The organism is Oceanicola sp. 502str15 (assembly GCF_024105635.1).
GTDB lineage: Bacteria > Pseudomonadota > Alphaproteobacteria > Rhodobacterales > Rhodobacteraceae > Vannielia.
The window spans coordinates 2907973-3015400 of the sequence record NZ_WYDQ01000001.1 but is presented as its reverse complement, the minus strand read 5'-3'; the positions used below and the strand labels follow the sequence as shown (position 1 = coordinate 3015400).

The window sequence follows — 107428 nt, the reverse complement described above, 5'->3', positions numbered from 1 at the left end:
GGCCCGGGAAGTGCGCGCGAGGCGCTCGGATTGCCAAATTGATGCCCGAATTTGCGGGAATCCTCCCGATGTCGCTTGGGGGCCGATCTGCAAGGTAGCAAGCGTGGAGACGAGAGGATGGAATACGACCGCAGAGAGCCGATCCGGGGCAAGCCCAGCTTGCGGCCGACGGCCGTGACCAACAAGACCATTGCCGAGCTGCTGGCCGAGGACATGAAGGCCAAGTCGCCGGGGATGACGACGGCGGTGGTGAACAAGACCATCGAGGAGCTGCTCGAGGACGAACGGCGCGAGAAGGCGGATGCCGAGCGCGCTGCCAGGCTGGAGGCCGAGCGGGCCGAGGCCGAGGAGATCGCGCGGATCCGGGCCGAGCGGGAGGTCGCGGCAGCGCGTGCCGCAGCACAGGCGCTGGAGGCCGAGGCCGCCGTTCAGGGCAAACCCTCGTTGCTCAAGCGCCTTTTCGGCGGCTGATGGCCGTAAAACCCGACGCGGGTGCTTGACCTGAAGCCCTGCCTCTCATAACAGAGCACATCCGCAAGAGCCCCGGATTCGTCCGGGGCTTTGGTTTTGGTCGTCTCTACGCCTCAGGTGGTGGGTTTCACCCACCCTACAGCAGGATCGGACGGGCGGAACGGCGGGTCGGGTGGGTGCAAACCCACCACCCCAAGCGGGCACCTACGGGGGCCTAGAACATCAGGGCAGCGCCAGCGCCGCCCGCACAGAAAACGGAAGACAGTTAACATGGCACTCAAGTCGTATAAGCCGACGACGCCGGGCCAGCGTGGGCTGGTTCTGATCGACCGTTCGGAGCTGTGGAAAGGACGTCCTGTCAAATCTCTCACCGAGGGTTTGACCAAGAAGGGCGGCCGGAACAACACCGGACGGATTACCGCGCGTCGTCGTGGTGGTGGCGCAAAGCGTCTCTACCGCATCGTCGATTTCAAACGCACCAAGATGGACGTGACCGCGACCGTCGAGCGGATTGAATACGATCCCAACCGCACCGCTTTCATCGCCCTCATCAAGTATGAAGATGGCGAGCAGGCCTACATCCTTGCCCCTCAGCGTCTCGCCGTTGGCGACTCCGTGGTTTCGGCCGCGAAGGCCGACGTGAAGCCGGGCAACGCGATGCAGTTCATCGGCATGCCGATCGGTACGATCATTCACAACATCGAGCTGAAGCCCGGCAAGGGTGGCCAGATCGCACGCGCCGCGGGCACCTACGCCCAGTTCGTCGGCCGTGACGGTGGCTACGCCCAGATCCGTCTCAGCTCGGGCGAGCTTCGTCTCGTGCGTCAGGAATGCATGGCCACCGTCGGTGCCGTCAGCAACCCCGACAACTCCAACCAGAACCTCGGCAAGGCCGGCCGCGTGCGCCACATGGGCAAGCGTCCGTCTGTTCGCGGTGTTGCGATGAACCCGATCGACCACCCCCATGGTGGTGGTGAAGGCCGCACCTCCGGTGGCCGGACCCCGGTTACCCCGTGGGGCAAGGACACCAAGGGTCGCCGCACCCGTGACAAGAACAAGGCGTCGCAGAAGCTGATCATCCGCTCGCGTCACGCCAGGAAGAAGGGTCGCTAAGACATGTCTCGTTCTGTATGGAAGGGCCCCTTTGTTGACAGCTATGTCCTCAAGAAGGCCGAAAAATCCCGCGAGTCGGGTCGCAACGAGGTCATCAAGATCTGGTCGCGTCGCTCCACCATCCTGCCCCAGTTCGTGGGGCTCACCTTCGGCGTCTACAACGGCAAGAAGCATATCCCGGTGAACGTTTCCGAGGACATGATTGGCCAGAAGTTCGGTGAATATTCTCCGACTCGCACCTACTACGGCCACGCCGCCGACAAGAAAGCGAAGAGGAAGTAACCATGGGTAAGGATAAGAATCCCCGCCGCGTGGAAGACAACGAGGCGCTCGCCAAGTCGCGCATGCTTCGTACCTCGCCGCAGAAGCTGAACCTCGTCGCTGCGATGATCCGTGGCAAGAAGGTCGAGAAGGCCCTGGCCGATCTCACCTTCTCCAAGAAGCGGATCGCTGCGGATGTGAAGAAGTGCCTTCAGTCCGCCATCGCCAACGCCGAGAACAACCACAACCTGGACGTCGACGAGCTGATCGTCGCTGAGGCCTGGGTCGGCAAGAACATGACGATGAAACGCGGTCGCCCCCGGGCCCGTGGCCGTTTCGGCAAGATCGTCAAACCGTTCGCCGAGCTGACCATCAAGGTCCGCCAGATCGAGGAGCAAGCCTGATGGGTAACAAGGTCAATCCGATCGGTATGCGTCTGCAGGTGAACCGCACCTGGGACAGCCGCTGGTATGCCGATACCAAGGACTACGGCAACCTTCTGCTCGAAGACATCGCGATCCGCGAGTTCATCGAGGAAGAGTGCAAGCAGGCCGGCGTCAGCCGTGTGATCATCGAGCGCCCGCACCGCAAGTGCCGGGTGACCGTTCACACCGCGCGCCCCGGCGTGATCATCGGCAAGAAAGGCGCTGACATCGAAGGTCTGCGCAAGAAGCTGGCGAACATGACCGACAGCGAGCTGCACCTGAACATCGTCGAGGTGCGCAAGCCCGAGCTGGACGCCGCCCTGGTGGCCGAAAGCATCGCGCAGCAGCTCGAGCGCCGGGTGTCGTTCCGCCGTGCCATGAAGCGCTCGGTCCAGAACGCCATGCGCATGGGTGCCCTCGGCATCCGGGTCAACGTCGCGGGCCGCCTCGGCGGCGCCGAGATCGCCCGGACCGAGTGGTATCGTGAGGGCCGCGTGCCGCTTCACACCCTGCGTGCCGACATCGACTATGCCCACGCCGAAGGCTCCACCGCCTACGGCATCATCGGCATCAAGGTCTGGATCTTCAAAGGCGAGATCATGGAGCACGACCCTGCTGCCCGTGATCGCAAGGCCCAGGAACTCCAGGAAGGCGGCGGCCCGCGCCCCCGCCGCGACCGGTAAGGAGACGGAAGAATGCTGCAACCAAAACGCACGAAATTCCGCAAGATGCACAAGGGCCGCATCCGCGGCCAGGCGAAGGGCGGGTCTGACCTGAACTTCGGCACCTTCGGCCTGAAGGCAGTGGAGCCCGAGCGCATCACCGCCCGCCAGATCGAGGCTGCCCGCCGTGCCATGACGCGCCACATGAAGCGTCAGGGCCGCGTCTGGATCCGGATCTTCCCCGATTTGCCCGTCACCTCCAAGCCGGTCGAAGTCCGGATGGGTAAAGGTAAGGGCTCGGTGGACTTCTGGGCCGCCAAGGTGAAGCCCGGCCGCGTGATGTTCGAGATCGACGGCGTGTCCGAGGACGTCGCCCGCGAGGCCCTGCGCCTGGCCGCGATGAAGCTGCCGATCAAGACCCGGACGATCGTTCGCGAAGATTGGTAAGGTCGCGCTTGCCGCGACCAGTGCGGTGTAGCGATTGGCAAAGCCAATTGCGGGCCGCACACCGGTGAAGAAAAGAGAACCCCCGCTGGAGTGATCCGGCGGGGGTTTTTCCGTGTTGGCGGGGAGCGGTGTGGGCGATCACCCCAGAGTCCGCATCCCCCGCTCCATCAGCTCGCGCATGAAGCGCTGGTATTTTACACCGCGCTTCTCCGCCTCGGCGCGGATCGCGGCGAGTTGGCTTTCCGGCAGGCGCATGGTGACGCGGGCGGATTTGTCCTCATACTCGTAGCGGGCAGGCTCGGCGGCGCTCCAGTCGAACTCCGACAGGTCGGCCTCCTCCACGAAGGTCTCCGCCGCCGCGTCACTCGGGAGGCTTGGCCATGGCTTCTCTTGCGTCTTCATAGCGTTCAATCTCCTTGGCGTGCATGTAGCGCGCGCTGATCGGGCGGAGCCAAAGAGCGCCGTCCTTCTCCCGGTGCATGTAGACCAGGAACACATGCCGGCCGTCTGACGTGGCCCCGGCGGTGCGAAAACGTGGTTCACCGGGGAAAGGGTCTGGGATGCGGAGGGTAATGGTGCGGAGCACATGCTCGATCTCGGCTTGAGACACGCCATGTTTGCCGCACTTCGGCCAGTTCCCGGCATCCCAGTCGATCCCGATGATCTTCATTGATCATATGTGCACGGTTGTGCGTACAAAATCAAGCAGGGTCACTCCCACCGATAGTTGAAACTCACCGACACCCGCTCCTCCTCGGCCATGTTCATCGGCACCTCGTGGCGGAGCCAGCTTTCCCAAAGCAGCACGTCTCCCACCGCGGGGGCGACCGAGACGAAGCGTTTCAGCTCTTCGCGGCAGCCCTTCCGGCGCATCGGGGCGGCCATCATGCGGGCGGAGCGCGGGTCTTCCAGTTTCAGGGCCGAGGTGCCTTCGGGCATCGACACGTAGGTGGTGCCGGAGATCACCGCGTGGGGGTGGATGTGGGAGCCGTGGGTGCCGCCCTCGGGGAGGATGTTGATCCAGAGGTCTTCGAGCACCAGGGCGCGACCGTCGAGGTCGAACTGGAGGTCTTCGGTGAAGGCGGCGACGTGGGCGTCGAGCGATTTGGCCAGCGCCTTGAAGATCGGGAAACGCCAGGGGAGGTCGGAGAGCGAAGCGTAGGAGGTGTAGCCCGGATAGCCGTTTTCCTCGCACCATTCCTGCCCGGCCTCGTCGTCTTCGGCGATGGTGAAGCAGGAGGTTTCCAGCTCGTCCGGGTCCACGGCGGGGCCATGCTCGGAGAGGGCGGCGCGGTAGAGGCGGGTGACGAAGAGGGAGGAGATATCGGGCATGGGGGCCTCCGGTGGTTGGGGTGATGCCGGGGTAGCACCCGCTCCACGTCGGGGGAAGGCTGTAGGGTGGGTGGCAACCCACCAATCGAACGCCATTTAGAGTTGATATCAACTGACCACAGTGCTACCGATTCTCCCGAAATCGGAGGCCCTGACATGAAACTCGCCGGCTGGATCATTCTCGCGCTTTTCGCCCTCTTCATGCTGGGGGCCTCCGTGGCACCCAAGCTGCTGAAGCTCGATGTGGCCCGCGCGCCTCTGGAGCAGATCGCCTATCCGGTGAAATACCTCGTGCTGATTGGCCTGATGGAGCTGTTCTTCACCCTGCTGGTGCTCTACCCGCGCACCAGTCTGCTGGGCGGCATCCTGATGACCGGCCTGCTCGGCGGGGCCATCGCCAGCCAGCTCCGGGCCGAGATGCCGCTTGCCTCGCACACCCTTTTCGGGGTCTATCTCGGCCTCTTCATGTGGCTGGGCATTGCCCTGCGCGCGCCCGCGGTGCTGGCGCTGCTGACCGGGCGGGGGCAATAGCGGCCAAAAGCCCTTGCCACGCCGCTGATTCCCCCCTATAGGGCGGGCCTTCACCATGTGAACTCCACCGGAACTGGGGTCACCCAAAAGGGGCCCGCCGGTGATTGTTGAAAAAGGAAATAGGCGATGAACGCCCAGGAACTGCGTGACAAGACGCCGGATCAACTCCGCGACGCGCTTGTCGACCTCAAGAAAGAAGCCTTCAACCTGCGTTTCCAGCAGGCCGGCGGCCAGATCGAAAACACCGCCCGCATGCGCATCGTGCGCCGTGACGTGGCCCGTGTGAAGACGATCCTCAACGAAAAAGCGGCCGCAGCCGCAAATGCGGAGGCGTAAGAATATGCCCAAACGTATCCTTACCGGTGTCGTCACCAGCGACCAGAACGAGCAGACCGTTACCGTTCAGGTCGAGCGCCGCTTCAAGCACCCGCTTCTGCACAAGACCGTGCGGAAGTCGAAAAAGTATCGCGCCCACGATGAGGCCAACACCTTCAAGGTGGGCGATCAGGTTCGCATTCAGGAATGCGCGCCGAAATCGAAGACGAAACGCTGGGAGGTTCTGACGGCCTGAGGCCAACAGACCTTTCCGGTTTGATCGAAACCCTGGGGGAGCTAACGAGAACAGCCCCCATAGGTCGGGAGAAACCTAAATGATCCAGATGCAGACCAATCTGGATGTAGCTGACAACTCCGGCGCTCGCCGGGTTCAGTGCATCAAGGTCCTGGGTGGTTCCAAGCGTAAGTACGCTTCGGTCGGCGACATCATTGTCGTCTCCGTCAAGGAAGCCATCCCGCGCGGCCGCGTGAAGAAAGGGGACGTCCGCAAGGCCGTCGTCGTTCGCACCGCCAAGGAAGTTCGCCGCGAAGACGGCACCGCGATCCGCTTCGATCGCAACGCCGCCGTCATTCTCAACAACAACAACGAGCCTGTCGGGACCCGTATCTTCGGCCCAGTCGTTCGCGAGCTTCGCTCGAAGAACTTCATGAAGATCATCTCGCTCGCCCCGGAGGTGCTGTAAGATGGCCGCGAAACTGAAGAAGGGTGACACGGTTGTCGTGCTCACCGGCAAGGACAAGGGCAAGACCGGCGATATCGTCTCGGTCGACCCGAAGGCCGGCAAGGCCGTGGTGGAAGGGCTGAACATGGCCATCCGTCACCAGCGCCAGAGCCAGAACAGCCAGGGCGGCCGCGTGCCGACCTCGATGCCGATCGACCTCTCGAACCTCGCCTATGTGGATGCCAACGGCAAAGCCACCCGCGTCGGGTTCAAGGATCAGGACGGCAAGAAGGTGCGCTTCGCCAAGACCACGGGAGACGTGATCGATGCTTGATGCAGCCAGCTACACCCCCCGTCTCCGGACGCACTACAACGAGACCGTTCGCCCCGCTCTGAAAGAAGAGTTCGGCTACAAGAACGACATGCAGATCCCGCGTCTGGACAAGATCGTGCTCAACATCGGCTGTGGTGCCGAAGCCGTGCGCGACAGCAAGAAGGCCAAGTCGGCCCAGGAAGACCTGACCAAGATCGCAGGCCAGCAGGCCATGGTGACCAAGGCCAAGAAATCCATCGCCGGCTTCCGGGTGCGTGAAGAGATGCCGCTGGGCGCGAAAGTGACCCTGCGCGGCGAGCGGATGTATGAATTCCTCGATCGTCTCGTCACCGTCGCCATGCCCCGCGTCCGCGACTTCCGCGGCATCTCGGGCAAGAGCTTCGACGGCCGCGGCAACTATGCCCTCGGCCTGAAAGAGCACATCGTCTTCCCCGAGATCGAGTTCGACAAGGTCGACGAAGTCTGGGGCATGGACATCATCATTTGCACCACCGCGGCGACCGACGCGGAAGCCAAGGCACTGTTGACCCAGTTCAACATGCCCTTCACCAGCTGAGGAAACCGACCATGGCAAAGAAAGCAATGATCGAACGCGAGAAGAAGCGTCAGAAGCTGGTGGATCAGTATGCCGCCAAGCGGGCAGCGCTGAAAGAGATCGCGAATGACGAGAGCAAACCGATGGAAGAGCGGTTCAAGGCCCGGCTGAAGCTGGCCAAACTGCCCCGCAACTCTTCGGCCACGCGCCTTCACAACCGCTGCCAGCTCACTGGCCGCCCGAAGGCGTATTACCGCAAACTCAAGATGTCTCGTATCATGCTGCGCGAGCTGGCCTCCAACGGTCAGATCCCCGGCATGGTCAAGTCGTCCTGGTAAGGAGGGTATGAGATGAACGATCCTCTCGGAGATATGCTGACCCGCATCCGCAATGCGCAGATGCGTGGCAAGTCCACCGTCCGGACGCCGGCTTCCAAGCTGCGTGCCTGGGTTCTCGATGTGCTGGCCGACGAAGGCTACATCCGCGGCTATGAGCCCGTGGAAGGCACTGCCCACCCGGAAATCGAGATCAGCCTGAAGTACTACGAAGGCACCCCGGTTATCCGCGACCTCAAGCGCGTGTCCAAACCCGGCCGTCGGGTTTACATGGGCGTTGGCGACATCCCCTCGGTCCGTCAGGGCCTTGGCGTTTCCATCGTCTCGACCTCGCGCGGCGTCATGTCCGATGCAAATGCCCGCTCTGCCAATGTTGGCGGAGAGGTGCTTTGCACCGTGTTCTAAGGAGGCCATGCAATGTCTCGTATTGGTAAAAAGCCGGTCGATCTGCCCAGCGGAGTTTCTGCTGCGGTCTCCGGCCAGACCATCGAAGTGAAGGGCCCCAAGGGGTCGCGCAGCTTCACCGCCACTGACGACGTGACCCTTGCGGTCGAGGACAATGCCGTTTCGGTCAAGCCGCGCGGTTCCTCGAAGCGGGCCAAGCAACAGTGGGGCATGAGCCGCACCATGGTTGCCAACCTCGTGCAGGGCGTGTCCGACGGGTTCAAGAAAGAACTCGAGATCAACGGCGTGGGCTACCGCGCGCAGATCCAGGGCAACACCCTGAAGCTGTCGCTGGGCTACTCGCACGAAGTCAACTTCGACGTGCCCCAGGGTGTGACCGTAACCTGCCCCAAGCAGACCGAGATCATCGTTGAAGGCGCAGACCAGCAGCTCGTCGGCCAGGTCGCGGCAAACATCCGCGAATGGCGCAAGCCGGAGCCCTACAAGGGCAAGGGCATCAAATACAAAGACGAGTATATCTTCCGCAAGGAAGGCAAGAGGTAAGGAACGGACACATGGCAAACACCAAACGCCAACTGTTCCTCAAGCGCCGCATGCGCGTGAGGAGCAAGCTTCGCAAGGTGAACGCGGGCCGCGTGCGGCTCTCCGTCCACCGCAGCAACAAGAACATCAGCGTGCAGCTGATCGACGACGTGCAGGGCATCACCCTCGCCTCCGCCTCCACCCTGGAGAAGGATCTGGGCGTGGTCGGCAAGAACAACGTGGAGGCCGCCGTGAAGGTGGGCGCCGCGATTGCCGAGCGGGCCAAGAAGGCCGGCGTGGAAGAGGCCTACTTCGACCGTGGCGGCTTCCTGTTCCACGGCAAGGTGAAGGCACTCGCCGATGCTGCCCGTGAGGGTGGTCTGAAGATCTAAGCGGTGGGTTTCACCCACCCTGAAGAACCTGCGAGGGGCAGCGCGTTTGCCCCTCCGATGATCCGGGGCCGCAAGAGTGGCCACCTGGGTTGGAAACAACCGGCCCTCGCGCCGACCATGAAAAGGACGCCATGAATGGCTGAACGTGACAACAACCGCCGTGGCCAGCGCCGCGACCGTGACGAAACTCCGGAGTTTGCCGATCGCCTCGTGGCGATCAACCGGGTGTCGAAAACCACCAAGGGCGGCAAGAACTTCGGCTTCGCCGCGCTCGTCGTCGTCGGCGACCAGAAGGGCCGCGTGGGCTTCGGCAAGGGCAAGGCCAAGGAGGTCCCCGAGGCCATCCGCAAGGCCACCGAGCAGGCCAAGCGCCAGATGATCCGCGTGCCGCTCCGTGAGGGCCGCACCCTGCACCACGACATCGAAGGCCGCCACGGTGCTGGCCGCGTCGTGATGCGCACCGCCCCGCACGGTACTGGTATCATCGCCGGTGGTCCGATGCGTGCCGTCTTCGAAATGCTCGGCGTCCATGACGTTGTTGCCAAGTCGATCGGTTCGCAGAACCCCTACAACATGATCCGCGCCACGCTCGACGGCCTGACCAAGGAAGCCAGCCCCCGCATGGTCGCGCAGCGTCGCGGCAAGAAGGTGGCCGACATCCTCAAGAAGCCGGAAGATGCGCCGGCCGAAGAAACCGCTGAAGCGTAAGGAAACCGATCCATGGCCAAGACAATCGTCGTCAAGCAGATCGGCTCCCCGATCCGCCGCCCCGAGATCCAGCGCAAGACGCTGATCGGCCTCGGGCTGAACAAGATGCACAAGACCCGCGAACTCGAGGATTCCCCGAGCATCCGCGGCATGGTCGCCAAGATCCCGCACCTCGTCGAGATCATCGAAGAGCGCGGCTAAGGCGAACGGCGGGATTTCCGCCGAAGAGTTTGGAGCACCCCGGTTCGAAAGAGCCGGGGTGTTTTCGTTTGGGGGAGATCAGTGGCAATGCAGGGGCTGAGACCCGGCATGGCAACATTGTCCGGCAGGAGAGCTCTTTCGGCAGCCTCCCCCATGGGAGACCTCGCCGTTCTGGCTGAGCCCGCCAAGAACGATGGGCGCCCCGATAGCCGGGAATGTGAGGAGCGAAATCGAGAGTGCGGTCGCAAGAAGTTTCAACGTATGACCCTTTCCTATTAACGAAATCTTAAGATCTATGTGATCCGGATCATCAGCAGACTCTATGCGTGCGTCAAGCATCTGGTTTCGATGGGGCATTTGTGTGGTCGCCCGGGGCGTGTAGGGTGGGTGAAAACCCACCAATAAAAACGAGCAGCCCTATGACCCGCCTTCTCCTGATTCTGCCCCTCGCCCTCGCCGCCTGTTCCAAGGATCGCGGCCCCGATGCGGTGGCGGCCTATCCCGACCTCTATCTCTGCCAGCTCGAAGGCGGGCAGGAGAAGATCGAGAACGACTATGAGCGCCGCGCCGTGGAGGGCGAGATCGCGCGGCGGGGGCTGGAGTGTTACCGCGGCACGATCAAGACCGACTCGCCGCTGTTCCGGTGAACCCGGGCCGGGGAGGCTTGCGGTTTCTGCATTGCGGCAATGCGATAACAGATGTGGTCACTCGATAGGCAAAGCGCGTATTGGAGCGTCTGAAATCTAGCCACATTGGAAAGTTGCATGACCCGCCTGTTCGCCCTCGTCGCCCTGATGACCCGCAAGACCGCCGCCACCCCGTGCCCGCACTGGTCCGACTACCTGCGCCAGACTCGCGGCTGAAACCTGCCGGTGCGCACAGAAGCGGCCTGACGCCTACGAAAATGTCATTTGCCGCAGGGTCATCTGCACTATCTTCCTTTCCATCAACAGGAGAGGACAGCCATGACCCAGACCAGACGCACCTTCCTGGCCACCGCCGCTGCCAGCGCCGGGGCCATCACCATCCTGCCCTATGCCGCAACTGCCGCAGCGCACGGGGCCGATAGCTTCGCCACAGAGAACGGCGAGATCACCATTCACCCCGTCGACCACGCCAGCTTCGTGATGGAGACCCCGGCGGGCACGATCTACGTCGACCCGGTGGGGGACGCGGCCGCCTATGCCGACTTCCCCGCCGCCGATCTCATCCTCATCACCCACGAGCACGGCGACCACTTCAACGCCGAGACCCTCGCGGCGCTGCGCGGCGAGGCCCACCTCATCACCAACCCTGCGGTGGCCGAGAAGCTGGGCGATGCCGCGCCCGACGAGGTGCTGGCCAATGGCGAGAGCACCGAGTGGAACGGCGTCGCGATTGATGCGATCCCGGCCTACAACACCACCGAGGACCGGCTGAACTTTCACCCGCAGGGCCGTGACAACGGCTATGTGCTCACCCTCGACGGCTTCCGCACCTATGTTTCGGGCGACACCGAGGACATCCCCGAGATGCGCGCGCTCGAAAACATCGACCTCGCCTTCGTCTGCATGAACCTGCCCTTCACCATGACCGCCGAGCAGGCGGCTTCGGCGGTGAAGGAGTTCGCGCCGAGCTACGTGTATCCCTACCACTATCGGGGCCGCGACGACGGCACCCAGGACCCCGAGGCCTTTGCCGCGCTGGTGGCCGACACCTCCGAGGTCAAGTTCGGTGGCTGGTACAAGGAAATGGAAACCTGAGCCGCAGGACGGCCTGAAAATCAGAAGGCCCCGGAGTTCGCTCCGGGGCCTTCGTGTTTTCAGGATGCGGCGCGGTTGCCGCCGCCCTTGGAGCGGCGCGGCCTGCGGCGCTTCTGGCCGCCGGGCTTGGGCGCTGCGGCGCGTGCGGGCTTCTGGCCTTCGCCACCCCCGCCCCCGCGACGCCGGCCACCGCCGCCGCCACCGGGCTTGCCACGGCCACCGCCGCCACCACGGGCAGGGCGCTTCATCGGCTCCCAGGCCTCGCCGGAGGCAACCGGAATGCTCTTGCCCATGACCTTCTGCACGTCCTTCAGCTCGCCCATCTCCTCGGCGGAGACATAGGCGATGGCGGTGCCGTCCCGGCCCGCCCGCGCGGTGCGGCCAATCCGGTGCACGTAGTTGTCGGGCACGTTGGGCATGTCGTAGTTGTAGACGTAGCGCACCTCGGGAATGTCGATGCCCCGCGCCGCCACGTCGGTGGCCACCAGCACCATCAGCTCGCCTTCACGGAAGCCCGAAAGCGCCCGGTCGCGCTGACCCTGGCTCTTGTTGCCGTGGATCGACCCGGCGGCAAAGCCGGCCTTCTCTAGGTGCTTCTTGATCCGCTCCGCACCGTGCTTGGTGCGCGAAAACACCAGCGCCGCCTCGTTGGGGTGCTTGCCGAGGTGCTTGATGAGCATCGACTGCTTGTCGCCCTGGTCGACGAAGTGCAGGCACTGGTCGATCTTGTCGGCGGGTTTGCCGGCGGGGGCGGTTTCGATCTTCACCGGGTCGTTGAGGTAGGCGGTCGAGAGCTCTTCCATCAGCTTGGGCATGGTGGCCGAGAACAGCATGGTCTGCCGGTCCTTGGGCAGCAGCGGGGCGATCTGGCGCAGCGCGTGGATAAAGCCCATGTCGAGCATCTGGTCGGCCTCGTCGAGCACCAGGAAGCGGGCGGCGTCGAGCCGCACGGCCTTGCGCTCCAGCAGGTCGATCAGGCGGCCCGGCGTGGCAACGAGCAGGTCGGTGCCGCGGCCCAGCTTCTGGATCTGCGGGTTGATCGAAACGCCGCCGACCACGAGGTTGGTGCGCAGTTGGGTGCCCTTGGCGTAGCCTTGCAGGTTCTCGACGATCTGCTTGGCGAGTTCGCGGGTGGGGGCGAGGATGAGGCCGCGCACCGATTTCGGATCGGGCTTGCCCTCGATCCGCAGCAGGGCGGACACGATGGGCAGGCCGAAGGCGGCGGTCTTGCCGGTGCCGGTCTGGGCAAGGCCCATCACGTCACGCCCGTTCATGGCGTGGGGGATGGCCTTGGTCTGGATCGGGGTCGGCTTGGTGATGTTCATTTCGGCCAGGTTGGCCAGGAGTTTGGGCGGAAGGCCCAGCATGTCGAAATCCAAAGGATTGTCCTTTTCAGGCGGGCGGCATCGGCCACCCGCAAATGGCGGGCGCGGCCCATCGCGGGCAGCACGTCACAGTTGGGTTGCGCGCAACGCACCACACGTGGGCCGGATTGCCCCTGTGCTTGCCTTGGCGTCTGACCCCCCGCGTGATCTGGGAACCATATGTGGTGAAAGAATGCCGTGCGGGCCGTTCAGTAACTGGTATCGCCACGCTGCCCCGCTCACGCGGCGGGTGCGGCATGAGGGGCATATGAGGGGTAATGTGTTGAAAGTCAATGAATGGCGTCGGCCCCGACGCGCAAACGTCGGGGCGTTGCCATTCTGCCCGCCTTACGAGTTGTGGTCGTAGGCGCTTTCGCCATGCAGGGCGAGATCGAGCCCGGTGTGCTCGATCTCCTCGTCCACCCGCAGCGGGGCGACGAGTCGGCAGAGATAGATCAGCGCGAAGGTGACGACGGTGGTGAAGACCCCGACGATGGCGAGGGAGCCAAGCTGCGCCGCCCAGCTGCCCGCGCCGAAGGCCGCGATCATGATCGTGCCGAAGATGCCGCCCACGCCATGCACCGCCATCACGTCGAGCGTGTCGTCGATGCGCACCTTGTTGCGGATCAGCCCCACGGCCTCCTGGCAGAGGATGCCCGCCACCGCGCCGATCACCAGCGCCTCGATCGGCCCGACGAACCCCGAGGCCGGGGTGATCGAGGCGAGGCCCGCGATGGTGCCGGTCACAGCGCCGACAACCGAGGCCTTGCCGTATTTGATCTTTTCCCAGAGTGCCCATGTGAGCGTGGCCGTTGCGGCGGAAATATGGGTGACGGTCAGCGCCATGGCCGCGCCCCCATCGGCCGCAAGCTGCGAGCCGCCGTTGAAGCCGAACCAGCCGACCCAGAGCAGCGAGGCCCCGATCACCACGTAGCCGGGGTTGTGCGGCGGCTTGTTGTCATCCTTCCGACGGCCCAGAACGGCGGCAAGGATCAGCGCGGCGATGCCCGCCGTCTCGTGCACCACGATGCCGCCGGCAAAGTCCTTCACGCCCGTTTCGCCGAAGATCCCGCCATCGGCCAAAAAGCCGCCGCCCCAGATCCAGTGCACCACCGGCGCGTAGCAGAGCAGCATCCAGAGGCCGGAAAAGAGCAGCACGAAGCCGAAGCCGATCCGCTCGACATAGGCGCCGACGATGAGGGCAGGGGTGATGATGGCGAAGGTCATCTGGAAGGCGAAGAACAGGATCTCGGGCAGGGTGCCCGTGAGGCTGTCGGTGGTGACGCCATTCAGGAACATCTTGCCAAGCCCGCCCCACCAGCTTGCGGCGTCGCCGAAGGCGATGGAGTAGCCCGCCACCAGCCAGAGCACGCTCATCAGGCAGGCGATGGCGTAGCATTGCATGAAGACGCTGAGCACGTTGCGGGCGCGCACGAGGCCGCCGTAAAACAGGGCAAGCCCCGGCAATGTCATCATCAGCACCAGGGCCGTGGCCACGATGATCCAGGCGGTATCTGCGCCGTTCATGTTGTCCCCTCCTCGTTTGGTCGCGGCTGAAAGACGGTCTGGCGGGCGCAAAGAAAAGCAGCGATTGCCTGTGAAGCCGATGAAAATGGGGGCAGATTGAGAAATGACTGCCATATGCGCAGTTTCCTGCAAGAGCGCCCAATAAATAGACGGAAAGAAAATTCGCGCGCCCCGCGAATAATCCGACGGGGCCGGGCGTATCCCTCCTGTCTGCACGATGCAGGCCAGACATGGAGACAGATTGAAATGACCAGAACCTTCCTCATCGCCGCGCTTTTCGCATCCACCGCCACCTTCGCCATGGCCGACGCCCACGGCGGCGCACCCGTGCAGGAGGCCACCCTCGACGGCGCGGCCTACCTGACCGACGCCAACGGCATGACCCTCTACACCTTCGACAAGGACGCCTCCGGCCCCTCCGTCTGCTACGACGCCTGCGCCGACAGCTGGCCGCCGCTGGTGGTCGATGCCGGCATGGCGCTGCCCGAGGGCTATGCCCTGTCCGAGCGCAAGGACGGCGCGGTGCAGGTCACGTGGAACGGCGAGCCGCTCTACTTCTGGGCCGGCGACAGCGAGCCCGGCGACATGACCGGCGATGGCGTGGGCGGCGTGTGGCACGTGGCCCGTCCCTGAGCCGCACCCTCGGGGCGCACCGGGCAGGCAAAAGCGGGCCTTGATCGGTGCGCCCCAAGGCACTATACGCCCCCGGTGGCCCATGAGGGCCCGATTCACAAACCAAGAAAAGCCGCGTCCGCCCATCTCGCTTCGGGGGTGTGTCCGGCAAGGAGAAGCGACATGAAACTCAATGAACTCCGTCCCGCCGACGGCTCCACCCATTCCAAAAAGCGCGTGGGCCGTGGCCCCGGTTCCGGCAAGGGTAAAACCGCCGGCCGTGGTATCAAGGGCCAGAAGTCTCGCTCGGGTGTGGCCATCAATGGCTACGAGGGCGGCCAGATGCCGATCTACCAGCGTCTTCCCAAGCGCGGCTTCAACAAGCCGAACCGCAAGAAGTTCGCCGTGGTCAACCTCGGCCTGATCCAGAAATTCGTGGACGAAGGCAAGCTCGACGCCAAGGGCACCATCGACGAGGATGCGCTGATCGCGTCCGGTCTGGTGCGCCGCAAGCTCGATGGCGTGCGCGTTCTGGCCAAGGGTGATGTGACCGCCAAGCTGTCGCTCACCGTGACCGGCGCCTCCAAGTCGGCCATCGAGGCCGTCGAAAAAGCAGGCGGCTCGCTTTCGGTCACTTCCGCACAGGCTGCCGAGTAAACGGTTGCCCCGGGCGGTATGGCCTCCTACATGGCTAAATGACATACATGCGCCGCCGGTCCTGACAGGGCCCGGCGGCGCATCGGCATAACGAGAAGAGCACAACCCAATGGCATCAGCAGCAGAGCAAATGGCCGCCAACATGAGCTGGGGGGCCATCGGCAAGGCCCCGGAGCTGCGTGCGCGGATCTTCTTCACCATCGGTCTGCTGATCGTGTACAGGCTCGGCACCTACATCCCGGTGCCCGGCATCGACGGCAACGCGCTGCGGGCCTTCATGGAAAGCGCCAACGCCGGCCTCGGCGGTGTGCTCAACATGTTCACCGGCGGCGCCATCAGCCGGATGGGCATCTTTGCCCTCGGCATCATGCCCTACATCTCCGCCTCGATCATCGTGCAGCTCATGACGGCCATGGTGCCGGCGCTTGAACAGCTCAAGAAAGAGGGCGAGCAGGGCCGCAAGAAGATCAACCAGTACACCCGCTACGGCACCGTGCTTCTGGCGACCTTCCAGGCCTATGGCCTCGCCGTGTCGCTGCAGAACGGGTCGGCCGACGGGGTGCCCTTCGTCAACGATCCGGGCCTGTTCTTCATCGCCTCCTGCGTCATCACGCTGGTCGGCGGCACCATGTTCCTGATGTGGCTCGGCGAGCAGATCACCGCGCGTGGCATCGGCAACGGCATCTCGCTCATCATCTTCGTCGGCATCGTCGCCGAAATGCCCGCCGCGCTGGCGCAGTTCTTCGTGCAGGGCCAGACCGGGGCGATCTCGGGCGGGGTGGTGATTGGTGTGATCGTCATGATCGTCGCCGTGCTGACCTTCGTGGTCTTCATGGAGCGCAGCCTGCGCAAGATCCACATCCAGTACCCGCGCCGCCAGGTCGGCATGAAGGTCTATGACGGCGGTTCCAGCCACCTGCCGATCAAGGTGAACCCGGCCGGCGTGATCCCGGCGATCTTCGCCAGCTCGCTGCTGCTGCTGCCCACCACGATCAGCACCTTCTCCGGCTCCCAGACCGGCCCGGTGATGAGCACCATCCTCGCCTACTTCGGCCCCGGCCAGCCGCTCTACCTGCTGTTCTTCACCGCGATGATCGTGTTCTTCACCTACTTCTACACCCACAACGTGTCGTTCAAGACCGACGATGTGGCCGACAACCTGAAGAACCAGAACGGCTTCGTGCCCGGCATCCGCCCGGGCAAGCGGACGGCGGAATACTTCGACTACGTGGTCAACCGCATCCTGGTGCTCGGCTCGGCCTACCTTGCGCTGGTCTGCCTGCTGCCCGAAATCGTGCGCGGCGGCCTCGGCATCACCGCCTATTTCGGCGGCACCTCGATCCTGATCATCGTGTCGGTCGGAATGGACACCATCCAGCAGGTCCAGTCGCACCTTCTGGCACACCAGTACGAAAATCTCATTGAGCGTTCGCAGCTACGCGGTAAAAAGCGTGGAAATCGAAGCCGGAGGGGGGCAGCTCGCAAATGAACATCATACTTCTCGGACCGCCAGGCGCGGGTAAGGGCACACAGGCCAAGATTCTCGTCGAGAGCGAGGGCATGGTGCAGCTTTCCACGGGCGACATGCTCCGTGCTGCCCGGACATCGGGCACCGAAATGGGCAAGCGCGTGGCCGAGGTGATGGACCGCGGTGACCTCGTCACCGATGAGATCGTGATCGGCCTGATCCGCGAGCAACTCGAAGCAGACCCGACCCGCGGCTATATCTTCGACGGTTTCCCGCGCACCCTGAAGCAGGCCGACGCGCTGGGCGAACTGCTCGCCGAGATGGGCCAGAAGCTCGACATGGCGCTCGAGCTGCGGGTGAACGACGAGGCGCTCGTCGAGCGCATCCTCAACCGCGCCAGGGAAGCGGTCGCCGCCGGCGGCGAAGCCCGCGCCGACGACAACGAGGAAAGCCTGAAGACCCGCCTGCTCGCCTACTACAAGATGACCTCGCCGCTGGTGGGCTACTACTACGCCAAGGAACTCTACGCCCGCACCGACGGCCTCGCGCCGATCGAAGAGGTGTCGAAGGGCGTGCGCGAGAAGCTCGGGCTGGCGTGACCGACTGGGGCGATTTGGCCGAACGCGCCGCCGAGGAGGCGGGCTGTTTCGGCCGGTGCCCCGATCACCCCGACCAGCGGCTTACGCTCTGGGTGCCCGACGAGGTGGCAGCGGAGCGGGAGCAAAGAGCCTGGGTTGCATTTGCCTCTGCGGTGCAAGCCTCCGGCTTCGACGGCAACCCGGACTCCTTGCAGGGCGATCTCATTTTCGTGCTGCAATCCGTGGATGAGGCCTGCCCGATCTGCGGCGCTGCGGCCCAGCCTTCCTGTGCCTGAAGCGCGTTCTGAGCAGGCGGCACGAAGAAGCCGAAACAACAGGCTTCCAGCCGCGCCGGATTTGCGGCATCCTGCCATGCAAACGGCCCTGAGACACGTCGGGATTGACAAATCCTGAACGTGCCCTTGACGCGCCGCTCAATTCCCCTTACTTGGGCGCTTCTCATCCGGGAATCGCCTTTTGCGACTCGGGCTGAGAATGCATCGGCCCGGGGGCAAAACCCTTCGGGCCTCTGTTGTGAAAAAAGGTTCTGGCAGCACGGAACCGCAACCGAAGGAAGACCATTTTGGCCCGTATCGCTGGGGTGAACATCCCGACCGCAAAGCGCGTTCCGATCGCGCTCACCTATATCCACGGCATCGGCGACGACAGCGCCCGCAAGATCTGCGAAGCCGTCGGCATCGACCTGACCCGCCGCGTCAACGAACTCTCCGACGCCGAAGTGCTCGCCGTCCGTGAGCACATCGACGCCAACTACACCGTCGAGGGCGACCTGCGCCGCGACGTGCAGATGAACATCAAGCGCCTGATGGACCTGGGCTGCTACCGTGGCCTGCGCCACCGTCGCAACCTGCCGGTTCGCGGCCAGCGCACCCACACCAACGCTCGCACCCGCAAAGGCCCCGCAAAGGCCATTGCCGGCAAGAAGAAATAAGGGAGGGCTGACAACATGGCACGCGACACCAAGCGCACCAAGAAGAAGGTCTCCAAGAACATCGCCGCCGGCGTTGCTCACGTGAACTCTTCGTTCAACAACACCAAGATCCTGATCTCCGACGTGCAGGGCAATGCGATCGCATGGTCGTCCGCCGGCACGATGGGCTTCAAGGGCTCCCGGAAGTCCACACCCTACGCCGCCCAGATGGCTGCAGAGGATGCGGGCAAGAAAGCACAGGACCACGGCGTGAAAACGCTCGAAGTCGAAGTGCAGGGCCCTGGCTCGGGCCGCGAGTCGGCGCTGCGTGCGCTGGCCGCCGTGGGTTTCAACATCACCTCGATCCGTGATGTGACCCCGATCGCCCACAACGGCTGCCGCCCTCCGAAGCGTCGCCGGGTCTGATCTGCAATTATTGTCCGGAGGGCCGCCCAGCCCTCCGGTCCGTCATTTTATCCTCGGGCGTTTGCAGGCATGGACATGGGCTGCGAACAGGTATGGAGGCGACATACACATGATCCACAAAAACTGGCAGGAACTGATCAAACCGACGCAGCTTGACGTGAAGCCGGGCAATGACCCGGCGCGTCAGGCGACCGTTGTTGCGGAGCCGCTGGAGCGGGGCTTTGGCCTCACCCTCGGCAACGCGCTGCGCCGGGTGCTTCTCAGCTCTCTGCAGGGCGCGGCCATCACCAGCGTCCAGATTGACAACGTGCTGCACGAGTTCTCCTCGATCGCAGGCGTCCGCGAAGACGTGACCGACGTGGTGCTCAACCTCAAGGGCGTGGCCATCCGCATGGATGTCGACGGTCCCAAGCGCGTTTCGATCTCGGCCAAGGGCCCGGGCGTCGTCACCGCGGGTGACATCTCGGAAAGCGCCGGCATCGAGGTGCTGAACAAGGATCACGTGATCTGCCACCTCGACGAGGGCGCCGATCTCTACGTCGAGCTGACGGTCAACACCGGCAAGGGCTACGTGGCGGCCGACAAGAACCGCCCCGAAGATGCCCCCATCGGCCTGATCCCGATCGACGCGATCTACTCGCCGGTCAAGAAGGTCTCCTACGACGTGCAGCCGACCCGCGAGGGCCAGGTGCTCGACTACGACAAGCTGACCCTCAAGCTCGAAACCGACGGTTCGGTCACGCCGGATGATGCCGTGGCCTATGCCGCCCGCATCCTGCAGGACCAGCTCTCGATCTTCGTGAACTTCGACGAGCCGGAGTCGGCCACCCGTCAGGACGAGGACGACGGCCTCGAGTTCAACCCGCTTCTGCTGAAGAAGGTGGACGAGCTGGAACTGTCGGTGCGTTCGGCCAACTGCCTGAAGAACGACAACATCGTCTACATCGGCGACCTGATCCAGAAGACCGAAGCCGAGATGCTCCGCACCCCGAACTTCGGCCGCAAGTCGCTGAACGAGATCAAGGAAGTGCTTTCGGGCATGGGCCTGCACCTCGGCATGGATGTCGAAGAGTGGCCGCCGGAGAACATCGAAGACCTGGCCAAGAAGTTCGAGGATCAATTCTAGGATTGATCCTCGATCCCGGACCTGATCCGGGATCTCTTCGATCCGGGCGCAACCTCGGGCCGAAGACCAAGACCCGGGAGGTCCCTGCTTTCGCGGGGATTACCCTCCCCAAGGAGAGCCGTCGCTACGCACGCCGGCCAGACAAAGCAAAACCGCCCGTAGAGGGCACCTTTTAGGAGAAGAAACATGCGTCACGCCCGCGGATACCGCCGCCTGAATCGCACCCATGAGCACCGCAAGGCGCTCTTTGCCAACATGGCCGGCTCGCTGATCGAGCATGAGCAGATCAAGACGACCCTGCCCAAGGCCAAGGAACTCAAGCGCATCATGGAGAAGCTCATCACCCTCGGCAAACGCCAGGGCGATCTGCATGCCCGCCGTCAGGCCGCTTCGCGCCTGAAGCAGGATGCCTACGTCGCCAAGCTGTTCGAAGTGCTCGGCCCGCGCTACGCCGAGCGCAACGGTGGCTACACCCGCGTGCTGAAAGCCGGCTTCCGCTACGGTGACATGGCCCCCATGGCCATCATCGAGCTGGTCGACCGCGACCCCGCCGCCAAGGGTGCCGCCGACAAGGCCCGCCTCGAGGCCGAGGAAGCCGCTGCCGAGTAAGGCGCTCGCCGCTTGGCACGCCACCGGAAACAGAAAAGGCCCGCATGGATGTCATGCGGGCCTTTTTCTTTGTGTCGCGCCGTTACGGGCGCGGTAGAGCCGGATTCTCCGAGCCCCGGCTTCGCCTCAGGCGGCGCGGCCCAATCCGGGTGTTTCCCCTCCAGCCAGTCTCTGGATGAGGGAGAGAATCTCCCCGTCTGCCACCGGGGTGGACCCGACGAATTCCAGCAGATCGGCCCGAAGCGTTACCGGCAGCCGCATCAGCTGCGCAAAGGTTTCCGGCTTCATTTGTTGCACGAATATACACTCCAGTCGGTGTGTTTGGTGGCGCTCAATTTAAGGTTGACTGGGTTTCTGGCAACTTGTCTAAAAAGACATGTCTGAAAAACAAAGGATAGACAGGGAGCTCGCGGCCCTCGGCAAGCTGGCCCCGGCGGGATTTCACGCCGGGTTGCACATCCGTTTTGCCTCACCGCTGGTGACCTTTCAAACCTACAATCAGGCATGGACGGATCATTACACAGCGCAGGCCTATGCCATGCGCGACCCGATGATCGCCTGGGGGTTTTCCACAGAAGGGGAAACGCGGTGGAGCGAATTGGAACTGCCGGACCCGTTCGGCATTCTCGATGAAGCCGCGGAGTTTGGCCTGAAGTATGGGGTGCAGGTGTCTTGTGGTCCCATCTCTTCACGCACGATTGCAGGGGCAGCGCGAGCAGACCGCGAATTTGAAGCAGATGAGATCGCCGCGATTGGCGATATCATCCGCAGGCTGCACGACCTGACAGAGCCTCCGGAGAGTCTGACCCAGGCACAGATAGATGCTCTGCGCCTGATTGCAGCAGGGGATCGTCACACTGCTGCAGCTGCCAAACTCAAGATTTCCGAAAGCGCACTCAAGGCGCGCCTCACCGCCGCACGGGAAAGGCTCCGAGCCCGAACCACGGCCGAGGCGCTCCAGCGGGCCAAGGAATACAGACTGCTCTAGCGTGCCGATCTCTCCTGCTTGGCGCAGGGCTTGCTTTACCAACCACCCAAGCAAGCAGGAGAAATGCGATGCAAACCACCACCCTCTCTTTCGCCAACCTTCACAACCACGGCGAGCTTTTTGCCAACCTCTTTCGCGCCCGGCGACAGAGCTTCATCGTCCAGAACAACTGGGATCTGCCCGAGGCCATGGGCATGGAGTACGACCAGTACGACACCCCGGCCTCGCGCTGGGTTGCGGTGCATGATGGCGACGAGATCCTCGCCGGTATCCGACTCACCCCCACCACGGCACGCTGCGGCATCTACAGCTACATGATCCGCGATGCGCAAAGGCATCTGCTCGATACCATCCCGGCCGATCTGCTCGATTACGAGGCGCCGATTGCCGACAACATCTGGGAATCGAGCCGCGTCTTCGTGAGCCACACCACCCCGATGAACGTGCGTCGCCGGGTCCATGCCTACCTGATCATGGAAATGACCCGCGCCGCGCGCGAACTTGGGGCCGCCGAGGTGCTTGGCCTGATTCCCGCCAACTGGCCCCGCTGGGCCGGGCGCTGCGGGCTCAAGGCCAAGGCCGCCGGGCGCGTGATGGACTTTGACGGGCATCTCAACCAGGTCGTCTCGATCGACCTGCGCGACAACATGCACTGATGTGCCCGGCCCGGGGCGGCGCAGCGCCATGCTGCCCCGGGCGAAACGCTTCCCCTTGGCCCGCCGAGGCCCTACATCTGCCCCATGGCCGATCTCTTCGATACCTCAGCCGAAACCTCCGCCGCCGCCGCCGCGAGCGCCCCGCGCCCGCTGGCCGACCGCCTGCGCCCGGCGCGGCTCGACGAGGTGATCGGGCAGGAGCACCTGCTCGCGCCTGACGCGCCGCTCGGCGCCATGCTCGCCTCCGGCAGCCTGTCGTCGCTCATTCTCTGGGGCCCGCCCGGCGTGGGCAAAACCACCATCGCCCGCCTGCTGGCCCATGAGACCGATCTCGCCTTCGTCCAGATCTCCGCCATCTTCACCGGCGTCCCCGAGCTGCGAAGGGTCTTCGAGGCCGCCAAGCATCGGCGCTCCAACGGGCAGGGCACGCTGCTCTTCGTCGACGAGATCCACCGCTTCAACAAGGCCCAGCAGGACGGCTTCCTGCCCCACATGGAAGACGGCACCATCGTGCTGGTCGGCGCCACCACCGAAAACCCCAGCTTCGAGCTGAACGCCGCTATCCTCTCCCGCGCGCAGGTGCTGGTGCTGAAGCGGCTCGACGGCAAGGCGCTCGAAAAGCTCCTGCTGCGCGCCGAAAAGGAGGTGGGCCACGCCCTGCCGCTGACCGGCGAGGCGCGCGAGAGCCTGCTCGGCATGGCCGATGGCGACGGGCGGGCGCTGCTCAACCTCGTGGAGCAGGTGGCAGGCTGGAAGGCCGACACCAAGCTCGACCCCAAGGCGCTCGCCGCCCGCCTGCAGCGCCGCGCCGCGCAATACGACAAGTCGGGCGACGGCCATTACAACCTCATCTCCGCCCTCCACAAATCGGTGCGCGGCTCCGACCCCGACGCCGCGCTCTACTGGTTCGCCCGAATGCTGGAAGGCGGCGAAGACCCGCGCTTTCTGGCCCGCCGCATCACCCGCATGGCGGTGGAAGACATCGGCCTTGCCGACCCCTCGGCGCAGACCCACTGCCTTCACGCCTGGGAAGTTTACGAGCGCCTCGGCTCGCCGGAGGGCGAGCTGGCGCTGGCCCAGGCGCTCACCTACATCGCGCTCGCGCCCAAATCCAACGCGGTCTACGTCGCCTACAAGGCCGCCCGCGCGTCAGCCAAGCAGACCGGCTCCGAGCCCCCGCCCAAGCACATCCTCAACGCGCCCACCAAGCTGATGAGCGAGCAGGGCTATGGCGACGGCTACCAGTATGACCATGACGCCGAAGACGGCTTTTCGGGGCAGAACTACTTCCCCGACACCATGAAACGCCCGGTCTGGTATCAGCCGGTCGAGCGCGGCTTCGAGCGTGAGCTGAAGAAACGGGTCGACTGGTTCGCCTCGCTCCGGGCAAAGCGGAACAAGGGGTAGCGGGTGTCACCCTCGGGCCTGACCCGAGGGTCTCTCGCCCCCCGAGATCCTCGGGTCAGGCCCGAGGATGACACCCCGTCCCGCTTGACTCTCCCCCGCCCCCGGCGCAACACGCCGCCCATGATTTCAACACTTGCACAGGTCGCCCTCGGCGGCGCGCTCGGCGCTTCGGCCCGCTACCTCACCGGGGTTGCGGCCATCCGACTGATGGGCCCCGGCTTTCCCTGGGGCACGCTCACGGTCAATGTGGTCGGCTCGCTCCTCATGGGGCTTTTCGCCGCCCTCGTCGGGCTCCGGGGCGGCCATGCCTTCTCGCCGCTGGTGATGACCGGGCTGCTCGGCGGCTTCACCACCTTCTCGGCCTTCTCGCTCGATGCGGTCACGCTGTTCGAGCGCGGACAGGTCGGCACGGCGGCGCTTTACGTGGTGGTCTCCGTCACCTTCTCGATCCTCGCCCTCTTCGTCGGGCTGGCCCTTGGCCGGGGAGTGTTCGCATGAGCCGGGTGCAGAGCCTTCCCGTGGGCCCCGATGACGCCGGCCAGCGGCTCGACCGCTGGTTCCGCCGGATCTTTCCGCACGTGCCGCAGGGCCGCATCGAGAAGATGTGCCGCAAGGGCGAGATCCGGGTGGACGGGGGGCGGGTGAAGGCCTCGACCCGTCTGGAGGAAGGGCAGGAGGTGCGCATTCCGCCGCTGCCCGAGGGCGCCGCGCCGACGCCCGCCAAGGTCACGCGCATCGTCGATGCCGACGCGCAGATGATCCGCGACGCGGTGATCTGGAAGGACGATCACATCATCGCCCTCAACAAGCCTCCCGGACTGCCCACACAGGGCGGCTCCGGGCAGACCAAGCATGTCGACGGGCTGGCCGAGGCGCTGCAATTCGATGCCGAGGACAAGCCCCGCCTCGTCCACCGGCTCGACAAGGACACCTCCGGCGTTCTGCTGCTGGCCCGCTCCCGCCGCATCGCCGCCGACCTCACCGCCGCGATCCGCCACAAGGAAACCCGCAAGATCTACTGGGCCGTCGTCGCCGGGGTGCCCCACCCCTACAACGGCGAAATCAAATACGGTCTGGTGAAGGCCCCGGGCGGCCGTGGCGCGGGCGAAAAGATGCTCTGCGTGCATCCCCGCGAGGTGGAGGCCACCGAGGGTGCCAAGCGCGCTCACACGCTCTATTCCGCACTCTACCGCGTGGCGGGGCGCGCCACCTGGGTCGCGCTGGAGCCGATCACGGGGCGCACCCACCAGCTGCGCGCCCATATGGCCGAGATCGGTCATCCGGTTGCGGGCGACGGCAAATATGGCGGCTCCGCGCAGGAGAACATGGGCGATGGCTGGGGTGCCAAACTGGGCGGCATCATCTCGGGCAAGCTGCACCTGCACGCCCGCTCGATGACCTTCCTGCACCCGGTCACCCGCAAGCCGGTCACCGTGACCGCGCCCCTGCCGGAGCACATGAAAGACACCTTCAACACCTTCGGTTGGACGGAAGACCTCGCCGAAGATGACCCCTTCGAGGACTATCATTGACCGACCTGCGCTGCATCATCTTCGATGTCGACGGCACGCTGATCGACAGCCAGAATGATATCGCCGCCGCCATGACCGCAGGCTTCGCCGCCGTGGGCCGCGCCGCGCCGGCGCGCGCCGAGGTGCTCTCGATCGTCGGCCTCTCGCTCGACATCGGCATCGCCCGCCTGTGCCCCGATGCGGCCGGGTCCGAGCTTGACCAGATGGTGGCCGCCTACAAGGACAGCTTCGTCGAGATCCGCAAGACCTCCGACGGCGCCACCTTCTACCCCGGCATGCGCGAGCTGCTCGACACCCTGTCGCAAACGCCCGAGAACCTGCTCTGCGTGGCCACCGGCAAGTCGCGGCGCGGGCTCGATGCGCTGTTCAAGTCCGCCGGGCTCGCGGGGCTCTTCACCTCCGAGCAGGTCTCCGACCACCACCCCTCCAAGCCGCACCCGGCGATGCTGGAGGCGGTGCTGCGCGACACCGGCTGCGAGGCCGGGCAGGCGGTGATGATCGGCGACACCAGCTTTGACATCGAAATGGCCTGCAACGCCGGCCTCACCGGCATCGGCGTGAGTTGGGGCTATCACCCGGTGGAGGCACTGCACGCGGCAGGGGCGGCCGAGGTGGTGACCTCGGCAGCCGCGCTGCCCGATGCGATCTTCCGGGCAACAGGAGGCTGACGCATGGCCGAATGGGCAGCAAAGCGATTCTGGAAGGCGGCAGAGGCCGTGCCCGAGGGCGAGGGTTTTGCCGTGCATCTCGACGGCCGCCCGGTGAAGACCCCGGCCAAGGCGGCGCTCACCCTGCCCAGCGAGGCGCTGGCCCGGGCGGTGGCCGATGAATGGGCCGCGCAGGGCGAAAAGATCGACCCCTCGACCATGCCCTTCACCCGCTCGGCCAATTCCGCGCTCGACCGGGTTGCCCCGCAGCATGCCGAGGTCGCCGAGATCGTGGCCGCCTATGGCGAGAGTGACCTGATCTGCTACCGCGCCGACAGCCCCCGCGCCCTCTCCCGGCTTCAGGCCGAGGCCTGGGACCCGCTGATCGACTGGGCCCGCGACGTGCTCGAGGCGCCGCTCATCGTGACCACCGGGGTCATGCACGTGCCCCAGCCCGCCACCACGGTCGAGTCGCTGCGGGCGCTGGTGCACCGGCTGGACCCCTTTGCCCTGACCGCGCTGCACGACCTCACCTCCCTCTCCGGCTCGCTCGTCATGGGGCTGGCCGCGCTCGACGGCCACGCATCGCCCGAAACGCTCTGGACCCTGAGCCGGGTGGACGAGGACTGGCAGATCTCGCAGTGGGGCGAAGACGAAGAGGCCAGCGAACTGGCCGCCCGCAAACGCGCCGACTTCCTCCATGCGGCGGCGCTTTATCGGCTCTCCCGGGCGACTCGCTGATTCTTTCCACACGCTTCGAGCGGTGCCTCATCGTGAGCCTTTGCCCAAAATCCGGGCAAAAATCTCCCTAACGCCAAGGAACCGCGCTACCCTGCCCTTGACGTCCCGTGGCGAATTCGGCCAACTTGACCCACTTCTGCGGCGCTCCGAGGCTTCGGGCATCGCACTAACGCAATCGGCACACCCTGCCGGTATCCATTCCGGAAAGCCGTATCAAAACGGCACCGGACGATCAGGAAGAGGTAAACATGAAAACATCCCTATTTCTCGGCGCACTGACCGTCGCTGGCCTTGCCGCCACCGCCGGTGCTGCGGCGACGCTTGACGACGTGAAAGCGCGCGGCAAGCTGAACTGCGGCGTCGCAACCGGCGTGCCCGGCTTTGCTGCGCCCAACGCTTCGGGCGAGTGGGAAGGTTTCGACGTGGCCGTGTGCCGTGCCGTTGCTGCTGCCGTTCTCGGTGACGCAACTGCCGTCGAATTCGTCCCCACCACCGGCAAGACCCGCTTCACCGCTCTCGCCTCCGGCGAGATCGACATGCTGGCCCGGAACACCACCTGGACCTTCTCGCGCGACGTGGACCTCAAGTTCACCTTCGTCGGCGTGAACTACTACGACGGCCAAGGCTTCATGGTGCCCAAGGCGCTGGGCGTGAGCTCGGCCAAGGAGCTTGATGGCGCCACCGTCTGCATCCAGACCGGCACCACCACCGAGCTGAACCTCGCGGACTTCTTCCGCGTGAACAACATCAGCTACGAGCCGGTGCCGATCGAAACCAACGCCGAAGCCCAGCAGCAGTACCTCGCTGGCGCCTGCGACGTGTACACCACCGACGCCTCCGGCCTCGCCGCCACGCGCTCCACCTTCGAGAACGCCGCAGATCACGTGATCCTGCCGGAAATCATCTCGAAAGAGCCGCTCGGCCCGCTGGTGCGCCACGGTGACGACGAGTGGGGCGATATCGTCCGCTGGTCGCTCAACGCGATGGTTGCCGCCGAAGAGTACGGCGTGACCTCGGCCAACGTCGGCGAGATGTCGATGGAAGCCGGTGACAACCCCGAAGTGAACCGTCTGCTCGGCACCGAGGGCAACCTCGGCGAGATGCTCGGCCTCGAGGCCGGCTGGGCCAAAGCGATCATCGAAAGCGTCGGCAACTACGGCGAAGTCTTCGAAAGCAACATCGGCGCAGCCACGCCGATCGGCCTGAGCCGCGGGCTCAACGCCCAGTGGACCGACGGCGGCCTGCTCTACTCGCCGCCCTTCCGCTAAGACATTTGCAAGGGGCGCGACCGCAAGGCCGCGCCCCTTCGCATCGGGGACAATGAAAACTCATAAAAGCTATACCCAAAGGCTCGCGGGCATCTGCCTGCAGACGGAGAAGGTGTAGCTGCACATAGCTCGGGGGAGCGCCACAATGGCAACTGTCACGGAGCCGCCGAAGGCCGACTTCAGGCTTTCCATGCTCATATACGACACCCGCTACCGGTCGATGACGATTCAGGTGGTGGCTCTGATCGGATTTCTTCTTCTCATCGGGTTCCTTGTCAGCAACACGGCGCAGAACCTTGCGACCAGCGGCAAGACGGTGAGCTTCGGCTTTCTTGGCGAGCCCGCGGGCTACGACATCAACCAGACACTGCTGGAGTACTCCAACCAGGATTCGCACCTGCGCGCCGCCTTCATCGGCCTGCTGAACACCCTGCTTGTCGCAGTGCTCGGCTGTATCACCGCCACGGTGATCGGGGTGATCGTCGGTGTGCTGCGGCTTTCGCCCAACTGGCTCATCGGCCGCCTGATGACGATCTACGTCGAGATGTTCCGCAACGTGCCGGTGCTGCTCTGGATCGTCTTCGCCATGGCAATCCTGATCGAGACCCTCCCCGCGCCAAGCGCCTTCCGGGGCGATGACCCGGAAGCGACGATGAAGGTCTTCGACACCGTCGCCATCACCAACCGGGGCGTCTACCTGCCCGAGCCGCTGTTTTCGCGCACGCTGGGCGACATCCACTTCTTCGGCACCAGCTCGATGAACTTCTCGGTGAGCATCGACCTGCTCCTGATCGTCGCGGTGCTGATCGCGGGCATCGTCGGGGCGGGCATCATCAAGCGCCGCGCCGATGTGACCCAGGAGGCAACCGGGGTCCGGCCGACCACGTGGTATCTGCGGATCGGCGTTATCGTGGTGCCGCTGATCGTGGTGCTCGTGGCGCTGGGCTTCCACCTTGGCTACCCCGAGCTGAAGGGCTTCAACTTCCAGGGCGGCACCTACCTGCGGAACTCGCTCATCGCCCTCTGGCTGGCGCTTTCGCTCTACACGGCGGCCTTCATCGCCGAGAACGTGCGCGCAGGCATCCTCGCCATCTCCTCCGGCCAGACCGAGGCCGCCGGGGCGCTCGGGCTGCGGCCCAAGCGGATCATGAGCCTCGTGGTCCTGCCCCAGGCGCTGCGGGTCATCATCCCGCCGCTGATCTCGCAGTACCTCAACCTGACCAAGAACAGCTCTCTGGCCATCGCCGTGGGCTACATGGACCTGACCGGCACGTTGATGGGCATCACCCTCAACCAGACCGGCAAGGAGCTGGAAACGCTCCTGCTGGGCATGCTGATCTACCTAATCATCTCGCTTGCGATTTCCAGCCTGATGAACTGGTACAACAACCGCGTCAAACTGGTGGAGAGGTAAGATGAGCAATCTGCACGCCGATACCGTCGCCTTCGTCCGCGAAACGATGCTCCCCCAGAAGGAGCCGCCGCTTTCGACCGTGGGCATCATGGGCTGGGGCAAGAAAAACCTCTTCACCGGTCCGTTCAACACCATCGTCACCATCGTCTGTTCGCTCTTCGTGGCCTACGTGTTGTGGATGCTGATCCCGTGGTTCTTTTCGCCCACGTGGTCGGCCACCTCACTCAGCGAATGCCGCGAGATTCTCCTTGCCGCCGGCAAGGTGGGCGAGCACGGCACCTCCGGCGCCTGCTGGGGCGTGATCCGCGAACGCTGGGTGCAACTGCTGTTCGGGTTCTATCCCGCAGAGCTCTACTGGCGCCCGATCCTGGCCTTCCTGCTGCTCTTCGTGGCGCTTGCCCCGGTGCTGTTCGCCGACAAGGTGCCCACCAAGCTGCTCTGGTTCTCCGCGGTCTACCCCTTCCTCTTCCCCTGGCTTCTCTGGGGCGGAACGATCTGGGCTCCGATCTGCGCGGCGCTGGGCTTCGTAGTGCTCTGGGCGGTGGTCAAATTCGCCGCCCCGGTCATCGGCCAGCTCGCTGCGCTGATCGCCGCTGTGGTCGCTGCGGCGCTCTGGTGGCTGGTGATCTCCGGCTACGTGCAGGATGCGCTGGCCTCGATCATGCCGCTGGCACTCGAGAGCGTCGCCTCGCGGGACTTCGGCGGTATGCTGCTGTCGATCACCATCGGCGTCGTCGCCATCGCCTGTTCGCTGCCGCTGGGCATCATCCTGGCGCTGGGCCGGCAGTCCGACCTGCTGATCGTCAAATCGCTCTGCGTGGGCTTCATCGAGTTCATCCGCGGCGTGCCGCTGATCACGCTGCTCTTCGTGGCCTCGACCCTGCTGAACATCTTCCTGCCGCCGGGCACCAACTTCGACATCATCCTGCGGGTCATCATCATGGCCACGCTGTTCTCGGCCGCCTACATGGCCGAGGTGATCCGGGGTGGCCTCGCGGCGCTGCCGAAGGGCCAGTACGAGGGGGCCGACTCGCTGGGCCTCGACTACTGGCAGGCGCAACGCCTCATCATCATGCCCCAGGCACTGAAGATCTCGATCCCGGGCATCGTGTCCACCTTCATCGGGCTGTTCAAGGACACCACGCTGGTCTCGGTCATCGGCCTTCTCGACCCGCTCGGCCTGTCCAACTCGATCCGCGCCGACCAGGCCTGGAACGGCATCGTGTGGGAACTCTACATGTTCATCGCCGCGCTGTTCTTCCTCTTCTGCTTCGGCATGTCCCGCTATTCCATGTATCTGGAGCGCAAGCTTCAGACTGGCCACCGCTAAGGAGACCGCACAATGTCTGACCTTGCTACAAACCGCACGATCGACCGATCCAAGATGGAGGTGAGCGACGAGGTCGCCATTGAAATCAACAACATGAACAAGTGGTACGGCACCTTCCACGTGCTGCGCGACATCGACCTGACGGTCTATCGCGGAGAGCGGATCGTGATCGCCGGGCCTTCGGGCTCGGGCAAATCCACCCTCATCCGCTGCATCAACCGGCTGGAGGAGCATCAGGAAGGGCAGATCATCGTCGACGGGACCGAGTTGACCTCGGACCTCAAGAACATCGACAAGATCCGCTCCGAGGTCGGCATGTGCTTCCAGCACTTCAACCTCTTCCCGCACCTGACCATCCTCGAAAACTGCACGCTGGCCCCCATCTGGGTCCGCAAGGTGCCGAAGAAGGAAGCCGAAGCCACGGCGATGCACTTCCTCGAAAAGGTGAAGATCCCCGAGCAGGCCGACAAGTATCCCGGCCAGCTTTCGGGCGGCCAGCAGCAGCGCGTGGCCATCGCCCGCTCGCTCTGCATGAAGCCCCGGATCATGCTGTTTGATGAACCCACCTCCGCACTCGACCCCGAGATGATCAAGGAGGTGCTCGACACCATGATCGAGCTGGCCGAAGAGGGCATGACCATGCTCTGCGTGACCCACGAAATGGGCTTCGCCCGCCAGGTCGCCAACCGCGTCATCTTCATGGACGCCGGCCAGATCGTGGAGCAGAACGAGCCCGAAGAGTTCTTCAACAATCCCAAGAGCGAGCGCACCAAGCTGTTCCTCAGCCAGATCCTCGGACACTGAGGGCGATGCAGGATTGGAAGGAGGGGCAGAAGTGCCCCTCCTTTGTCATTTCACGAAACGCTCAGACCACGCGTTTCCGCCACATGGCCTCGAGCCTCGCAGCGCTCGGGCGCGAGGCCCGCTTGGTTCCGGCCTTCTACCTGTCCCCCGAAGAAGCCGACCAAGCGCACCTCGGAATCAGTTTCTCTGGCAGCCCTCTGCCCATCGGCGCCCGCGGTTGCTTTCTGGCCCATGCCCGGGCCTGGACAATGCTCGTCGAGAGCGGCGCACCGCGCGGTTTCATCTACGAGGACGATGCGATCTTTGCCGCCGATGCCGCCACGCCGCTGGAGGCGATGGAGTCGGCGCAGGGCTTCGACATCATCCGCTTCGAAGCGACCCGCCTGCGGTCGATCCAGTCCCGGCGCGGCCGGCCCCTCGCTTCCGGATACGACCTGCACCGCTACCATGATGCCTCGATCGGAGCGGCTGCCTATCTCCTGACCCGCAGTGCCGCCGAGCGGCTCATTGCCCTCGCCCGACAGGCCGAGACGCTGGAGGCGCTCGATCTCTGGCTCTTCTACCGCTGCCACATGCCAGACCCGACCCTGCGCATCGCCACGCTCAATCCCTGCCCGGTGATCCAGTACGACCAGCTCCGCCAACGCCGCAAGGTGCCACCAGCATGGCAGAACCACATGGCCTTCTCGTTCCTCGGGTCCACAATGCCCCCTTGTTCCGAGGTCAAAACGCCCGCGAACGCGCTGGACAACCTGCGCCGGGAGGTCGCCAACCTCCTCACCGGGCGCTGCTGGCAGCATCTGGATCTGCCTGACTGCGGGCCCCTGTCTCCCTCAGCCGATATTTAGGCGCATATCAACTTAACTTGGCGAAATGGCCGCCCGGTGTTACGCTTCTCCCGAACAGGGGAGGGCGATTCCATGGTCAAGATTCTGCTGGGCACCACCAAGGGGGCCTTCATCCTCGACGGCGGCGCAGGCCGCTCGGGCTGGGCCGTCAGCGGGCCGCATTGCGACGGCTGGTGCATCAACCACGCGATCGGTGATCCCGAGACGGGCACCATCTGGGCCGGGGGTGGGGGTGCCTTCACCGGTGCGGGCGTCTGGCGCTCGCAGGATGGCGGCGCGAGCTGGACCCTCTCCCGCCTGACCCGCGGCGACATGGACGACTGGGCCGAGAACGACCCCGACACCGCCGCCTTCTTCGGCATCACCGGCGCGCCGCTGCCTTTCGACAAGGACTTCCAGCAGATCTGGAGCCTCAACCACGCCCACGGCACGCTTCATGCCGGCACCAAACCGGCGCAGCTTTTGGCCAGCACCGATGGCGGCGCGACCTTTAACAAGGTCGAGGGGCTTACCGACCATCCCTCCGCCGAAAGCTGGCAGGGCGGTGCCGCGGGGCTGGTGCTGCACACCATCGTCACCCATCCGGGCGATCCACAGAAGGCCTGGGTCGGCATCTCCGCCGCCGGGGTCTTCGCCACCGAGGACGGCGGCGCCTCTTGGGAGCGTCGCAACCGCCTCTCCAACGTCGAGGCCTGCGAGGGCCACAGCCACCCGGCCGCCCCGGCCAATGGCGAAACCGGCCATTGCGTCCACAACATGATGCGCGCCCCGGGCGGCGGCGACCTGCTCTACCAGCAGAACCACCACGGCGTCTGGCGCTCCCCCGACGGCGGGCGCTCGTGGGAAGACATCACCCCGGGCCTCCCCTCCACCTTCGGCTTCCCGATCCGTGTGCATCCGCGCGACCCGCATACCCTCTGGACCCTGCCGCTCAACGGCGACAGCCAGGGCCGCTTTCCGCCCGATGCCGCCTGCGCCGTCTGGCGCTCGCGCGATGGCGGCGAGAGCTGGCAGGCGATGCGCGAGGGGCTGCCGCAGCAGAACGTGTTCTTCACCGTGCTCCGGCAGGCCATGGCGGGCGATGCGCAAGATCCGGCCGGCGTCTACTTCGGCACCAACTCCGGCTCGGTCTTCGCCAGTACCGACGAGGGCAACACATGGGCCGAGATCGCCCGCCACCTGCCCACGATCCTTTCGGTCGAGACGCTGGAGGCCTGAGCCGAGACGGCCCCGGCGCAGCACCGCGCCTCAGGCGTGCGGGCTGGCGTTCTCGATGTCATGGGGGGTGAGAAAATGCAGCACCCGGCCCCTGCGCGGGGCAAGGTCGGCCCAATCGTCGATGTCGAACTCGGCCACGGTGAGGGCGCAGGTGGGGTAGTCGCCAAAGCGGCTGTGCACCGGCGCATTGCGCACCATCATCGCCGCCAGCGCGCCCATGCCGGGGTTGTGGCCCACCATCATCACCCGTTCGCCCTGCGCCTTCTGCAGCGCCGTCAGCATCCTGTCGGGTCCGGCGTGGTAGAGCCCGGGAGAAAACTTCACCTCCGCCTCCAGCGTCAGCCGCTCCCATGTCTCCACGGTGCGGGCGGCGGCAGAACAGAGCACGAGGTCGGGCGCCAGATCCTTGCTGCGGATCCAGTCGCCCATGGATGTCGCGCCGCGCTGGCCGCGCTCGTTCAGGGGGCGGTCGAAATCATCGGCCAGGGGGTCGTCCCAGCTGGATTTGGCGTGGCGGAGAAGCATGAGCTGACGCATCAATTCGTCCCGGGTTTGTGAAAATGTGCCATGTGAAATGCCGATTGCGCCTCTACCCTAGGAAAGCTGGCGGAGACAGGGCAAGCCCTTCTGACCTTGCAGCCCCGGCTCAGGCAATCGGCCCCGGCGGGGGTATCGAGATAGGCGTGGCAGGCACCGGTGTCGTAGCCCTCGGGGCCGAGCGCCCCCACCGGGCAGGCCCCGAGGCAGGGCGCGGCGCAGGCCTCGCAGGGGCGCGGGGCCTCGGCTGCGGGCAGGTCGAGCCGCGCCTCGAAGGCAAGCGCGCCGCGAAAGCTGGCCCAGAGCCCGGCCCGGTCATGGACCAGCAGCCGCACCGGGCTTTCCCAGCAGCGCCCCGTCGCCTGCGCCCAGCTCTGAAACGGATGCCACGGCGGCCCGTCGAAGGGAAACACCGCCTCCGCCCCAAGCGTCTCGGCCATGGCGCCGATCACCCGGCGCGACCAACGGTCCAGCGGGTCGTCTCCATGGCCGAACTCCGGCGCGGCGCTCACGTGCTCCCAGACCCCGGCCCCGGGGCCGAGCATCAGCAGCGTGCCGCCCGCCTCGGGGTGGAAGCCGCCGTAGATGTCCAGGTGGTGCTCCGCCGCCAGCCGCGCCGTGTCTTGATAGCTCACTTCACCTCGCTGCGGATCAGCGAACCGGCGCCATGGTCGGTGAACAGCTCCAGCAGCGCGGCATTGGGGGCACGGCCATCGAGGATTACCACGGCCCGAACCCCGCCCTTGATCGCGTCCAGCGCGGTCTGGGTCTTGGGGATCATGCCACCGGCAATCACGCCCTCTTCGGTCAGTGTCTTCACGTTCTCCGGGGTGAGCTGGGTCATCACCTCGCCCTCGGCGTTCTTCACCCCGCTCACATCGGTGAGCAGCAGCAGCCGGTCAGCCTTGAGCGCCCCGGCAATGGCCCCGGCGGCGGTGTCGCCGTTGATGTTGAAGGTCTCGCCATCGCGGCCTGCGCCAAGCGGGGCGACTACGGGAATGTAGCCATCCTCGTGCAACTGACGGATCACATCGGGCACCACCTCAACCGGCGTGCCGACCAGCCCGAGCGCCGGGTCTGTCGGATCGCAAACCATCATGTTCGCATCCTTGCCCGAAAGCCCCACGGCCCGGCCGCCCTGCGCGTTGATCGCCTGCACGATCCGCTTGTTGACCGTACCCGAGAGCACCATTTCCACCACTTCCATCGTGGCCTCGTCGGTCACGCGCTTGCCCTTGATGAACTGGCTCTCCACGCCAAGGCGCTTGAGCATGTCGTTGATCATCGGCCCGCCGCCATGGACGATCACCGGGTGCACGCCGACGAGGTTCATCAGCACCACGTCGCGGGCAAAGCTGGCCATGCCCTCGTCGGAGCCCATGGCGTGGCCGCCGAGCTTGATGACCACCGTCGCGCCGACATAGCGCTTGAGGTAGGGCAGGGCTTCGGAAAGGGTGCGGGCGGTGGCGATCCAGTCGCGGTTCATGGCGTTCTGCTTCTTCATCTCTGGCGGCCTCGAAGGGTTTCCCCTTCCTATTCCGCCCCGACGGGCGTGCCAAGCCTCGGAGTCGGAGTGGGGGCGCTGCCCCCACACCCCCGGAGATATTTGCAGCAAGAAAATGAACAGGCGCGGCGCCTAACCTTCCAGCGTGATCCGGCGGACGATGGCGCGTAGGGTCGCGATGCCATCGCCCTTTTCGGAGCTGGTCAGCACGATCTCGGGAAAGGCGGCGGGGTGCTTTTGCAGCGCCGCGCGGGTCTGGGACAGCACCTTCTCGCGGTCCTTCTCCTTCACCTTGTCGGATTTGGTCATGACGACCTGAAAGGTGACGGCGGCGCTGTCGAGCAGGCTCATGATCTCGTCATCCACCGCCTTCACGCCATGGCGGCAGTCGATGAGCACGAAGGCGCGGCGCAGGGTCACGCGGCCCTGAAGGTAGCTCTTGAGCAGGCGCTGCCATTTTTCGACCACCGGGATGGGGGCCTTGGCAAAGCCGTAGCCGGGCAGGTCGACAAGAAAGGCCTGCTCTGCGAGGTCGAAGTAGTTGATCTCCTGCGTCCGGCCCGGTGTGTTGGAGGCGCGGGCGAGGGCGCGGCGGCCGGTGAGGGCGTTGATGAGGCTGGATTTGCCCACGTTGGAGCGCCCGGCAAAGCACACCTCGGGGCGGTCTGCGGGGGGCAGGCCGTCCATCGCGACCACGCCTTTGACAAAGGTGATCTCGCCGGCAAACAGCTTGCGCGCCGCCTCTTCGGTGGGGGCATCCGGCATTTCGGCCAGCGGGAAGGGCAGGGGCGCGCTCATGGCCGCACCTCCGCGCCCTCGGCGATACGTCCGCCCTTCACCACCTCGCAGCGGATCGAAAAATCCTTGTGCCCGAAGTGGCTTGCCAGCGTTTTCACCGTCGGCACATCGCGCGCGCCGGTCTCGGGGTTGGTCATGGTCATCGGGCAGCGTTGGGTGCGCTCGACGCCGCGCAGCACCGCGTCGCCGACGCTGAATTCGCGCCCGACCCAGTCGAACTCTTCCCAGGCCTCCAGCCCCTCGACCCAGAGGTTGCCGCGCCAGCGCAGCGGGGTGATCTCTTGGCCCAGCGCCTCTTCCACCGCGCGGTGGCTGGCCATGGAAAACAGGGTGACGGAGGCGAAGTCGCTGTCGGTAAAGCCGCGCCCCGGGAGCGACACCAGCCGCGCCGGCCGGGGCAGGCCCTCGGGGGCAAGCGGCTGGGTCCATTCCACGAAGCGGGCCGCATCGGCCGCGTCATCGGGATTGAAGCGCAGCTCGCCCAGCTCGGGGTGGGTGGCTGCAATCTCTGGCCCCGCCTCGTCAAGCTCCACGTTAAAGGGGCAGAGCCGGGGGCGGTGGGTGGTGATGGCAAAGTTGCTGCACCGCTCCCAGTCGCCCTCGAAGGCGCTGTCTTCATGCGCCACCGCCCAGCGGCGGTCGAAGGGCATCGACTCGCCCGACGTCAGCGTCACCTCGTCCACGCGCTCGCGCCCGTGGCTCTTGATCGGGTGTCGCCAAATCTGGGCGAGCGTTGCGCTCACTTCTTGCCGCCCGGCTTGCTGCCCGAGTTCGCCGCCTCGGGCTTGGCCTTCTTCTTGAAGCTCTTCTTGATGTTGCCGAACACGTCGGGCTTGTGCCCGTGGGTCCGCATGATCGTGTACTGCTGGATGAAGGTGATCGTGTTGTTCGCGATCCAGTAGACCACGAGGCCGGAGGCGAAGCCGCCGAGCATGAACATGAACACCCAGGGCATCCAGGCAAAGATCATTTGCTGGGTCGGGTCGGTGGGGGCCGGGTTCAGCTTTTGCTGCAGCCACATCGAGATGCCGAGGAGCAGCGGCAGGATGCCGATGAAGACCAGCGCCAGGATCGAGCCGGGCTCGGGGTTGGCCCAGGGCAGCAGGCCGTAGAGGTTGTAGAGCGAGGTCGGATCAGGCTGCGAGAGGTCGCGGAACGGGCCGAAGAACGACGCCTGCCGCAATTCGAGCGTGACGAAGATCACCTTGTAGAGGCTGAAGAAGATCGGGATCTGAAGCAGGATCGGCAGGCAGCCCGAAGCCGGGTTCACCTTTTCCTTCTTGTAGAGCTGCATCATCTCCTTCTGCAGCTTCTGGCGGTCGTCGCCGGCCTTTTCCTTGAGCTTCTCCATCTCGGGCTGAAGCTCCTTCATCTTGGCCATCGAGACGTAGCTCTTGTAGGCCAGCGGGAAGAGGATCGCCTTGATCAGGAAGGTCAGCGCGATGATCGCGATGCCCATGTTGCCGATCAGCCCGTAGAGCCAGTGCAGCGCGCGGAAGATCGGCTTGGTCAGCATCCAGAACCAGCCCCAATCGACCGTGTTGACGAAATCGACGAAGCCGAGATCGTCCTGGTAGTGCTTGATGACTTCCCATTCCTTCGCGCCGGCAAAGAGATGCGAGCGGGCGGTGACGGTGGCGCCGGGGGCGATGTCCTGGGTCGGCTGCTTGGTCAGCGTCTGGTAGATGTCGCCGCGCGGCATGTAGTTGACCGAAAGCGTGGCCGGCTGGCCCGGTTCGGGGATCAGGTTGGTCATCCAGTAGTGGTCGGTAAAGCCGATCCAGCCATCGGTGATGTCGGCGAAGGTTTCGCCCTGGGCTGTGAAGTCGGTGACGTTGTCGTAATCCTCGATCACCAGCTCGCCGTCGTGCTGGCCGATCACGCCTTCATGGATGACGAAGAAGTTGGTCAGCTCGGGCAGGCCGTGGCGGTTGATGAGGGCATAGGGCTGGGCGCGCATCGCCTGCTCTGTCGGGTTCTCGACCGATTGCTCGACGCTGACCAGAAACTCCTCGTCCACGTTCATCACCCGGCGGAAGATCAGGCCCGAGGGGCTGTCCCAGCGCAGGGTCACGGGGGTGGTAGGCGTCAGGGTTTCGCCCTCTTCCACGGTCCATTCGGTGTTGTCGCCGGGCACGTCGGTGGCGGTGAGGCCCGCGCCGGGGGCCCAGCCGTAGAGCGCGTAGTAGGGGTTGGTCTCGCCCACCGGGGAGAGCAGGCGCACGATCTCCTCGCTGTCGACATCCACCGTGTAGCGCTTGAGGCTCAGGTCATCGACGCGGCCGCCGATCAGGTTGATCGAGCCGGCGAGGTTGGGGGTGTCGATGGTCAGGCGCGGGGCGTCGGCCACGGCCTCGGGCGCATCGCTGTTGGTGCTCGCCGCGGGGGCAGAGCCATCGGCGGCGCCGGGGGCGGTGCTTCCGTCCGCGGTGGCCGGGGTGCCGTCGGCGGTCTGCTCGGCGGCGGGGGCGTCGGGCGTAACCTGCTCTTCGGGCGGGAAGATGATGAACCACGCAAGGATCACAAGGAAGCTCAGCGCCGTGGCGAGAATGAGGTTCTTGTTCTGGTCGTCCATGCAGGGGCACCGCTCGCTGTTTTAAGGTTGCGAGGGTTCAATCGCTCAAGGGCCGAAAGGTCAAGACGAAAGGGTGTAATTGTTACTGCAACGGGCCTGCGTCACTCCCGCGCAATGCCCTTGGGAATGGGGGTTTCGACGATCCGGGCATTGTGCTTCTCGATCCAGGCGATGGTATCCTCGAAGGCCATGGGGCGGGCCAGCCCGAAGCCCTGGATGTGGCCGCAGCCGAGTTGCGCCAGCATTGCATGTTCGCCAATGCTCTCAACGCCTTCGGCCAGGGTGTCGAGGTCGAGCTGCTCGGCCATGAGCAGGATTGCCGAGACCATCTTTTGCTGCTCGCGGTCCTCATGCACCCGCATAACGAAGCTGCGGTCGATCTTCAGCCGGTTCACCGCAAACCGGCGGATCGAGCTGATCGAGGCATGGCCGGTGCCGAAATCGTCAAGGTCCACAGGGCAGCCCATGGTGGCGAGGGCGGCAATGTTGCGGGTGATCGTGTCGTCGTCGGTGGTGGCGACCACCGTTTCGAGCACCTCTATCGTGAGCCGCTCGGGGGCAAGGTCAAAGCGGTCCAGCTCCCATTTCACGCGGTCCACCAGCTTGGGATTGCGCAGCTCGGCGGCGGCAAAGTTTACCCCGACCGTGGGCACGCTCACCCCGGCGCGGTCCCATGCCCGCAGGGCGGAGCAGGCGTGATGCAGCATCACCTCGCCCAGCCGCTCCATCAGCCCGGCCTGCTCGATGGCGGGCAGAAAATCTCCGGGCGCGATCATGCCGCGCTCGGGGTGGAGCCAGCGGGCGAGCGCCTCCATGCCGGTGATCTTGCCGGTGTCGGTCGAGACCTGCGGCTGGAACCAAGGCCTGATCTGCCCCTCGGAAAAGGCCGAGAGCAGGTCGTCCATCAGCGCGTTGCGCGACGAGATCTGCGCCCGCATCTCGCGCGAATAGGCTCGCGTGCCGCCCGGCCCGTTGGTGCGGGCCTCCTCGGCGGCAATCTCGGCGGCGCCAAGCAGCGCCTCGCCGGTGCGCCGGGGCGCGCGGGTGTTGAGACAGAAGCCGATCGACACGCTCACCCGCACCGAGGTTGCATCTATGCTCACGGGCTGGCCCGCGGTGCCCTGCAGCCGCTCGGCGATGTTGAGCGCCGCATCGAGGTCGACCCGGCGCACCGGATCGAGCGCCACGGCAAAGCGCGGGCCTTCGAGCCGGGCGGCAAAATCGGCCCCGCGCATCGCGCTCTCGATCCGCTCGCTGGTGCGGCGCAGCACGGTTTCGGCCCCGCTCTTGCCGATCCGCTCCACGATGGTTGTCCAGTCGTCGATCTCCAGCACGAAGCAGGCGGTGTTCCAGTTCTGCGCCTCCACCCGGGGGATCGCCTCGCTCAGCAGGTCGAGAAAATCCTCGCGCAGCAGCAGGTCGGTCGCCCCGTCGCGCCGGGTGGCGCCATGGCCGCTGTCGAACAGCCCGCCCATGACGGCCAGCACCGGAAACAGCAGCGCGGCGATCAGAATCACCCCCTCGCCGCCAAACCAGTAGCCGGCCAGCAGGAGCGCCGGCAGGAATGTGATGATCTGCGGTCGGAAAAACCCCTGCCGCAGCGCCCGCCGGAGTCTGAAATAGCTGGCCTTCAGCCCTTGCATCGCCATGCCCTTCTGCCCTTGCGGCCCGGTCGGAGCCGCTACAGGGGGCAAGCTAGGCAATCGGCGTAATCAGTTCCTTAAGTCGGGTGGGGCGATTTCGTTCAAGTTTTCACTATCTTCTTGAATCCGCCGTTCCAGCCCGACGAAATCGAAGATCGCCGGGTCGAGAAGGTGCGAGGGCCGTGTGTTCATCAGGGCCCGGAACATCTTCTGCCGCCGCCCCGGATGGTTCGCCTCCCACTGGTCGAGCAGGGCCTTCACCTGCTGGCGTTGCAGCCCGTCCTGGCTGCCGCAGAGGTCGCAGGGGATGATCGGATAGTTCATCGCGGCGGCAAATTTCTCGCAATCCGCCTCGGCCACATGGGCGAGCGGACGATACACAAACAGGTCGCCCTCCTCGTTCACCAGCTTGGGCGGCATGGTGGCCAGCCGCGAGCCGTGGAACAGGTTCATGAAGAAGGTTTCCAGAATGTCGTCGCGGTGATGGCCCAGCACCACCGCCGAGCAGCCCTCCTCCCGCGCGATCCGGTAGAGGTTGCCGCGCCGCAGCCGCGAGCAGAGCGCGCACATGGTGCGCCCGGCGGGCACCTTGTCCATCACGATGGAATAGGTGTCCTGATACTCCACCCGGTGCGGCACCCCCATCTTTTCCAGAAAGGCGGGCAGAACCGTCGAGGGAAACCCCGGCTGCCCCTGATCGAGGTTGCAGGCCAGCAGCTCCACCGGCAGCAGGCCGCGCCACTGGAGTTCGTGCAGCACCGCAAGCAGGGTGTAGCTGTCCTTGCCGCCGCTCAGGCAGACTAGCCACTTCGGCTTCTCCGCCCCACCGGGCCGCACGCCCCGTTCCACCATCCCGTATTGCTCGATCGCCTCGCGGGTATCGCGCACGATCCGCTTGCGGAGCTTCTTGAACTCCGTGGTCGAGGGGGCGCCGTGAAACAGCGGGTGGATATCGTCGGATTCGTCCAGCATGGGCAGGCTATGCCAGAAACCGGGGCGTTGGGGAAGCGGCGCCACACGTTCAACCCAAGCCTCCGTGAACCCGCAAAAACCTGCGGAGCCCGAACCGCGATTTGGGCAATTTCCCGCGAATTTCCGCCGCCGCGCCGCAGGCCGGAACAGGCAGGCCGCCCCGCCGTTGTGGCCCCACATCAGCGGCACAGACTTCGCCGCGGAAACCTAAGGAGGATACAATGACCAATCTTGCCAAAAGCACCATCGCCGCCGTTCTGGCCGGTTCGCTCGGCACCGCCGCCTTTGCAGGCTCTGTCGGTGTAGACGCCGAAGCCGGCGTCTCGGGCGCCGTCTCCGGCGCAACCGAAACCGCCCAGAGCACCGCGAACCAGGTCGAGAACGCCGTGACCAGCACCGCACAGGAGGTGCAGGACGGGGCCACCGACATGGCCGAAAACGGCGCGAGCGCCAAGGCGAAGGTCAACTTCGGCTCGGTCATCTCGGGCCTGAACAACGGCACCACCGCCCAGGCTGCCGCCGATATCGAGGCGCTGGGGGCTGACGTCTCCGTCGATACCGTTCTTCTGAGCGAGATCGAAGGCGCCGGCAATTCCAACGCCCTCGACAAGGCGCTGAGCACCCAGGCCGACGCGATGGTGAGCCTGCATGAGGCCATCGAGGCCAACAGCGAGCTGACCGCCGCACTCGAGGCCGAAGGTTTCGAAGCCGACGACGTGGTGGGCTTTGAAAGCGAAGGCGAGGGTGAAGTGACCCTCGTGATCGACGACCGCGCCTGAACCTCGCGGCGTCAGACCTTGATTTCCCTCAAAGGTCGAAAGGCCCTCGCCCCAGCGGCGGGGGCCTTTTCCGTTTGGGGTCAGGCGCGCGCGCCCGCCTTCAACCGCCGGGCATAGGCCTCGGCCTCCGGCAACCCGGCCTCCAGCGCAAAGACCCAGGCCTGCGTAAGGTAAAACCCCGCCCCCGGCCCGCCTGCCTCTGCCGCCTCGGCATAGAGCCGGGCCAGAGCGGCGCCGTCGCGGGCGGCATGGGCCGCCAGCAGCCTGGCGTCGAGGCTCACGCGCCGAGCCGGGCCGCGACCCATTGATGAAACCGATGCGTCGGCCCGTCCATCACGGGCGAAAACCGCCCGCCGTCAAACCCCGGGCCAACCCGCCCACGCTGCATCCCCTCCACCACGAACACGTCTTCCTCGAAGACCTCGCGCCACTGTGCGGTGTTCTTCGCCCGCAGCGCCGCATCGGTGTCGCCCGAGGCGTAATAGAGATGCACATGCTCCCGCGTCGTCGCCAGCCCTGTCGGCTCCAGCACGATCACGAAGGCATGGTCGCGCTGGGCCCCCATCAGCACGTTCGGAAACACCGAAACATACTCGGCCCCTTCCTCCCAGCTCTCCGGCCAGCCCGCAAAATCCGGAAACACCTCGCCCGCCTCGCCCCGGATCTGCCGGTAGAGCGTGCTGCCCTGCCCGGAAAACCCCTCGCCCTCGATGTTGTAATGGTCTTCCAGCCGCGAATAGCTGTTCAGCCCGGGATGGACCCAGGGCAGGTGATAACTCTCCGAGTAGTTCTCCACCGCGAGCTTCCAGTTGCAGGCCACCTCCAGCACAAAACGGCTGTCTGGCCCGCCATGGTGCACCGGCGCATCCACCTCGGCCCAGCGGGCAAGCAGCGCGGCGTGGGCCTGCTCGAACGGGCCCGCCTTGCCGCTGACATCCACAAACACCACGTCGCGCCAAATATGGCTGGCCACCTCAACCAGCCCCAGCTCGTCGTTGTTCACCCCCTCCGCCCGGTTCATCCCCGGCCCGCCCACATGGGGCGTGGCCACGAGGCGGCCATCATGGGCATAGCACCACGAGTGATAGGGGCAGCGGATCGCCCCCTCGATCCGGCGCGGCGCATCGACAAGGATCATCCCCCGGTGGCGGCAGGTGTTGCGAAACACCCGCAGCACCCCATCGCGCCCGCGCAGCATGAGGAGCGGAAGACCAAGGAACTCCAGCGGCTTCGCATCGCCCGGTTCGGGCACATCGGCACCCACCCCGATCCCGGCCCAGCCGCCCCAGAGCAGCGCATCGCGCTCGGCCTCATGGGTGGCGGGGTCGGTGTAATGGGCGTTGGGCAGGCCTCTCGCGGCCCCGATCGGGCGCATCACGGCAGACAGATCATCGGGCATGGCGCGGCCTCCCTCCACAGCTCGGTTTCTTCTAGCCTAGGCGCAGGTTTCCCGCGCGGGCTGGCCAACCTGCGACATTTCCGGGCACCACCGCGCCGCATTGCGAGGCGCGGGGCGCATCTACCGCCGTCACGGCTGCGGTTCGCGCCCGCCCGCACGGGGCGGGAGGCAAAGCCGGGAGTGTTGGAGAAAGCGGCGGCGCGCCGGGCGCTGCGCCCTCAGTTCACCGCCGTCAGATAGGTCATGCTGGCCCAGCCCACGGTGCCATCGGGCAGGCGCAGTTGCACCCACGAGCCCTCGCGCCCGTCGTCCCAATGCAGCATCTGCCCGGCATAGAGGCGGCGGATCACATCGAACCTCACCCCGGGGCCGCGGCGCAGGTTCAGAAATCCGTCATCCGTGGGAAGCACGGCAAAGGAATAAGGCTGCGTGGCAATGTATTGCGGCGCCATGTAGCGCCGGTGCGCCCAGCCCCGGGTGCCATCGGGCAGGATCACCTGCCGCCAATTGCCCCTGCTGTCGGTCACCTCCACCGCCGTGCCCGAGGTCAGTCGCATCAGGATCTCGTGGCGGGTGCCGGGGCCGTTGCGCAGGTTCAGGTAGCCGTCGTCGCTTTCCTGCACGTAGAGCGTCTGCGCGGCGGCGGGCAGGGCGAGCGCAAGCAGCGTGGCAAGGGCAAGAAACAATCGGCGGGTCATCAAGATCTCCGGTCTGGCAGGTCTGGCACTGGTGTCAGCATCGCCGCTGGGGGCGCGTCGGGTCAATCCGGCACATTGTCGATGCCCGACCCGCCCCAGGGGTTGCACCGCGCGATGCGCCGCAAGGTCAGCCAACCGCCCTTCAGCCCGCCATGCCGCTCCAGCGCCTCGAGCGCATAGGCCGAGCAGGTGGGATGAAAGCGGCAACTGTGCCCGACCCAGGGCGAAAAGATCAGCCGGTAGCCGCGGACGGGCAGGGCAAAGAGACGGGCAAGCAGGGTCATGGCCCGCTCCGTCGCAGGCGCATCGGGGCAGGGAGCGGCCCGGCGCTACCCATGCAGGGTCTCCAGAGCCTCCCGCAGCTCGTCCTGCATGGTGGCAAGGTCGCGCGCCGCCGTTGCTTCGGCCCGCCCGATCAGCACGTAATCCCAGCCGGGCCGTCCGGCCTCGGGCAGCACCGCCCGCGCCACCTCGCGCAGCCGCCGCTTGGCCCGGTTCCGCGCCACCGCGTTGCCCACCTTCTTGGAGCAGGTGAAACCCACGCGCACAGCGTCGGTGCCCTCGGCCCCGTCGCCCTCGCCGCGCTTCCGCCCCTGCACCACGAACCCCGGGCAATGCGCCCGCCGCCCCCTGGCGCAGGCCAGAAAGTCGGCCCGCTTCTTCATGATCTCGAGACAAGCGAAAACCGCCGCAGGGCTCTCGCCCCCGGCGGTCTTGTCAACCTCAGCCATTACGCCGGGCATCTCTGCCCCGCTGCGCCTCAGGCGCTCAGGCTCTTCCGGCCGCGGGCGCGGCGGGCGTTGAGAATCTTGCGGCCGGCCTTGGTGGCCATCCGTGCGCGAAACCCGTGACGCCGCTTGCGGACGAGGTTGGAAGGCTGGAAAGTGCGTTTCATGGCGCTTGCTCCGGTTCGGATCGGTTCAGGCCGCCGCGATCGGATTCGGGCTGCCGGTTGTGTTAGAAGCCGCTCAATAGGGTCCACATGGGGGCCTGTCAATTGATCCGCACCGGAATCTTGCAACATTTCCGGGAGTCCGCCCCTCCCCCTGTAACAAAACCCCGCCTCCCGGGGCCGATCCGCCGCCATGTGCTCACCCCGCATCAACCGGGCGTGATCTGCCCGGTGCGCGATGGGGCGGGGCCGTATCTTCTGTCATGACTCGACGAGGGGAAACCGGACAGATGACACAGATGACAGAGACACAAGCCAAGAACCCATGGCTCAAACGCCTGCCGCTGATGGCGATCCTCGCCGTTGCGCTGGGCGGGGCGTTCTACCTGCGCGACTACCTCTCCTTCGAAACCCTGGCCGAGAACCGCGAAGCGCTGATCGCCTTCCGCGATGCCAACTACCTCGCCACCGTCGCCGGGTTCATCGCCATCTATGTCGTCATCGTCGCCTTCTCGCTGCCCGGCGCCACCGTGGCCACGCTCACCGGCGGCTTCCTCTTCGCCACCTTCCCCGGCGCGCTCTTCAACGTCACCGCCGCCACCATCGGCGCCTGCCTGATCTTCCAGGCCGCCCGCCTCGGGCTGGGCGACAAGCTCTCCGAAAAGCTCGAAGGCTCGGGCGGGGTCGTCGCCAAAATCAAGGCAGGCATCGACGCCAACCAGTGGGAAATGCTCTTTCTCATCCGGCTCGTGCCGGCCGTGCCCTTCTTCGTCGCCAACCTCGTGCCCGCCTTCGTCGGCGTGCCGCTGTCGCGCTTCGCCATCACCACCTTCCTCGGCATCATCCCCGGAGCGGTGGTCTACACCTCGGTCGGCGCCGGGCTTGGCGAGGTCTTCGCCCGCGGCGAAACCCCCAACCTCGGCATCATCTTCGAGCCGCACATCCTGCTGCCGATCCTCGGCCTCTGCGCCCTTGCCGCCCTCCCCATCGTCCTCAAGGCCGTGCGCGGCAAGAAAGGCCTCTGAATGTCCACGATCAAGGCAGATATCTGCATCATCGGCGCAGGCTCCGGCGGCCTCTCCGTGGCTTCCGGCGCAGCCCAGATGGGCGCGAAAACGGTGCTCGTCGAAGGCCACAAGATGGGCGGCGACTGCCTGAACTACGGCTGCGTGCCCTCCAAGGCGCTGCTCTCCGCGGCCCACCACGCCCACGCCATGACCACGGGCGCCCCCTTCGGCATCGCCCCGGCAGAGCCGCAAATCGACTACGCCCGCGCCAAGGATCACGTGGCCGAGGTCATCGCCGGAATCGAGCCGCACGACAGCCAGGAGCGCTTCGAGGGGCTCGGCGTGCAGGTCATCCGCGACTGGGGCAGCTTCATCTCCCCCACCGAACTCCGCGCCGGTGCGCACACCATCACCGCCCGCCGCTTCGTCATCGCCACCGGCTCCCGCCCCTTCGTGCCGCCGATCGAAGGGCTGGACGGGGTGCCCTATCACACCAACGAAACCATCTTCGAGCTGCGCGAACGCCCTGAGCACCTCATCATCATCGGCGGCGGCCCCATCGGGCTGGAAATGGCCCAGGCCCACGCCCGCCTCGGATGCAAGGTCACCGTGATCGAGGCCCAGAAGGCGCTGGGCAAGGACGACCCCGAAATGGCCGCCTTCGTGCTCGGCAAGCTGCGCGCCGAGGGCATCGAGATCATGGAAGAAACCGCCGCCGAGAAGGTCACGGCAGAAGGCGGCATCACCGTCGAAACCCCGCAAGGCCCCGTCACCGGCTCGCACCTTCTGGTCGCCGTCGGGCGGCAGGTGAACATCGACAGGCTCAACCTCAACGTCGCCAACGTCGACCACGACCGCGCCGTAAAGGTCGATGCGCGCCTCCGCTCCACCTCCAACAAGCGCGTCTATGCCATCGGCGATGCGGCGGGCGGCCTGCAATTCACCCATGTCGCGGGCTACCACGCGGGAGTGGTCATCCGCTCCGCCATGTTCGGCCTGCCCGCCAAGGCAAAAACCAACCATATCCCATGGGTCACCTACACCGACCCCGAGCTGGCCCAGGTCGGCCTCACCGAAGCGCAGGCCCGCGAGAAATTCGGCGGCAACCTCGACGTGATCACCCTCACCTACAACGACAGCGATCGTGCCCGCGCCATGCGGCTCGACGGGCGGCTGAAGGTGATGGTCTCCGGCGGCAAGCCGGTGGGCGCCACCATCGCCGGGCCGCAGGCGGGCGAACTCATCGCCGCATGGGCCACCGCCATCGCCAACGGTCACAAGCTGACAACGCTCGCCAACACCGTTTTGCCCTATCCCACGCTGCAAGAGCTTAACAAACGCGCCGCCGGTGCCTATTTCTCCCCCAAGCTGTTCGAAAGCCCAATGGTCAAGCGGGTCGTCGGGCTGGTGCAACGCTTTCTGCCCTAGCCTTGGCGCGCCAGCCCTAGCGGCGCCCCGCGCGGAAATGGTATAACGCGCTAGAAATGTTTCTGAATACGCTCTCCGGCCGCTTCCTGATGCTGACGATTGCCTTCGTCATGCTGGCCGAAGTGCTGATCTTCGTGCCCTCCATCGCGCGCTATCGCGAGGATTTCCTGCTCTCCCGCCTCGAACGGGCCCAGATCGCCTCGCTGGCGTTGCTGGCCACCGACGAGGTGATCGACGCCAACCTCGAGGCCGAGCTGCTCCAGAACGCGGGCGTCAAGAACGTGGTTCTGCGACGCAACGAGATGCGCGAGCTGATCCTGTCCTCGCCGATCATCCAGCCGGTGACGCAAACCTACGACCTGCGCGACCCCGGCGCCTCGGTTCTGATGATGGACGCGATCCGGCGGCTCTGGGTGGCCGAGCCCGAGCTGATCCGGGTGATCGGCGATCCGGTCGAGCAGGCCGGGCTGCTGATCGAGGTGACAATGGACACCGCCGAACTGCGCATGGCGATGATCGACTATGGCCTGCGCATCCTCTGGCTCTCGGCGGCCATCTCCGCGCTCACCGCGCTGCTGCTCTTCGTTGCCGTGCGAATCTTCATCGTCGGCCCGATCCACCGGGTGGTGGACGCCATGGCGAGCTATGCCAAGGCCCCCGAAGATGCCCGCCGCATCATCGAGCCCTCCGCCGGGGCGGTCGAGCTGCGCGAGGCCGAGGAGGGGCTGGCCGAGATGCAGACCCAGCTCACCACCGCGCTGAAGCAGAAAGAGCGGCTCGCCCAGCTCGGCGGCGCCGTGGCGCGCATCAGCCACGACCTGCGCAACATCCTCACCACCGCCCAGCTCTTCGCCGACCGGATGGAAAGCTCCAAGGATCCCGCCGTCGCCCGCGCCGCGCCCAAGCTGGTCAACTCCATCTCCCGCGCCGTGAACCTCTGCGAAAGCACCCTTGCCTTCGGCCGCGCCGAAGAGCCGCCGCCCAAGCTCTCCCGCTTCGCCCTCGCCCCCGTGGTGGGCGACGTGATCGACAGCGAGCGGCTGGCGGCGGGCGAGCACGACATCTCCTATGCCGAAGATATTCCCGCCGGCCTGACCATGCGCGCCGACGCCGAGCAGCTCTTCCGCGTGCTCACCAATCTCGTGCGCAACGCCCGCCAGGCCATCGTGGCCACCGGCAAACCCGGCGAAATCTGCCTGTCCTCCCACGAGGATGACGAGGGCTGGACCATAACCGTCACCGACACCGGCCCCGGCCTGCCCCCCAAGGCGCAGGAACACCTGTTCCAGCCGTTTCAGGGCGGTTTCCGCAAGGGCGGCAGCGGCCTCGGGCTGGCGATCTCGGCAGAGCTGATCCGCGGCCACGGCGGGCGGCTCGACCTGCTGAAAACCGGCCCCGAGGGCACCAAGTTCGCCATCGTCCTGCCGCGCGAGTTCGCAGAGGCCCCCGAGCCCATGCCCCGAAAGGCCGCAGAGTAGGGGCAAGGCGATGCGCAGATCGGTGTCGGCGCGTTAACCTCTCGTCAGTTGATTTTTGGGCATGGAACGCGTATATAAGGGCCATGACACGCGAAACCGTCGGCATCATATAAGCCCCTAAGTTCGGGAAAACGCCAGAATGCCCCCATTCAGGCGCTATTGGCTTGTCTATTTTCTGATAATCGCGCTGGCCTTGGGCATGGCCCTGATTGGAGCATGGCTGGCCAGTCAACCTGATGTGCTGCCCAACGCTTGGGTTCTGCTTGGCGGTGTGGCGGTTGCTGCAATGGCGATTTTTGCCAATGCCTGGATCGGTTGGCGCAGCGCCGCCGTCGCCCACGCGCTCGACACGCTCCAGACCCTCCGCACTGACCGCGAATACCTCATCAACGCCTATGTGGTCCGAAATCGGGCCATGCCACTCGGCAGGGCCCTCTCAAGCGACCAGTTGGCAGCCTTCTGGGACGATTCCGGAAAGTCCTCCATCGACGATCCGAGCTTCTTTGATGCGTCCCGCTTCCTGCTCAACCAATACGAATTTCTCGCCGCCGGGGTCCGCTCCGGCGCGATAGATTACCTGATTGTCCGGCAAACCCTGCGCGGCACGATCATCGCAATCGTCAATACCTACGCCGCGCCGATCCGAAAGATGCGCAATGACAACCCACGCGTCTTCGAGCATCTGCTCTGGCTCTACCGTCGGATGCGCGACATGCCACCTTATGATCGGGGGCCGTTCGGCTGAGTCGGCATCAGGCCGGCATCACCCGCCGGCCACCTCCAGAACAATCTTGCCGATATGCTCCGAGCTTTCCATCCGGGCGTGGGCCTTGGCGGCCTCGGCCAGCGCAAAGGTCGAATCCATCACCGGCGCCACACGGCCCGAGGCGAGCAGCGGCCAGACCTTCTCCTTCAGCTCGGCCGCGATCTCCGCCTTGGCGGCCACCGACTGGGGCCTGAGCGTGGAGCCGGTGATGGTGAGCCGCCGCGCCATGACCTGCGCAAAGTTCAGCTCCGCCTTCGGCCCGCCGAGGAAGGCGATATGCACCATCCGCCCTTCCATTGCCAGCGCCTGCACGTTGCGCGGAATGTACTTACCGCCCACCATGTCGAGGATCAGGTTCGCCCCGCCCTCACCCTTCATCACCTCCACGAAATCCTCTTCGCGGTAGTTGATCGCCCGCTCCGCGCCCAGTTCGAGGCAGGCGTCGCACTTCTCCTTCGACCCGGCGGTCGCAAAGACCCGCGCGCCAAAGGCCGTGGCGAGCTGAATCGCCGTGGTGCCAATCCCCGACGAGCCGCCGTGGATCAGAAACACCTCGCCCGCCTTCAGCCCGCCGCGCATGAAGACGTTGGAATAAACGGTATAGAAGGTTTCCGGCAGGCAGGCCGCCTCCTTCATCCCCATGCCCTCGGGCACCGGCAGGGCGTGGGGGGCGGGGCATTTCACGTATTCGGCGTAGCCTCCGCCCGGCAGCAGGGCGCAAACCTTGTCGCCCACCGCCCAGCCCGCGCCCTCGCCCACGGCCACCACCTCGCCCGAGCACTCGAGGCCGGGCAGGGGAGAGGCATCGGGCGGCGGGTCATAGGCCCCGGCACGTTGCAGCGCATCGGGGCGGTTCACCCCGGCGAAGGCCACCTTGATCACGATCTCCCCCGCGCCGGGCTGCGGCACCGGCACTTCGGTCAGTTGCAGCACATCCGGTGCGCCGGGTTTGCTGATTTCCACGGCCTTCATCGTCTCGGGCAGGGTCATTGGTGGTCCTTCTGGTGGTCCTTCGGGAAGGCGGGACAAGTCCCGCCCTACGGTTTGCTCACATGTCCGGGCATATCGGCGGGCGGGGTGCTTCGCGGCGCGCGCACCCGGGCGGCCAGCCACTCCGGCCCGGCCATCAGCCCCTTGGTCAGCGGGTTCTTCCGCAGCCCGGCCTTCAGCTTCTCGATCTGCATCACATCGGCAATCCGCCGCTCCAGAAACGCCCGTGTCGCCTCATGCCCGGCGCTCTCGTCGCCCAGCCAGTAGAGCAGCGTGGCCGAATAAACCGCCGAAAGCGTCGCCCGCTTCGAATACCAGTTGAGATCCTCGCTCTCGTCGCCCAGCGCCCGCCAGATCGCATCGGCGGTGCCCCAGACGGCGCCGGCCCCGGCGGCGGCATTCTGCGGCAGGGCCATCAGCGAGGCCGCGCGGCGCACCGCCTCCTTCTCGCCCTCGATCGCCTCCAGCCGCAGCCGCACCGCATGGGCGATCCGGTCAGAGAATCGCATCGCCTCCAGCTCGGCCTCGCCCAGCGCCGCCAGCATCCTGGCATCGCCCCGCGCATGAAAGGCCAGCGCCAGGTCCACCGCCCCGCGCGGAAACAGCGCCTTCGCCTCGGCCAGACTCACCCCGGCGCCCTCGGCAGCCCGTTTCAGGGTTTCGTCAGACCAGCCATCGAAGGCCACATTGGGCAGGGCCGCATCCAGAATGGCGGCTTTTTCGGGGGTTTCGGCGGTGTTTTCCATCATCTCAGCCTATCTAGGGCGATTTTTCAGCGAGTGTAGACAGATGCTCGAGCCTTTGCTATACGGCGCCCTCCTGCAAATTCTTGCAACTCTAATCAGAAAGGTGGTGACAACCACATGCAGGTAAGCGTTCGTGACAACAACGTCGATCAGGCGCTTCGTGCTCTGAAGAAGAAACTTCAGCGCGAGGGTGTGTTTCGTGAGATGAAACTCAAGCAACACTTCGAGAAGCCGTCCGAGAAGAAAGCCCGTGAAAAGGCCGAAGCGATCCGCCGTGCGCGGAAGCTGGCTCGGAAAAAGGCCCAGCGCGAAGGGATGATGTAACTCATCCCGTCGATACACGAACGGCGAGGGTCTCGGCCCCCGCCTACGACGACCCCCGAGGCTGACGCCCGGGGGTTTGTTGTTTCTGGGGCGGGACTTTTGCCGAAGCTCCCCGGCAAAACCACCCGTAGGTCGGGACCTGTCCCGACTTTCCGCCCCCCGAACGCGGCCACCGAACCATTGACATCCCCAAATCCATATCCACATATATACCCATGCATGAATCAGACGCCCTCCGCTCCCACGGCCTCACCTCCCTCGGCTCCCGCCTGCGCCGTCTCGGGGAGCGCCTCCAGGCCCATACGCAGGAAATTCTCAACGAGATCGACCCGCGCGTGCCCGCCGCCAGCTACCCCCTGCTTGCCTGCCTCGACACCCCCGAGCCGCGCCCCATTGGTGACATTGCCCAGGCCCTCGGCACCGCCCAGCCCGGCGTGACCCGTACCGTGACCCGGCTCACCGGCCTCGGGCTCACGGTGAGCGCCACCTGCCCGGATGACGCCCGCCTCCGCCTCGTTTCGCTCACCCCCGAAGGTCATGCGCTGCTTGCGCGTGCCCGGGCAACCGCCTGGCCCCGCACCCGCGCCGCCGTGACAGACCTCTGCGCCCCCTTCGGCCCCGAGCTGCTGGAGATGCTCGACACGCTCGAAACCCGGCTCGACGCCAAACCCCTGAAAGACCGCCCATGACTGCCCACCCGCTCGATTGCCCCGCCCGCGCCGCCCTCACCGGCCCCCATGCGCCACTGGCCCAAAGCCATGGCGCCGCCCTGCGCTACGATCCCGGCCTGATCCCCTTCGCCGCCATCGACCCGGACCACCCCGAGCACCTCTCCGCCCTCGCGGCACCGGGCGAACTGGCCGTGTTCCTGCAAACCGAAAGGGTCCAAACCCTTCCCGGCTTTTCTGAAACCCTTCGCGCCGAGGCCGTGCAGCTCATCAGTCACAGTCTGCCCCCCGCACCCGATGACCCGCGCGTCCTGCCCCTTGGTCCCGAAGATGCCGCCGATATGCTGGCCCTTGCAGAGGCAACCAAGCCCGGCCCCTTCACCCTGCGGGCGTTGGAGCTGGGGCCATTCTGGGGCGTGCGCCAAGAGGGGGAGCTCATTGCCATGGCCGGCACCCGCATGGCGGCGCCGGGGTTCACCGAGGTCTCCGGCGTCTGCACCGCGCCCGAGGCCCGGGGGCAGGGGTTGGCCCGCGCCCTCTCCGCCCATGCCGCCTGCGCCATTGCCGCAACCGGCGCCATCCCCTTCCTGCATGCCTTCGCCGCCAACGCGGCGGCCATTTCGCTCTATCAGAGCCTCGGATTTGCCATCCGCGCCGAATTTTCCGTGGCTGTGTTCACCCGAACCTGAACTTTTCCCTGCGACCTCCCGCCTCAGGCGGTTGAACCTGCGGCCCGGGGTTCACATCTCGTTACCTAAGGATAACCACGTGATAACAGGGACAGGGAATGCTCCGCAGAAAACTCGACGAATTCTTCAGCTCCGATGCCGCCGGCGGCATCGTTCTGATGCTCTCCGCCGTGGCCGCCATGATGGTGGCGAACTCCTCGCTCAACCCCGAGTATCAGGAGTTTCTCGGGGCCTATATCGGCGTCACCGTCAACGGCGAGGGCATCGAAAAACCGGCCCTGCTCTGGATCAACGATGGCCTCATGGCGATCTTCTTCTTCCTCATCGGGCTCGAACTGAAGCGCGAGCTGATGGAGGGCAAGCTGAAGAACCCCGCCGACGTGGTGCTGCCCGGCATGGCGGCGGTGGGCGGCATGGTCGTGCCGGCGCTGGTCTACCTGGTGTTCAACTGGGGCAATGCGGCCACCGTTCATGGCTGGGCCATCCCGGCGGCCACCGACATCGCCTTCGCCCTCGGCGTGCTGGCCCTTCTGGGCAGCCGCGTGCCCCCCTCGCTCAAGATCTTCCTGCTGACGCTGGCGATCCTCGATGACATGGGCGCGATCCTCATCATCGCGCTGTTCTACACCGCCGAGCTGAAGGTCGATTACCTCTTCCTCGCCTGCATCCCGCTGGCGCTGATGATCTGGCGCAACATGCGCGGGGCGCACCGGGTGGCCCCGATCCTGCTGCTCGGGGTGGTGCTCTGGGTGCTGGTGCTCAAATCCGGCGTCCACGCCACGCTGGCCGGGGTGGTCACCGCCTTCTGCATCCCGCTGAAGGACAAGTGGAACAAGTCTCCCCTGCACTCCATCGAGCACGGCCTCGCGCCCTATGTGCTCTATATCATCGTCCCGCTCTTCGCCTTCGCCAACGCCGGCGTGGTGCTTCAGGGCATGTCGCTGTCGTCGCTGCTCGATCCGGTGCCGCTGGGCGTGGCGCTCGGGCTGATCGTGGGCAAGCAGGTGGGGGTCTTCGGCACCACCTGGCTGATGGTCAAGACCGGCCTGGCCAAGCTGCCCTTCGGGGTGACATGGGCCCATATCTACGGGCTCGCCTGTCTTGCGGGGATCGGCTTCACCATGTCGCTCTTCATCGGCTCGCTGTCGTTCTCCGATGCGGCGCTGATGAACGAGGTTCGCCTCGGCGTGCTGCTCGGCTCCGGCGTCTCGGCCGTGATCGGCTTCCTCGTGCTGCGCGCGGCCACTCGGCCTGGCGAGGCGGAGGTCCCCGAGGCCCTCAACCAGCCCGGCGCCGCCGAGCGGGTGGCCGAATAGCGTCAGGCCTCCATCCCGGTCGGGGCGGATAACGAATCCCTTGCGTTAACCGCCCCACCTGCGCTACGCCGCCCCTTGCTTCGGTTCGGGCGAAAGCCCGGAGCAAAAGGGAACGTGGTGCGGGGAGAATCCCCAATGCCACGACTGCCCCCGCAACTGTGAGCGGAGAGCGAGGCCTGTGTGCCACTGGGGGAGCATCCCCCGGGAAGGCCGGCCATCTCGCAATGACCCGCAAGTCAGGAGACCTGCCGAGGCGATCACCCTGAACCCGTGCGAGGGGCGCGGCGTCAACGGTCTATTCCGTAGCGGTGACGAAAGCACCGTCTGCGGAACGCCCCCCGGTTTTCCAAAGACATTCCACGTCAACGGCCCGTCAACAGGGCCGAACCATAGGGACTTTGGACGCCATGAACCGTCTTCTCGCCACCGGTGCGACCCTCGCATTGGCCACCGCCACCCCCCTCGCCGCGCAACAGGTCTACGACCTCGACACCATCACCGTCACCGCCGACCTCTCGGACGCCACCGACACCGCCCAAAGCGGCGCCACCGTCGAAGTGACCACCCGCGACGATCTCGAAAAGGCGGGCGACAACAGCGTCGCCACCTATCTCTCCCGCCAGCCGGGCCTGTCGATGGTCATGACCGGCGGCCCCGGCGGCACCGCCGACATCCGCATCCGTGGCCTGCACCAGCGCTACACCTCGGTGCTGATCGACGGCATCAACGTGCTCGACCTCTCCGCCACCAACCCCGCCTACAACTTCGGCACGCTCACCACCGGCGGGATCGGCCGCATCGAAGTGCTGAAAGGCTCCCAATCGGCGCAATACGGCTCCGCTGCCGTGGGCGGCGTGGTTTCGATCAACAGCCGCCGCGCCACCGAAGAGGGCACCCACGTTTACCTTGAGGGCGAGGTCGGCAGCTATGACAGCTTCGATGCCAACGCCACCGTCACCAGCAAGGGTGATCGCCACAACTTCGCCGTGACCCTGTCGCGGCTGGAGTTCGGCGGGTTCTCGGCTGCCGACGAGGAAGATGGCAACACCGAGGAAGACAGCCTCTCAACCATCCGCCTGTCGTTCAACGGCGAGTATGCCCTAACCGAGGCCCTGACCATCGGCCTCAGCGGCTTTTCCGAGAAGAGCGACTACGATATCGACGGCGGCTTCCCTCTTGGCGACACCGACGAGACCATCGAGAACACTTCCAACGGCCTGCGCCTCTTCGCCCGCTACGAGGGTGCGAGCGTGACCCACGAGTTCTCGGCCACAAGCTTCGACTTCAACCGCGAAACCAGCAGCGGCAGCACCTACGAGGGCGAGCGCCGGACGCTGGCCTATCTCGGCCAGGCCACTCTGTCGCCCACCACGCGGCTCAACTTCGGCTTCGACTACAGCGACGAGAGCTTTGCCTCCTTCGCCTTCGGCACCGCCGCCGAGGGCGATGTGACCAACACCGGCGTCTTTGCCGAGTTGAATTGGTCGCCCACCGCACAGCTCGATGTCGTGGCAGCCATCCGCCATGACGAGCACGAGGAGTTCGGCGGATACACCACCGGCCGCGTTGCCCTGGCCTACCGCCCGCAGGAAGATCTGATCCTGCGCGGCTCGCTGGCCACCGGCTTCCGCGCGCCCTCGCTCTTTGAGCTTTATGCTCCGGGCACGGGCAACCCCGATCTCACCCCCGAAACCAGCTTCAGCGCCGAACTCGGCATCGAAAAGCGCCTCGGCGGGGAAGACTTCATCAAGGCCACGCTGTTCTACACCGAAGTCGAGGATCGCATCACCTTCGGGCCGACCTACCCCTCGCCGAATATTCAGGCCGAGGGCACCTCCATCGCCAAGGGCATCGAGCTTTCCGGGCAAAAGGCGCTCTCCGACCGGGTCTCGCTGTTCGGCAACTACACCTACACCGAGAGCGAGGGTGAAGACGGCGCGCGGGTGCTTCGCGTGCCGCGCCATAACCTTGTGCTGGGCGTCGATGCCGACATCGCGCCGCGCTGGGTGGCCCGGGCCGAGCTCCAGCACGTTTCCGATATGCTAGACGTTGGCCCCGTCGAGATGGATGCCTACACCATCGTCAACACGATGGTCACCTACCAGATCAACGACAGTGCCGAAGCCTACTTCCGGATCGAGAACATTGGCGATGTCGAATATCAAACCGTCAACGGCTACGGCCAGTCCGACAGGGCCTTCTACGTTGGGCTCCGTGCCAGGTTCTAACCTCCTCGGAGCGCTCGCGCTCTGTCTGGCGGGGGCCTGTCCGGCCCTCGCCGCACCGCCCGAGAGGGTGGTGTCCATCAACCTCTGCACCGACCAGCTTGCGCTGGCCATCGCCGCGCCGGGCCAGCTCGTCTCGGTCACCCGGATGCTTCAGGCCGACGACTCGCCGCTGGCCGAAGCCGCCCGCGCCCTGCCGGGCAATTCCGCCCGCGCCGAGGAGGTCTACCTGCTCGCACCCGATCTGGTGATCGCCGGCAGCTTCACCGCGCCCGACACCCTGCGGATGTTGGAGCGGCTCGGGCTCGAGGTCGCCGTCTTCACCCCCGCCGAAACGCTCGACGACATCCGCGCCAACATTCTCCGCATGGGCCGCCTGCTCGGGCGCGAGGCCGAGGCCGCGCAGGAAGTCGCCGCCTTCGACGCCCGCCTCGCCGCCATCCCCATGCCGCCCGGCCCGGCCCCGCTCGCCGCGCTCTATGCCGCCAACGGCTATTCCGCCGGGCAATCCACCCTGCCGGGCCAGATCGTCAAATCCGCGGGCTTTGCTCTGCTGGCCGAAAAGCTGGGGCTGCCCTACGGTGGCGTGGTGCCGCTCGAAACCCTCGCCACTGCCAATCCCGACCTCCTCGTCGCCGCCCGCCCCGGCGCCCCGAAAAGCCGCGCCGAAGAGATCCTCGCCCACCCGGTCGTCGAGGCCCTGCGCGCGCGGGTGCCCACCGACACCCTGCACGACAGCGACTGGACCTGCGGCACCCCCGCCGTGCTCGGCACCGTCGAGCGGCTGGCCGCCATCCGGGAGACGATGGAATGACCGGCCCCGTAGGGCGGGACTTGTCCCGCCGTCCCGCCTTCGCGCCGCGCGCGCCCCTCCCGGTGCAGCCATGACCCCGGCCCGCCTCTACGCGCTGCTCGGCGCGCTCACCGCGGCGCTCTTCACCGCCTCCCTCACCATCGGCCCCGCCGCGCTGCCCTTCACCGAGGCGCTCTCCGCCCTCGTCACCCAATCCGACGGCCCGGCCACCATGGTCATGCGCGAAATCCGTCTGCCCCGCGCCCTGCTCGGCCTGCTCATCGGCGGCGCGCTCGGCCTCTGCGGCGCCGCGATGCAGGGCTACCTGCGCAACCCGCTGGCTGAGCCGGGGCTGATCGGCGTTTCGTCCTCCGCCGCCCTCGGCGCGGTCATCGCCATCCAGACCGGCCTTGCCTATGCCGCCGCCCTCGCGCTGCCCTTCATGGCGCTCGCCGGGGCGGGCATCGCCGTGCTGGCAATCTTCGCCCTCGCCGGCCCGCGCGGCACCGCGCTCACCCTCATCCTCGCCGGTGTGGCGCTTTCGGCGCTGGCCGGGGCGCTCACCTCCCTCGTGCTCAACCTCTCGCCCTCGCCCTACGCGGCAGCGGAAATCGTGTTCTGGATGATGGGCTCACTGGCCGACCGCTCGATGACCCACGTCGCCCTTGCAGCCCCCTTCATCCTCGCAGGCGCGGCGCTGATCCTGCCGCTCGGGCGCGGGCTTGATGCCCTCTCGCTGGGCGAAGACGCCGCCGCCTCCATGGGCATCCGCCTCGCCCGCCTGCGCCTCGCGCTGATCCTCGGGGTCGCCGCCTGCGTCGGCGCGGGCACCGCCGTCGCCGGGGCCGTGGGCTTCGTCGGCCTCGTCGTGCCCCACCTGCTACGCCCGCTCACCGGCCACCGCCCCTCGACCCTGCTGATCGCCTCGGCGCTGGGCGGCGCGGCCATGCTGCTTGCGGCAGACACCGCCACCCGGCTGATCCTGCCCGCCCGCGACCTCAAGCTCGGCGTCGTCACCGCGCTGGTCGGCGCGCCCTTCTTCTTCCACCTCGTCTGGCGCCTGCGGGGGCGGCTATGAGCCTCAGCACCCAAAACCTCTCCGTCACCCGCAAGAACGGGCGCAACACCCTGCGCGACGTCTCCTTCAACGTGGCCCCCGGCGAGTTCATCGGCCTCATCGGCCCCAACGGCGCAGGCAAGACCACCCTGCTGCGCGCCGCCCTCGGCCTGCTGCCCGCCACCGGCACCTCCTCGCTCGCGGCGCTCTCTCCCGCCGCCCGCGCCCGCGCCGCCGCCTTCCTGCCCCAGTCCCGCGAGATCGCCTGGGATCTGACGGTCGAAACCCTCGTCACCCTCGGCCGCACCCCGCATCCGCCCTCCGAGGCCGATCGCGCCGCCGTCACCGAGGCCATCGCCCAGATGAACCTCACCGCGCTGGCCCACCGCCGCGCCACCAACCTCTCGGGCGGCGAGCAGGCCCGCGCCCTGATCGCCCGCACCCTCGCCCAGCAAACGCCGCTGCTGCTGGCCGACGAGCCCATCGCCGGGCTCGACCCTGCGGCCCAGATCGCCACCATGCAGCTCTTCGCGCGCCTCGCCGCAGAGGGCCGCGCCGTGGTGGCCGCGCTGCACGATCTCTCCCTCGCCGCCCGTTACTGCACCCGCCTCGTGGTGCTGCACGAGGGCCGCATCGCCGCCGACGGCCCGCCCGAACAGGTGCTCAAGGCCGCCCTGCTGGCCGATGTCTTCCAGATCACCGGCAGCTTCATCTTCACCGACCACGGCCCCCTGTTCCAGCCAACCGGACTGACCTGACCCATGCCCTTCCCCCCCGAACGCATCGTCTGCCTGACCGAAGAAACCGTCGAAACCCTCTACCTCCTCGGCCAGCAGGATCGCATCGTCGGCGTCTCCGGCTATGCCGTCCGCCCCCCCGGCGTGCGCCAGCAAAAGCCCCGCGTCTCCGCCTTCACCTCCGCCGACATCCCCAAGGTCATGGCCCTGCGCCCCGACCTCGTGCTCACCTTCTCCGACCTTCAGGCCGATATCGCCGCCGCCCTCCTGCGCGAAGGCGTGGCGGTCTACGGCTTCAACCAGCGCGGCCTCGCCGGCATTTTCGACATGATCCAAACCCTCGGCGCCCTCACGGCTTGCGAAGACAAGGCCGCGGCCCTGACCGCCAGCTACCGCGCCCGTCTCGATCACCTGCGCGCCAAGGCCCCGGCCCGCGGCCTCAAGGTCTATTTCGAGGAGTGGGACGAGCCCATGATCTCCGGCATCGGCTGGGTCTCCGAACTGATCGAGGCCACCGGCGCCACCGACAGCTTCGCCCATCTGGCCACCGAACAGGCAGCCAAGAACCGCATCATCACCCCCGAGCAGGTGATCGAAGCCGCCCCCGACGTGATCCTCGCCTCCTGGTGCGGCAAGAAGGTCCGCCCCGAGCGCATCACCTCCCGCCCCGGCTGGGGCGCCATCCCCGCCGTCGCCAACCAGCGCATCCACGAGATCAAGTCACCGATCATCCTCCAGCCCGGCCCGGCCGCCCTGACCGACGGGCTCGATGCCATCCTCGCCGCCCTGGCGTAGGGCGGGACTTGTCCCGCCACCCCTCTGGCCAAACCTCCCGTCCTCTGCCGTAATGCCCCCCGACGGCACCCCGGGGGAGGAACCATGACCGAAGCACCAACAGATGCGGGCAGCTACGACTACATCGTCGTCGGCGCGGGCTCTGCCGGCTGCGTTCTGGCCAACCGGCTGTCGGCCAACCCCGCCAACAGGGTGCTGCTGCTGGAGGCCGGCGGGCGGGACAATCACCACTGGGTGCACATCCCGGTCGGCTACCTCTACGCCATGGGCAACCCCCGGCTCGACTGGTGCTATCGCACGGCGGAAGAGGCGGGGCTCAACGGGCGCTCCCTCGCCTACCCGCGCGGCAAGGTGCTGGGCGGCTGCTCCTCGATCAACGGCATGATCTACATGCGCGGGCAGGCGGCCGACTACGACCAGTGGCGCCAGTCCGGCTGCACCGGCTGGGGCTGGGACGACGTGCTGCCCCTCTTCCGCAAATCCGAAAACCACTACGGCCCCGCCAGTGAGGCCCACGGCAAGGGTGGCGAACTCGACGTGGCCGAGCAGCGCCTTCACTGGCCGGTGCTCGATGCCGTCTCCGAGGCCGCCCGGACCATGGGCATCCCGGCCTGCGCCGACTTCAACGATGGCGATAACGAGGGGGTCGGCTACTTTCCGGTCAACCAGCGCGGCGGCTGGCGATGGAACGCCCGCAAGGCCTTCCTCAAGCCCGCGCGCAACCGCCCCAACCTGTGCATCGAAACCCACGCCCACGCCCAGCGCCTCGCCCTGTCGGAGGGGCGCGCCGAGGCGGTGATCTACCGCCAGAACGGCCAGCTCAAACAGGCCCGCTGCTCCGGCGAGGTGGTGCTGGCCGCAGGCGCGGTGAACACCCCGCAACTGCTCGAACTGTCAGGCATCGGCAACCCCGACCTGTTGCAGTCGCTCGGTCTTCCGGTGGCGCTTGACCTGCCCGCCGTGGGCGAGAACCTGCAAGACCACCTCCAGATCCGCACCGTCTTCCGCATCACCGGCGCGCTCACCCTCAACGACCGGATGAGCACCCTCCTCGGCAAGGCCCGCGTCGCGCTGGAATACGCCCTGCGCCGCTCTGGCCCGATGTCGATGGCGCCCAGTCAGCTCGGCATCTTCACCCGCTCCTCGCCCGACTTCGAGCGCGCCAATATCGAGTACCACGTCCAGCCGCTTTCGCTCGAAGCCTTCGGCCAGCCGCTTGACCGCGAGCCGGGGGTGACGATCTCGGTCTGCAACCTGCGCCCCGAGAGCCGCGGCACGATCCACATTACCGCGCCCAGCGCCGACACCGCCCCCGAGATCCGCCCCAACTACCTCACCGCCCGCGCCGACCAGCGCGTCGCCGTCGACAGCCTGCGCCACGCGCGGCGGCTGATGGCCAGCGAAGGGCTCGCCGGGCTTCAGCCGCGCGAGGTCAAACCCGGCGCGCAGGTCCGCAGCGAGGAAGAGATGCTGAAGGCGGCGGGCGACCTCGGCACCACCATCTTCCACCCCGTCGGCACCGCCCGCATGGGCGCCGACCCGGGCGCCGTGGTCGACCCCGAACTGCGCCTCAACGGCCTCTCCAACCTGCGCATCGCCGACGCCTCCATCATGCCCACCATCCCCTCGGGCAACACCCACGCCCCGGTGACGATGATCGCCGAGAAGGCCGCCGAGATGATGCTGAGGGCAGGCTAGGGGAGGCGAGGGCAGGGCGGCTGAACCCGCCGCGCAGAACGCAAAAAGGCGCCCGCAAAGGCGCCTGTCAGGTCTCAGTCGGATCTTGGGGAGAAGTGGCGCGCTGGGGAGGATTCGAACCCCCGACCCCTTGATTCGTAGTCAAGTACTCTATCCAACTGAGCTACCAGCGCGTGGAGCCGTGATCTAACCGCCCCGACCTGCCATTGCAAGGGGGTCTGTGCGGGTTTTCTTCCCGTGCCGAAACCTGCACCCGAGCCCCCGCGTTGACCTGCCGAAAGGAGGTCTCCAATGACCAATGGCTTCACACTCCTCCCCGATTTCCCGCCCGACGTGCTCGCCGTCACCGGACAGGGCACCATCGACGCCTCCGCCTATGAAGATGTGCTGCGCCCGGCCCTCAACGACAAGCTGCGCCGCCATGCCGATATCCGCCTGCTCTACATTCTCGACGAAAGCTTCGAGGGCTTCACCGCAGGGGCCGCCGTGAGCGATGCCCGGCTGGGCATGAGCCACCTGCACGACTTCTCCCGCATCGCCGTGGTGACGGATGCAGGCTGGGTCTCCCATGCCGTCCGCCTCTTCGCGCCCCTGATCGCCGCGCCGCTGCGGGTGTTCACGCTCTCCCAGCGCCGCGCGGAGGAGACCTGGATCACCGAGAACGACCCCTCCGCCTCCGCCAGGGCCGATCCCCCCATCGACGGCTCCCTGCCGGTCTGACCGGCGCCATGCACGGCCCGCAACCCTGCCTACACTGGCAGAGCAGGGCCGGTGCCTCAGGTGATATGGCAAAAGGAGCATTCCATGACCCATGATCTCACCGGAAAAACCGCCTTCATCTCCGGCTCCACCGCCGGCATCGGCTTTGCCACCGCCAAGGGGCTGGCCGAGCGCGGGGCGTGCGTGGTGCTCAACGGTCGCAGCGCCAAGAGCACCGAGGCCGCCACCGCCCGCCTGCGCGAGGCCCTACCCGACGCGCGGGTCTCGGGCCTGCCCGCCGATCTCTCCACCGCCGCCGGCGTCGACGAGGCCGTATCCGCACTGGGGCAGGTGGATATTCTCGTGAACAACCTCGGCATCTACGGCCCCGAAGATTTCTTCGAAACAAGCGACGACACCTGGCAGAGCTACTTCGACACCAACATCATGTCCGCCGTCCGCCTCTCCCGCGCCCTCGCGCCTGCAATGGTCACCAAGGGCTGGGGCCGCATCGTGTTTCTCTCCTCCGAGTCGGCGGTAAACATCCCCGATGACATGATCCACTACGGCCTCACCAAGACCGCCCTCCTCGCCCTGTCGCGCGGGCTGGCCAAGCGGCTGCGCGAAAGCGGGGTGACGGTCAACGCCGTGCTGCCCGGCCCGACCAGCTCCGAGGGCTTCGTCGAGATGATCGAGACGCGCACCGCCGAGACCGGCGAGAGCTTCGAGGCCGCGGCGATCGGCTTCGTCAAGGAGGCCCGCCCCAGCTCGATCCTCGGCCGCCCGACCACGCCCGAGGAGGTGGCCGCCATGGTGGTCTACGCCTGCACCCCCGCCGCCTCCGGCACCACCGGGGCGGCGCTGCGGGTCGATGGCGGCGTGGTCGAATCCGCCTCCTGAGGGGCCGCTGCGGCGCGGGCAGGGGTGAACAGGCCCTTGCCCCGCCGCGCGTTGTTGCAACGTCCGGCCGATCTACAAAAACCCGAAAACGCGTATGTACAGGTTGTGTACGGGTTGTGCACGGGATGTGACTCCCGTTTTTCGACTCACCCGAGGCCGATTAACCAACTAGCGCAAAGGCTCGAAGGCGGCGTCCCGCATCCGGCAATCGCGCACCGTGTCGGCGCCGCAGACCCGCGGCTCGAGATCTTTCGTCAGGCAGATACGCACCTCCTGAATATGCCCGTCCTTGCAGGTGACGGTCAGCATGTCGGCGCTCAGGCCCGGGTTGTCCTTCAACCATGCCTCCTCGACCACCGAAGCGGGCAGGGTGATCGGGTCTTTCAGCTTGCGAAACACCTGCGGGCGCACAACGCTGCCATAGGCCTCCCGGGCAGTGTCGAAATAGGCCGCGCTGGACAGGCCCGCGCAGCGTCCGTGCTTCTTCCACTGATACCAGGCGAGGCCGGAAGTTCCCATGATATCAGCCATCTGCGCCGTCTCGCTCCGGCTCGGGTCGCGCTCCCGGGTGCGGCAGTAGCTCGGCCACCCGCGCTCGTACTGCGGCCAGAGCCCGTGCAGCACCCAGCCAAAGCCCCGGCCCCTGTCGCACTGCGGCGAGCCCTTGGCCTCGCCCTCCAGCGCGCACCAGTTGGGCGACCACGACAGGCTCATCACGTAGTAGTCAAACGCCCCCGCCGGCTCGCCCTCGGCCCACGCCGGCCCGGCCAGCCCGATCAGTATCGCCGCAATCCAAGCCCGCATTTGCCCTTCCTTTCCTCGCCGCTTTTCCCTATATAGCCCCCCAAGTTCCCCGACAATGTGAACTCACCCCGCCAAAACCCGGGGTCGCCTTTCCGGCGTCGGGAAAGTCGTGCTCAAGGAGTTTCTACCAATGAACAAACCGCTCATGGCAAAGGCCACCGCCGTCTGGCTGGTGGACAACACCACCCTCAGTTTCACCCAGATCGCCGAGTTCTGCGGCCTCCACGAGCTTGAGGTTCAAGGCATCGCCGATGGCGACGTGGCCGCCGGTGTGAAGGGCTTCGATCCCATCGCCAACAACCAGCTCACGCAGGACGAGATCGACGCTGCCGAGAAGGACGCGGGCCACCGGCTGAAGCTCAAGTTCAACCAGGCCGCCGTGGGCGAAGAGAAGCGCCGCGGGCCGCGCTACACGCCGCTCTCCAAGCGTCAGGACCGCCCCGCCTCGATCCTCTGGCTGGTCAAGTTCCACCCCGAGCTGACCGACGGGCAGATCGGCAAACTGGTGGGCACCACCAAGCCGACCATTCAGGCGATCCGCGAGCGTACGCACTGGAATATCCAGAACATTCAACCGATTGACCCGGTCGCCCTCGGCCTCTGCAAGCAGACCGAGCTGGACGCCGCCGTGCAGAAGGCCGCCGCCAAGAAGGCCCGCGAAGGCGAGGCGATGTCGGACGACGAGCGCCGCAAGCTGCTCTCCACCGAGCAGAGCCTCGTGGCCGAGCCCGAGCCCAAGATCCCCTCCTCCATTTCCGGGCTGGAGACCTTCACGCTCTCCGGCAATGACGACGACGAGGACAAGAAGGAAGACAAGGTGCTCGACGCCGACAGCTTCTTCAACCTCCCCGATGACGAGAGCGGCTCCGACGACGAGCAGCCCTGATCGGGCACGCCCGCGCGGGCAGATGGCTGCCATCCTCGGGCCTGCCCCGAGGATCTCCCGCCAACCCGCCCCTTGATTTGCGGGACCGGACACAGGACCATCCCGGCAGTTCACTCTGCCGGGATTTTCTTTGCCATGCGCCTCGCCACAGCCCTCCTGCTCCTCGCCAGCCCCGCCCTCGCCGGAGACGGAACCTGCGACGAGCTCTGGTTCACCCGCAACGCGATCTTCCATGAGGCGGGCTACTGCTTCGGCTCGCCGCTCGGCGAGGCGATCTTCGGCAATGACGGCTGCACCACCAAGACCCCTGCCCTGAGCGCGGACCAAAAGGCCCGGCTGGCGCGGATAAAGGCCGAGGAGGAGGGCTGCACCATCGACACCAGCCGCCGCAGCCTCGACATCCCCGATCTCGACATCCGCCGCAGGCTCTCGCTCCTGCCGATCCGCACGATCGGCGAGTCCGGCTGCATCGGCTGGAAGGGCGGCCCGGTGAGCCTGCGTGCGGGCACAAGCATCTCTGCCGAAACGCTTTTCGTGCTGGAGCCGGGGGATGTGGTGCTGTTCGCCCACGCCATGGAACAGGCCGAAGGGCAGGATTGGGATTACGGGCAGGTGTTCGACAACGGGGTCTTCCGCAAGGCAGGCTGGACCGTGATCGACTGGGGCCCTGAGGTGTGCGAAGGCCTCGCGGGCTAAAGCGCCTTGCGGGCCCTGAGCGCCGCGCCGATGGTGCCGTCGTCAAGGTAATCCAGCTCGCCGCCCACCGGCACGCCCTGCGCCAGCGAGGTGATGGCAACGCCCATGTCCTCGAGCTGGTCCGCGATGTAATGCGCCGTGGTCTGGCCGTCGACGGTGGCGTTCAGCGCAAGGATCACCTCGCGGATGCCCTCGTCGCGCACCCGCTCCGCCAACCGCGGAATCCGCAGCTCTTCCGGCCCCACGGCGTCCAGCGCCGAAAGTACGCCACCCAGCACGTGGTAGCGCCCCTTGAACACGCCCGCCCGCTCCATCGCCCAAAGGTCGGCCACGTCTTCCACCACGCAAAGCTCGCCCGTGCCGCGTTTCTCGCTGAGGCAGATCGAGCAGATGTCGGCGGTGCCCACATTGCCGCAGCGCAGGCATTCTCTCGCGGTTTCAGCGACTTGGCGCATGGCGTCGGCCAGCGGCATCAGGAGCTGGCCGCGCTTCTTGATGAGCTGAAGCACCGCCCGCCGGGCCGAGCGCGGCCCGAGCCCGGGCAGCCGCGCCATCAGCGCGATCAGCCCTTCGATCTCTTCCTGATCCCCTGCCATGCGCTGGCCCGCCTCAGATCGGCAGGTCCATCCCCTCGGGCAGGCCCATCTCGCGGGTGATCTTTTCCATCTCCTGCCGCGCCTTCACCTGGGCCTTGGCCTGGGCGTCCTTGATCGCGGCGAGGATGAGGTCTTCGACCACTTCCTTTTCCTCGGGGTTGAAGATCGAGGGGTCGATATCCAGCCCGTTGAGCACGCCCTTGGCGGTGCAGCGGGCCTTCACCAGCCCGGCGCCGCTTTCGCCCTCCACGGTCATCTCGGCCAACTCCTCCTGGAGCGCCGCCATCTTGCCCTGCATCTCCTGAGCGGCCTTCATCATCTTGGCCATATCGCCCAGCTGGCCCAGTCCTTTAAGCATGTCGTAACCTTTCGCGTGTAGAAGGGATCAGTCCTCTTCAAAGGGGTCCCATTCGTCGTCCACTTCCGGAAGCGCCTCCGCGGCGGCCTCCGCTTCGATCTCCTTCACGGTGCGGATCTCGCGGATCTTCGCACCGGGAAATTGCATCAGCACCGATTGCACCAGCGGGTGCTGCATCGCTTCGGCCTCCAGCGCCAGCCGTTCGGCATCGCGCACCTCGGCAATCGTCTCGCCACCGCCGGAGCCCACGACCGACACGCCCCAGCGCACGCCCGTCCAGGTCTGCAACCTCGCGCCAAGCCGGGAGGCAAGGTCGGGGGCGGCATCGTCGGTGGGTTCAAACTCGATCCGGCCGGGCTGGTAGCGAGCCAGCCGCAGGGTGGTTTCCACCTCGACCAGCAGCTTCACGTCGCGGTGGTGGCGGATCAGCTCCACCATGTCCTCGAACCGCGCATAGCGGGCCAGCGCCACCTCGGGCTCCATTGCCAGAGCCGTTGCGGTGCCATGTGGCGTTCCCGCAGAGGCGGACACGGCCGGCGCGGCGCCCCGGCTCACGGGCGCGGCACCCTGCGAGGGGGCTGCCACGCCATTCCCGCCGCCGCCACCACCACCCGGCGGAGGCGGGGGCATGTCCTGCAACTTGCGGATCAGCTCGTCGGGCGTCGGCAGTTCCGACACATGGGTCAGCCGGATGATCGCCATTTCGGCGGCCATCATCGCATTCGGCGCCTGGCTCACTTCTTCCAGCGATTTCAGCAGCATCTGCCACATCCGCGACAACACCCGCATGCTGATCGCCTCGGCAAGCGCCCGGCCCCTGTCGCGCTCGTCGGGCGAGACGGTGGGGTCGTCGCCCGCATCCGGCGTGATCTGGGTGACAGAGACCCAATGGGTCACTTCGGCCAGGTCGCGCAGCACCGCCATCGGGTCTGCGCCCTCGGCATATTGCTGCGCCAACTCGCCCAGAGCACCGGGCGCATCGCCGCGCAGCACCATCTCGAACAGGTCCAGCACCCGGCCCCTGTCGGCCAGCCCGAGCATGGCGCGCACCGTCTCGGCGCTCGCTTCCTCGCCACCTTGTCCCAGCGCCTGGTCGAGCAGCGAGGTCGCATCCCGCGCCGAGCCTTCCGAAGCCCGCGCCAGCAGCGCCAGCGCATCGTCGGTGATCTTGCCGCCCTCGGCCTCGGCAATCCGGCGCATCAGCGCAATCATGTCCTCCGGCTCGATCCGGCGCAGATCGAACCGCTGGCAGCGGCTCAGAACCGTCACCGGCACCTTGCGGATCTCGGTGGTGGCAAAGATGAACTTGGCGTGGGCGGGCGGCTCTTCCAGCGTCTTCAGGAGCGCGTTGAACGCGCTCTTCGACAGCATGTGAACCTCGTCGATGATGTAAACCTTGTAGCGGCTCGACGCCGGCGCATAGTGAACGGTATCAAGCACTTCGGCGCGGATATCGTCGATGCCGGTGTTGCTCGCGGCGTCCATCTCGATCACGTCCACGTGCCGCCCCTCGGCAATCGCGGTGCAGGCGGCGCAGGTGCCGCAGGGGTCGGTCGTGGGGCCTTGCTCGCAGTTCAGTCCCTTGGCGATGATCCGGGCCGTGGTCGTCTTCCCGGTGCCGCGGATGCCGGTCATGATGAAGGCCTGCGCGATCCGGTCCGCCGCAAAGGCGTTCTTCAGCGTGCGCACCATCACCTCTTGCCCGACGAGGTCGGCAAAGGTCTGCGGGCGGTACTTGCGGGCAAGAACCTGGTAGCCGGATTTGGCGGTTTCGCTCATGGGGCCTCAAAGCGGTGGGTTACGCCCAATCTAGGGGCTGACCCGCCCAAGGTCCATGGCTCAAAGCGACCAGAGCACGAAGCCGACGGCCGCGCTCGCAAAGGCGAAGATGGCAGCGACGAGGGTAAAATGCGTGTGGCCCATGGGTTCGGCCGCGTGGTCCTCCAGCCGGTGGTGAGTGCGCCGCGCATTGCGCTGCGCGAACCAGAAAATCACCAGTGCAGCAAGGATGAACAGCGAGGCCACCGCCTTGGCGGCCCATGTCGGATCGAAGTCGCCGAACACCGCCTTCAGCCCGATCGCCACCGCCACCGCCCCAAGGCCGGTCCGCATCCATCCGGCAAAGGTGCGCTCGTTGGCCTGAAGCGTGCGGTCCTCGGCCCAATCCGTGCGGCTTTCGGCCCATTCGGTCTTGGTGTCGGGGTCTTCGGGGCATCCATCCTGCATGGTGGCACCCTAGGCGCATTGCAGCCTCTTGCCTATGTCGCAGGACGCGAGATAGCCTTTCCCTGCCGCACAGGGCGGCACCCCCGGTCCGCGGAAAGCTGCAAGGCACCTTGAGAATCCACAGCCGAGATTTCGGTTTTTCTTGTGGCCCACCCGGGCGGACCAACGGGCCCCGACAAGGGAAACCTGACAGATGACCTCCGAGATTGATCGCTATCGCCGCGCCGCCAAACGGCTGAAGAAGGCCCATGCCTCCGGCGAGCCCGAGGCGTTGGCAAGGGCCGCCGCGCACCTGCCGCCAGAACGCCGCGCACCCCTGCGCCACGTCGATGCCCTGCACATTGTCGCCCGCGAGGAAGGGGCCGAAAGCTGGCCCTGCCTCAAGCTGCGCACCGAGCTGAAAGCCGCCTCACCCGAGCAGCGCCTGCGGCGACTGCGCGAGGCGCTGGAGAACGGGTTTCACTGGGCCGTGCGCGAGGTGCTGGCCGTCGCCCCCGACCTTGCCCGCGCCGACCTTGGCGTGGCGGCAGCGCTTTACGACGTGGAGGCCTTGGAAGCTGCCATTGCGGTCGACCCCGGCGCGGCAACGGCAGAAATCGAGGGCGCGCCGCCCCTCTGCCATCTGGCATTTTCCCGTTGGATCCATGGCGATGGCACCGAGCAGGACATGCTGCGGCTGGCCAAGCTGCTCCTCGCCCACGGCGCCGATGTCAACGCCGGCAAGCCCGAGCCGGGTGGATCGGGGCACATGCTCTCACCGCTCTACGGAGCCATCGGGCACTCCAACAACATGGCGCTGGGCCGCTGGCTGCTCGATCACGGGGCGAACCCCGACGATGGCGAGTCGCTCTACCACGCCTGCGAACTGGGCCACTGCGAGGGCCTGCGGATGCTGCTGGAGGCGGGCGCTGACCCGGCCGGAACCAATGCCCTGTTGCGGGCGCTCGACTTCGACGATCTGAATGCGGTGCAGATGTTGCTGGAGGCCGGGGCTGATCCCGACGAAGGTGTGGCAGATCACCCATCCGGCCAGCCCGCCATGAAGGCAACCGCCCTTCATCAGGCCGCGCGCCGGATGCGCTCGGGCGAAACGGCGCAGCTCCTGATTGCCGCCGGGGCCTCGCTCACTGCCCAGTGGGACGGGCGCAGCCCCTATGCCACCGCCCGGATCTTCGGCAATGCCGAGGTGGCGCGTGTCATCGCCGATGCGGGCGGGGAGACGGTGCTGGCGGGGCAGGACGCCCGGCTGGCCGCCGCCGCCGAGGGGCGTGTGCCCGATGGCCGGATCGTGCCCCAAGACCTCTCGGACGAGACCCGCGACATGCTGCGCGGCATCATCCATCTGCCTGGCGCCCTGCCACGGGTCAAGGCGCTGGTGGCCGCCGGGATGGAGTGGGACCGGCCTGATGGCATGGGCGTGCCGCCGGTGCAGATTGCCGGCTGGGAGGGCCTGTCGGACATCATGGCATTCCTTCTGGCGCTCGGGCCGAACCTTGGCCACCTCAACAGCTACGGCGGCGACCTGCTGGGCACCACGCTGCATGGCGCGGCCAACGCACCCGACCGCGAAAGCCGCGACCATCTGGGCTGCGTTCGGCTGGCGCTGGAGGCAGGGCTACCCCTGTATCGCGGATACCTGGTGTTTACCGGCAATGAAGAGATTGCGGGCGTTCTGGCGGACTATGCCGAGGCAGATCCGGAGCGGGTGGTGGACAATCTCTAGGGCAGGGTGGGCGCCGGCCTCGCTTCGCGGGTGTCGGTGTGCGGGAGGCGCTTGGGCACTCTCGGCATATCGCTGCGCGATACGCTCGAGGTGCCCCCGCGTTTTCGCAGAGCGAAAACGCTTGGGGTGAGAGGCTGGACAACGACCCAAGCGGGGCTCGTTACGGCTGCTTCCTTCCGGATCTGACCGGGTTGGCGAGGCGCTCGCCCGCGCCAACCTCTCAGGGCGTTATCTAGTGGCGGTGCGCGGGATTCGCAAGGTCAGCGCTTCTGCACCGGAATGTCGCCGTCGCAGAAGAACCGGGTGAAGGCACCGTAGCAGCGGATATCCTCGCCAAAACCAGAGACATCTATCGCGGCATAGAGCGTCCGGTCGTCGTAATTCACATCCAGCCCGGCCCGCACGATCTCGTAGCAGGCGTCCTGGTCTGCCTTGCACATCAGCGTCAGCGCAAAGGCGCCCCCGTCCTGCTGTGCGCTGGGGTTGGTGGAGGCTAGGCGCTGAAGAAACAGGGCTTTCAGCTCGGCTTCCACATCGGCCTCGCTCGGCTTGGTAAAGGCGGCGGCCAGCCCGGCGATGGCGAGGATGGCGATGAGCCAGATGATCTTGCGCATATGCTGCTCCATGGTGCTGCTGGCACTCCCTAGCGCGGCCCACGCGCCAAAGCCAGAGGCTCAGATGGTGAGCCGCAGCCGTTGAAATCCGTCGGTCGTCAGCCCGGCCGGCTCCATCGCTTCCCCTCCCTCGGCCCTGATGCCGGGCAGATGGTGCAAAACACCCCGCCCGCTGTCAAAATGCACCGTGGCGCCGTCCATCGGGGCAAAGCGCCAGCACTCCGCAACCGGGCCGTCAAAGCTGGCTTTCTGCGCCAGGTATCGGGCCAGCACCTCGCGATTCTGGATCTGCTCCGACAGCACAACCTCGGCTTCCGCCAGCGGCGCGTAAAGGCCCGTGCCACCAATCCTGTAGCTGTTGGTGGCAACGATGAAACGGTCGTCGTCTTCCACCGCCTCGCCGCCATGGCGCAGCCCGCGCACCCGGCCCGGCCCGGGGCCGAGGGGCAGGCCATCGTGGCTCCAGAGTGCGGGGCACGAGAGGTCGAGCTGCCATTCGATCCCGGCGATCACGTCAAAATCGTAGCCGGGAAAGGCTGGGTTCAGCAGCGCCTGATTGGCCGCACCCGGCACGATCCGGTTGAATGCCGCCGCAGCGCGTTCGAGCCAGTCGCGCAGCTCCGCGCCGGTCACGCGGATTGCGCGCAGTGTGTTGGGAAAGGGGTAGAGCGCGGAAAGGTCACGGTAGCTCAGGGTGCCGGCGGCGATGTTGGTGAAGGCCTCTGCGCCCGAGGGCCCGCCGGTCTTGAAAGGGGCCGCGGCAGCCAGGACGGGCTCGGCCACGGGGCCAAGCGCCTGCGTCACATACCAGCGCTGCGCCGCGTTGATCGCGTGGATGACGGGGCAGGGGGCGGCGAAGCTGGTGAAGCTGTGCAGCGCAATCTCGCTCCGGCCGATCGGGCGGCGCATGCTGGCAAGCGTGGCGGCATGTGCTTTTGCGACCTCGGCAACCACCTCCGGCGCGTCCTCGACCAGCGGCTCCGGGCCATGGGCCCCGCGCCGGGCAATCGGGCGCAGCGCGGTATGGGCGGCGGCGGGCCGCCAGCCCTCCGCGTCGGGGGCAAGCCAGAGGTCGAGCACCCCAAGATGGCTGCCCGCGATCCCCGGCATCACCACCGGCTTCCCCTGCACGCGCCCCGCCTCGGCATCCAATCCGGGCAGGCCTGTGAAGTGTGGCCCCGGAATGAGCCGATGAACATGCCCGGCCACCAGCGCATCCACCCCCTCGATCCCTGCAAGCGGCACCAACGCATTCTCCATCCCCGCCTGCACGGGCCTGTCGCTCGGGCCGCAATGCGCCAGCAGAATCACAACATCCGCCCCCTCATCGCAAAGCGCGGCAACATGGGCGCGGGCGGCATCGATCATGCAGCGCACCTCGATCCGGCCCTCCAGCCGCTCCCTGTCCCAATGCACCACCTGCGGCGGCAGCACCCCCAGAACACCGATGCGAATGTCGTGCAGATGCCCCGCCCCGTCGCTCAGGCGTCGCTTTAGGATCACGCGGGGCAGCACCAGTCCCACGTCCTCCAGCGGCGCAGCGCCGCGCCGCCGCAATGCATTGGCCGACACCACCGGAAACCGCGCATCCGCCAGCGCCGCCTCCAGCACCTCCAGCCCGAAATCGAACTCGTGGTTGCCCAATGTCACTGCGTCATAGCCCAGCGCATTCATCGCCCCGATCATCGGATGCCCACCGGCCGATGCGGCCTGCGCGGCGGCGTGATCACCCAGCGGCGTGCCCTGCAGAAAGTCGCCATTGTCGAGCAGCAGGGCCCCGGGCACCTCCGCACGGGCTTCTGCGATCAGGCTGGCCACGCGCGACAGGCCTACCGCGTCGCTCGGAGCGTCGGCGTGATAGTCGTAAGGCAGCAGGTGCATATGCAGGTCTGACGTGGCCAGAAGGCGCAGGTGCACATGCGTCGTCGGTCGGGGCGCGTCGTTCTGGTCTGCCGTTACCGTCATCTGGGGCGTCTGCAATTGCATGAACTGTTCAGGTCTGAAGCCGAAGCGGCACCAAATGCACGACAGGCGCGAATGTCAATTCGGCACGCAAGTCAGGGTTGCGTGAGTTTGCGCTGTGCTGCGGCCCGTGCCAGAAGACGGGCAGGGTGAGGATACAGGCAACGGGAGAGCGAAGATGCGGCACGCGGAAGAGGTCACATTCGGCGGCGGCGGGCTGAACAGGCGCGGCGATCTGCGCGCCGACGCGGCGGCGCTGGACGCCTTGGCACGCGGCCCTATGGCGCGGCACCTGCCGATCTGGCGCGGCAAGGTGCTGATGCAGGGACCGGAAGATGCGCCGACCCTCGCCCCTCAGCCGCTGTCGTCTCCGGCGCTCGAACACGCGTTGATGAACGTGTTTCTCGGCGAGGCCCCCGATGGCGCCTTCTGGTTCGCCCATGACATAACCCCATGGCAGCCCAACGAGATCCTCGAAGCGCCCGACAGTTTTCTGGACCGCTCCGAGCAGATCTACCCCGGGCTGGAGGAGGCCCGCTTCATCGAGCTGCGGGCCGCCATGGCCCAGATGACACCGCTGGACGCCGAGATAGCCGCCTCTGCCCGGGCGATCACCGGCTGGCACGCGACCCATGGCTTCTGCGCCAAATGCGGCGCGGCCAGCGTTGCGGCCCAGGCCGGGTGGGAGCGCCACTGCGCGGCCTGCGGGGCGCATCACTTTCCGCGCACCGACCCGGTGGTGATCATGCTCATCACCCATGGCAACTCGGTGCTGATGGGCCGCTCCCCGATCTGGCCGGAAGGCATGTTCTCGCTTCTCGCGGGCTTCATGGAGCCAGGCGAGACCATAGAGGCCGCCGTGCGCCGGGAGGTGTTCGAAGAGTCGGGCGTGCCGGTCGGCCCGGTTCGCTACCTCGCCTCCCAGCCCTGGCCCTTCCCGGCTTCCCTGATGATCGGCTGCCACGGCGAGGCCACCGCCACCGACATCACGCTCGATCCCAAAGAGCTGGAAGATGCCCGCTGGGTCAGTCGTGAGGAGATGCTCGATGTTTTCGCGGGCAACAATCCCGCGATGAAGCCCGCCCGGCGCGGCGCCATTGCGCAGTTCCTCCTGTCCAACTGGCTTGCGGACAGGCTCGATTGACGCGTAAAACCCAAGCTGGGGCGGGCGAAAGAAAAGGGCAGCGGCTGAATGAACTTCACCGGCAAGGAAGATATCGAAAAGCCCATCGACGAGGTCTTCGCGGCAATCACCGATCATGAGGCTTTCGAGAAGCAGGTCATGCGGCGCGGCCACGAGATCTCGCGAACCGACACGCTGACTGCGCCGGGCGTGGGCATGGGCTGGAAGATGCGCTTTCCGATCCGTGGCCAGATGCGCGACCTGACGGCCAAGGTCTCCACCTTCGATCAGCCCGAGCACGTGGTGCTCGATGTCACCATCGGCGGGCTGGACGCGGTGGTGAAAGTCGACCTGATCGAGCTGTCGCGGATGCGCACCCGGATGAACCTCGATATCGAGCTGATGCCGCGCACAATCACGTCGCGCGTGCTGGTGCAGTCGCTGCGCCTGCGCCGGGCCAGCCTCACCCAGTCGCTCCGTCGCCGGATGGCCGATTTCGCCCTGCAGGTCGAGGGCCGCGCCGCGCCCACCGCCTGACCGTCCGTCGTCGCTCACGCGCTCTTCACCAGTCGGTAGCCAACCGCCTCCGCCACATGGGGCCGCTCCACCCGCGCATCGCCGTCGAGATCCGCGATGGTGCGGGCCACCCGCATCACCCGGTGATAGCCCCGTGCCGAAAGCCCGAAGCGCTTCGCCACCTTCTGCAGCAGCTCCAGCCCGGCCTCGTCTGGGCGGGCCACTTCGTCGAGCAGCTCGCCTTCGATATCGGCATTCGTCGTGGCCTCAACGCCCAGTGCCTCGAACCGCGCCCTTTGCACATCCCGCGCCGCCGCCACCCGCGCCGCCACTTCCGCCGAGCCCTCTTCGGCCGGCGGCAGGTCGAGGTCAGTGTAGGCCACCGGCGGCACTTCGAGCCGCAGGTCGAACCGGTCGAGCAGCGGGCCGGAAATGCGGCCAAGGTAATCCTCCCCGCAGTTCGGGGCGCGCGAGCAGGCGCGGGCCGGGTCGGTCAGGTGGCCGCATTTGCAGGGGTTGGCGGCCGCCACCAGCATGAAGCGGCAGGGGTAGGCCACATGCGCATTGGCCCGGCTCACCATGATCTCGCCGGTCTCGATCGGCTGGCGCAGGGTTTCGAGCACGGTGCGGGGGAACTCCGGGAACTCGTCCATGAAAAGCACCCCGTTGTGGGCAAGCGAAACCTCTCCCGGTTTGGCCTGCCGTCCCCCGCCCACCACGGCCGCCATCGAGGCGGTGTGATGCGGCGCGCGATAGGGCGCGGCCCGGCTGATCCCGCCTTCCTTCAGCAGGCCCGCGAGCGAATGTACCGTCGAGGTGGCCAGTGCCTCACGCGGGCTGAGCGGCGGTAGGATGCCGGGCAGGCGGGCCGCCAGCATCGACTTGCCGGAGCCGGGCGGGCCGACCATCAGCAGGTGATGGCGCCCGGCAGCGGCCACCTCCAGCGCCCGCTTGGCCCGCTCTTGCCCCTTCACGTCGCGCAAGTCCTTGCCGCCCGCGTGGCCCTGCACCTCGCCCGGGCGCGAGGGCTCTATCGGTGCCTCGCCGGTGTAATGCCGAATTACCGCTGCAAGACTCGGGGCCGCAATCACCTCCGCCGCGCCGACCCAAGCCGCCTCGGCCCCGCAGGCCTTGGGGCAGAGCAGCCGTCGCTCCTGTTCGGCAGCGGCCATGGCGGCGGGCAGGGCGCCCTGCACGGCAATCAGCTTGCCGTCGAGCGACAGCTCCCCGAGCGCCACCACCTGCGCCACCTCCTCGCGCGGCAGGATCTCGATGGCCGCCAGCAGGGCCAGAGCAATCGGCAGATCGAAGTGCGAGCCTTCCTTGGGCAGATCCGCAGGCGAGAGGTTCACCGTGATCTTCCTTGAGGGCAGCGCAATCGCCAGGGCGCCCAGCGCTGCCCGCACCCGCTCGCGAGCCTCGCTCACCGCCTTGTCGGGCAGGCCTACAATGGCGAAGTGCGGCATCCCGGGCGACACGGCGCATTGCACCTCCACGGGCCGCGCCTCGATGCCGTCGAAGGCCACCGTGTAGGCCGCCGCAAGCAATCCTCCGCTCCCGTCCAGCATCACAGCATCCCCAGGGCAAACACACCTTGGGAAACGCTAGCGCGAGATGGTTATCGAATAGTTAATGCGCCTCGTAGAGCGCCGCGAACTTCGGCCAGGCCAGCGGATCGGGCACGGTCTTGTCGCGGCAGAACGCGTTGCAGAAGCCCCAGACCTTGCCACCGGCCTGCATGAAATGCGTCACCGGCTTGCCCGAGTAAGGGCAGGCCTCGTTGACAGAGGGGCCATCCGCCACCGCCTCCGCCGCCAGCGGCGCGGCGCCGGGCCACTCGCGCTTCGGCAAGTCCTTGGCATACCACGGCAAATCCTCGCCTCTGGCAAAGCCCATCCCGCGCCAGCGCCGAAACGCCGGATCGGCGAGGTGGGCGGCGACATAGGCGGCAGAGGCCTCCGAAACCGGCAGGCCATAGGTCGCGATCCGGGCTGCCACCGGGGCATAGAACGCATCTGCCGCGGAATAGTCGCCACACAGCCACGGCCCCTCGACGCCAAGCGTCTCCCGCGCATGGGCCCAGATCAGATCGAGCCGTGCCAGGTCGGCCAGCACCTCCTCGGAGGGCACAAACCCATCATAGGCCACCCGCAGCGCCATCGGGCAGGCCGAGCGCAGCGCCCCGAACCCGGCATGCATCTCGCAGGCCAGTGCCCGCGCCAGCGCGCGCGCCTTCGGGGCTTCCGGCCAGATCCCCGCCTCGGGAAAGCGGCTCGCAAGCTCCTCGGCAATCGCCAGACTCTCGCCCAGCACAGCGCCCTCATCGGTCACGACCGCCGGCACGGTGCGGGCCGGGGCGATTGCGGCCAGTTGCGCGGCCACGTCACGGTTGGCAAAATCGACCCAGACGGTCTGCCGCTCCAGCCCGAATCTCTCGAACAGGAGCCAGCCCCGAAGGGACCACGAAGAGTAGGCGGGATCGCCGATGTAGAGTGTATTGGTCATACCTGTGACGCTACGCACAGACATGCCCCGCTGACCAACGCATTTTCGCACCGAAGCTCATCACGAATCTTGATGAGAAGCGGTTTTTGCATCTTTGACACTTTATTTTGAACCGAACGGTTCTAATGTGCGTATAACATACATCCCATGGTGCCTGACGGCAGGTGCCCCGGTCCGCGAAAAGGAGCATCCCATGCCTTTGGACGGCGATATCGATACCTCAATGTCCCGCCACGCGCGTCAGGCAGAACTGCTTGACGCCGAAACCGAACAACAGCTGGCCCGGGCCTGGCGCGATCACCGCGACGAACAGGCCCTGCACCGGCTCATAAGTGCCTACATGCGGCTCGCCATCTCCATGGCCGCGAAATACAAGCGCTACGGCGCTCCGATGAACGACCTCATCCAGGAAGCCTCACTTGGGTTGATGAAGGCCGCCGACAAGTTCGACCCCGAGCGCGGCGTGCGGTTTTCCACCTATGCGATGTGGTGGATCAAGGCCTCCGTGCAGGAGTTCGTGATGCGCAACTGGTCCATGGTGCGCACCGGCTCCACCTCGTCGCAGAAGTCGCTGTTCTTCAACATGCGCCGGGTGCAGGCCCAGCTCGAACGCGAGGCGGCCGCGGCCGGCGAGCGGCTCGACAGCCAGCAGCTCCGCCAGAAGATCGCGGTGGAGGTCGGCGTGCCGCTGGCCGATGTCGAGATGATGGAAGGCCGCCTGTCGGGCTCCGACTTCTCGCTCAACGTCACCCAGTCGTCCGAAGACGATGGCCGCCAGTGGATCGATGCCCTCGAGGACGACGGCCCGCAGGCCGCCGAACAGGTGGAGGTCGAGCATGACAAGGCCCAGCTCCGCGACTGGCTGGCCGAGGCCATGGCCGCGCTGAACGACCGCGAGCAGTTCATCATCCGCGAGCGCCGGCTGGCCCGCGAGAAACGCACCCTCGAAAGCCTTGGCGAAGAGCTGGGGCTATCCAAGGAGCGGGTGCGCCAGCTCGAGGCGGCGGCGTTCCAGAAGATGCGCCGCTCGCTCGAGAACCAGTCGGACGAAGTGCTGGCGCTCATCTCCTGAGCCCAGAATGCCTTTGCAGAGATCGAAAGGGCCGCGGTAACACGCGGCCCTTTCCTGTCGCACGACGCCCCGCCCCACGCAGGTCGCCACCTCGGCCCCAAATCCCGCCGGGCTTCATTTTCTTGCTGCAAATATCTCCGGGGGTGTGGGGGCAGCGCCCCCACTGCCAACAGTTGCCGCCCGCACCGCCGCGCCCTACAACAGAGCCAAGCGGAGGGCCAAACCCATGTTGGCAGGCAAGAAAATCCTACTCGTCATCGCCGGGGGCATCGCCGCCTTCAAGTCGCTCGACCTGATCCGGCGGCTCCGGGAACAGGGCGCCGAGGTCACGTCGGTTCTCACCGCCGCGGCAGAAGAGTTCGTCACCCCGCTGACCGTCTCCGTGCTGACCGGCAACAAGGTCTACCGCGAGCTGTTCGACCTGACCGACGAGCGCGAGATGGGCCATATCGAGCTGTCCCGCGCGGCGGACCTTCTGGTCGTCGCCCCGGCCACCGCCAACCTCATCGGCAAGATGGCGGGCGGGCTGGCCGACGACCTCGCCTCCACCCTGCTGATGGCCACCGACAAGCCGGTGCTGATCGCCCCGGCGATGAACGTTCGCATGTGGCTGCACCCCGCGACCCAGCGCAACGTGGCCCAGTTGCGCGCCGACGGGGTGCACTTCAGCGGCCCGGCAGAGGGCGAGATGGCCTGCGGCGAATACGGGCCGGGCCGGATGTCCGAAGCCCATGAAATTGCCGAGGCGGTGTCCGAGGCGCTGGCCGACGGCCCCCTCAAGGGCAAGCACATCGTAATCACCTCCGGCCCCACCCACGAGCCGATCGACCCGGTGCGCTACATCGCCAACCGCTCCTCGGGTGCACAGGGCACCGCGCTCGCCCGCTCGCTGATGGGCCTCGGCGCCTCCGTCACCTTCGTCACCGGCCCGGCCACCGTCCCGCCGCCGCAGGGAGCGAAGGTGGTGCAGGTCGAGACTGCCGCGCAGATGCACGAGGCCGTCTTCAAGGCGCTCCCCGCCGACGCCGCCATTTTCGCCGCCGCCGTGGCCGATTGGCGGGTCGTCGCGGCTTCCGGCTCCAAGATCAAGAAGGACGGCACCGGCAAGATCGCCCCGCTGAATTTCACCGAAAACCCCGACATCCTCGCCGAAGTCTCCAGTGCACCCCAACGCCCGGGCCTCGTCATCGGCTTCGCCGCCGAAACCGACGACCTGCTCAAGCACGCCGAGGCCAAGCTTGCACGCAAGGGCTGCGACTGGATCATCGCCAATGATGTCTCGCCAGAAACCGGCATCATGGGCGGGTCGGAAAACGCGGTGACGATCCTCACCGCCGCGGGGGCCGATGCGCTGCCCCGCATGTCCAAAGACCAGGTCGCCCAGCAGCTTGCCGCCCGCATTGCCGAGGCCCTGACATGACGCCGCAGATCCTCTGCACCCGCGACGAGGGGGCCGACCCGGCTCTGCCCCTCCCGTCCTACGAAACCCCCGGCGCCGCCGGGGCCGACGTGCGGGCCAACTTTCCCGAAGCGCAGCGCACCAGCGGTCTCACCCTCGCCCCCGGCGCCCGCGCCATCGTGCCCTCCGGCCTGCGCGTCGAGATCCCGCAGGGCTTCGAGATTCAGGTCCGCCCGCGCTCCGGCCTCGCCGCCAAGCATGGCGTAACCCTCGTCAACACCCCCGGCACCATCGACAGCGACTATCGCGGCCCCCTCGGGATCCTGATGATCAACCACGGCACCGAGCCCTTCACCGTCGCCCACGGCGACCGGATCGCCCAACTCGTCGTCGCCCCGGTGGTGCAGGCGCGCTTCACAGCCGCCGAAACCCTCACCGACACCCTCCGCGGCGCAGGTGGCTTCGGCTCCACGGGCCGCGGCTGATGATCCTCGTCTACGCGCTGATGGCGCTCGCTTGGTGGGGGGGCGAATGGCTGGGCTGGCGGAAAGTCGAGCGGCAGGCGGCCCTCGTCGTCATCATCCTCGTGGCGCTGGGCCTCAACCTCATCCTGCCCGCCGGACACGCCGTGCGCGAAATCACCGGGCGCTACCCCCAGTTCTGGGCGCTCGTGCTGGTGCTGGGCTCCATCGCGGTGCTCTATGGCACGCTGGTCAACTGGCTTCGCTCCATCGCCCTGTCGCGCGAAGCCCCGGTGCAGGCTGATGACCCGGCCCCAATGCCCCCGCCCGCCCCCACTGCGGACCCATCAAGGCTCACCGGAGAAGAACTCACCCGCTACGCCCGCCATATCGTGCTGCGCGAGATCGGCGGCACGGGGCAGAAGAAGCTGAAGGCCGCCCATGTGCTGGTCATCGGGGCAGGGGGCCTCGGCTCGCCCGCCTTGCTCTACCTCGCCGCCGCCGGGGTCGGCCGTGTGACCGTGCTCGATGACGACACGGTGGATGCCTCCAACCTCCAACGTCAGGTGATCCATCGCACCGATGGGCAGGGCACGAACAAGGCCGAGAGCGCCGCGCAGGCCATGGCCGCGCTCAACCCGCATGTGGAGGTCACACCCCTCGCCACCCGGCTCACCCTCGAGAACGGCCCCGACATCGTGGTCTCGGCCGACATGATCCTCGACGGCACCGACAACTTCGCCACCCGCTATTTGGCCAACGACCTCGCCGTGGCCGCCCGAATCCCGCTCATCTCCGGCGCCCTCTCGCAATGGGAAGGCCAGCTCTCGGTGTTCGACCCCGCGCAGGGCGCGCCCTGCTACCGCTGCATCTTCCCCGACCCGCCCGCGCCCGGCCTTGCGCCCTCCTGCGCCGAGGCCGGCGTGATGGGGCCGCTGCCGGGCGTCGTCGGCGCGATGATGGCGGCGGAGGCGGTCAAGATCATCACCGGCGCGGGCAGCCCCCTGCGCGGGGAGATGCTGATCTATGACGCGCTCTGGAGCGAAACCCGCAAGATCAGGCTCAAGCGCCGTGATGCCTGCCCGACCTGCGGGACAGCCCAAGCCGCCCCAACCCCAAAGGACGGATGAGCGCACCCCCCTTCGCCTTCTCCCGGCCAGCCCCTATGTTCCCTCCCAAAGGAGACCGCGCCCCATGACCAACCCGCTTCTCACCCCCTCCGATCAGCCCTTCGATCTGCCCGAATTCGCCGCCATCACGGATGAGCACTTCTCCCCCGCACTCGATGCCGCCGAGTCCGAGACCCGCGCCACCATTGCCGAGATCGAGGCCAACCCCGAGGCCCCCAGCTTCGCCAACACCATCGAGGCGCTGGAGCTGGCCGACAAACCGCTGAACGACGTGCTCGGCCCCTTCTTCCTGCTCGCCGCCGTCTCCTCGACGCCCGAGCGCGAAAAGCTGCAACGCGCCTTCTCGCCCCGCCTTTCCGCGCTGAACTCCGACATCTCCCTCAGCACCGCGCTCTTTGAGCGGGTCAACACGCTCTGGGAGGGCCGCGACAGCCTCGACCTGACCGAAGAGCAGAGCCGCGTTCTTTACCTCACCCACCGCAGCTTCCGCCGCTCCGGTGCCGGGCTGGACGAAGCCGGCCGCGCGCGGCTGAAGCAGATCAACACTGCCCTCTCCGAGAAAAGCACCGCCTTCGGGCTCAACCTGCTGGCCGACGAGCGCGAGTGGGTCATGCCGGTTTCCGACCTGACGGGCCTGCCCGAGTTTCTGGTGAACGCGATGAAATCCGCTGCCGAGGAAAAGGGCAGCGACACTCCGGTCGTGACCCTCTCGCGCTCGCTGGTCGTGCCCTTCCTGCAATTCTCCCCCAACCGCGAGCAGCGGCGCAAAGCCTACGAGGCATGGACCTCGCGCGGCGCCGGGGGTGGCAAGACCGACAACCGCGCCCTCGCCGCCGAGATGCTGGCCCTGCGCGCCGAGCGGGCCGGGCTGCTGGGCTACGACAGCTTCGCCGACTACCGGCTCGAAACCGAAATGGCCAAGACACCCGATGCCGTGCGCAACCTGCTTCAGGCGGTCTGGTCTCCGGCCCGCGCCAAGGCCGAGGCGGATGCCAAGGTTCTCGAGCGCCGCCTCCACGCCGACGGGTTCGACGGCCCGCTGGAACCCTGGGACTGGCACTACTATTCCGAGGCCCGCCGCAAGGAAGAGCACGCGCTGGACGAGGCCGCGCTGAAACCCTTCTTCCAGCTCGACAAGATGATCGAGGCTGCCTTCGCCTGCGCCTCCCGCCTCTTCGGGCTGGAGTTTGCACCCCTCGACCTGCCGCTCCACCACCCCGATGCCCGCGCCTGGGAGGTCACGCGGGATGGTGAACATATCGCGGTCTTCATCGGTGATTACTTCGCACGCGGCGGCAAGCGCTCGGGCGCGTGGTGCTCTGCACTCCGTTCGCAGCAGAAACTCGCCGGAGACATCCGCCCCCACGTCATCAACGTCTGCAACTTCGCCAAGCCGCCCGCCGGGCAGCCTGCGCTCCTCAGCTACGACGATGCCCGCACGCTGTTTCACGAGTTCGGCCACGCCCTGCACCAGATGCTCTCGGATGTGACCTATTCGAGCATTTCCGGCACCTCGGTCAGCCGCGATTTCGTGGAGCTGCCGTCACAGCTCTACGAGCACTGGCTCGAGGTGCCCGAGGTGCTGCAGGAATTCGCCCTCCATGCCGAGACCGGCAAGCCGATGCCCGACGATCTGCTGCAACGCGTGCTCAATGCGGCAACCTACGACATGGGCTTTTCCACCTGCGAGTTCATCGGCTCCGCGCTGGTAGACCTCGAGTTCCACGCCGGCCCGCCGCCCGCCGACCCGATGCAGAAGCAGGCCGAGGTGCTGGAAGAGATCGGCATGCCCCGCGCCATCCGCATGCGCCATGCGACCCCGCATTTCGCCCACATCTTCTCGGGCGGCTATGCCTCCGCCTACTACAGCTACATGTGGTCCGAGGTGATGGATGCCGATGCCTTCGCCGCCTTCGAGGAGGCCGGTGGCCCGTTCGACCCGGAGATGGCCAAGAGCCTCGAGGCCAATATCCTCTCCGCCGGCGGCACGCAGGAGCCTGAGGCGCTCTATACCGCCTTCCGGGGCCGTCTGCCGGGGGTGGAGGCGCTGCTTAAGGGGCGCGGGCTGGACGACGTCGCCTGAGTATCCACGAAGTTATCCACAGGCCGCGCCGCCAGTTTCGGGGCGGCCCGGAGCGTGCAACACCCTGAAGTTGAGCACACGCCCAACTTCAGGGCGCAATAAAATAACTGATAAGATCGCGTTTCGCCGCTTGACCCGGAGAATTTTCCCCGCCGACTCGCCACAAGTGGCAGGGCGCCGCCCTCTCGAACTGCAAGAATGCGGCTACCCCCGGTGATTTTCTTCACAGCGGGCCTTCGTGACGTAGCGTCACGACCTACAACCCCAGCAGGAGCCCGGGGAGGTAGAGCACGATGGCCGGAAAGGCGACCAGCCCCGCGATGGTGAGCGCGTCGGCCACGAAGAACGGCGCCGCGCCCCGGAACACGTCTTGCACGGAAAGCTCGGGGCGCACCCCGGCAACCACGAAGCAGTTCAGCCCGATGGGGGGCGTGATCAGGCACAGCTCGGCCATCTTCACCACGATGATCCCGAACCAGATCGCGCAGCCCGTCGCGTTCATTCCGAAGGCCGAATCCGCCGCCGTCACCGCCTCTCCGCCGTTCAGCGCAATCACAGCCGGGTAGACGATGGGCAGGGTGAGCAGCAGCATTCCGATGGCGTCCATGAACATGCCGAGCACCGCGTAGGCGCAGAGGATCATCAGCAGGGTGATCATGGGCGACTGGTCGAGCGTGCTGATCCAGTCGGAAAAGGCGCCGGGCAAGTCGGCGAACCCGAGGAAGCGCACGTAGATCAGCACGCCCCAGATGATGGTGAAGATCATCACCGAGAGCTTGGCGGTTTCCAGCAGCGCGTTCTTCAGTTCCGGCCAGCGCATGCCCCGGAACAGCGCGATCAGGAAGACCACGAAGGCCCCGAGCGCGCCGCCCTCGGTGGGCGTGCCCCAGGCGTCGCCGCCGAAGGGGTTGTAGATGAAGAAGATGATGATGAGCACCACGAAGAGGATCGGAAGGGCCCCCGGCAGCGATGCAAAGCGCTGGCCCCAGGTGAAGCCCGTCACCGGCGGCCCCAGCTTCTTCCAGACCATCGCCATGCCCACGACCATCCCGCCGTAGATCAGCGCCGAGAAGGCGCCGGGGATGAAGCCTGCCAGCAGCAGCGCGCCCACGTCCTGCTCCACGATGATCGCGTAGATCACCAGGATGGCCGAAGGCGGGATCAGCGAGGCCAGCGTGCCGGCCGCCGCCACGACGCCCGCCGCAAAGCGCTTGTCGTAACCCTCCGCCAGCATCTCCGGAATGGCGATGCGGGCGAAGACCGCCGAGGTCGCCACGCTTGCGCCCGAGACGGCGGCAAAACCTGCGGTGGCGAAGACGGTCGAAACACCGAGGCCCCCCGGCAGCCAGCCCACCCAGCGTTTTGCGGCGGTGAACAGCGCCTTGGTCAGCCCGGCGTAATAGGCCAGATAGCCGATCAGGATGAAGGTGGGGATCAGCGACAGCGCATGGCTCGACACCTTGGAATGCGGCACCTGCCCGGCGGTCTTCACCGCAACGCCAAGCGCCCAGCCGAACTGCGCGGGGTCATAGCCCTTCTTCGACCAGAAGATCCAAAGCAGCCCCACCAGCCCCGCAATCGCGGCGGCAAAGGCAACCCTCGTGCCGATCAGCACCATCACCAGAAGGCCGGCGGTGACCCAGAGCCCGATCTCGATGGAGGTCATCGCGCGTCCTCCTCGAAGCCGGATACGGTTTCGGCCTCATGGGCGGCCTGTGTGGCGGCATCCTCGATCAACGGCACGGCCACCGGCGCCTCGGCCCCTTCGATCAGCGCCTTTCCGTAAGCGCAGACATGCAGGCAGAGCCGCAGGCAGAGCACCCCGAAGGCCAGCGGAACCACAAGCTTGGCGGGCCAGAGTGGAAGACCGATGTCGATCGAGCTGTCGGCGCTCCAGAGCGGTCGGCCAAAGTCGAACGAACGCCCGAAATGCGACCAGCTCCCCCAGAGAAGCAGCAGCATCAGCGCCAGAACCAGCAGGGTCGACAACAGCTCGAACAGCCACAGCGCCCGGCCCTTCAGGCGGCCCACCAGAATATCCATCCGGATGTGCCCGCCCAGCCGATGGCAGTAGCTCACCCCGAGAATGGCAATGAAGGGCATCAGGAACTGGATCCAGTCGACGTAGCCGGGCAGCGGCTGGTTGAACAGCTTGCGCCCGCCCACCGAGCCGACCGCCAGCAGCATCAGCGAAAAAACCACGATCCCGCCGATCAGCGCCAGCAGCGTCTCCACCCGAAACAGCGCCCGGTCGATCCGACTGAGCGTGCTGTCATCCTCGATAACGTTCGATGCGCCTGCCACGACATGCCCCCTTTTTGCAGAACGGCGGGCCAGGGGTGCACCCCGGCCCGCCGTGTCTTCAGATTGCGCGTCGTATCAGCTGTCGCCGCCGATGACGCCCTGCACGAGGTCCAGCAGCTCCTGCGCCGGAAGCCCCTTGGCCGCATTGTCCTCGACCCAGGCTGCGGCAATCGGGCCGGCGGCCTGATCGCGGAAGGCCTGCAGCGCCTCGTCGGAATAGGTCACCTGCTCAATGCCCTTTTCCTCCAGCAGCGGGCCCCACTTCGACATGGTTGCGCCGTTGTAGTTGTCGACATAGTGCTGGATCGCCTCGTCGACCGAACCCATCAGCGCCTCGCGCTCGGAATCGCTCAGCGCGTTCAGCGCATCGGTGTTCACCACGATCGGGCATTGCACCGTGCCGGGGTTGAGGTTGGTCGTCCACCACTTGGCGCCTTCGATGGTGCCAAAGCTCATGTGGGCATGGGGCGCAAAGGCCACGCCCTTCACCACGCCCGAATCCAGTGCTTGGCGAGCTTCGGAAGATGTCACCGAAGTCGGCACCGCGCCCACGGTCTCCATCGCCCGGCCGATCCCGCCGGTCGCCCGCACGGTGAGGCCGGAGTAGTCTTCCAGCGTCTTGGGCGCATCGCCCACGCCGGCGATGTTGTATTGCGGCATCGGCGAGGGCATCAGCAGGGTGGCGTTCCAGCGTGCGAGGTCTTCCTTCACCGCCGGATGCTCATAGAGCGCAAAGCTTACCTCGACTTCCTTGTCGAGCGTGTCGACGCCAAGGAAGGGCAGCTCGAGCACAGTGAGCGAGGGGTTCTTGTCGGGGTGATAGCCGGCGCAGATCTGCGCCATCTCGAAGGCGCCGATCTCGATGCCATCAAGGTTCTCGGTGTTCTTCGAAAGCCCGCCGTAGCTGATGTTCATGGTAAATTCGCCGCCGGTCTTCTCGCTCACCAGCTCGGCCATCTTCTCCACGTGCTCGGTAAAGGCCCGGCGCTTGCCCCAGACCGAAACGTTCCATTCGGTGGCAGCAGCTTCCCCGGCGATTCCGGCGGTCATCAGGGCGGCCACGGCCACCTTAGTCATCATGTGCATATCTCTCTCCCAGTTGTCGGCGGCTCTTTCGCTTGGCGGAATACGGTTCCACGGCGCGGCCACAGATCGCGATCATCTTAGAAGCAGGGTTTCGTGGATGTGAAGGCTTTTCTGGCCGGGCAGGGGAGGCCACCCCTGATGCTGCACCTGCACATTTAATTGCAACTCATTCGCATTTGCATTGACTCGGCCCTCGCCCGACATATCCTCCTCCCGAACAGCCAAGCAGGAAAGCTCATGCGCAGCCTCACCGCCCTCCTTCTCGCCACCCTCGCCCTCTGGCCCGCCGCCGGCTGGGCCGAGAAGTTCCGGGTCGCCACAACCTTCACCGTGATTGCCGACATGGCCCGCAACGTGGCCGGGGAGACCGCCGAGGTGGTTTCGGTCACGCCGCCCGGTGCCGAGATCCACAATTACGCCCCCGCCCCGCGCGACATTCTGGCCGCGCGTGATGCCGACCTGATCCTGTGGAACGGCCTCAACCTCGAGCTCTGGTTCGAAAAGTTCTTCCGCAACCTCGGCGGGGTGCCCTCTGCCGTGGTCAGTGAGGGGGTGGAGCCGATGTCCATCACCTCCGGCCCCTATGACGGCAAGCCCAATCCCCACGCCTGGATGGGGTTGACCTCGGCCGAGATCTACGTAAACAACATCGCCGCCGCCATGGCCGAGCACGACCCGGATAACGCGGCGACCTACATGGCCAATGCAGAGGCCTACAAGGCCGAAATCGCCGCCACCATCGCGCCGATCCGCGATGCCATCCTCGCCCTGCCCGAGGAGGAGCGCTGGCTCGTCACCTCCGAGGGGGCCTTCTCCTACCTCGCCCGCGACTACGGGCTGAAAGAGCTGTTTCTCTGGCCGATCAACGCCGACCAGCAGGGCACACCGCAACAGGTGCGCGGCGTGATCGACGCGATCCGCGAGCACGACATCAAGGTGGTCTTCTCCGAAAGCACCATCTCCGACAAACCGGCCCGCCAGGTCGCCCGCGAGACCGGCGCGGCCTATGGCGGCGTGCTCTACGTCGACAGCCTGACCGAAGCGGACGGCCCGGTGCCCACCTACCTCGACCTGCTGCGCGTGACCTCCCAGACCATCCTCGACGGGCTGACCGGGGCCGCGCAATGAGCCTCGCCCCCGATCCGCTGGAACACCACGAGCCCGGCACCCCCGCAGCAGGGGGCGGCGTGCTGGTGGATGACATCACCGTCACCTACCGCAACGGCCACACCGCGCTGAGCCACGCCAGCTTCGAGATCCCGAAGGGCACGATCACCGCGCTCGTAGGCGTGAACGGCGCGGGCAAATCCACACTGTTCAAGGCCATCATGGGTTTCCTGAACGTGGCGGCGGGCGATATCCGCGTGCTCGGCCTTCCGGTGCGCGAGGCGCTCAAGAAGAACCTCGTTGCCTATGTCCCCCAGGCCGAGGAGGTCGACTGGGCCTTTCCGGTTCTGGTGGAAGACGTGGTGATGATGGGCCGCTACGGGCACATGGGCTTTCTGCGCCGCCCCCGCGCCGCCGACCGCGAGGCGGTGACGGCCTCGCTCGCCCGCGTCGGCATGTCCGACTTCCGCCACCGTCAGATCGGCGAGCTTTCGGGCGGGCAGCGCAAGCGGGTGTTCCTCGCCCGTGCCCTTGCGCAGGAGGGCAGGGTGATCCTGCTCGACGAGCCCTTCACCGGCGTCGACGTGACCACCGAGGAAGAGATCATCAAGCTCCTGCGCGAGCTGCGCGACGAGGGCCGGGTGATGCTGGTTTCTACCCACAACCTCGGCTCCGTGCCCGAGTTCTGCGACAGGACGGTGCTGGTGAAAGGCACCGTGCTCGCTTACGGCCCCACCTCCCAGACCTTCACCCGCGAAAACCTCGAAGAGGCCTTCGGCGGCGTGCTCCGCCACTTCGTCCTCGGCGGGGCCGACCTGCACGATGACGAAGACGCGCGCAGCATCACCGTCATCACCGACGACGAACGCCCCTTCGTCATGTACCAAGAGCACAAGGATCCCGCCGACCCGGAAGAAGACGAGGACTGGGAATGATCCTCCTCGAACCCTTCTCCTATGCCTACATGACCAACGCCATGTGGGTCTCGGCCCTGGTCGGCTGCGTCTGCGCCTTCCTCTCCGCCTTCCTGATGCTCAAGGGCTGGTCGCTCATCGGCGATGCGCTCTCCCATGCCATCGTGCCGGGCGTGGCCGGGGCCTACATGCTCGGCCTGCCCTTCGCGCTGGGCGCCTTTCTCTCAGGCGGGCTGGCCGCAGGGGCGATGCTGTTTCTCAACCAGCGCACGGGCCTGAAGGAAGACGCGATCATCGGGCTGATCTTCACCAGCTTCTTCGGCCTCGGCCTCTTCATGGTCTCGGTCTCCCCCGTGCCGGTGAACATCCAGACCATCACCCTTGGCAACATCCTCGCCATCACGCCCGGTGACACGCTGCAACTCGTCATCATCGCGGTGGTGACGCTGGTGATTCTCACCGCCAAGTGGCGCGACCTGATGGTGACCTTCTTCGACGAAAGCCACGCCCGCTCCATCGGCCTCAACACCAATGGGCTGCGCATCCTCTTCTTCACCCTGCTCGCCGCCTCCACCGTGGCCGCGCTGCAGACCGTGGGAGCCTTCCTCGTCATCTCCATGGTCGTTACCCCCGGCGCCACCGCCTACCTGCTGACAGACCGCTTCCACCGCCTGATCTGGCTCTCGGTGGCGATCGGCGCGGGCACGGGCTTCTTCGGGGCCTACATCAGCTACTTCCTCAACGGCGCCACCGGCGGGGTGATCGTGCTGCTGCAGGTTGGCCTCTTCCTCGTGGCCTTCTTCCTTGCCCCCACCCACGGCATGCTGGCGGCCCGCCGCCGCGCCCGGGAGGCCCTGCAATGATCGAAGAGCTGCTGCTGCCGTTCCAACTGCCGTTCATGCAGTACGCCCTCGCCGTGGCTGCGCTTATCTCGGTGCCGGCGGCGATGCTCTCCTGCTTCCTCGTTCTGAAGGGCTGGTCGCTGATGGGCGATGCGGTTTCTCACGCCGTCCTTCCCGGCGTGGTGCTGGCCTATATCGTCGGCCTCCCCCTCGGCATCGGGGCCTTCCTCGCCGGGATGGGCTGCGCGTTGGCCACCGGCTACCTGCAGGAGAATTCCCGCATCAAGCAGGACACGGTGATGGGCGTGGTCTTCTCCGGCATGTTCGCGCTCGGCCTCGTGATCTACACCGCCATCGCCTCCGATGTGCACCTCGATCACATCCTCTTCGGCGACATCCTCGGCATCGGGCCTGCCGACCTCTGGGAAGCCGGGATCATCGGTGGCGCCGTCGCCCTTGCCCTCGCCGTGAAGTGGAAAGACCTGCTGCTCCACGCCTTCGACCCGACCCAGGCCAAGGCCTCGGGGCTACCGGTGGGCTGGCTGCACTACGGGCTGCTGGTGGCGCTCTCCCTCACCATTGTCGCGGCGCTGAAGGCGGTGGGCATCATCCTCGCCATCGCCCTGCTGATCGCGCCGGGAGCCACGGCCTTCCTGCTGACCCGGCGGTTCCATGCCATGCTGATGGTCTCCGTCGGCCTCGCGCTGGGCTGCGCCCTTGCGGGAACCTACGCCAGCTTCTGGCTCAATTCGGCCCCGGCCCCCACCATCGTGCTGGCCATGACCCTCTGCTTCATCGTGGCCTTCCTGCTGACGGTGCAGCGCGCCCGGCGATCGGCCCAACCGCTTGCCCCCGGGAGCACCACGCCGTAACCCACGTGGGCCGACACCGGAAAACCGCCCATGCTCATCCTCACCATCTGGCCGCTCTTTGCCCTGATCTGCCTCGGCTTCCTGCTCTCCCGCAGGGGCTGGCCCGATCCGGGCTTCTGGCCCGCCGCCGAGAAGCTGAACTACTTCCTCCTGTTTCCGGCCCTGCTGGTCTCGAGCCTTGCCAATGCACCGCTGACCGATCCGGCGATCTTGCGCATGGGCGGGGCGGCGCTCGTCGCCATCTCGCTCGCGGCGCTCGCGCTCTGGGCCCTGCGCCGCTTCGTGCTGCCTGCAAGACCGGCGCGCTACGGCCCGGCCTTCCAGGGGGTGGTGCGGTTCAACACCTATATCGGCCTCGCGGTCACGGCCGGGCTCACGGGCACGGCGGGGCTGGGGCAGGCGGCGGTCTACCTCGCCATCGCGGTGCCCTTCGTCAACGTGCTCTCTATCATGGCGCTCTCGGAGCAGACCGGCCTGCGCGCGGCCCCCGCCATGGCACGCAGCATCCTGACCAACCCGCTGATCCTCGCTTGCCTCGCCGGTATCGCCCTGACGCTTTCCGGCATCGGCCTGCCGCTCGGCACCGACCGCTTTCTCGACCTGATGGGCCGCGCCAGCCTGCCCCTCGGCCTGCTCTGCGTCGGCGCCGCCCTGCGCCCCGAGGCGCTGCGCCAGGACTTCCTGCCCCTGGTCGGCATCGGCGCCCTGCGCCTCATCGCCATGCCCCTCTTCGCCGCCTTCATCGCGGGCGCGATGGGCCTCACCGGAACCGAGGCGCTCGTGATGGTGGTCTTCTCCGCCATTCCCGTCGCCCCCACCGCCTACGTCCTTACCCGCCAGCTCGGCGGCGACGGCACGCTGATGGCGGGCCTCGTCACATCCCAGACCCTCGCCGCCGTGGCCACGATCCCGCTGGTGCTCTGGCTGCTGGGCATGGGCTGAGGCCCCCGGCCGTCAGGGCAGGTTCTCACGAAAGTAGATATCGAGCTTCAGCGCCCCCTGGGGGGCCTGCGCCCGGGCGAGCGCGGCCAGGGCGCGGTCGAGCAGCAGGTCCGGGTCCTGATCGAAAACCGCATCCATGGTTCCATCTAGCAGGGCGCGGCGGGTGTCGGCGGTAAGCCCGTGACCGATGAACACGACCTCCTCGCGCCCGCGCTCCCGCAGGGCGCGGGTGATTCCGCCCGACGAGCCGCCAACGTTGTAGATCCCCACGAGATCCGGCTGCTGATCGAGCAGCGCCAACGTGTGCCGATAGTTCTGGGCGGCATCGTCATGCCCTTCCCGTAAGCCGACGAGGCTGAGGGCCGGAAACATCTCGTCGAGCAGGCTCAGAAACCCGGCCTCCCTCTCGCTGTGCGCCCGGTAGTTCCGCGACCCGGCCACCAGCGCCACGGCCCCCTCGCGCCGTCCGGCAAGGCGCCCGAGCAGCAGCCCCGCCGTGCGGCCGACGGCGTGGTTGTCGAGCCCGATGTGCGCCACCCCGGCGCGATCCCCGTGGTTGGACACCAGTGTCACCAGCCGCACCCCCTGTGCCGCCACCTCCGCCGCTGCGGCGCGCACTTCCGGGTGTTCGATGGCAAAGAACGCCACCCCGTCGGACCAGTCCGCCGCCCGGCGCAGGGCCGCCGCCAGAGCGGGGGCGTTGAAGCTTTCGATGAAGAAACAACGCAAAAAGGGCGCGCTGGCCTCGCGCTCTCCAATCCGCGCCCGCACCCTGTCACCCAGCAGCCGCAGGTAGGGGTTGGTGCCCGCAGGCAACAGCACGGTGATGTTCATCGCCCGCTGCGCCCCGATATGCGCCGCTTCCTCATCCCCGAGGTAGCCAACGGCCCGCGCCGCCTCCAGAACCCTCAGCCGGGTGCGCTCCGACACGCCCTTTCGCCGGTTCACCACCCGGTCCACCGTGGCCATCGAAACCCCGGCCCGCGTGGCGATATCGGTCAGAAGCGGGCGATCTGCTTTGGTTGCCATCTGGCAAGACCCCTCAAAATACATCAATCTTATCTGCTGGACCAATCATGGTTCAATTCCCTACCCTATGTCAAAGACACGATTTCCTGAGGATTTGCCGTTTGCGATTGCGGCCCTGTGCCTCAGAATACATCAGAAATCTCGGGAGGAGAGAGATGACACACTTCAACGGTTTGAACCGCCGCTCCGTATTGGCCCTCGGTGGCGCCGCGCTGGCGGCCCCGCTCGTCGCGCGGCCCGCCTTTGCGGCCACCAGCCTGCGCTATGGCCACAACAACGAGGTCGCCTCGGTCGCCGGCGCGCAGGCCGACTGGTTTGCCGAAGCCCTCGGCCAGACCTCGGGCGGCGAGCTTGAGGTGCAGGTCTTCCCCAACAGCCAACTGGGCAAGTTGCAGGAGCTGGCCGAGGCGGTTTCGCTCGGCACAATCGCCTTCTCGCATAACACCGCCGGCGCGCTCGGCTCGCTCTACCAGCCCTTCGCCGCGCTCGACACGCCTTATCTTTACCGCGACATCGACCACCTGATGGCGGTGACCGACGTGGAAAGCCCGGTCATGCAGGAGCTGAACGAGGGCCTGATCGCCGCCGCCAACGTGCGGGTGATCTATGCCCACTACTTCGGCCGCCGCAACCTGACCTGCAACAAGGCGGTCATGGGCCCGGCGGACCTTGAGGGCGTGAAGATCCGCGCCGTGCCCTTCCCGATCTACACCACCGCCGTAGAGGGCATGGGCGCCGTTGCCGTGCCGGTCGACTGGTCGGAGGTGCCCACGGCGCTGGCCACCGGCGTGGTGCAGGGGCAGGAGAACCCGGTGAACGTGGTGCTCAACGTCAAGCTCTACGAGGTGCAGAGCCACCTGATGCTGACCGGCCATATGAGCAACGCCGAGGTCGTGGTGATGAACGAGGACGTATGGCAGGGCCTGCCCGATGCCCAGAAAGAGGCCGTGCGCGAAGCCTCGACCCAGACCCGCGAAAAGGCCACCAAGGCCATTCTCGACAACGAGGAGGGCGAGACCCAGCAGCTGCGCGATCTCGGCATGACGGTGATCGGCGAGGAAGACGGGCTTGATCTGGCGGGCTTCCGCGAGAGCGTGTCGAAGCTGGTCGACGAACGTTTCGGCGCCGAATACGGCGATCTCTACGCCAAGATCGCCGCGATCTGAGCCCGCCGGAATGCGCCGCATCAGCAGCATGATCGCCCGCGTGGCAAATTGGGGGGTGGGGCTTGGCCTCACCCTTCTCGCCCTGATGGCGGTGCTGGTGGTGGCGCAGGTCGCGGCCCGGAACTTCCTTGATATCGGCCTGCCATGGGCCGACGAGCTGGCCCGGTTCAGCGGCATCGGGCTGGTGTTTCTGTCGGTGCCCGCGCTGGCGGGGCGGCAATCGCTGGTGGCTGTCACCATGCTGCCCGACCTGCTCGGCGGGCGCGCCGCCCGCCTGCTGCAACTGCTGGCGGATATCGCCACGCTGGTCTTCGCCGCGCTGCTGCTCTGGAGCTTTGCCGAGTTCCTGCCGCGAGCGGGCAAATTCCTGACCCCGGCGATGCGGGTGCCCAACTGGTTTTACTATTCGCTCGCGCTGACCGGCTCGCTGTTTCTGGCGCTTGTGGCGCTCGATCGGATCGCGGCCACCCTGCGCGGCAAAAATCCGACCGCCCCCTATGGCGAGGCGGGCGCGGAAGAGGCGCTGAAAACCGCATGACCGCCCTGCTGCTGACCATCTTCTTCGTTCTGCTGATCGCGGGCGCCCCGGTTGCCGTGTGCCTCGGCCTTTCCGCCGCCGTGGTGATCGTGAGCGAGGGGCTGCCGGTTTCGGTGCTGGCGCAGCGCAGCCTCAACGCGCTCGACAGCTCGCCGCTGCTGGCGGTGCCGCTGTTCATCTTCGCGGCCTCGCTGCTGAATGCGACCGGAGTCACCACTCACCTCTTCGATCTTGTACGCATGGTGCTGGGCCGCATCCGGGGCGCGGTGGCGCAGGTTTCGATCCTCGTTTCGCTCATCTTTTCCGGCGTGAGCGGCGCGGCGCTGGCCGACATCGGCGCGCTCGGCAAGATCCAGATCGACCAGATGACGCGGCAGGGCTACCGCCCCGAGTTCGCCGCGGGCCTTACCGTGGCCGCCGCCACCATCGGCCCGATCTTTCCGCCCTCGATCCCGATCATCATCTATGCCTCGGTGGCGAATGTCTCTGCGGTGCAACTGCTGCTGGCCGGGATCGTGCCCGCGCTGCTGCTGACCGCGCTTTTGATGGTGCAGGTCGCCGTGCTGGCGCGGGTCAAATCGCTGCCGCGCGACACCATCGCCGCCCGCCCCGCCGACGTGGCCCGCAAGGCCGCCATCTCCTTTCCGGCGCTGCTGGCCCCGGTGCTGCTGATCGGCGGGCTGATGTCGGGCTACTTCGGGCCGACCGAGGTGGCGGGCGTGACCGTGGCCTATGCGCTGTTCATCGGCATCTTCATCTATCGCTCGCTCACCCTGCGCGGGCTGTTCGAGGCGCTGAAAGACACCACCACCGCCACCGCCAACATCCTATTCGTCGTGGCCACCGCAGCGCTTTTCGCCTGGGTGCTGACGCTGGATCAGGTGCCGATGAAGGTCTCGGCCCTGCTGCTCGGGCTTACCGAAAACCCGCTGCTGCTGCTGTTGCTGGTCAATATCCTGCTGCTCGTGGTCGGCATGGTGCTGGAGAGCATCGCCGCGATCCTGATCATCGCGCCGATCATCGCCCCTGCCCTCACCATGGCCGGGGTGGACCCGTTGCAGCTTGGCATTGTCTTCGTGCTCAACCTGATGATCGGCCTGCTGACGCCGCCGGTGGGCATGAGCCTTTATATGATCACGATCATCACCAAGATGCCCGTGACCCGCGTGATTGCCGGGGTGATGCCCTTCTTCATCCCGCTTCTGCTTTCGCTGCTGGTCGTCTCCGCCGTTCCGGCGCTGTCGACCTGGCTGCCCGAAACCCTGATGAACACCCCCTGACAAGATGAGGCGCCCATGAGCAACCTACTCGGCCCGATCCGACAGCTCGGCATCGTCGTGGACGATATCGAAGCCGGCATGAAGCACTGGTCGGAGGTCATGGGCGTTGGCCCGTGGTTCTACAATCCGCAGGTGCCGATCGAGAATTACACCTACGGGGGTGAGAGCTATGTGCCGCACAACTCCGTGGCGCTGGCGAACTCGGGCGAGATGCAGGTGGAGCTGATCCAGACCCGCAATGACGTGCCCTCGATGTATCGCGATTACATGCAGAAGGGGCTGCGCGGTTTGCAGCATGTGGCCTTCTGGACCACGCAGTTTGACGACGATCTGGCGATGATGGAGGCGCGGGGCTTCACGGTGAAGATGTCTGGCACCGTGGGGCAGAACGGGCGGTTCGTGTATTTCGAGCAGGAGCATCATCCGGGCACCTGTATCGAGCTTTCCGAGGTGATGGGGCCGAAGGGGCGGATGTTCGACATGATCCGCGAGGCCGCCGTGGGCTGGGATGGCAGCGATCCCGTGCGCCCCTTCCCCGACCTCTCCGCGATCTGATGGAGCGCGTCACCGCCGACTACCTGATCGAAACGCCGTTTCCGCTGGAGGATGTGGCGGCGATGATGGCAGGCGAGCAATCGTCGGGCACCTTCGTTCGCGTGGCTGGCGAAACCGATGAGCTGCGCGCCCGCTCGGCGGCGCAGGTGCTTGACATCGAGGATCTGGGCGAGGTGGAGGAACCTTCGCTCACCTCGGCCTATATCGCCCGCAAGGGCGCGCCGGGGCCGTATCGCCGGGCAAGGGTGCGCATTGCCTTTCCGGTCGGCAACATCGGGAAGAACCTGCCAACGCTGGCGGCCACCGTTTCAGGCAACCTCTACGACTTGGGCGAAGTCACTGGGCTGAAGCTGCTCAATGTCACCATCCCAGCCGAATACCGCGCCCGCTACCCGCGGCCCGCGCAGGGCATCGCCGGCACCCGCTCCAGCCTCGGCGTGCAGGGCCGCCCGATCTTCGGCACCATCATCAAGCCCAACGTCGGCATGACCCCCGAGGCGATTGCCGCGCTCGTGGCCGATCTCTGTGCCGCCGGTGTCGACTTCATCAAGGATGACGAGATCTGCGCCAACCCCGATGTTGCCCCACTTGCGCAACGAGTGCCGCTGGTGATGGAAGCGATCAAGCGCGCGGAGGACACATCAGGCCGCCGCGTCATGATGGCCTTCAACATCACCGACGAGACAGACGCGATGCGCCGCCATGCCGACCTCGTGGCGCAGCACGGCGGGACCTGCGTGATGGCCTCGCTCAACTGGTGCGGCCTCTCGGCAATGGAAACCCTCCGCGCCCACACCCCGCTGGCGATCCACGGCCACCGCAACGGCTTCGGCGCCATGAGCCGCCACCCGGCGCTCGGCATGGCCTTCCCCGCCTACCAGGCGCTCTACCGGCTGGCCGGGGTGGATCACATGCATGTCCACGGGATCGGCGGCAAGTTCGTCGACAGCGCCGAGGAAGTCACCGAGGCCGCCCGCGCCTGCCTCGCTCCACTGGCCGAGGGCGCCGACGACGCGGTCATGCCCGCCTTCTCCTCCGGCCAATGGGCCGGCACGCTTGGCTCCGCGCTGGAGGCGGCGGGATCGGCGGACCTGATGTTCATGTGCGGCGGCGGCATCCTCGCCCATCCGGGTGGCCCGGCGGCGGGCATCGCCTCGCTGCGGGACGCCTACGAGGCGCTCTCCGAAGGAGAAAGCCTCGCCCAAGCAGCCGCCAACCGGCCGGCCCTCGCTGCCGCCCTCGACTTCTTCGGCAGCCGCTGATGGGCGCGCGGATCGTCTTTCTCGGCGACGATTTCACCGGCGCCTCCGACAGCCTCGCCACCTATGCCCGCGGCGGGCTCGCCACGCGCCTCGTCACCGGTGATGCTGCGCCGGAAAATGGCCTCGACGTGCTCGGCATCGCAACCGATCTCCGCTCCCTGCAACCATCGCGCGCCGAGCAGGTCGTGGAGGCACTATGGCCGATGATCTCCCGCGAGGCGCCAGACGTGCTTCACCTAAAGACCTGCTCCACCTTTGACTCCGCGCCACAGGTCGGCAGCATCGGCGCGGTGGCACGTCAGCTCATCGCGCTGTTCAAACCGGACGTGACGGCGGTGATCGGGGGCCAGCCGAGCCTCGGGCGTTACTGCGCCTTCGGCACGCTGTTCGCACGCGGGCCTGACGGGGCGGTGCATCGGATCGACCGGCACCCGGTGATGTCCCACCATCCGGTCACGCCCATGCAGGAGGCCGATCTGGGCCGCCACCTCGAGGCTCAGGGCCTCGCTCCGCTGACGCGCATCACCCTCCCCGGCCTGCATGACACCGATCAGGTGGCCCAGATCCTGCGCGCAGGCCCCGCCCTGATCGACGTCATGAGCGCCGATGACCTGCCAAGGATCGGCGAGGCGCTCGCGCAGGCAGGCGGGCGTCAGCTTCTCATTGGTGCAAGCTCGATTGCCGAGATCCTCGCCACCGGGATGGAGCCCGCAACCATATCCGCCCCCGCGCCACCGCCGGGGGGGCTGCTCACCTTTGCCGGGTCGCGGTCTTCGGTCACGGCCGCGCAGGTCGCGACGGCCCGGGCCTACCAGCGTGTGGAACTCACCCCGGCAATGCTCGACGACCCGCAAACCCCCGCCCGGCTCGCAGAAAGCATGTCTGCCGACCGCCCCCTGCTGCTGCACCTCGACCCGGAGGCCGACTATCGCCACGGCCCCGACGCCCTCGCCGACATCTGCGCCGGGGTCGTCGCCCGGATCGCGGCCCTGTCGCCGCTCCGGGCCCTCGGTCTCGCCGGCGGAGATACCTCCAGCCGCATCGTTGCCCGTCTCGGGTTCACGGCGCTCGACTACCTTGCAGACATGGGGCAGGGCGCCTGCATCTGCTCCGGCCGCCACGCGGACCCCGGCAGGAATGGCATGCGGGTGATGCTCAAGGGTGGCCAGATGGGCGCGGCTGACCTGTTCGACAGCTTCGCTGACGCGAGCACCCGCTAGGGCCGCCCGCCCGCGCCGCGCTAGATCGCCCCCCGCGCGAGGGCGATCAGCGCCCAGACCAGCACCACCACGCCGATCGCGCCGACGATCTCGGGCCACCAGCCGAACTCGTAAACCTCGTGGTCTTCGTCATTGGTATCCATGATGGTGTCCTTTCTAGAGGCCCGGCAGCCAGAGCGCGATCTGCGGGAAGGCCATGACCAGCGCCAGCCCGATGATCTGGAGCCCGATGAAGGGCAGCACGGCAAGGAAGATTTCCTGCAACGTCACATCCTTGGGCGCCACGCTCTTGAGGTAGAAGCACGCCGGGCCGAAGGGCGGCGAGAGCATATAGATCTGGATGTTCATGGCAAAGAGGATGCCGAACCAGACCGGGTCATATCCGAGCTGCACCACCACCGGCGCAAAGACCGGGACGGTGATGAAGACGATGGCGATCCACTCCAGGAAGGTGCCCAGAAAGAAGATGATCAGCATCATCACGATGATGACCATGATCGGGGCCATGTCGAGGCCGGTGAGGATGCCGCTCAGAAAGCGGGTGCCGCCCATCAGGTTGTAGATGCCCACGAGGCTGACGGCCCCGATGATGAGCCAGAGAATCGAGCCGGTGGTGAGCGTCGTCGCCCAGAGCGCCTCGCGCACGCCCTTGGTGGTCAGCTCCCGCCGGGCGGCGGCCACGATCAGCGAGCCGACCGCGCCGATGGCCGCGGATTCGGTGACGGTGGCGATGCCGCCGTAGATCGAGCCGAGCACGCCGAAGATCAGCAGGAAGGGCAGGACAAGCCCCTTGAGGTAGGCGAGCCGCTCGAAGAACGGCAGGTGGGCCTCGGGCGCGTCATAGGCGGGGCCCATGGCGGGGCTCATCTTTACCCGGAACAGCACATAGGCAATGTAGAGCGACGCCAGCAGCACGCCGGGGCCAACGCCCGCCGTGAACAGGTCGCGCACAGACACCCCGGCCTCGGCGCCATAGACGATCAGCACCACGCTGGGCGGGATGAGCGTGGCCAGCGAGCCCGAGGCGCAGAGCACCCCGATGGAGAGCTTGCGGTCATACCCGAGACGGAACATCTGCGGCAGGGCGATGAGCCCGAGCAGCACGATCTCGCCGCCCACGATCCCCGACATGGCCGCCAGCACCACGGCCACGAGGCAGGTTTGCACCGCGACGCCGCCTTTCATCCGGCCGCCGAGCACGGCCATGGAGTTGAACAGCTCTTTCGCGACCCCTGATCGCTCCATGATATTGGCCATGAAGACGAAGAAGGGCACCGCCACGAGGGTCTGCTTGTCCATCACCTTGGTGACGGCGGAGGTGACGAGGATAAAGCCGTTGCTGCCGTAGGCGAGGTAGGCGGTGGCGACCGAGATCAGCAGGGTCGAGGCGCCGAGCGGCACCCCGATGGCCATGAGGATGAACAGCGCCGAGACGATGCAGAGGGTGACAAGTTCGATGCCCATCATTCAACTCCAAGGCCGGCGGGAGCGGGGCGCTGGTGCGCTGGTGTCAGGAGGTTTGCGAGCAGTTGCAGGAAGTAGAGCACCGCTGAGGCCAGAAGCATTGGCTTGATGTAGGTCGGCGTATAGGGATCGAAGGCGCTGCCGGTGGTCTGGGGCGCGCGGAGCACCTTCACCATCGGCTCCCAGAGCATGATCACGAGCCCGGCCACGCCGATCATGGACAGAAGGATCGCGATTTTCTTCATCCGGTTCCAAAGCGCCTCACCGACGAGGATTTCCATGGTGGTGACGGTGATGTGGCGGCGCTGCTGTGTGACCGCGCCGACGCAGAGCATCCAGGCGGTGGCCACCAGAACCATGATGGTTTCGGAGGTCCAGGAGGTTGGCGCGCCCATCACGTAGCGCATGAAGACCTCGTAGAGCGAAAGCGCCACGGCCGCGAGGTAGAACACCCCGCAGACCTTGCCGAGAAAGACCGAGACCTTCCCCATGATCGTTACATATGCCTGCATCCCTGCCCCTCCCCGGTGGCTGAAGGGGCCCGCAGCGTGGCCGGCCCCTTCCTGTCGTGCTGCTGTTACTGCTTCAGAAGGCCGATCTGCTTCATGAAGGCATAGTGGGCATCGAGCGCCTTGCGGGCCTCGGGCGACTTTTCTGCCGTCTCCTCCCAGGCCTGCGCGGCCAGAACGCGGAACTTGTCGCGCTCTTCCTGGCTCCAGTCGACCACGGTGATCTCGCCACCGGCCTCATCGGCCTGCACCTGCTGCTTGTCCTGAAGGTCGAGCTGGCGGCGCAGGTCGTCATAGGCGGCGTAGAACCATGTTTCCACGGAGAGCTGCTGATCTTCCGTCATGCCGTCCCAGACGCCCTGATTGATGACAAACTGGCGCATCGCCATGGAGTGGATGCCCGGATAGAGCGGGAACTTGGCCACCTGATGGAAGCCGCTGGTGGAGTTGTTGATGTAGGCCGAGGCGTCGGCGTCGTCGATCACGCCCTTCTCCAGCGAGGTGAACACATCGCTGATCGACATCGACACAGGTGCGGCCCCCGCCTTCTGGAACACGGTTGCGGCAAGGCCGGAGGGCGAGCGGATCTTGACGCCTTTCAGGTCGTCCACGCCGCGGATCTCGACCGAGGAGACCAGCGCCTCCTTGGACACCGCCCCGCAGCCGACCACGTGCATCGCGCCGGGCAGCACCGACTCCCAGAGGTCTTGAAGCGCCTCGCGCCCGCCGCCGTGGCGGCAGAAGGTTTGCACCTGCTCGGGCGAGTCGTAACCGGCGATCAGGTCGCCCATGATCGCGAAGGCCGGGTTGCGCCCGGTGAAATAGGCCACCGAGTTCAGATCGCCGCTGAGCACCCCGGCCATCACCGCCTCGGGGGTTTCGTTGCGATCGACGATGGCGTTGATCGGGAAGAACTCGACGGTCACTTCGCCGCCGGTCATGGCGGCAAGGCGTTTGCCCCATTCGTCTTCGAGGTAGCTGTATTCATAGGCGCCACTCTGCGCCGACGACTGGATCTTGAGAACCGTTTCCGAACTGGCCGCCGTGGCGGCGAGCGACAGGGCCGCCGCCGTCAGAATCATCTGTTTCATCTTTCCTCCTCCCGCCCACGGTTGGGCAATTTCTGCGCCGGAGCACCGGCAAGTTCGGACACTAAGGCATTTTGCTTTGCATTCGTCAATGTATGCATTAATTTATTTGACGACGTCCACGCGAGATGCAATTGTTGCCGAAATGAGAGGATCTCCCGGATGGCAGAGGCCGCCAAGTCAACACGTGTCGAAACCGCCTACGGGCTGTTGAAGGAGGAGATCCGGACCAACCGGATGCCGCCGGGCTTTCAGGCACCCGAGCCCGAAATCGCCCTGCGCCTCGGCATGAGTCGCACCCCGGTGCGCGAGGCCCTGATCCGTCTGGAGGGGGAGGGCCTTGTCGAGCTGATCCCGCGCCGCGGCGTGCGGGTTCTGCCGATCCGCGCCGAGGACATGCGCGAGATCTACCAGATCCTCACCTCGCTCGAACCCGATGCCGCCGCCCGCTACGCCGAAACCAATCCCGGCGAGGCCGAGCTCGCGCCGTTGGAGCAGGCGACAGCCGACATGGAGGCCGCGCTCGAGAGCGAGGATCTCGACACCTGGGCGGAAGCCGACGATCGCTTTCACCAGATCCTGCTCGACCTGCAGGGAAACCGCCGCCTGAAGGACTTTGTCCGCGCACTCTACGATCAGGCCCACCGGGCCCGCGTCGTGACCATGCGCATGCGCGGCCCGCCCCATCGGTCCACGCAGGAACATCGCGAAATTCTCAATTACTTGCGGGCAGGCGACGGCGAGTCGGTGCGGCGCCTGTTCAAGCAACACCGCACGAGGTCCGCCGAAGAACTGCTGGCCATTCTGGAAAAATTCAAGCTGGGCCAGCTCTAGGTCGGAAGGAACATCATGTCAGAGAAGCTGAGCATCGCCCTCATCCGGGGCGACGGGATAGGTGTGGACGTCGCAAACGCGGCAATCGAGGTCGTCGATGCCGCCGTGGCCAAGGCCGGATTGCCTGCACTGACCTATGAAGAGATCAACGCCGGGGCCGGCTACTACAAGGAGAGCGGGCGCGATATCGAGCCCGGAGGAGAGGCCCGCGCCGGTGAACTCGACGCCATCTTCCTCGGCGCCATCGGCCTGCCCTCGGTGCGCCACGAAGACGGCACCGAGATTGCCCCCCACCTCCGCCTGCGCGACCGCTACGGCCTCTATGCCGGGGTCCGCCCGATCAAGGCCTATCCCAATGCCCCGCAAAGGCTGGCCGACCCGCGCGCCGCCGGGATCGACATGGTGATCCTGCGCGAATCCACCGAGGGCCTGTTCTTCTCTGCCGCCACGCACGGGCGCCCCAATTTCTCCAGCGATGACGAGGTGCGCGACACGCTCCGCATCACCCGCCCGACGACGGAAAAGCTGTTTCACTTCGGCTTCCGCCTCGCCGAAAAGCGCAAGGCTCGCGGCCGTCTCGGCAAGCTGACCTGTGTCGACAAGGCCAATGTTTTCAATTCCATGGCCTTCTTCCGCAAGATCTTCGACGAGGTCTCGCCGCAATATCCCGAGGTCGAGGCCACCCATAATTATGTCGACGCACAGGCGCTGGACCTGATCCGCAAGCCTTGGGACTTCGACGTGATGGTGATGGAAAACATGTTCGGCGACATCCTCTCCGATCTGGGCGGCGGCCTTGTCGGCGGCATGGGCATGGCGGCCTGCGCCGAAATCGGTGACGAGGTCGGCCTGTTCCAGCCTGCCCACGGATCCGCGCCCGACATCATGGGGCAGGACAAGGCCAACCCGCTGGCCGCCGTGCTCTCCGGCGCGCTGATGCTCGACTACCTTGCCGAACGCACCGGCAACGACCGCTGGGCCGAGGCTGCCGAGCTGGTCGAGACCGCGGTGCAGGACGGTTTCGAGGCCAACCGCCTCCGGCCGATGGAGTTTGGCGGCGATATGGGCACCATCGCGGTCACCAGAGAGTTGCTGGACCTTCTGGGCTGAGCCATGGGCATCATCCTTGGTGCCATTGCCGATGATTTCACCGGCGCGACCGACCTTGCCAACACCCTTGCGCGGGAGGGCATGTCGGTCGTTCAGGTGATCGGCGTGCCCGACGCCTCGACCCTGACCCAAGGCGCCGACGCCGTCGTCGTGGCCCTCAAGACCCGCACCGCGCCCAAGGCCGAGGCGATAGCGCAGTCCCGCGCCGCCGCCGACTGGCTGCTGTCACAGGGCGCCGTTCAGATCCTGTTCAAATACTGCTCCACCTTCGATTCCACCCCGGAGGGCAACATCGGCCCGGTGGCCGACGCGCTGCTCGACCACCTCGGCGCGCCCTTCGCCATTCTCTGCCCTGCCTTCCCCGCCAACGGCCGGACGGTCTACAAGGGAACCCTCTTCGTCGGTGACGTGCCCCTTGCCGAAAGCTCGATGAAGGATCACCCCCTCACGCCAATGCGCGACTCCAGCCTGATCCGCCTGATGGACCGGCAGAGCAGGCACAAAACCGGGCTGATCCCCCACAAGCACGTCCGCCAAGGCGCAGAGGCGATAGCCGAGCACACCGCCACCCTGCGGGCAGAGGGCGCCCGTTACGGCGTGATCGATGCCCTGACCGATGAGGACTTGCGCACCATCGGCACAGCCATCGGCGGCCACCGCCTGATCACCGGCGGCTCCGGCATCGCCCTCGGCCTCCCGGACTATCACCGATCCCGCGGCACCCTTGCGCCCGGCGCAGCCCCGGCCCTGCCCACCGCAAACGGTCGCGCGCTGGTCATTTCCGGCAGCTGCTCACAGGCGACCCGCGCCCAGGTGGCCCGCGCCGCTTCCCTCTGGCCCGCCCGCAAGGTCGACCTGACCCGCGCCGTCGAAGGCGCAGCGGAGGCCGAAGCGCTTATCGCTTGGGCGCGCAGCCAACCCGCCGGGGCACCCGTTCTGATCTACGGATCTTCCGATCCCGCCGAAGTCGCGCGCACCCAGGCCCGCATTGGCGCCACGCGCGCTGGAGCGCTCATGGAAACCACGCTCGCCAGCGTCGCTCAGGCCCTCAACGCCGAAGGCTTCCACCGCATCGTCGTCGCCGGCGGTGAAACCTCCGGCGCGGTGGTCACCGCCCTCGGCGTCAAAGCCCTCAGGATCGGCCCCCAGATCGCCCCGGGAGTGCCATGGACCGAAACACTCGGGCGCGCACCCACGGCCCTCGCGCTCAAATCGGGCAACTTCGGCAAAGAGACCTTCTTCGAAGACGCCCTGAGGATGCTGCCATGAGCCAGGCCGAACACCCCGCCACTGCAGCCAATCCACACGCCCGGCCTCGCTCCGAAATCCCCCATACATCCTGAAAGGACGCCCCATGTACGTCGTCACCGTCACCTTCGAACCCCACCCCGGCCAGATGGACGCCTTCCTGCCCCTCATGCTGGACAACGCCCGCCGCTCCCTCGGGGACGAACCCGGATGCCACCGGTTCGACGTCTGCCTCTCCGCCGACCGCAACAGCGTGTTCCTATACGAACTCTACACCGACGAGGTCGCCTTCGCCGCACACGTCGAAACCCCGCACTGCAAGGCCTTCGATGTCGCTGTAGCAGACATGGTGCGGCAGAAGACCGTGAACATCTACGAACTGGTCTAGGCCAAAAGGCCGGCATCCTGCTGCCCGAACTCCGAGAACCTGCCAAGCGCACCGCACCGCCGCCTCACCGCCCCACGGCAGCGAACATCGCAGCCAAAAAGCTCCAGTGAACCCCTGTTCACTGTCTCTACCGCGCCAAAACTCTCTGAAAATTGGTCGGAGTGAGAGGATTCGAACCTCCGACCCCTGCCTCCCGAAGACAGTGCTCTACCAGGCTGAGCTACACTCCGACCGTGAGGCTGCGGGTTACACCACGTTTCGCCGCTTTGGCAAGGCCCCTTCAGCCCGCCGAAGGCGATTTCTGCGACCGCCGCAGCAGCGGGCCGAGGCGGAGCGAGGTGCCGGTGTCGTGGCGGGTGCGGGTGCGCAGAACCGGGGTGTTCTCCGAAGCGGTCGAACGGCCCTCGCGCAGCACGATGTAGAGGCCCGAGGCCATGATGATCAGCGTGCCCACCACCGTCCAGCGATCGAGGCTCTCGCCAAAGATGAAATAGCCGAAGATCGCCGCCCAGATGATCTGGCTGTAGTGCATCGGCGCCACGATCACCGCTTCGCCGACCTTGTAGGCCACGATCATGATCCCGGTCGCCACAAAGGCGAAAACGGCGATCACGCCAAGCCCGCCAAGGTCGATCGCCGGCATCGGCTCGTAGAAGAACGGCATCGCGCAGGCCATCACCACGAAGTTCGCCATCATCGGGTAGAGCAGGATCACCACGCTGCGCTCGTCCTGCCCGATCTTGCGCACGACGATGGACGACAGCGCATGAAACAGCGCTCCCACGATCGCCGCAAGGTGGCCGAGGTCCAGCGGCGTGCTGCCCGGACGCAGCACCACCATCACCCCGCAGAGCCCGACGATCACCGCCGCCCAGCGACGGAACCGCACCGTCTCGCCAAGGATCGGAATCGCCAGGATGGTGATGAGCAGCGGCGAGGCAAAGAGAATCGCATAGGTCTGCGCCATCGGCAGCACCGAGAAGGCGTAGAACACCGTCACCCCCGTCACCACCGTCGACACCGTGCGCAGCGCCACCCACCACGGGTGCTTGGGGCGCAGGTTGCCGTCGCTCGCGTCGCGCATCAGCATGAACACGGCCAACGGAAAGCCGATCAGCGTCGAGAAGAACACGATCTGAAACGGGCTGTAGCTCTCGCCGAGGTACTTCACCACCACGTCGTGGGTGGAAAAGATCGCATAGGCCAGCAGCGCCAGAAGCGCGCCCTTGGTGTTGTTCGGACTCTGATCTGTCATCGGCCGCATTCGCGCTGAGGGTTTCCCCTTGCTAGCATGCTGCGGCGCGGCGTCAATCGGGGGCGGAATCGTGCAGGGCGCGGCTGTCGTCCGGCGCCTCCGCCCGGTCGGTCATCCCGTAGTCACGGATCACCTGCGCCACCCGCAGCCGATACCCGGCAAACACGCCCCTCCGCCCGGCGGCCTGCCGCGCCCGGTGGTCGGCCCGGTTGCGCCAGGCCCGTACCGCGTCCTCGTCCTCGAAGAAGCTCAGCGACAGCATCTTGCCGGGCGTGGTCAGGCTCTCGAACCGCTCGACCGAGATGAACCCCGGATGCCCCTCCAGGCTCGCCTTTAGCGCCGCCGCATGGTCAAGGTACTCCCCGCGCCGCCCCTCGGCCGGCTCCACCTCGAAGATCACTGCAATCATTCCGCCCTCCCTGATGCCAGTTTGAAGAATGCCCGATCCTCCCGCCGGATGAACCGCCTTTCCTGCGCAAAGGCATAATTTTCCCGTCCCAGCGGATCCTCGGCCAGCCGGGCGCGATAGGCCTCGTAGGCGGCGAGCGAGGGCAGCGAATACACCCCATAGGCCAGCGTCGAC

126 protein-coding genes, 2 tRNA genes, 1 other RNA gene and 1 riboswitch (1 of these 130 cut by a window edge) are annotated in these 107428 nt (G+C 66.5%); of the genes, 84 read left to right on the top strand and 45 right to left on the bottom strand.

The annotated features are described in order from the left end of the window. Window positions 1-117: 117 nt before the first annotated feature. From GTH22_RS14840 to rplP, 6 genes are all read left to right on the top strand, one after another. Window positions 118-471: a hypothetical protein gene (locus GTH22_RS14840; protein ID WP_252946294.1), complete on the top strand. Its 354-nt coding sequence runs from the start codon at window positions 118-120 to the stop codon at window positions 469-471. 270 nt (window positions 472-741) lie between these two features. After that, on the top strand, window positions 742-1584 hold the full coding sequence (gene rplB, locus GTH22_RS14835; RefSeq protein WP_252946293.1) for a 50S ribosomal protein L2: 843 nt from the start codon (window positions 742-744) through the stop codon (window positions 1582-1584). A 3-nt stretch (window positions 1585-1587) separates the two neighbouring features. Further along, window positions 1588-1866 carry a 30S ribosomal protein S19 gene (gene rpsS, locus GTH22_RS14830; RefSeq protein ID WP_140012671.1) on the top strand — a complete coding sequence of 93 codons (279 nt, stop codon included), beginning with the start codon at window positions 1588-1590 and terminating at the stop codon, window positions 1864-1866. A 2-nt stretch (window positions 1867-1868) separates the two neighbouring features. Further along, window positions 1869-2249, top strand: a complete 381-nt coding sequence (rplV, locus tag GTH22_RS14825; protein WP_252946292.1) for a 50S ribosomal protein L22 — start codon at window positions 1869-1871, stop codon at window positions 2247-2249. Beyond that, complete coding sequence (gene rpsC / locus GTH22_RS14820) at window positions 2249-2953, top strand: 30S ribosomal protein S3 (protein WP_252946291.1); 705 nt, start codon at window positions 2249-2251, stop codon at window positions 2951-2953. Before rplV ends, rpsC begins: the two co-directional genes overlap by 1 nt. Before the next feature lie 12 nt (window positions 2954-2965). Next, a complete protein-coding gene (rplP, locus tag GTH22_RS14815) occupies window positions 2966-3379 on the top strand; it encodes a 50S ribosomal protein L16 (RefSeq protein ID WP_252946290.1) in 414 nt (137 codons plus the stop codon). A 138-nt stretch (window positions 3380-3517) separates the two neighbouring features. Here the strand turns inward: rplP and GTH22_RS14810 are convergent, their stop codons facing one another. The 3 genes from GTH22_RS14810 to GTH22_RS14800 are packed head-to-tail and all read right to left on the bottom strand — an operon-like array spanning window position 3518 to window position 4711. Next, a complete protein-coding gene (locus GTH22_RS14810) occupies window positions 3518-3781 on the bottom strand; it encodes a CopG family antitoxin (protein WP_252946289.1) in 264 nt (87 codons plus the stop codon). After that, window positions 3741-4049 carry a BrnT family toxin gene (locus GTH22_RS14805; RefSeq protein ID WP_252946288.1) on the bottom strand — a complete coding sequence of 103 codons (309 nt, stop codon included), beginning with the start codon at window positions 4047-4049 and terminating at the stop codon, window positions 3741-3743. The genes GTH22_RS14810 and GTH22_RS14805 overlap by 41 nt, the downstream gene beginning before the upstream one ends. 41 nt (window positions 4050-4090) lie before the next feature. Beyond that, window positions 4091-4711: a 2OG-Fe(II) oxygenase family protein gene (locus GTH22_RS14800; RefSeq protein ID WP_252946287.1), complete on the bottom strand. Its 621-nt coding sequence runs from the start codon at window positions 4709-4711 to the stop codon at window positions 4091-4093. A gap of 156 nt (window positions 4712-4867) precedes the next feature. Between GTH22_RS14800 and GTH22_RS14795 the strand changes: the two genes are divergently transcribed. From GTH22_RS14795 to GTH22_RS14730, 14 genes are all read left to right on the top strand, one after another. Then, on the top strand, window positions 4868-5242 hold the full coding sequence (locus tag GTH22_RS14795) for a DoxX family protein (RefSeq protein WP_252946286.1): 375 nt from the start codon (window positions 4868-4870) through the stop codon (window positions 5240-5242). A 126-nt stretch (window positions 5243-5368) separates the two neighbouring features. Beyond that, window positions 5369-5578: a 50S ribosomal protein L29 gene (gene rpmC / locus GTH22_RS14790; protein ID WP_252946285.1), complete on the top strand. Its 210-nt coding sequence runs from the start codon at window positions 5369-5371 to the stop codon at window positions 5576-5578. Window positions 5579-5582: 4 nt separating this feature from the next. Next, a complete protein-coding gene (rpsQ, locus tag GTH22_RS14785; protein WP_252946284.1) occupies window positions 5583-5813 on the top strand; it encodes a 30S ribosomal protein S17 in 231 nt (76 codons plus the stop codon). A gap of 79 nt (window positions 5814-5892) precedes the next feature. Next, entirely contained in the window at window positions 5893-6261 is a 369-nt protein-coding gene (rplN, locus tag GTH22_RS14780; protein WP_074257809.1) for a 50S ribosomal protein L14, read from the top strand. Window position 6262: 1 nt separating this feature from the next. After that, window positions 6263-6574 (top strand): 50S ribosomal protein L24, encoded by a 312-nt coding sequence (rplX, locus tag GTH22_RS14775; RefSeq protein ID WP_252946283.1) that lies wholly within the window; start codon window positions 6263-6265, stop codon window positions 6572-6574. Continuing rightward, the gene (gene rplE / locus GTH22_RS14770) at window positions 6567-7130 is read left to right on the top strand and encodes a 50S ribosomal protein L5 (protein WP_252946282.1); all 564 of its coding nucleotides are present in this window, start codon (window positions 6567-6569) and stop codon (window positions 7128-7130) included. Before rplX ends, rplE begins: the two co-directional genes overlap by 8 nt. An 11-nt stretch (window positions 7131-7141) precedes the next feature. Beyond that, on the top strand, window positions 7142-7447 hold the full coding sequence (gene rpsN / locus GTH22_RS14765) for a 30S ribosomal protein S14 (RefSeq protein ID WP_252946281.1): 306 nt from the start codon (window positions 7142-7144) through the stop codon (window positions 7445-7447). 12 nt (window positions 7448-7459) lie between these two features. Then, window positions 7460-7849 (top strand): 30S ribosomal protein S8, encoded by a 390-nt coding sequence (gene rpsH / locus GTH22_RS14760; RefSeq protein WP_252946280.1) that lies wholly within the window; start codon window positions 7460-7462, stop codon window positions 7847-7849. Between the two features lie 12 nt (window positions 7850-7861). Next, the gene (gene rplF / locus GTH22_RS14755) at window positions 7862-8392 is read left to right on the top strand and encodes a 50S ribosomal protein L6 (RefSeq protein WP_252946279.1); all 531 of its coding nucleotides are present in this window, start codon (window positions 7862-7864) and stop codon (window positions 8390-8392) included. Between the two features lie 11 nt (window positions 8393-8403). Further along, window positions 8404-8763, top strand: coding sequence for a 50S ribosomal protein L18 (gene rplR / locus GTH22_RS14750; RefSeq protein WP_252946278.1), 360 nt, complete (start codon window positions 8404-8406; stop codon window positions 8761-8763). Between the two features lie 135 nt (window positions 8764-8898). Continuing rightward, on the top strand, window positions 8899-9471 hold the full coding sequence (gene rpsE / locus GTH22_RS14745) for a 30S ribosomal protein S5 (protein WP_252946277.1): 573 nt from the start codon (window positions 8899-8901) through the stop codon (window positions 9469-9471). Window positions 9472-9483: 12 nt separating this feature from the next. Further along, window positions 9484-9672, top strand: a complete 189-nt coding sequence (gene rpmD / locus GTH22_RS14740) for a 50S ribosomal protein L30 (protein ID WP_252946276.1) — start codon at window positions 9484-9486, stop codon at window positions 9670-9672. Between the two features lie 419 nt (window positions 9673-10091). Continuing rightward, a complete protein-coding gene (locus GTH22_RS14735; RefSeq protein ID WP_252946275.1) occupies window positions 10092-10319 on the top strand; it encodes a hypothetical protein in 228 nt (75 codons plus the stop codon). A 318-nt stretch (window positions 10320-10637) separates the two neighbouring features. Next, the gene (locus GTH22_RS14730) at window positions 10638-11414 is read left to right on the top strand and encodes an MBL fold metallo-hydrolase (protein WP_252946274.1); all 777 of its coding nucleotides are present in this window, start codon (window positions 10638-10640) and stop codon (window positions 11412-11414) included. Window positions 11415-11473: 59 nt separating this feature from the next. Here the strand turns inward: GTH22_RS14730 and GTH22_RS14725 are convergent, their stop codons facing one another. Continuing rightward, on the bottom strand, window positions 11474-12793 hold the full coding sequence (locus GTH22_RS14725) for a DEAD/DEAH box helicase (protein ID WP_252946273.1): 1320 nt from the start codon (window positions 12791-12793) through the stop codon (window positions 11474-11476). Between the two features lie 333 nt (window positions 12794-13126). Continuing rightward, window positions 13127-14305 carry an ammonium transporter gene (locus tag GTH22_RS14720; protein WP_252946272.1) on the bottom strand — a complete coding sequence of 393 codons (1179 nt, stop codon included), beginning with the start codon at window positions 14303-14305 and terminating at the stop codon, window positions 13127-13129. 246 nt (window positions 14306-14551) lie between these two features. On the opposite strand from GTH22_RS14720, the gene GTH22_RS14715 reads away from it, so the two are divergent. The 9 genes from GTH22_RS14715 to rplQ all read left to right on the top strand — a co-directional run bounded on the left by GTH22_RS14715 (window position 14552) and on the right by rplQ (window position 20712). Beyond that, on the top strand, window positions 14552-14938 hold the full coding sequence (locus GTH22_RS14715) for a hypothetical protein (RefSeq protein ID WP_252946271.1): 387 nt from the start codon (window positions 14552-14554) through the stop codon (window positions 14936-14938). Window positions 14939-15100: 162 nt separating this feature from the next. Next, on the top strand, window positions 15101-15574 hold the full coding sequence (gene rplO / locus GTH22_RS14710) for a 50S ribosomal protein L15 (RefSeq protein WP_252946270.1): 474 nt from the start codon (window positions 15101-15103) through the stop codon (window positions 15572-15574). A gap of 109 nt (window positions 15575-15683) precedes the next feature. Beyond that, complete coding sequence (gene secY, locus GTH22_RS14705; RefSeq protein ID WP_252946269.1) at window positions 15684-17063, top strand: preprotein translocase subunit SecY; 1380 nt, start codon at window positions 15684-15686, stop codon at window positions 17061-17063. Then, window positions 17060-17641 (top strand): adenylate kinase, encoded by a 582-nt coding sequence (locus GTH22_RS14700; protein ID WP_252946268.1) that lies wholly within the window; start codon window positions 17060-17062, stop codon window positions 17639-17641. Before secY ends, GTH22_RS14700 begins: the two co-directional genes overlap by 4 nt. Then, on the top strand, window positions 17638-17916 hold the full coding sequence (locus tag GTH22_RS14695) for a hypothetical protein (protein ID WP_252946267.1): 279 nt from the start codon (window positions 17638-17640) through the stop codon (window positions 17914-17916). The genes GTH22_RS14700 and GTH22_RS14695 overlap by 4 nt, the downstream gene beginning before the upstream one ends. A 287-nt stretch (window positions 17917-18203) precedes the next feature. After that, a complete protein-coding gene (rpsM, locus tag GTH22_RS14690) occupies window positions 18204-18572 on the top strand; it encodes a 30S ribosomal protein S13 (protein WP_252946266.1) in 369 nt (122 codons plus the stop codon). Between the two features lie 15 nt (window positions 18573-18587). Next, entirely contained in the window at window positions 18588-18977 is a 390-nt protein-coding gene (gene rpsK, locus GTH22_RS14685; RefSeq protein ID WP_252946265.1) for a 30S ribosomal protein S11, read from the top strand. A gap of 109 nt (window positions 18978-19086) precedes the next feature. Then, entirely contained in the window at window positions 19087-20103 is a 1017-nt protein-coding gene (locus GTH22_RS14680) for a DNA-directed RNA polymerase subunit alpha (protein ID WP_252946264.1), read from the top strand. A gap of 186 nt (window positions 20104-20289) precedes the next feature. Then, on the top strand, window positions 20290-20712 hold the full coding sequence (gene rplQ, locus GTH22_RS14675; protein WP_252946263.1) for a 50S ribosomal protein L17: 423 nt from the start codon (window positions 20290-20292) through the stop codon (window positions 20710-20712). Between the two features lie 126 nt (window positions 20713-20838). On the opposite strand, the gene GTH22_RS14670 is transcribed toward rplQ, so the two are convergent. Continuing rightward, entirely contained in the window at window positions 20839-21009 is a 171-nt protein-coding gene (locus tag GTH22_RS14670) for a hypothetical protein (protein ID WP_252946262.1), read from the bottom strand. 79 nt (window positions 21010-21088) lie between these two features. Between GTH22_RS14670 and GTH22_RS14665 the strand changes: the two genes are divergently transcribed. The 13 genes from GTH22_RS14665 (at window position 21089) to GTH22_RS14605 (ending at window position 33565) form a co-directional block, all read left to right on the top strand. After that, complete coding sequence (locus tag GTH22_RS14665; RefSeq protein ID WP_252946261.1) at window positions 21089-21700, top strand: autoinducer binding domain-containing protein; 612 nt, start codon at window positions 21089-21091, stop codon at window positions 21698-21700. Window positions 21701-21768: 68 nt separating this feature from the next. Beyond that, window positions 21769-22356: an acyl-homoserine-lactone synthase gene (locus tag GTH22_RS14660; RefSeq protein WP_252946260.1), complete on the top strand. Its 588-nt coding sequence runs from the start codon at window positions 21769-21771 to the stop codon at window positions 22354-22356. Window positions 22357-22440: 84 nt separating this feature from the next. Further along, a complete protein-coding gene (locus GTH22_RS14655) occupies window positions 22441-23763 on the top strand; it encodes a replication-associated recombination protein A (protein ID WP_252946259.1) in 1323 nt (440 codons plus the stop codon). A 120-nt stretch (window positions 23764-23883) separates the two neighbouring features. Next, window positions 23884-24261, top strand: coding sequence for a fluoride efflux transporter CrcB (gene crcB / locus GTH22_RS14650; RefSeq protein WP_252946258.1), 378 nt, complete (start codon window positions 23884-23886; stop codon window positions 24259-24261). Then, entirely contained in the window at window positions 24258-25295 is a 1038-nt protein-coding gene (locus GTH22_RS14645) for an RluA family pseudouridine synthase (protein WP_252946257.1), read from the top strand. The genes crcB and GTH22_RS14645 overlap by 4 nt, the downstream gene beginning before the upstream one ends. Next, the gene (locus tag GTH22_RS14640) at window positions 25292-25963 is read left to right on the top strand and encodes an HAD-IA family hydrolase (RefSeq protein ID WP_252946256.1); all 672 of its coding nucleotides are present in this window, start codon (window positions 25292-25294) and stop codon (window positions 25961-25963) included. Before GTH22_RS14645 ends, GTH22_RS14640 begins: the two co-directional genes overlap by 4 nt. A 3-nt stretch (window positions 25964-25966) precedes the next feature. Then, window positions 25967-26683, top strand: coding sequence for an ATP12 family chaperone protein (locus tag GTH22_RS14635; RefSeq protein WP_252946255.1), 717 nt, complete (start codon window positions 25967-25969; stop codon window positions 26681-26683). A 248-nt stretch (window positions 26684-26931) separates the two neighbouring features. Next, on the top strand, window positions 26932-27951 hold the full coding sequence (locus tag GTH22_RS14630; protein ID WP_252946254.1) for an amino acid ABC transporter substrate-binding protein: 1020 nt from the start codon (window positions 26932-26934) through the stop codon (window positions 27949-27951). A gap of 145 nt (window positions 27952-28096) precedes the next feature. Further along, window positions 28097-29365, top strand: coding sequence for an amino acid ABC transporter permease (locus GTH22_RS14625; RefSeq protein ID WP_252946253.1), 1269 nt, complete (start codon window positions 28097-28099; stop codon window positions 29363-29365). A 1-nt stretch (window position 29366) separates the two neighbouring features. Then, a complete protein-coding gene (locus GTH22_RS14620) occupies window positions 29367-30695 on the top strand; it encodes an amino acid ABC transporter permease (RefSeq protein WP_252946252.1) in 1329 nt (442 codons plus the stop codon). Between the two features lie 12 nt (window positions 30696-30707). Then, window positions 30708-31499: an amino acid ABC transporter ATP-binding protein gene (locus GTH22_RS14615; RefSeq protein WP_305884664.1), complete on the top strand. Its 792-nt coding sequence runs from the start codon at window positions 30708-30710 to the stop codon at window positions 31497-31499. 5 nt (window positions 31500-31504) lie between these two features. Then, window positions 31505-32347, top strand: coding sequence for a glycosyltransferase family 25 protein (locus tag GTH22_RS14610; protein ID WP_256471591.1), 843 nt, complete (start codon window positions 31505-31507; stop codon window positions 32345-32347). 72 nt (window positions 32348-32419) lie between these two features. Further along, complete coding sequence (locus GTH22_RS14605) at window positions 32420-33565, top strand: sialidase family protein (RefSeq protein WP_252946250.1); 1146 nt, start codon at window positions 32420-32422, stop codon at window positions 33563-33565. A 30-nt stretch (window positions 33566-33595) separates the two neighbouring features. On the opposite strand, the gene GTH22_RS14600 is transcribed toward GTH22_RS14605, so the two are convergent. The 8 genes from GTH22_RS14600 to ttcA all read right to left on the bottom strand — a co-directional run bounded on the left by GTH22_RS14600 (window position 33596) and on the right by ttcA (window position 41594). Further along, the gene (locus GTH22_RS14600; RefSeq protein ID WP_252946249.1) at window positions 33596-34090 is read right to left on the bottom strand and encodes a histidine phosphatase family protein; all 495 of its coding nucleotides are present in this window, start codon (window positions 34088-34090) and stop codon (window positions 33596-33598) included. An 11-nt stretch (window positions 34091-34101) separates the two neighbouring features. Beyond that, window positions 34102-34737: a ferredoxin gene (locus GTH22_RS14595; RefSeq protein ID WP_252946248.1), complete on the bottom strand. Its 636-nt coding sequence runs from the start codon at window positions 34735-34737 to the stop codon at window positions 34102-34104. Beyond that, a complete protein-coding gene (gene argB / locus GTH22_RS14590) occupies window positions 34734-35606 on the bottom strand; it encodes an acetylglutamate kinase (RefSeq protein WP_252946247.1) in 873 nt (290 codons plus the stop codon). Before argB ends, GTH22_RS14595 begins: the two co-directional genes overlap by 4 nt. A gap of 132 nt (window positions 35607-35738) precedes the next feature. Next, on the bottom strand, window positions 35739-36404 hold the full coding sequence (gene yihA / locus GTH22_RS14585) for a ribosome biogenesis GTP-binding protein YihA/YsxC (protein WP_252946246.1): 666 nt from the start codon (window positions 36402-36404) through the stop codon (window positions 35739-35741). Beyond that, the gene (locus GTH22_RS22280; RefSeq protein ID WP_252946245.1) at window positions 36401-37147 is read right to left on the bottom strand and encodes an MOSC domain-containing protein; all 747 of its coding nucleotides are present in this window, start codon (window positions 37145-37147) and stop codon (window positions 36401-36403) included. The genes yihA and GTH22_RS22280 overlap by 4 nt, the downstream gene beginning before the upstream one ends. After that, complete coding sequence (gene yidC, locus GTH22_RS14575; protein ID WP_252946244.1) at window positions 37144-38979, bottom strand: membrane protein insertase YidC; 1836 nt, start codon at window positions 38977-38979, stop codon at window positions 37144-37146. Before yidC ends, GTH22_RS22280 begins: the two co-directional genes overlap by 4 nt. A gap of 101 nt (window positions 38980-39080) precedes the next feature. Next, window positions 39081-40628 (bottom strand): putative bifunctional diguanylate cyclase/phosphodiesterase, encoded by a 1548-nt coding sequence (locus tag GTH22_RS14570; protein WP_371928359.1) that lies wholly within the window; start codon window positions 40626-40628, stop codon window positions 39081-39083. A 63-nt stretch (window positions 40629-40691) separates the two neighbouring features. Continuing rightward, window positions 40692-41594 carry a tRNA 2-thiocytidine(32) synthetase TtcA gene (gene ttcA, locus GTH22_RS14565; RefSeq protein WP_252946243.1) on the bottom strand — a complete coding sequence of 301 codons (903 nt, stop codon included), beginning with the start codon at window positions 41592-41594 and terminating at the stop codon, window positions 40692-40694. Between the two features lie 221 nt (window positions 41595-41815). On the opposite strand from ttcA, the gene GTH22_RS14560 reads away from it, so the two are divergent. Continuing rightward, a complete protein-coding gene (locus GTH22_RS14560; protein ID WP_252946242.1) occupies window positions 41816-42373 on the top strand; it encodes a hypothetical protein in 558 nt (185 codons plus the stop codon). Window positions 42374-42453: 80 nt separating this feature from the next. Here the strand turns inward: GTH22_RS14560 and GTH22_RS14555 are convergent, their stop codons facing one another. The 6 genes from GTH22_RS14555 to rpmH form a co-directional block, all read right to left on the bottom strand. Continuing rightward, window positions 42454-42654: a hypothetical protein gene (locus tag GTH22_RS14555; protein WP_252946241.1), complete on the bottom strand. Its 201-nt coding sequence runs from the start codon at window positions 42652-42654 to the stop codon at window positions 42454-42456. Next, window positions 42651-43772 (bottom strand): aromatic ring-hydroxylating dioxygenase subunit alpha, encoded by a 1122-nt coding sequence (locus GTH22_RS14550; protein ID WP_252946240.1) that lies wholly within the window; start codon window positions 43770-43772, stop codon window positions 42651-42653. The genes GTH22_RS14555 and GTH22_RS14550 overlap by 4 nt, the downstream gene beginning before the upstream one ends. A 218-nt stretch (window positions 43773-43990) precedes the next feature. Continuing rightward, entirely contained in the window at window positions 43991-44470 is a 480-nt protein-coding gene (locus tag GTH22_RS14545; RefSeq protein WP_252946239.1) for an SH3 domain-containing protein, read from the bottom strand. Between the two features lie 62 nt (window positions 44471-44532). After that, complete coding sequence (yidD, locus tag GTH22_RS14540) at window positions 44533-44754, bottom strand: membrane protein insertion efficiency factor YidD (RefSeq protein WP_252946238.1); 222 nt, start codon at window positions 44752-44754, stop codon at window positions 44533-44535. 45 nt (window positions 44755-44799) lie between these two features. Beyond that, window positions 44800-45201, bottom strand: a complete 402-nt coding sequence (gene rnpA, locus GTH22_RS14535; RefSeq protein ID WP_252946237.1) for a ribonuclease P protein component — start codon at window positions 45199-45201, stop codon at window positions 44800-44802. Between the two features lie 29 nt (window positions 45202-45230). After that, complete coding sequence (gene rpmH / locus GTH22_RS14530; protein ID WP_012177012.1) at window positions 45231-45365, bottom strand: 50S ribosomal protein L34; 135 nt, start codon at window positions 45363-45365, stop codon at window positions 45231-45233. A 296-nt stretch (window positions 45366-45661) separates the two neighbouring features. On the opposite strand from rpmH, the gene GTH22_RS14525 reads away from it, so the two are divergent. The 4 genes from GTH22_RS14525 (at window position 45662) to GTH22_RS14510 (ending at window position 50020) form a co-directional block, all read left to right on the top strand. Further along, window positions 45662-46387 (top strand): TVP38/TMEM64 family protein, encoded by a 726-nt coding sequence (locus GTH22_RS14525; protein WP_371928358.1) that lies wholly within the window; start codon window positions 45662-45664, stop codon window positions 46385-46387. Then, window positions 46388-47797: an NAD(P)/FAD-dependent oxidoreductase gene (locus GTH22_RS14520; protein ID WP_252946235.1), complete on the top strand. Its 1410-nt coding sequence runs from the start codon at window positions 46388-46390 to the stop codon at window positions 47795-47797. Between the two features lie 56 nt (window positions 47798-47853). Continuing rightward, the gene (locus GTH22_RS14515; RefSeq protein ID WP_252946234.1) at window positions 47854-49275 is read left to right on the top strand and encodes a HAMP domain-containing sensor histidine kinase; all 1422 of its coding nucleotides are present in this window, start codon (window positions 47854-47856) and stop codon (window positions 49273-49275) included. Window positions 49276-49474: 199 nt separating this feature from the next. After that, window positions 49475-50020, top strand: a complete 546-nt coding sequence (locus GTH22_RS14510) for a DUF4760 domain-containing protein (RefSeq protein WP_252946233.1) — start codon at window positions 49475-49477, stop codon at window positions 50018-50020. Between the two features lie 18 nt (window positions 50021-50038). Here the strand turns inward: GTH22_RS14510 and GTH22_RS14505 are convergent, their stop codons facing one another. Beyond that, window positions 50039-51031: an NAD(P)H-quinone oxidoreductase gene (locus tag GTH22_RS14505; RefSeq protein WP_371928357.1), complete on the bottom strand. Its 993-nt coding sequence runs from the start codon at window positions 51029-51031 to the stop codon at window positions 50039-50041. Between the two features lie 47 nt (window positions 51032-51078). Further along, complete coding sequence (locus GTH22_RS14500) at window positions 51079-51780, bottom strand: COQ9 family protein (RefSeq protein ID WP_371928356.1); 702 nt, start codon at window positions 51778-51780, stop codon at window positions 51079-51081. 114 nt (window positions 51781-51894) lie between these two features. Between GTH22_RS14500 and rpsU the strand changes: the two genes are divergently transcribed. The 10 genes from rpsU to GTH22_RS14450 all read left to right on the top strand — a co-directional run bounded on the left by rpsU (window position 51895) and on the right by GTH22_RS14450 (window position 62079). Continuing rightward, window positions 51895-52101, top strand: coding sequence for a 30S ribosomal protein S21 (gene rpsU, locus GTH22_RS14495; protein ID WP_007118112.1), 207 nt, complete (start codon window positions 51895-51897; stop codon window positions 52099-52101). Between the two features lie 215 nt (window positions 52102-52316). After that, entirely contained in the window at window positions 52317-52790 is a 474-nt protein-coding gene (locus tag GTH22_RS14490; protein WP_252946232.1) for a MarR family winged helix-turn-helix transcriptional regulator, read from the top strand. Further along, window positions 52787-53458: a GNAT family N-acetyltransferase gene (locus GTH22_RS14485; RefSeq protein WP_252946231.1), complete on the top strand. Its 672-nt coding sequence runs from the start codon at window positions 52787-52789 to the stop codon at window positions 53456-53458. Before GTH22_RS14490 ends, GTH22_RS14485 begins: the two co-directional genes overlap by 4 nt. A 98-nt stretch (window positions 53459-53556) precedes the next feature. Further along, window positions 53557-54774 carry a Na+/H+ antiporter NhaA gene (gene nhaA, locus GTH22_RS14480; RefSeq protein ID WP_252946230.1) on the top strand — a complete coding sequence of 406 codons (1218 nt, stop codon included), beginning with the start codon at window positions 53557-53559 and terminating at the stop codon, window positions 54772-54774. Window positions 54775-54838: 64 nt separating this feature from the next. Beyond that, window positions 54839-55042, top strand: a riboswitch (cobalamin riboswitch). Window positions 55043-55181: 139 nt separating this feature from the next. Continuing rightward, complete coding sequence (locus GTH22_RS14475) at window positions 55182-57002, top strand: TonB-dependent siderophore receptor (RefSeq protein ID WP_252946229.1); 1821 nt, start codon at window positions 55182-55184, stop codon at window positions 57000-57002. Further along, entirely contained in the window at window positions 56989-57813 is an 825-nt protein-coding gene (locus GTH22_RS14470) for an ABC transporter substrate-binding protein (protein ID WP_252946228.1), read from the top strand. Before GTH22_RS14475 ends, GTH22_RS14470 begins: the two co-directional genes overlap by 14 nt. Window positions 57814-57883: 70 nt before the next feature. Beyond that, entirely contained in the window at window positions 57884-58870 is a 987-nt protein-coding gene (locus GTH22_RS14465; RefSeq protein WP_252946227.1) for an iron ABC transporter permease, read from the top strand. Continuing rightward, complete coding sequence (locus GTH22_RS14460) at window positions 58867-59607, top strand: ABC transporter ATP-binding protein (protein WP_252946226.1); 741 nt, start codon at window positions 58867-58869, stop codon at window positions 59605-59607. Before GTH22_RS14465 ends, GTH22_RS14460 begins: the two co-directional genes overlap by 4 nt. Window positions 59608-59610: 3 nt before the next feature. After that, on the top strand, window positions 59611-60381 hold the full coding sequence (locus GTH22_RS14455; RefSeq protein ID WP_252946225.1) for a cobalamin-binding protein: 771 nt from the start codon (window positions 59611-59613) through the stop codon (window positions 60379-60381). Window positions 60382-60465: 84 nt separating this feature from the next. Continuing rightward, window positions 60466-62079 (top strand): GMC family oxidoreductase, encoded by a 1614-nt coding sequence (locus tag GTH22_RS14450; protein ID WP_252946224.1) that lies wholly within the window; start codon window positions 60466-60468, stop codon window positions 62077-62079. 96 nt (window positions 62080-62175) lie between these two features. Here GTH22_RS14450 and GTH22_RS14445 read toward each other — a convergent pair. Then, a tRNA-Arg gene (locus tag GTH22_RS14445) sits at window positions 62176-62252 on the bottom strand. A gap of 118 nt (window positions 62253-62370) precedes the next feature. On the opposite strand from GTH22_RS14445, the gene GTH22_RS14440 reads away from it, so the two are divergent. After that, window positions 62371-62799: an STAS/SEC14 domain-containing protein gene (locus tag GTH22_RS14440; protein WP_252946223.1), complete on the top strand. Its 429-nt coding sequence runs from the start codon at window positions 62371-62373 to the stop codon at window positions 62797-62799. Window positions 62800-62883: 84 nt separating this feature from the next. Next, the gene (locus GTH22_RS14435; protein ID WP_252946222.1) at window positions 62884-63678 is read left to right on the top strand and encodes an SDR family NAD(P)-dependent oxidoreductase; all 795 of its coding nucleotides are present in this window, start codon (window positions 62884-62886) and stop codon (window positions 63676-63678) included. 168 nt (window positions 63679-63846) lie between these two features. On the opposite strand, the gene GTH22_RS14430 is transcribed toward GTH22_RS14435, so the two are convergent. Next, on the bottom strand, window positions 63847-64482 hold the full coding sequence (locus GTH22_RS14430) for a ribonuclease T2 (protein WP_252946221.1): 636 nt from the start codon (window positions 64480-64482) through the stop codon (window positions 63847-63849). 130 nt (window positions 64483-64612) lie between these two features. Here GTH22_RS14430 and GTH22_RS14425 point away from each other — a divergent pair, with 130 nt between their 5' ends. Together GTH22_RS14425 and GTH22_RS14420 are read left to right on the top strand one after the other, a co-directional pair. Further along, complete coding sequence (locus tag GTH22_RS14425; RefSeq protein WP_252946220.1) at window positions 64613-65368, top strand: DUF1013 domain-containing protein; 756 nt, start codon at window positions 64613-64615, stop codon at window positions 65366-65368. 135 nt (window positions 65369-65503) lie between these two features. Beyond that, the gene (locus tag GTH22_RS14420) at window positions 65504-66064 is read left to right on the top strand and encodes a DUF4453 domain-containing protein (protein WP_252946219.1); all 561 of its coding nucleotides are present in this window, start codon (window positions 65504-65506) and stop codon (window positions 66062-66064) included. On the opposite strand, the gene recR is transcribed toward GTH22_RS14420, so the two are convergent. From recR to GTH22_RS14400, 4 genes are read right to left on the bottom strand one after another with little or no spacing between them, the layout of a single operon-like run. Beyond that, entirely contained in the window at window positions 66061-66660 is a 600-nt protein-coding gene (recR, locus tag GTH22_RS14415; RefSeq protein ID WP_252946218.1) for a recombination mediator RecR, read from the bottom strand. The two genes, GTH22_RS14420 and recR, sit on opposite strands and share 4 nt — an antisense overlap. Before the next feature lie 13 nt (window positions 66661-66673). After that, window positions 66674-67018 carry a YbaB/EbfC family nucleoid-associated protein gene (locus tag GTH22_RS14410; protein ID WP_252946217.1) on the bottom strand — a complete coding sequence of 115 codons (345 nt, stop codon included), beginning with the start codon at window positions 67016-67018 and terminating at the stop codon, window positions 66674-66676. A gap of 27 nt (window positions 67019-67045) precedes the next feature. Continuing rightward, window positions 67046-68797, bottom strand: a complete 1752-nt coding sequence (locus GTH22_RS14405) for a DNA polymerase III subunit gamma/tau (protein ID WP_252946216.1) — start codon at window positions 68795-68797, stop codon at window positions 67046-67048. Window positions 68798-68857: 60 nt separating this feature from the next. Next, window positions 68858-69244 carry a YidH family protein gene (locus tag GTH22_RS14400; RefSeq protein WP_252946215.1) on the bottom strand — a complete coding sequence of 129 codons (387 nt, stop codon included), beginning with the start codon at window positions 69242-69244 and terminating at the stop codon, window positions 68858-68860. A 193-nt stretch (window positions 69245-69437) separates the two neighbouring features. On the opposite strand from GTH22_RS14400, the gene GTH22_RS14395 reads away from it, so the two are divergent. Continuing rightward, on the top strand, window positions 69438-70967 hold the full coding sequence (locus GTH22_RS14395; protein ID WP_252946214.1) for an ankyrin repeat domain-containing protein: 1530 nt from the start codon (window positions 69438-69440) through the stop codon (window positions 70965-70967). 124 nt (window positions 70968-71091) lie between these two features. On the opposite strand, the gene ffs is transcribed toward GTH22_RS14395, so the two are convergent. The 3 genes from ffs to GTH22_RS14380 form a co-directional block, all read right to left on the bottom strand. After that, window positions 71092-71190: signal recognition particle sRNA small type (gene ffs, locus GTH22_RS14390), an RNA gene on the bottom strand. A 37-nt stretch (window positions 71191-71227) separates the two neighbouring features. Further along, the gene (locus tag GTH22_RS14385) at window positions 71228-71581 is read right to left on the bottom strand and encodes a hypothetical protein (protein ID WP_252946213.1); all 354 of its coding nucleotides are present in this window, start codon (window positions 71579-71581) and stop codon (window positions 71228-71230) included. Window positions 71582-71641: 60 nt separating this feature from the next. Further along, window positions 71642-73546, bottom strand: coding sequence for a bifunctional 2',3'-cyclic-nucleotide 2'-phosphodiesterase/3'-nucleotidase (locus tag GTH22_RS14380; protein WP_252946212.1), 1905 nt, complete (start codon window positions 73544-73546; stop codon window positions 71642-71644). Between the two features lie 175 nt (window positions 73547-73721). Here GTH22_RS14380 and nudC point away from each other — a divergent pair, with 175 nt between their 5' ends. Then, on the top strand, window positions 73722-74687 hold the full coding sequence (gene nudC / locus GTH22_RS14375) for an NAD(+) diphosphatase (RefSeq protein WP_252946211.1): 966 nt from the start codon (window positions 73722-73724) through the stop codon (window positions 74685-74687). A gap of 48 nt (window positions 74688-74735) precedes the next feature. Beyond that, on the top strand, window positions 74736-75203 hold the full coding sequence (locus tag GTH22_RS14370; RefSeq protein WP_252946210.1) for an SRPBCC family protein: 468 nt from the start codon (window positions 74736-74738) through the stop codon (window positions 75201-75203). Window positions 75204-75217: 14 nt separating this feature from the next. Here the strand turns inward: GTH22_RS14370 and GTH22_RS14365 are convergent, their stop codons facing one another. Beyond that, window positions 75218-76729: a YifB family Mg chelatase-like AAA ATPase gene (locus tag GTH22_RS14365; protein ID WP_252947647.1), complete on the bottom strand. Its 1512-nt coding sequence runs from the start codon at window positions 76727-76729 to the stop codon at window positions 75218-75220. Window positions 76730-76811: 82 nt separating this feature from the next. Next, window positions 76812-77687 (bottom strand): glutathione S-transferase, encoded by an 876-nt coding sequence (locus tag GTH22_RS14360; protein WP_252946209.1) that lies wholly within the window; start codon window positions 77685-77687, stop codon window positions 76812-76814. A 193-nt stretch (window positions 77688-77880) separates the two neighbouring features. Between GTH22_RS14360 and GTH22_RS14355 the strand changes: the two genes are divergently transcribed. From GTH22_RS14355 to GTH22_RS14335, 5 genes are all read left to right on the top strand, one after another. Continuing rightward, window positions 77881-78759 carry an RNA polymerase factor sigma-32 gene (locus GTH22_RS14355; protein WP_252946208.1) on the top strand — a complete coding sequence of 293 codons (879 nt, stop codon included), beginning with the start codon at window positions 77881-77883 and terminating at the stop codon, window positions 78757-78759. Between the two features lie 226 nt (window positions 78760-78985). After that, on the top strand, window positions 78986-80179 hold the full coding sequence (gene coaBC / locus GTH22_RS14350) for a bifunctional phosphopantothenoylcysteine decarboxylase/phosphopantothenate--cysteine ligase CoaBC (RefSeq protein ID WP_252946207.1): 1194 nt from the start codon (window positions 78986-78988) through the stop codon (window positions 80177-80179). Then, the gene (gene dut, locus GTH22_RS14345) at window positions 80176-80643 is read left to right on the top strand and encodes a dUTP diphosphatase (RefSeq protein WP_252946206.1); all 468 of its coding nucleotides are present in this window, start codon (window positions 80176-80178) and stop codon (window positions 80641-80643) included. The genes coaBC and dut overlap by 4 nt, the downstream gene beginning before the upstream one ends. Then, entirely contained in the window at window positions 80643-81749 is a 1107-nt protein-coding gene (locus GTH22_RS14340; protein ID WP_252946205.1) for a HesA/MoeB/ThiF family protein, read from the top strand. Before dut ends, GTH22_RS14340 begins: the two co-directional genes overlap by 1 nt. Before the next feature lie 64 nt (window positions 81750-81813). Beyond that, window positions 81814-83832 carry a M3 family metallopeptidase gene (locus GTH22_RS14335; protein ID WP_252946204.1) on the top strand — a complete coding sequence of 673 codons (2019 nt, stop codon included), beginning with the start codon at window positions 81814-81816 and terminating at the stop codon, window positions 83830-83832. A gap of 256 nt (window positions 83833-84088) precedes the next feature. Here GTH22_RS14335 and GTH22_RS14330 read toward each other — a convergent pair whose 3' ends face one another. From GTH22_RS14330 to GTH22_RS14320, 3 genes are all read right to left on the bottom strand, one after another. Continuing rightward, window positions 84089-85498, bottom strand: coding sequence for a TRAP transporter large permease (locus GTH22_RS14330; protein ID WP_252946203.1), 1410 nt, complete (start codon window positions 85496-85498; stop codon window positions 84089-84091). Further along, complete coding sequence (locus GTH22_RS14325) at window positions 85495-86136, bottom strand: TRAP transporter small permease subunit (RefSeq protein ID WP_252946202.1); 642 nt, start codon at window positions 86134-86136, stop codon at window positions 85495-85497. Before GTH22_RS14325 ends, GTH22_RS14330 begins: the two co-directional genes overlap by 4 nt. A 75-nt stretch (window positions 86137-86211) precedes the next feature. After that, entirely contained in the window at window positions 86212-87222 is a 1011-nt protein-coding gene (locus tag GTH22_RS14320) for a C4-dicarboxylate TRAP transporter substrate-binding protein (RefSeq protein WP_252946201.1), read from the bottom strand. Between the two features lie 237 nt (window positions 87223-87459). Here GTH22_RS14320 and GTH22_RS14315 point away from each other — a divergent pair, with 237 nt between their 5' ends. From GTH22_RS14315 to GTH22_RS14295, 5 genes are read left to right on the top strand one after another with little or no spacing between them, the layout of a single operon-like run. Next, a complete protein-coding gene (locus tag GTH22_RS14315) occupies window positions 87460-88350 on the top strand; it encodes a metal ABC transporter substrate-binding protein (protein ID WP_252946200.1) in 891 nt (296 codons plus the stop codon). After that, window positions 88347-89264 carry a manganese/iron ABC transporter ATP-binding protein gene (locus GTH22_RS14310; protein ID WP_252946199.1) on the top strand — a complete coding sequence of 306 codons (918 nt, stop codon included), beginning with the start codon at window positions 88347-88349 and terminating at the stop codon, window positions 89262-89264. The genes GTH22_RS14315 and GTH22_RS14310 overlap by 4 nt, the downstream gene beginning before the upstream one ends. Then, window positions 89261-90106 (top strand): metal ABC transporter permease, encoded by an 846-nt coding sequence (locus GTH22_RS14305; RefSeq protein WP_252946198.1) that lies wholly within the window; start codon window positions 89261-89263, stop codon window positions 90104-90106. The genes GTH22_RS14310 and GTH22_RS14305 overlap by 4 nt, the downstream gene beginning before the upstream one ends. Beyond that, a complete protein-coding gene (locus GTH22_RS14300; RefSeq protein ID WP_252946197.1) occupies window positions 90103-90957 on the top strand; it encodes a metal ABC transporter permease in 855 nt (284 codons plus the stop codon). Before GTH22_RS14305 ends, GTH22_RS14300 begins: the two co-directional genes overlap by 4 nt. A 30-nt stretch (window positions 90958-90987) precedes the next feature. Beyond that, window positions 90988-91899 (top strand): AEC family transporter, encoded by a 912-nt coding sequence (locus tag GTH22_RS14295; RefSeq protein ID WP_252946196.1) that lies wholly within the window; start codon window positions 90988-90990, stop codon window positions 91897-91899. Between the two features lie 12 nt (window positions 91900-91911). Here GTH22_RS14295 and GTH22_RS14290 read toward each other — a convergent pair whose 3' ends face one another. Next, window positions 91912-92928: a LacI family DNA-binding transcriptional regulator gene (locus GTH22_RS14290; protein WP_252946195.1), complete on the bottom strand. Its 1017-nt coding sequence runs from the start codon at window positions 92926-92928 to the stop codon at window positions 91912-91914. Between the two features lie 155 nt (window positions 92929-93083). Here GTH22_RS14290 and GTH22_RS14285 point away from each other — a divergent pair, with 155 nt between their 5' ends. Genes GTH22_RS14285 through GTH22_RS14260 form a run of 6 tightly spaced genes read left to right on the top strand, consistent with a single transcriptional unit; the run spans window position 93084 to window position 98949 of the window. Continuing rightward, on the top strand, window positions 93084-94094 hold the full coding sequence (locus tag GTH22_RS14285) for a TRAP transporter substrate-binding protein (RefSeq protein ID WP_252946194.1): 1011 nt from the start codon (window positions 93084-93086) through the stop codon (window positions 94092-94094). A gap of 10 nt (window positions 94095-94104) precedes the next feature. After that, window positions 94105-94632: a TRAP transporter small permease gene (locus tag GTH22_RS14280; protein ID WP_252946193.1), complete on the top strand. Its 528-nt coding sequence runs from the start codon at window positions 94105-94107 to the stop codon at window positions 94630-94632. Then, window positions 94629-95912 (top strand): TRAP transporter large permease, encoded by a 1284-nt coding sequence (locus GTH22_RS14275; RefSeq protein WP_252946192.1) that lies wholly within the window; start codon window positions 94629-94631, stop codon window positions 95910-95912. The genes GTH22_RS14280 and GTH22_RS14275 overlap by 4 nt, the downstream gene beginning before the upstream one ends. 15 nt (window positions 95913-95927) lie before the next feature. Then, window positions 95928-96467, top strand: coding sequence for a VOC family protein (locus GTH22_RS14270; RefSeq protein WP_252946191.1), 540 nt, complete (start codon window positions 95928-95930; stop codon window positions 96465-96467). After that, entirely contained in the window at window positions 96467-97729 is a 1263-nt protein-coding gene (locus tag GTH22_RS14265; protein WP_252946190.1) for a RuBisCO large subunit C-terminal-like domain-containing protein, read from the top strand. The genes GTH22_RS14270 and GTH22_RS14265 overlap by 1 nt, the downstream gene beginning before the upstream one ends. Beyond that, window positions 97729-98949 carry a four-carbon acid sugar kinase family protein gene (locus GTH22_RS14260; RefSeq protein ID WP_252946189.1) on the top strand — a complete coding sequence of 407 codons (1221 nt, stop codon included), beginning with the start codon at window positions 97729-97731 and terminating at the stop codon, window positions 98947-98949. Before GTH22_RS14265 ends, GTH22_RS14260 begins: the two co-directional genes overlap by 1 nt. A 20-nt stretch (window positions 98950-98969) precedes the next feature. Here GTH22_RS14260 and GTH22_RS22125 read toward each other — a convergent pair whose 3' ends face one another. The 4 genes from GTH22_RS22125 to dctP all read right to left on the bottom strand — a co-directional run bounded on the left by GTH22_RS22125 (window position 98970) and on the right by dctP (window position 102013). Continuing rightward, the gene (locus GTH22_RS22125; protein WP_256471589.1) at window positions 98970-99092 is read right to left on the bottom strand and encodes a hypothetical protein; all 123 of its coding nucleotides are present in this window, start codon (window positions 99090-99092) and stop codon (window positions 98970-98972) included. Between the two features lie 13 nt (window positions 99093-99105). Next, entirely contained in the window at window positions 99106-100413 is a 1308-nt protein-coding gene (locus GTH22_RS14255; RefSeq protein WP_252946188.1) for a TRAP transporter large permease subunit, read from the bottom strand. Further along, complete coding sequence (locus GTH22_RS14250) at window positions 100413-100925, bottom strand: TRAP transporter small permease subunit (RefSeq protein ID WP_252946187.1); 513 nt, start codon at window positions 100923-100925, stop codon at window positions 100413-100415. Before GTH22_RS14250 ends, GTH22_RS14255 begins: the two co-directional genes overlap by 1 nt. A 65-nt stretch (window positions 100926-100990) precedes the next feature. Beyond that, window positions 100991-102013, bottom strand: coding sequence for a TRAP transporter substrate-binding protein DctP (gene dctP, locus GTH22_RS14245; RefSeq protein WP_252946186.1), 1023 nt, complete (start codon window positions 102011-102013; stop codon window positions 100991-100993). A gap of 159 nt (window positions 102014-102172) precedes the next feature. On the opposite strand from dctP, the gene GTH22_RS14240 reads away from it, so the two are divergent. The 4 genes from GTH22_RS14240 to GTH22_RS14225 all read left to right on the top strand — a co-directional run bounded on the left by GTH22_RS14240 (window position 102173) and on the right by GTH22_RS14225 (window position 105590). Next, complete coding sequence (locus tag GTH22_RS14240; RefSeq protein WP_252946185.1) at window positions 102173-102844, top strand: GntR family transcriptional regulator; 672 nt, start codon at window positions 102173-102175, stop codon at window positions 102842-102844. Between the two features lie 15 nt (window positions 102845-102859). After that, a complete protein-coding gene (locus GTH22_RS14235) occupies window positions 102860-103954 on the top strand; it encodes an isocitrate/isopropylmalate dehydrogenase family protein (RefSeq protein ID WP_252946184.1) in 1095 nt (364 codons plus the stop codon). A 3-nt stretch (window positions 103955-103957) separates the two neighbouring features. Further along, window positions 103958-105223: a 3-oxo-tetronate kinase gene (otnK, locus tag GTH22_RS14230; protein WP_256471588.1), complete on the top strand. Its 1266-nt coding sequence runs from the start codon at window positions 103958-103960 to the stop codon at window positions 105221-105223. Between the two features lie 85 nt (window positions 105224-105308). After that, window positions 105309-105590, top strand: a complete 282-nt coding sequence (locus GTH22_RS14225) for a putative quinol monooxygenase (RefSeq protein WP_252946183.1) — start codon at window positions 105309-105311, stop codon at window positions 105588-105590. Between the two features lie 153 nt (window positions 105591-105743). On the opposite strand, the gene GTH22_RS14220 is transcribed toward GTH22_RS14225, so the two are convergent. The 4 genes from GTH22_RS14220 to GTH22_RS14205 all read right to left on the bottom strand — a co-directional run. Beyond that, a tRNA-Pro gene (locus GTH22_RS14220) sits at window positions 105744-105820 on the bottom strand. Between the two features lie 50 nt (window positions 105821-105870). After that, window positions 105871-106845 (bottom strand): DMT family transporter, encoded by a 975-nt coding sequence (locus GTH22_RS14215; protein ID WP_252946182.1) that lies wholly within the window; start codon window positions 106843-106845, stop codon window positions 105871-105873. 52 nt (window positions 106846-106897) lie between these two features. Continuing rightward, window positions 106898-107254, bottom strand: a complete 357-nt coding sequence (locus tag GTH22_RS14210; protein ID WP_252946181.1) for an antibiotic biosynthesis monooxygenase — start codon at window positions 107252-107254, stop codon at window positions 106898-106900. Beyond that, window positions 107251-107428 carry the 3' portion of an NIPSNAP family protein gene (locus tag GTH22_RS14205; RefSeq protein ID WP_252946180.1) on the bottom strand. The gene runs 137 nt beyond the window's last position, so 178 of the gene's 315 nt are visible here — the last part of the coding sequence; the start codon falls outside the window, past its right edge; its stop codon occupies window positions 107251-107253. Before GTH22_RS14205 ends, GTH22_RS14210 begins: the two co-directional genes overlap by 4 nt.

Excerpts from the sequence above, each read along its gene's own strand:
- GTH22_RS14840 (WP_252946294.1), top strand. The coding sequence starts at position 118 with ATGGAATACGACCGCAGAGAGCCGATCCGGGGCAAGCCCAGCTTGCGG.
- rplB (WP_252946293.1), top strand. The coding sequence starts at position 742 with ATGGCACTCAAGTCGTATAAGCCGACGACGCCGGGCCAGCGTGGGCTG.
- rpsS (WP_140012671.1), top strand. The coding sequence starts at position 1,588 with ATGTCTCGTTCTGTATGGAAGGGCCCCTTTGTTGACAGCTATGTCCTC.
- rplV (WP_252946292.1), top strand. The coding sequence starts at position 1,869 with ATGGGTAAGGATAAGAATCCCCGCCGCGTGGAAGACAACGAGGCGCTC.
- rpsC (WP_252946291.1), top strand. The coding sequence starts at position 2,249 with ATGGGTAACAAGGTCAATCCGATCGGTATGCGTCTGCAGGTGAACCGC.
- rplP (WP_252946290.1), top strand. The coding sequence starts at position 2,966 with ATGCTGCAACCAAAACGCACGAAATTCCGCAAGATGCACAAGGGCCGC.
- GTH22_RS14810 (WP_252946289.1), bottom strand. The coding sequence starts at position 3,781 with ATGAAGACGCAAGAGAAGCCATGGCCAAGCCTCCCGAGTGACGCGGCG.
- GTH22_RS14805 (WP_252946288.1), bottom strand. The coding sequence starts at position 4,049 with ATGAAGATCATCGGGATCGACTGGGATGCCGGGAACTGGCCGAAGTGC.
- GTH22_RS14800 (WP_252946287.1), bottom strand. The coding sequence starts at position 4,711 with ATGCCCGATATCTCCTCCCTCTTCGTCACCCGCCTCTACCGCGCCGCC.
- GTH22_RS14795 (WP_252946286.1), top strand. The coding sequence starts at position 4,868 with ATGAAACTCGCCGGCTGGATCATTCTCGCGCTTTTCGCCCTCTTCATG.
- rpmC (WP_252946285.1), top strand. The coding sequence starts at position 5,369 with ATGAACGCCCAGGAACTGCGTGACAAGACGCCGGATCAACTCCGCGAC.
- rpsQ (WP_252946284.1), top strand. The coding sequence starts at position 5,583 with ATGCCCAAACGTATCCTTACCGGTGTCGTCACCAGCGACCAGAACGAG.
- rplN (WP_074257809.1), top strand. The coding sequence starts at position 5,893 with ATGATCCAGATGCAGACCAATCTGGATGTAGCTGACAACTCCGGCGCT.
- rplX (WP_252946283.1), top strand. The coding sequence starts at position 6,263 with ATGGCCGCGAAACTGAAGAAGGGTGACACGGTTGTCGTGCTCACCGGC.
- rplE (WP_252946282.1), top strand. The coding sequence starts at position 6,567 with ATGCTTGATGCAGCCAGCTACACCCCCCGTCTCCGGACGCACTACAAC.
- rpsN (WP_252946281.1), top strand. The coding sequence starts at position 7,142 with ATGGCAAAGAAAGCAATGATCGAACGCGAGAAGAAGCGTCAGAAGCTG.
- rpsH (WP_252946280.1), top strand. The coding sequence starts at position 7,460 with ATGAACGATCCTCTCGGAGATATGCTGACCCGCATCCGCAATGCGCAG.
- rplF (WP_252946279.1), top strand. The coding sequence starts at position 7,862 with ATGTCTCGTATTGGTAAAAAGCCGGTCGATCTGCCCAGCGGAGTTTCT.
- rplR (WP_252946278.1), top strand. The coding sequence starts at position 8,404 with ATGGCAAACACCAAACGCCAACTGTTCCTCAAGCGCCGCATGCGCGTG.
- rpsE (WP_252946277.1), top strand. The coding sequence starts at position 8,899 with ATGGCTGAACGTGACAACAACCGCCGTGGCCAGCGCCGCGACCGTGAC.
- rpmD (WP_252946276.1), top strand. The coding sequence starts at position 9,484 with ATGGCCAAGACAATCGTCGTCAAGCAGATCGGCTCCCCGATCCGCCGC.
- GTH22_RS14735 (WP_252946275.1), top strand. The coding sequence starts at position 10,092 with ATGACCCGCCTTCTCCTGATTCTGCCCCTCGCCCTCGCCGCCTGTTCC.
- GTH22_RS14730 (WP_252946274.1), top strand. The coding sequence starts at position 10,638 with ATGACCCAGACCAGACGCACCTTCCTGGCCACCGCCGCTGCCAGCGCC.
- GTH22_RS14720 (WP_252946272.1), bottom strand. The coding sequence starts at position 14,305 with ATGAACGGCGCAGATACCGCCTGGATCATCGTGGCCACGGCCCTGGTG.
- GTH22_RS14715 (WP_252946271.1), top strand. The coding sequence starts at position 14,552 with ATGACCAGAACCTTCCTCATCGCCGCGCTTTTCGCATCCACCGCCACC.
- rplO (WP_252946270.1), top strand. The coding sequence starts at position 15,101 with ATGAAACTCAATGAACTCCGTCCCGCCGACGGCTCCACCCATTCCAAA.
- secY (WP_252946269.1), top strand. The coding sequence starts at position 15,684 with ATGGCATCAGCAGCAGAGCAAATGGCCGCCAACATGAGCTGGGGGGCC.
- GTH22_RS14700 (WP_252946268.1), top strand. The coding sequence starts at position 17,060 with ATGAACATCATACTTCTCGGACCGCCAGGCGCGGGTAAGGGCACACAG.
- rpsK (WP_252946265.1), top strand. The coding sequence starts at position 18,588 with ATGGCACGCGACACCAAGCGCACCAAGAAGAAGGTCTCCAAGAACATC.
- GTH22_RS14680 (WP_252946264.1), top strand. The coding sequence starts at position 19,087 with ATGATCCACAAAAACTGGCAGGAACTGATCAAACCGACGCAGCTTGAC.
- rplQ (WP_252946263.1), top strand. The coding sequence starts at position 20,290 with ATGCGTCACGCCCGCGGATACCGCCGCCTGAATCGCACCCATGAGCAC.
- GTH22_RS14665 (WP_252946261.1), top strand. The coding sequence starts at position 21,089 with ATGTCTGAAAAACAAAGGATAGACAGGGAGCTCGCGGCCCTCGGCAAG.
- GTH22_RS14660 (WP_252946260.1), top strand. The coding sequence starts at position 21,769 with ATGCAAACCACCACCCTCTCTTTCGCCAACCTTCACAACCACGGCGAG.
- GTH22_RS14655 (WP_252946259.1), top strand. The coding sequence starts at position 22,441 with ATGGCCGATCTCTTCGATACCTCAGCCGAAACCTCCGCCGCCGCCGCC.
- crcB (WP_252946258.1), top strand. The coding sequence starts at position 23,884 with ATGATTTCAACACTTGCACAGGTCGCCCTCGGCGGCGCGCTCGGCGCT.
- GTH22_RS14645 (WP_252946257.1), top strand. The coding sequence starts at position 24,258 with ATGAGCCGGGTGCAGAGCCTTCCCGTGGGCCCCGATGACGCCGGCCAG.
- GTH22_RS14635 (WP_252946255.1), top strand. The coding sequence starts at position 25,967 with ATGGCCGAATGGGCAGCAAAGCGATTCTGGAAGGCGGCAGAGGCCGTG.
- GTH22_RS14630 (WP_252946254.1), top strand. The coding sequence starts at position 26,932 with ATGAAAACATCCCTATTTCTCGGCGCACTGACCGTCGCTGGCCTTGCC.
- GTH22_RS14625 (WP_252946253.1), top strand. The coding sequence starts at position 28,097 with ATGGCAACTGTCACGGAGCCGCCGAAGGCCGACTTCAGGCTTTCCATG.
- GTH22_RS14620 (WP_252946252.1), top strand. The coding sequence starts at position 29,367 with ATGAGCAATCTGCACGCCGATACCGTCGCCTTCGTCCGCGAAACGATG.
- GTH22_RS14615 (WP_305884664.1), top strand. The coding sequence starts at position 30,708 with ATGTCTGACCTTGCTACAAACCGCACGATCGACCGATCCAAGATGGAG.
- GTH22_RS14610 (WP_256471591.1), top strand. The coding sequence starts at position 31,505 with ATGCAGGATTGGAAGGAGGGGCAGAAGTGCCCCTCCTTTGTCATTTCA.
- GTH22_RS14605 (WP_252946250.1), top strand. The coding sequence starts at position 32,420 with ATGGTCAAGATTCTGCTGGGCACCACCAAGGGGGCCTTCATCCTCGAC.
- GTH22_RS14600 (WP_252946249.1), bottom strand. The coding sequence starts at position 34,090 with ATGCTTCTCCGCCACGCCAAATCCAGCTGGGACGACCCCCTGGCCGAT.
- argB (WP_252946247.1), bottom strand. The coding sequence starts at position 35,606 with ATGAAGAAGCAGAACGCCATGAACCGCGACTGGATCGCCACCGCCCGC.
- yihA (WP_252946246.1), bottom strand. The coding sequence starts at position 36,404 with ATGAGCGCGCCCCTGCCCTTCCCGCTGGCCGAAATGCCGGATGCCCCC.
- yidC (WP_252946244.1), bottom strand. The coding sequence starts at position 38,979 with ATGGACGACCAGAACAAGAACCTCATTCTCGCCACGGCGCTGAGCTTC.
- GTH22_RS14570 (WP_371928359.1), bottom strand. The coding sequence starts at position 40,628 with ATGGCGATGCAAGGGCTGAAGGCCAGCTATTTCAGACTCCGGCGGGCG.
- ttcA (WP_252946243.1), bottom strand. The coding sequence starts at position 41,594 with ATGCTGGACGAATCCGACGATATCCACCCGCTGTTTCACGGCGCCCCC.
- GTH22_RS14560 (WP_252946242.1), top strand. The coding sequence starts at position 41,816 with ATGACCAATCTTGCCAAAAGCACCATCGCCGCCGTTCTGGCCGGTTCG.
- GTH22_RS14550 (WP_252946240.1), bottom strand. The coding sequence starts at position 43,772 with ATGCCCGATGATCTGTCTGCCGTGATGCGCCCGATCGGGGCCGCGAGA.
- GTH22_RS14545 (WP_252946239.1), bottom strand. The coding sequence starts at position 44,470 with ATGACCCGCCGATTGTTTCTTGCCCTTGCCACGCTGCTTGCGCTCGCC.
- yidD (WP_252946238.1), bottom strand. The coding sequence starts at position 44,754 with ATGACCCTGCTTGCCCGTCTCTTTGCCCTGCCCGTCCGCGGCTACCGG.
- rnpA (WP_252946237.1), bottom strand. The coding sequence starts at position 45,201 with ATGGCTGAGGTTGACAAGACCGCCGGGGGCGAGAGCCCTGCGGCGGTT.
- rpmH (WP_012177012.1), bottom strand. The coding sequence starts at position 45,365 with ATGAAACGCACTTTCCAGCCTTCCAACCTCGTCCGCAAGCGGCGTCAC.
- GTH22_RS14525 (WP_371928358.1), top strand. The coding sequence starts at position 45,662 with ATGACAGAGACACAAGCCAAGAACCCATGGCTCAAACGCCTGCCGCTG.
- GTH22_RS14520 (WP_252946235.1), top strand. The coding sequence starts at position 46,388 with ATGTCCACGATCAAGGCAGATATCTGCATCATCGGCGCAGGCTCCGGC.
- GTH22_RS14515 (WP_252946234.1), top strand. The coding sequence starts at position 47,854 with ATGTTTCTGAATACGCTCTCCGGCCGCTTCCTGATGCTGACGATTGCC.
- GTH22_RS14510 (WP_252946233.1), top strand. The coding sequence starts at position 49,475 with ATGGCCCTGATTGGAGCATGGCTGGCCAGTCAACCTGATGTGCTGCCC.
- GTH22_RS14505 (WP_371928357.1), bottom strand. The coding sequence starts at position 51,031 with ATGACCCTGCCCGAGACGATGAAGGCCGTGGAAATCAGCAAACCCGGC.
- GTH22_RS14500 (WP_371928356.1), bottom strand. The coding sequence starts at position 51,780 with ATGATGGAAAACACCGCCGAAACCCCCGAAAAAGCCGCCATTCTGGAT.
- rpsU (WP_007118112.1), top strand. The coding sequence starts at position 51,895 with ATGCAGGTAAGCGTTCGTGACAACAACGTCGATCAGGCGCTTCGTGCT.
- GTH22_RS14490 (WP_252946232.1), top strand. The coding sequence starts at position 52,317 with ATGCATGAATCAGACGCCCTCCGCTCCCACGGCCTCACCTCCCTCGGC.
- GTH22_RS14485 (WP_252946231.1), top strand. The coding sequence starts at position 52,787 with ATGACTGCCCACCCGCTCGATTGCCCCGCCCGCGCCGCCCTCACCGGC.
- nhaA (WP_252946230.1), top strand. The coding sequence starts at position 53,557 with ATGCTCCGCAGAAAACTCGACGAATTCTTCAGCTCCGATGCCGCCGGC.
- GTH22_RS14475 (WP_252946229.1), top strand. The coding sequence starts at position 55,182 with ATGAACCGTCTTCTCGCCACCGGTGCGACCCTCGCATTGGCCACCGCC.
- GTH22_RS14465 (WP_252946227.1), top strand. The coding sequence starts at position 57,884 with ATGACCCCGGCCCGCCTCTACGCGCTGCTCGGCGCGCTCACCGCGGCG.
- GTH22_RS14460 (WP_252946226.1), top strand. The coding sequence starts at position 58,867 with ATGAGCCTCAGCACCCAAAACCTCTCCGTCACCCGCAAGAACGGGCGC.
- GTH22_RS14455 (WP_252946225.1), top strand. The coding sequence starts at position 59,611 with ATGCCCTTCCCCCCCGAACGCATCGTCTGCCTGACCGAAGAAACCGTC.
- GTH22_RS14450 (WP_252946224.1), top strand. The coding sequence starts at position 60,466 with ATGACCGAAGCACCAACAGATGCGGGCAGCTACGACTACATCGTCGTC.
- GTH22_RS14440 (WP_252946223.1), top strand. The coding sequence starts at position 62,371 with ATGACCAATGGCTTCACACTCCTCCCCGATTTCCCGCCCGACGTGCTC.
- GTH22_RS14435 (WP_252946222.1), top strand. The coding sequence starts at position 62,884 with ATGACCCATGATCTCACCGGAAAAACCGCCTTCATCTCCGGCTCCACC.
- GTH22_RS14430 (WP_252946221.1), bottom strand. The coding sequence starts at position 64,482 with ATGCGGGCTTGGATTGCGGCGATACTGATCGGGCTGGCCGGGCCGGCG.
- GTH22_RS14425 (WP_252946220.1), top strand. The coding sequence starts at position 64,613 with ATGAACAAACCGCTCATGGCAAAGGCCACCGCCGTCTGGCTGGTGGAC.
- GTH22_RS14420 (WP_252946219.1), top strand. The coding sequence starts at position 65,504 with ATGCGCCTCGCCACAGCCCTCCTGCTCCTCGCCAGCCCCGCCCTCGCC.
- recR (WP_252946218.1), bottom strand. The coding sequence starts at position 66,660 with ATGGCAGGGGATCAGGAAGAGATCGAAGGGCTGATCGCGCTGATGGCG.
- GTH22_RS14410 (WP_252946217.1), bottom strand. The coding sequence starts at position 67,018 with ATGCTTAAAGGACTGGGCCAGCTGGGCGATATGGCCAAGATGATGAAG.
- GTH22_RS14405 (WP_252946216.1), bottom strand. The coding sequence starts at position 68,797 with ATGAGCGAAACCGCCAAATCCGGCTACCAGGTTCTTGCCCGCAAGTAC.
- GTH22_RS14400 (WP_252946215.1), bottom strand. The coding sequence starts at position 69,244 with ATGCAGGATGGATGCCCCGAAGACCCCGACACCAAGACCGAATGGGCC.
- GTH22_RS14395 (WP_252946214.1), top strand. The coding sequence starts at position 69,438 with ATGACCTCCGAGATTGATCGCTATCGCCGCGCCGCCAAACGGCTGAAG.
- GTH22_RS14385 (WP_252946213.1), bottom strand. The coding sequence starts at position 71,581 with ATGCGCAAGATCATCTGGCTCATCGCCATCCTCGCCATCGCCGGGCTG.
- GTH22_RS14380 (WP_252946212.1), bottom strand. The coding sequence starts at position 73,546 with ATGACGGTAACGGCAGACCAGAACGACGCGCCCCGACCGACGACGCAT.
- nudC (WP_252946211.1), top strand. The coding sequence starts at position 73,722 with ATGCGGCACGCGGAAGAGGTCACATTCGGCGGCGGCGGGCTGAACAGG.
- GTH22_RS14370 (WP_252946210.1), top strand. The coding sequence starts at position 74,736 with ATGAACTTCACCGGCAAGGAAGATATCGAAAAGCCCATCGACGAGGTC.
- GTH22_RS14360 (WP_252946209.1), bottom strand. The coding sequence starts at position 77,687 with ATGACCAATACACTCTACATCGGCGATCCCGCCTACTCTTCGTGGTCC.
- GTH22_RS14355 (WP_252946208.1), top strand. The coding sequence starts at position 77,881 with ATGCCTTTGGACGGCGATATCGATACCTCAATGTCCCGCCACGCGCGT.
- coaBC (WP_252946207.1), top strand. The coding sequence starts at position 78,986 with ATGTTGGCAGGCAAGAAAATCCTACTCGTCATCGCCGGGGGCATCGCC.
- dut (WP_252946206.1), top strand. The coding sequence starts at position 80,176 with ATGACGCCGCAGATCCTCTGCACCCGCGACGAGGGGGCCGACCCGGCT.
- GTH22_RS14340 (WP_252946205.1), top strand. The coding sequence starts at position 80,643 with ATGATCCTCGTCTACGCGCTGATGGCGCTCGCTTGGTGGGGGGGCGAA.
- GTH22_RS14335 (WP_252946204.1), top strand. The coding sequence starts at position 81,814 with ATGACCAACCCGCTTCTCACCCCCTCCGATCAGCCCTTCGATCTGCCC.
- GTH22_RS14330 (WP_252946203.1), bottom strand. The coding sequence starts at position 85,498 with ATGACCTCCATCGAGATCGGGCTCTGGGTCACCGCCGGCCTTCTGGTG.
- GTH22_RS14320 (WP_252946201.1), bottom strand. The coding sequence starts at position 87,222 with ATGCACATGATGACTAAGGTGGCCGTGGCCGCCCTGATGACCGCCGGA.
- GTH22_RS14315 (WP_252946200.1), top strand. The coding sequence starts at position 87,460 with ATGCGCAGCCTCACCGCCCTCCTTCTCGCCACCCTCGCCCTCTGGCCC.
- GTH22_RS14310 (WP_252946199.1), top strand. The coding sequence starts at position 88,347 with ATGAGCCTCGCCCCCGATCCGCTGGAACACCACGAGCCCGGCACCCCC.
- GTH22_RS14305 (WP_252946198.1), top strand. The coding sequence starts at position 89,261 with ATGATCCTCCTCGAACCCTTCTCCTATGCCTACATGACCAACGCCATG.
- GTH22_RS14300 (WP_252946197.1), top strand. The coding sequence starts at position 90,103 with ATGATCGAAGAGCTGCTGCTGCCGTTCCAACTGCCGTTCATGCAGTAC.
- GTH22_RS14295 (WP_252946196.1), top strand. The coding sequence starts at position 90,988 with ATGCTCATCCTCACCATCTGGCCGCTCTTTGCCCTGATCTGCCTCGGC.
- GTH22_RS14290 (WP_252946195.1), bottom strand. The coding sequence starts at position 92,928 with ATGGCAACCAAAGCAGATCGCCCGCTTCTGACCGATATCGCCACGCGG.
- GTH22_RS14285 (WP_252946194.1), top strand. The coding sequence starts at position 93,084 with ATGACACACTTCAACGGTTTGAACCGCCGCTCCGTATTGGCCCTCGGT.
- GTH22_RS14280 (WP_252946193.1), top strand. The coding sequence starts at position 94,105 with ATGCGCCGCATCAGCAGCATGATCGCCCGCGTGGCAAATTGGGGGGTG.
- GTH22_RS14275 (WP_252946192.1), top strand. The coding sequence starts at position 94,629 with ATGACCGCCCTGCTGCTGACCATCTTCTTCGTTCTGCTGATCGCGGGC.
- GTH22_RS14270 (WP_252946191.1), top strand. The coding sequence starts at position 95,928 with ATGAGCAACCTACTCGGCCCGATCCGACAGCTCGGCATCGTCGTGGAC.
- GTH22_RS14265 (WP_252946190.1), top strand. The coding sequence starts at position 96,467 with ATGGAGCGCGTCACCGCCGACTACCTGATCGAAACGCCGTTTCCGCTG.
- GTH22_RS14260 (WP_252946189.1), top strand. The coding sequence starts at position 97,729 with ATGGGCGCGCGGATCGTCTTTCTCGGCGACGATTTCACCGGCGCCTCC.
- GTH22_RS22125 (WP_256471589.1), bottom strand. The coding sequence starts at position 99,092 with ATGGATACCAATGACGAAGACCACGAGGTTTACGAGTTCGGCTGGTGG.
- GTH22_RS14255 (WP_252946188.1), bottom strand. The coding sequence starts at position 100,413 with ATGGGCATCGAACTTGTCACCCTCTGCATCGTCTCGGCGCTGTTCATC.
- GTH22_RS14250 (WP_252946187.1), bottom strand. The coding sequence starts at position 100,925 with ATGCAGGCATATGTAACGATCATGGGGAAGGTCTCGGTCTTTCTCGGC.
- dctP (WP_252946186.1), bottom strand. The coding sequence starts at position 102,013 with ATGAAACAGATGATTCTGACGGCGGCGGCCCTGTCGCTCGCCGCCACG.
- GTH22_RS14240 (WP_252946185.1), top strand. The coding sequence starts at position 102,173 with ATGGCAGAGGCCGCCAAGTCAACACGTGTCGAAACCGCCTACGGGCTG.
- GTH22_RS14235 (WP_252946184.1), top strand. The coding sequence starts at position 102,860 with ATGTCAGAGAAGCTGAGCATCGCCCTCATCCGGGGCGACGGGATAGGT.
- otnK (WP_256471588.1), top strand. The coding sequence starts at position 103,958 with ATGGGCATCATCCTTGGTGCCATTGCCGATGATTTCACCGGCGCGACC.
- GTH22_RS14225 (WP_252946183.1), top strand. The coding sequence starts at position 105,309 with ATGTACGTCGTCACCGTCACCTTCGAACCCCACCCCGGCCAGATGGAC.
- GTH22_RS14215 (WP_252946182.1), bottom strand. The coding sequence starts at position 106,845 with ATGACAGATCAGAGTCCGAACAACACCAAGGGCGCGCTTCTGGCGCTG.
- GTH22_RS14210 (WP_252946181.1), bottom strand. The coding sequence starts at position 107,254 with ATGATTGCAGTGATCTTCGAGGTGGAGCCGGCCGAGGGGCGGCGCGGG.